Annotated in this window: 104 protein-coding genes and 4 tRNA genes (2 of these 108 cut by a window edge); 65 read left to right on the forward strand and 43 right to left on the reverse strand. The window is 52.6% G+C overall.

Annotation, left to right across the window (positions count from 1 at the left end; translation table 11 throughout):
• Both ppnP and argG read left to right on the forward strand, forming a co-directional pair.
• Nucleotides 1-130, forward strand: partial view of a pyrimidine/purine nucleoside phosphorylase gene (ppnP, locus tag HC248_RS13100; protein WP_168922860.1) — the end only. It extends 197 nt beyond the left edge of the window; the window shows 130 of its 327 coding nt (coding positions 198-327); its start codon lies off the left edge, out of view; it ends in the stop codon at nt 128-130.
• Between the two features lie 24 nt (nt 131-154).
• On the forward strand, nt 155-1,489 hold the full coding sequence (gene argG / locus HC248_RS13105) for an argininosuccinate synthase (protein WP_168922861.1): 1,335 nt from the start codon (nt 155-157) through the stop codon (nt 1,487-1,489).
• A gap of 31 nt (nt 1,490-1,520) precedes the next feature.
• Here the strand turns inward: argG and murB are convergent, their stop codons facing one another.
• On the reverse strand, nt 1,521-2,597 hold the full coding sequence (murB, locus tag HC248_RS13110; protein WP_168923840.1) for a UDP-N-acetylmuramate dehydrogenase: 1,077 nt from the start codon (nt 2,595-2,597) through the stop codon (nt 1,521-1,523).
• 126 nt (nt 2,598-2,723) lie between these two features.
• Between murB and HC248_RS13115 the strand changes: the two genes are divergently transcribed.
• Together HC248_RS13115 and HC248_RS13120 are read left to right on the forward strand one after the other, a co-directional pair.
• The gene (locus HC248_RS13115; RefSeq protein WP_168922862.1) at nt 2,724-3,209 is read left to right on the forward strand and encodes a YajQ family cyclic di-GMP-binding protein; all 486 of its coding nucleotides are present in this window, start codon (nt 2,724-2,726) and stop codon (nt 3,207-3,209) included.
• Nucleotides 3,202-3,879 carry a retropepsin-like aspartic protease family protein gene (locus tag HC248_RS13120; protein ID WP_238342628.1) on the forward strand — a complete coding sequence of 226 codons (678 nt, stop codon included), beginning with the start codon at nt 3,202-3,204 and terminating at the stop codon, nt 3,877-3,879. Before HC248_RS13115 ends, HC248_RS13120 begins: the two co-directional genes overlap by 8 nt.
• A gap of 72 nt (nt 3,880-3,951) precedes the next feature.
• On the opposite strand, the gene plsY is transcribed toward HC248_RS13120, so the two are convergent.
• A complete protein-coding gene (plsY, locus tag HC248_RS13125; RefSeq protein ID WP_168922863.1) occupies nt 3,952-4,608 on the reverse strand; it encodes a glycerol-3-phosphate 1-O-acyltransferase PlsY in 657 nt (218 codons plus the stop codon).
• 95 nt (nt 4,609-4,703) lie between these two features.
• The gene (locus HC248_RS13130; protein ID WP_168922864.1) at nt 4,704-5,768 is read right to left on the reverse strand and encodes an aldo/keto reductase; all 1,065 of its coding nucleotides are present in this window, start codon (nt 5,766-5,768) and stop codon (nt 4,704-4,706) included.
• Nucleotides 5,769-6,037: 269 nt separating this feature from the next.
• On the opposite strand from HC248_RS13130, the gene HC248_RS13135 reads away from it, so the two are divergent.
• Nucleotides 6,038-6,700 carry a YiaD family glycine zipper/OmpA-like lipoprotein gene (locus tag HC248_RS13135; RefSeq protein WP_168922865.1) on the forward strand — a complete coding sequence of 221 codons (663 nt, stop codon included), beginning with the start codon at nt 6,038-6,040 and terminating at the stop codon, nt 6,698-6,700.
• Nucleotides 6,701-6,747: 47 nt separating this feature from the next.
• Here the strand turns inward: HC248_RS13135 and HC248_RS13140 are convergent, their stop codons facing one another.
• Nucleotides 6,748-8,517: an AMP-binding protein gene (locus HC248_RS13140; RefSeq protein WP_168923842.1), complete on the reverse strand. Its 1,770-nt coding sequence runs from the start codon at nt 8,515-8,517 to the stop codon at nt 6,748-6,750.
• 84 nt (nt 8,518-8,601) lie between these two features.
• Between HC248_RS13140 and HC248_RS13145 the strand changes: the two genes are divergently transcribed.
• The 9 genes from HC248_RS13145 (at nt 8,602) to HC248_RS13185 (ending at nt 20,941) form a co-directional block, all read left to right on the forward strand.
• On the forward strand, nt 8,602-9,543 hold the full coding sequence (locus tag HC248_RS13145; RefSeq protein ID WP_168922866.1) for an alpha/beta fold hydrolase: 942 nt from the start codon (nt 8,602-8,604) through the stop codon (nt 9,541-9,543).
• A 79-nt stretch (nt 9,544-9,622) separates the two neighbouring features.
• Nucleotides 9,623-13,099, forward strand: coding sequence for a response regulator (locus HC248_RS13150; protein ID WP_168922867.1), 3,477 nt, complete (start codon nt 9,623-9,625; stop codon nt 13,097-13,099).
• A 17-nt stretch (nt 13,100-13,116) separates the two neighbouring features.
• The gene (locus tag HC248_RS13155) at nt 13,117-13,971 is read left to right on the forward strand and encodes a CheR family methyltransferase (protein WP_168923843.1); all 855 of its coding nucleotides are present in this window, start codon (nt 13,117-13,119) and stop codon (nt 13,969-13,971) included.
• A 5-nt stretch (nt 13,972-13,976) separates the two neighbouring features.
• Nucleotides 13,977-14,597 carry a chemotaxis protein CheB gene (locus HC248_RS13160; RefSeq protein ID WP_168922868.1) on the forward strand — a complete coding sequence of 207 codons (621 nt, stop codon included), beginning with the start codon at nt 13,977-13,979 and terminating at the stop codon, nt 14,595-14,597.
• Entirely contained in the window at nt 14,591-15,796 is a 1,206-nt protein-coding gene (locus HC248_RS13165) for a hybrid sensor histidine kinase/response regulator (RefSeq protein WP_168922869.1), read from the forward strand. Before HC248_RS13160 ends, HC248_RS13165 begins: the two co-directional genes overlap by 7 nt.
• A 136-nt stretch (nt 15,797-15,932) precedes the next feature.
• Nucleotides 15,933-17,037 (forward strand): peptide chain release factor 2 gene (prfB, locus tag HC248_RS13170; RefSeq protein WP_168922870.1). Its coding sequence is split into 2 segments (ribosomal slippage): nt 15,933-16,013 and nt 16,015-17,037, totalling 1,104 coding nucleotides; the frame shifts between segments, so codons are not numbered across the junction.
• A 58-nt stretch (nt 17,038-17,095) separates the two neighbouring features.
• A complete protein-coding gene (pepN, locus tag HC248_RS13175) occupies nt 17,096-19,786 on the forward strand; it encodes an aminopeptidase N (RefSeq protein WP_168922871.1) in 2,691 nt (896 codons plus the stop codon).
• A gap of 22 nt (nt 19,787-19,808) precedes the next feature.
• A complete protein-coding gene (locus HC248_RS13180; protein WP_168922872.1) occupies nt 19,809-20,822 on the forward strand; it encodes a class 1 fructose-bisphosphatase in 1,014 nt (337 codons plus the stop codon).
• A gap of 43 nt (nt 20,823-20,865) precedes the next feature.
• Nucleotides 20,866-20,941, forward strand: a tRNA-Thr gene (locus HC248_RS13185).
• A gap of 262 nt (nt 20,942-21,203) precedes the next feature.
• Here HC248_RS13185 and HC248_RS13190 read toward each other — a convergent pair.
• Nucleotides 21,204-21,530 (reverse strand): BrnA antitoxin family protein, encoded by a 327-nt coding sequence (locus HC248_RS13190; RefSeq protein WP_168922873.1) that lies wholly within the window; start codon nt 21,528-21,530, stop codon nt 21,204-21,206.
• Nucleotides 21,505-21,789, reverse strand: a complete 285-nt coding sequence (locus HC248_RS13195) for a BrnT family toxin (RefSeq protein ID WP_202882471.1) — start codon at nt 21,787-21,789, stop codon at nt 21,505-21,507. The genes HC248_RS13190 and HC248_RS13195 overlap by 26 nt, the downstream gene beginning before the upstream one ends.
• A gap of 218 nt (nt 21,790-22,007) precedes the next feature.
• On the opposite strand from HC248_RS13195, the gene HC248_RS13200 reads away from it, so the two are divergent.
• The 7 genes from HC248_RS13200 to bfr all read left to right on the forward strand — a co-directional run bounded on the left by HC248_RS13200 (nt 22,008) and on the right by bfr (nt 28,240).
• The gene (locus HC248_RS13200; protein WP_168922874.1) at nt 22,008-22,229 is read left to right on the forward strand and encodes a hypothetical protein; all 222 of its coding nucleotides are present in this window, start codon (nt 22,008-22,010) and stop codon (nt 22,227-22,229) included.
• 121 nt (nt 22,230-22,350) lie between these two features.
• The gene (locus HC248_RS13205; protein WP_168922875.1) at nt 22,351-22,569 is read left to right on the forward strand and encodes a (2Fe-2S)-binding protein; all 219 of its coding nucleotides are present in this window, start codon (nt 22,351-22,353) and stop codon (nt 22,567-22,569) included.
• A gap of 114 nt (nt 22,570-22,683) precedes the next feature.
• The gene (locus tag HC248_RS13210) at nt 22,684-23,886 is read left to right on the forward strand and encodes an imelysin family protein (RefSeq protein WP_168922876.1); all 1,203 of its coding nucleotides are present in this window, start codon (nt 22,684-22,686) and stop codon (nt 23,884-23,886) included.
• A 38-nt stretch (nt 23,887-23,924) separates the two neighbouring features.
• Nucleotides 23,925-25,394, forward strand: a complete 1,470-nt coding sequence (locus HC248_RS13215; protein ID WP_238342629.1) for a di-heme oxidoreductase family protein — start codon at nt 23,925-23,927, stop codon at nt 25,392-25,394.
• The gene (locus tag HC248_RS13220) at nt 25,391-26,527 is read left to right on the forward strand and encodes an imelysin family protein (protein ID WP_168922878.1); all 1,137 of its coding nucleotides are present in this window, start codon (nt 25,391-25,393) and stop codon (nt 26,525-26,527) included. Before HC248_RS13215 ends, HC248_RS13220 begins: the two co-directional genes overlap by 4 nt.
• The gene (locus HC248_RS13225) at nt 26,487-27,659 is read left to right on the forward strand and encodes a DUF1513 domain-containing protein (protein ID WP_168922879.1); all 1,173 of its coding nucleotides are present in this window, start codon (nt 26,487-26,489) and stop codon (nt 27,657-27,659) included. The genes HC248_RS13220 and HC248_RS13225 overlap by 41 nt, the downstream gene beginning before the upstream one ends.
• 104 nt (nt 27,660-27,763) lie before the next feature.
• Complete coding sequence (gene bfr / locus HC248_RS13230) at nt 27,764-28,240, forward strand: bacterioferritin (RefSeq protein WP_168922880.1); 477 nt, start codon at nt 27,764-27,766, stop codon at nt 28,238-28,240.
• A gap of 178 nt (nt 28,241-28,418) precedes the next feature.
• Here the strand turns inward: bfr and HC248_RS13235 are convergent, their stop codons facing one another.
• From HC248_RS13235 to HC248_RS17855, 3 genes are all read right to left on the reverse strand, one after another.
• Nucleotides 28,419-29,714: a PepSY-associated TM helix domain-containing protein gene (locus HC248_RS13235; protein ID WP_168922881.1), complete on the reverse strand. Its 1,296-nt coding sequence runs from the start codon at nt 29,712-29,714 to the stop codon at nt 28,419-28,421.
• Entirely contained in the window at nt 29,715-31,925 is a 2,211-nt protein-coding gene (locus tag HC248_RS13240) for a TonB-dependent receptor (protein ID WP_168922882.1), read from the reverse strand. It abuts the gene before it with no gap.
• Nucleotides 31,926-32,183: 258 nt separating this feature from the next.
• Nucleotides 32,184-32,309: a hypothetical protein gene (locus HC248_RS17855; protein ID WP_272953619.1), complete on the reverse strand. Its 126-nt coding sequence runs from the start codon at nt 32,307-32,309 to the stop codon at nt 32,184-32,186.
• Between the two features lie 900 nt (nt 32,310-33,209).
• Between HC248_RS17855 and HC248_RS13245 the strand changes: the two genes are divergently transcribed.
• A complete protein-coding gene (locus HC248_RS13245; RefSeq protein WP_168922883.1) occupies nt 33,210-36,671 on the forward strand; it encodes a bifunctional diguanylate cyclase/phosphodiesterase in 3,462 nt (1,153 codons plus the stop codon).
• Between the two features lie 99 nt (nt 36,672-36,770).
• Here HC248_RS13245 and HC248_RS13250 read toward each other — a convergent pair whose 3' ends face one another.
• Nucleotides 36,771-37,655, reverse strand: a complete 885-nt coding sequence (locus HC248_RS13250) for an HpcH/HpaI aldolase/citrate lyase family protein (RefSeq protein WP_168922884.1) — start codon at nt 37,653-37,655, stop codon at nt 36,771-36,773.
• Between the two features lie 118 nt (nt 37,656-37,773).
• Between HC248_RS13250 and HC248_RS13255 the strand changes: the two genes are divergently transcribed.
• The 7 genes from HC248_RS13255 to HC248_RS13285 all read left to right on the forward strand — a co-directional run bounded on the left by HC248_RS13255 (nt 37,774) and on the right by HC248_RS13285 (nt 45,470).
• Nucleotides 37,774-38,679, forward strand: a complete 906-nt coding sequence (locus tag HC248_RS13255; protein WP_168922885.1) for a DNA/RNA non-specific endonuclease — start codon at nt 37,774-37,776, stop codon at nt 38,677-38,679.
• A 21-nt stretch (nt 38,680-38,700) separates the two neighbouring features.
• A complete protein-coding gene (locus HC248_RS13260; RefSeq protein ID WP_168922886.1) occupies nt 38,701-38,955 on the forward strand; it encodes a hypothetical protein in 255 nt (84 codons plus the stop codon).
• Nucleotides 38,956-39,174: 219 nt separating this feature from the next.
• Nucleotides 39,175-40,764: an ABC transporter substrate-binding protein gene (locus HC248_RS13265; RefSeq protein WP_168922887.1), complete on the forward strand. Its 1,590-nt coding sequence runs from the start codon at nt 39,175-39,177 to the stop codon at nt 40,762-40,764.
• Nucleotides 40,765-40,766: 2 nt separating this feature from the next.
• On the forward strand, nt 40,767-41,735 hold the full coding sequence (locus tag HC248_RS13270; protein WP_168922888.1) for an ABC transporter permease: 969 nt from the start codon (nt 40,767-40,769) through the stop codon (nt 41,733-41,735).
• 67 nt (nt 41,736-41,802) lie between these two features.
• Nucleotides 41,803-42,633 (forward strand): ABC transporter permease, encoded by an 831-nt coding sequence (locus tag HC248_RS13275; RefSeq protein WP_168922889.1) that lies wholly within the window; start codon nt 41,803-41,805, stop codon nt 42,631-42,633.
• On the forward strand, nt 42,626-44,281 hold the full coding sequence (locus HC248_RS13280) for an ABC transporter ATP-binding protein (protein WP_168922890.1): 1,656 nt from the start codon (nt 42,626-42,628) through the stop codon (nt 44,279-44,281). The genes HC248_RS13275 and HC248_RS13280 overlap by 8 nt, the downstream gene beginning before the upstream one ends.
• 253 nt (nt 44,282-44,534) lie before the next feature.
• Nucleotides 44,535-45,470, forward strand: coding sequence for an EamA family transporter (locus HC248_RS13285; protein WP_168922891.1), 936 nt, complete (start codon nt 44,535-44,537; stop codon nt 45,468-45,470).
• 40 nt (nt 45,471-45,510) lie between these two features.
• On the opposite strand, the gene HC248_RS13290 is transcribed toward HC248_RS13285, so the two are convergent.
• Nucleotides 45,511-46,908 carry a hemolysin family protein gene (locus HC248_RS13290; protein ID WP_168922892.1) on the reverse strand — a complete coding sequence of 466 codons (1,398 nt, stop codon included), beginning with the start codon at nt 46,906-46,908 and terminating at the stop codon, nt 45,511-45,513.
• A 101-nt stretch (nt 46,909-47,009) separates the two neighbouring features.
• Here HC248_RS13290 and HC248_RS13295 point away from each other — a divergent pair, with 101 nt between their 5' ends.
• Entirely contained in the window at nt 47,010-47,864 is an 855-nt protein-coding gene (locus HC248_RS13295; RefSeq protein ID WP_168922893.1) for a symmetrical bis(5'-nucleosyl)-tetraphosphatase, read from the forward strand.
• A 53-nt stretch (nt 47,865-47,917) separates the two neighbouring features.
• Here HC248_RS13295 and HC248_RS13300 read toward each other — a convergent pair whose 3' ends face one another.
• Nucleotides 47,918-48,907: a YihY/virulence factor BrkB family protein gene (locus tag HC248_RS13300; RefSeq protein WP_168922894.1), complete on the reverse strand. Its 990-nt coding sequence runs from the start codon at nt 48,905-48,907 to the stop codon at nt 47,918-47,920.
• A 72-nt stretch (nt 48,908-48,979) separates the two neighbouring features.
• Nucleotides 48,980-50,455, reverse strand: coding sequence for a DEAD/DEAH box helicase (locus HC248_RS13305; RefSeq protein ID WP_168922895.1), 1,476 nt, complete (start codon nt 50,453-50,455; stop codon nt 48,980-48,982).
• A 408-nt stretch (nt 50,456-50,863) separates the two neighbouring features.
• On the opposite strand from HC248_RS13305, the gene HC248_RS13310 reads away from it, so the two are divergent.
• Both HC248_RS13310 and HC248_RS13315 read left to right on the forward strand, forming a co-directional pair.
• The gene (locus HC248_RS13310; RefSeq protein WP_168922896.1) at nt 50,864-51,571 is read left to right on the forward strand and encodes a DUF4136 domain-containing protein; all 708 of its coding nucleotides are present in this window, start codon (nt 50,864-50,866) and stop codon (nt 51,569-51,571) included.
• Between the two features lie 261 nt (nt 51,572-51,832).
• Entirely contained in the window at nt 51,833-52,741 is a 909-nt protein-coding gene (locus HC248_RS13315; protein WP_168922897.1) for a delta(1)-pyrroline-2-carboxylate reductase family protein, read from the forward strand.
• Between the two features lie 13 nt (nt 52,742-52,754).
• Here HC248_RS13315 and HC248_RS13320 read toward each other — a convergent pair whose 3' ends face one another.
• From HC248_RS13320 to queE, 5 genes are all read right to left on the reverse strand, one after another.
• Nucleotides 52,755-53,024 (reverse strand): type II toxin-antitoxin system Phd/YefM family antitoxin, encoded by a 270-nt coding sequence (locus HC248_RS13320; RefSeq protein WP_168922898.1) that lies wholly within the window; start codon nt 53,022-53,024, stop codon nt 52,755-52,757.
• Between the two features lie 488 nt (nt 53,025-53,512).
• Nucleotides 53,513-54,091 (reverse strand): dCTP deaminase, encoded by a 579-nt coding sequence (gene dcd / locus HC248_RS13325; RefSeq protein WP_168922899.1) that lies wholly within the window; start codon nt 54,089-54,091, stop codon nt 53,513-53,515.
• A gap of 3 nt (nt 54,092-54,094) precedes the next feature.
• Complete coding sequence (gene guaD / locus HC248_RS13330) at nt 54,095-55,444, reverse strand: guanine deaminase (RefSeq protein WP_168922900.1); 1,350 nt, start codon at nt 55,442-55,444, stop codon at nt 54,095-54,097.
• Nucleotides 55,441-55,812 carry a 6-pyruvoyl trahydropterin synthase family protein gene (locus tag HC248_RS13335; RefSeq protein ID WP_168922901.1) on the reverse strand — a complete coding sequence of 124 codons (372 nt, stop codon included), beginning with the start codon at nt 55,810-55,812 and terminating at the stop codon, nt 55,441-55,443. Before HC248_RS13335 ends, guaD begins: the two co-directional genes overlap by 4 nt.
• A gap of 3 nt (nt 55,813-55,815) precedes the next feature.
• Nucleotides 55,816-56,451: a 7-carboxy-7-deazaguanine synthase gene (gene queE, locus HC248_RS13340; RefSeq protein ID WP_168922902.1), complete on the reverse strand. Its 636-nt coding sequence runs from the start codon at nt 56,449-56,451 to the stop codon at nt 55,816-55,818.
• A gap of 400 nt (nt 56,452-56,851) precedes the next feature.
• Between queE and HC248_RS13345 the strand changes: the two genes are divergently transcribed.
• Nucleotides 56,852-57,157: a hypothetical protein gene (locus HC248_RS13345; protein WP_168922903.1), complete on the forward strand. Its 306-nt coding sequence runs from the start codon at nt 56,852-56,854 to the stop codon at nt 57,155-57,157.
• A 210-nt stretch (nt 57,158-57,367) separates the two neighbouring features.
• On the opposite strand, the gene HC248_RS13350 is transcribed toward HC248_RS13345, so the two are convergent.
• A complete protein-coding gene (locus HC248_RS13350; protein ID WP_168922904.1) occupies nt 57,368-58,702 on the reverse strand; it encodes an MFS transporter in 1,335 nt (444 codons plus the stop codon).
• A gap of 112 nt (nt 58,703-58,814) precedes the next feature.
• Nucleotides 58,815-60,008 carry an acetylornithine deacetylase gene (argE, locus tag HC248_RS13355; RefSeq protein WP_168922905.1) on the reverse strand — a complete coding sequence of 398 codons (1,194 nt, stop codon included), beginning with the start codon at nt 60,006-60,008 and terminating at the stop codon, nt 58,815-58,817.
• 141 nt (nt 60,009-60,149) lie between these two features.
• On the opposite strand from argE, the gene HC248_RS13360 reads away from it, so the two are divergent.
• The gene (locus HC248_RS13360) at nt 60,150-61,076 is read left to right on the forward strand and encodes a LysR family transcriptional regulator (RefSeq protein ID WP_168922906.1); all 927 of its coding nucleotides are present in this window, start codon (nt 60,150-60,152) and stop codon (nt 61,074-61,076) included.
• 7 nt (nt 61,077-61,083) lie between these two features.
• On the opposite strand, the gene HC248_RS13365 is transcribed toward HC248_RS13360, so the two are convergent.
• Nucleotides 61,084-62,016 carry a DHH family phosphoesterase gene (locus HC248_RS13365; RefSeq protein ID WP_168922907.1) on the reverse strand — a complete coding sequence of 311 codons (933 nt, stop codon included), beginning with the start codon at nt 62,014-62,016 and terminating at the stop codon, nt 61,084-61,086.
• Nucleotides 62,017-62,368: 352 nt separating this feature from the next.
• Here HC248_RS13365 and HC248_RS13370 point away from each other — a divergent pair, with 352 nt between their 5' ends.
• A complete protein-coding gene (locus HC248_RS13370) occupies nt 62,369-65,299 on the forward strand; it encodes an EAL domain-containing protein (protein WP_168922908.1) in 2,931 nt (976 codons plus the stop codon).
• 24 nt (nt 65,300-65,323) lie between these two features.
• Here the strand turns inward: HC248_RS13370 and HC248_RS13375 are convergent, their stop codons facing one another.
• Nucleotides 65,324-66,064 (reverse strand): hypothetical protein, encoded by a 741-nt coding sequence (locus HC248_RS13375; RefSeq protein ID WP_168922909.1) that lies wholly within the window; start codon nt 66,062-66,064, stop codon nt 65,324-65,326.
• A gap of 504 nt (nt 66,065-66,568) precedes the next feature.
• On the opposite strand from HC248_RS13375, the gene maiA reads away from it, so the two are divergent.
• Nucleotides 66,569-67,225, forward strand: coding sequence for a maleylacetoacetate isomerase (maiA, locus tag HC248_RS13380; protein WP_168922910.1), 657 nt, complete (start codon nt 66,569-66,571; stop codon nt 67,223-67,225).
• Between the two features lie 914 nt (nt 67,226-68,139).
• Here the strand turns inward: maiA and HC248_RS13385 are convergent.
• Nucleotides 68,140-68,216: transfer RNA gene (locus tag HC248_RS13385), tRNA-Ile, on the reverse strand.
• Between the two features lie 338 nt (nt 68,217-68,554).
• Here HC248_RS13385 and HC248_RS13390 point away from each other — a divergent pair.
• The gene (locus HC248_RS13390) at nt 68,555-68,815 is read left to right on the forward strand and encodes a hypothetical protein (protein WP_168922911.1); all 261 of its coding nucleotides are present in this window, start codon (nt 68,555-68,557) and stop codon (nt 68,813-68,815) included.
• A 46-nt stretch (nt 68,816-68,861) separates the two neighbouring features.
• Here HC248_RS13390 and hrcA read toward each other — a convergent pair whose 3' ends face one another.
• Nucleotides 68,862-69,881 carry a heat-inducible transcriptional repressor HrcA gene (gene hrcA, locus HC248_RS13395; protein WP_168922912.1) on the reverse strand — a complete coding sequence of 340 codons (1,020 nt, stop codon included), beginning with the start codon at nt 69,879-69,881 and terminating at the stop codon, nt 68,862-68,864.
• Nucleotides 69,882-70,021: 140 nt separating this feature from the next.
• On the opposite strand from hrcA, the gene HC248_RS13400 reads away from it, so the two are divergent.
• The 3 genes from HC248_RS13400 to rapZ are packed head-to-tail and all read left to right on the forward strand — an operon-like array spanning nt 70,022 to nt 73,448.
• A complete protein-coding gene (locus tag HC248_RS13400) occupies nt 70,022-70,930 on the forward strand; it encodes an NAD kinase (protein WP_168922913.1) in 909 nt (302 codons plus the stop codon).
• A complete protein-coding gene (recN, locus tag HC248_RS13405; protein ID WP_168922914.1) occupies nt 70,927-72,573 on the forward strand; it encodes a DNA repair protein RecN in 1,647 nt (548 codons plus the stop codon). Before HC248_RS13400 ends, recN begins: the two co-directional genes overlap by 4 nt.
• Complete coding sequence (rapZ, locus tag HC248_RS13410; RefSeq protein WP_238342630.1) at nt 72,570-73,448, forward strand: RNase adapter RapZ; 879 nt, start codon at nt 72,570-72,572, stop codon at nt 73,446-73,448. The genes recN and rapZ overlap by 4 nt, the downstream gene beginning before the upstream one ends.
• A gap of 98 nt (nt 73,449-73,546) precedes the next feature.
• On the opposite strand, the gene mutY is transcribed toward rapZ, so the two are convergent.
• From mutY to mutM, 3 genes are all read right to left on the reverse strand, one after another.
• Nucleotides 73,547-74,665 carry an A/G-specific adenine glycosylase gene (gene mutY, locus HC248_RS13415; protein ID WP_168922915.1) on the reverse strand — a complete coding sequence of 373 codons (1,119 nt, stop codon included), beginning with the start codon at nt 74,663-74,665 and terminating at the stop codon, nt 73,547-73,549.
• Nucleotides 74,666-74,734: 69 nt separating this feature from the next.
• Nucleotides 74,735-76,723, reverse strand: coding sequence for a dynamin family protein (locus HC248_RS13420; protein WP_168922916.1), 1,989 nt, complete (start codon nt 76,721-76,723; stop codon nt 74,735-74,737).
• Nucleotides 76,724-76,854: 131 nt separating this feature from the next.
• Nucleotides 76,855-77,670: a bifunctional DNA-formamidopyrimidine glycosylase/DNA-(apurinic or apyrimidinic site) lyase gene (gene mutM, locus HC248_RS13425; RefSeq protein ID WP_168922917.1), complete on the reverse strand. Its 816-nt coding sequence runs from the start codon at nt 77,668-77,670 to the stop codon at nt 76,855-76,857.
• Nucleotides 77,671-77,782: 112 nt separating this feature from the next.
• Between mutM and HC248_RS13430 the strand changes: the two genes are divergently transcribed.
• From HC248_RS13430 to pth, 7 genes are all read left to right on the forward strand, one after another.
• Nucleotides 77,783-79,618, forward strand: coding sequence for a tetratricopeptide repeat protein (locus HC248_RS13430; protein ID WP_238342631.1), 1,836 nt, complete (start codon nt 77,783-77,785; stop codon nt 79,616-79,618).
• On the forward strand, nt 79,615-80,124 hold the full coding sequence (locus HC248_RS13435; RefSeq protein WP_238342632.1) for an outer membrane lipoprotein LolB: 510 nt from the start codon (nt 79,615-79,617) through the stop codon (nt 80,122-80,124). Before HC248_RS13430 ends, HC248_RS13435 begins: the two co-directional genes overlap by 4 nt.
• A gap of 24 nt (nt 80,125-80,148) precedes the next feature.
• The gene (gene ispE, locus HC248_RS13440) at nt 80,149-81,006 is read left to right on the forward strand and encodes a 4-(cytidine 5'-diphospho)-2-C-methyl-D-erythritol kinase (RefSeq protein ID WP_168923848.1); all 858 of its coding nucleotides are present in this window, start codon (nt 80,149-80,151) and stop codon (nt 81,004-81,006) included.
• Nucleotides 81,007-81,137: 131 nt separating this feature from the next.
• Nucleotides 81,138-81,214: transfer RNA gene (locus HC248_RS13445), tRNA-Gln, on the forward strand.
• A gap of 207 nt (nt 81,215-81,421) precedes the next feature.
• Nucleotides 81,422-82,414 carry a ribose-phosphate pyrophosphokinase gene (locus HC248_RS13450; RefSeq protein ID WP_168923849.1) on the forward strand — a complete coding sequence of 331 codons (993 nt, stop codon included), beginning with the start codon at nt 81,422-81,424 and terminating at the stop codon, nt 82,412-82,414.
• Between the two features lie 152 nt (nt 82,415-82,566).
• Entirely contained in the window at nt 82,567-83,229 is a 663-nt protein-coding gene (locus HC248_RS13455; RefSeq protein WP_168922918.1) for a 50S ribosomal protein L25/general stress protein Ctc, read from the forward strand.
• An 80-nt stretch (nt 83,230-83,309) separates the two neighbouring features.
• Nucleotides 83,310-83,978 carry an aminoacyl-tRNA hydrolase gene (gene pth, locus HC248_RS13460; protein ID WP_168922919.1) on the forward strand — a complete coding sequence of 223 codons (669 nt, stop codon included), beginning with the start codon at nt 83,310-83,312 and terminating at the stop codon, nt 83,976-83,978.
• Nucleotides 83,979-84,062: 84 nt separating this feature from the next.
• On the opposite strand, the gene HC248_RS13465 is transcribed toward pth, so the two are convergent.
• The 5 genes from HC248_RS13465 to HC248_RS13485 are packed head-to-tail and all read right to left on the reverse strand — an operon-like array spanning nt 84,063 to nt 88,382.
• Nucleotides 84,063-84,311 carry a YfhL family 4Fe-4S dicluster ferredoxin gene (locus HC248_RS13465; protein WP_168922920.1) on the reverse strand — a complete coding sequence of 83 codons (249 nt, stop codon included), beginning with the start codon at nt 84,309-84,311 and terminating at the stop codon, nt 84,063-84,065.
• 2 nt (nt 84,312-84,313) lie between these two features.
• Nucleotides 84,314-84,823, reverse strand: a complete 510-nt coding sequence (gene coaD, locus HC248_RS13470) for a pantetheine-phosphate adenylyltransferase (protein ID WP_168922921.1) — start codon at nt 84,821-84,823, stop codon at nt 84,314-84,316.
• A gap of 7 nt (nt 84,824-84,830) precedes the next feature.
• Nucleotides 84,831-85,505: a 16S rRNA (guanine(966)-N(2))-methyltransferase RsmD gene (gene rsmD, locus HC248_RS13475; RefSeq protein WP_168922922.1), complete on the reverse strand. Its 675-nt coding sequence runs from the start codon at nt 85,503-85,505 to the stop codon at nt 84,831-84,833.
• The gene (locus HC248_RS13480) at nt 85,502-86,854 is read right to left on the reverse strand and encodes a M16 family metallopeptidase (protein WP_168923850.1); all 1,353 of its coding nucleotides are present in this window, start codon (nt 86,852-86,854) and stop codon (nt 85,502-85,504) included. The genes rsmD and HC248_RS13480 overlap by 4 nt, the downstream gene beginning before the upstream one ends.
• Before the next feature lie 34 nt (nt 86,855-86,888).
• A complete protein-coding gene (locus HC248_RS13485) occupies nt 86,889-88,382 on the reverse strand; it encodes a M16 family metallopeptidase (RefSeq protein ID WP_168922923.1) in 1,494 nt (497 codons plus the stop codon).
• A gap of 28 nt (nt 88,383-88,410) precedes the next feature.
• On the opposite strand from HC248_RS13485, the gene ftsY reads away from it, so the two are divergent.
• The 14 genes from ftsY to HC248_RS13555 all read left to right on the forward strand — a co-directional run bounded on the left by ftsY (nt 88,411) and on the right by HC248_RS13555 (nt 103,343).
• A complete protein-coding gene (gene ftsY / locus HC248_RS13490) occupies nt 88,411-89,730 on the forward strand; it encodes a signal recognition particle-docking protein FtsY (RefSeq protein WP_168922924.1) in 1,320 nt (439 codons plus the stop codon).
• Between the two features lie 166 nt (nt 89,731-89,896).
• Entirely contained in the window at nt 89,897-90,226 is a 330-nt protein-coding gene (locus HC248_RS13495) for a hypothetical protein (protein ID WP_168922925.1), read from the forward strand.
• A 240-nt stretch (nt 90,227-90,466) separates the two neighbouring features.
• Nucleotides 90,467-91,189 carry a GntR family transcriptional regulator gene (locus HC248_RS13500; protein ID WP_168922926.1) on the forward strand — a complete coding sequence of 241 codons (723 nt, stop codon included), beginning with the start codon at nt 90,467-90,469 and terminating at the stop codon, nt 91,187-91,189.
• A gap of 52 nt (nt 91,190-91,241) precedes the next feature.
• On the forward strand, nt 91,242-92,213 hold the full coding sequence (locus HC248_RS13505; protein WP_168922927.1) for a Bug family tripartite tricarboxylate transporter substrate binding protein: 972 nt from the start codon (nt 91,242-91,244) through the stop codon (nt 92,211-92,213).
• 62 nt (nt 92,214-92,275) lie between these two features.
• Entirely contained in the window at nt 92,276-93,652 is a 1,377-nt protein-coding gene (locus HC248_RS13510) for an MmgE/PrpD family protein (RefSeq protein WP_168922928.1), read from the forward strand.
• Entirely contained in the window at nt 93,649-94,632 is a 984-nt protein-coding gene (locus HC248_RS13515) for a D-2-hydroxyacid dehydrogenase family protein (RefSeq protein WP_168922929.1), read from the forward strand. The genes HC248_RS13510 and HC248_RS13515 overlap by 4 nt, the downstream gene beginning before the upstream one ends.
• Nucleotides 94,633-94,726: 94 nt before the next feature.
• A complete protein-coding gene (gene recJ, locus HC248_RS13520; RefSeq protein ID WP_168922930.1) occupies nt 94,727-96,451 on the forward strand; it encodes a single-stranded-DNA-specific exonuclease RecJ in 1,725 nt (574 codons plus the stop codon).
• A 263-nt stretch (nt 96,452-96,714) separates the two neighbouring features.
• Nucleotides 96,715-97,560, forward strand: coding sequence for a 3',5'-nucleoside bisphosphate phosphatase (locus tag HC248_RS13525; protein WP_272953654.1), 846 nt, complete (start codon nt 96,715-96,717; stop codon nt 97,558-97,560).
• Nucleotides 97,561-97,565: 5 nt separating this feature from the next.
• On the forward strand, nt 97,566-98,486 hold the full coding sequence (locus tag HC248_RS13530) for a DMT family transporter (protein ID WP_238342827.1): 921 nt from the start codon (nt 97,566-97,568) through the stop codon (nt 98,484-98,486).
• Between the two features lie 46 nt (nt 98,487-98,532).
• Complete coding sequence (locus tag HC248_RS13535) at nt 98,533-99,168, forward strand: L-threonylcarbamoyladenylate synthase (protein ID WP_168922931.1); 636 nt, start codon at nt 98,533-98,535, stop codon at nt 99,166-99,168.
• Between the two features lie 213 nt (nt 99,169-99,381).
• Nucleotides 99,382-100,050 carry a site-2 protease family protein gene (locus HC248_RS13540; protein ID WP_168922932.1) on the forward strand — a complete coding sequence of 223 codons (669 nt, stop codon included), beginning with the start codon at nt 99,382-99,384 and terminating at the stop codon, nt 100,048-100,050.
• 11 nt (nt 100,051-100,061) lie between these two features.
• Nucleotides 100,062-101,360: a tryptophan--tRNA ligase gene (locus tag HC248_RS13545; RefSeq protein ID WP_420371987.1), complete on the forward strand. Its 1,299-nt coding sequence runs from the start codon at nt 100,062-100,064 to the stop codon at nt 101,358-101,360.
• Between the two features lie 170 nt (nt 101,361-101,530).
• The gene (locus HC248_RS13550; RefSeq protein WP_168922266.1) at nt 101,531-102,511 is read left to right on the forward strand and encodes an IS30 family transposase; all 981 of its coding nucleotides are present in this window, start codon (nt 101,531-101,533) and stop codon (nt 102,509-102,511) included.
• Nucleotides 102,512-102,761: 250 nt separating this feature from the next.
• The gene (locus HC248_RS13555; RefSeq protein ID WP_168922933.1) at nt 102,762-103,343 is read left to right on the forward strand and encodes a LuxR C-terminal-related transcriptional regulator; all 582 of its coding nucleotides are present in this window, start codon (nt 102,762-102,764) and stop codon (nt 103,341-103,343) included.
• Between the two features lie 210 nt (nt 103,344-103,553).
• On the opposite strand, the gene HC248_RS13560 is transcribed toward HC248_RS13555, so the two are convergent.
• The 5 genes from HC248_RS13560 to HC248_RS13580 form a co-directional block, all read right to left on the reverse strand.
• Nucleotides 103,554-103,641 (reverse strand) — tRNA-Ser (locus HC248_RS13560).
• An 87-nt stretch (nt 103,642-103,728) separates the two neighbouring features.
• Complete coding sequence (gene serS / locus HC248_RS13565) at nt 103,729-105,057, reverse strand: serine--tRNA ligase (protein ID WP_168922934.1); 1,329 nt, start codon at nt 105,055-105,057, stop codon at nt 103,729-103,731.
• 33 nt (nt 105,058-105,090) lie between these two features.
• Nucleotides 105,091-106,044 carry a threonine/serine dehydratase gene (locus tag HC248_RS13570; protein WP_168922935.1) on the reverse strand — a complete coding sequence of 318 codons (954 nt, stop codon included), beginning with the start codon at nt 106,042-106,044 and terminating at the stop codon, nt 105,091-105,093.
• A 3-nt stretch (nt 106,045-106,047) separates the two neighbouring features.
• Entirely contained in the window at nt 106,048-107,058 is a 1,011-nt protein-coding gene (ispH, locus tag HC248_RS13575; protein WP_168922936.1) for a 4-hydroxy-3-methylbut-2-enyl diphosphate reductase, read from the reverse strand.
• Nucleotides 107,055-107,543: an FKBP-type peptidyl-prolyl cis-trans isomerase gene (locus HC248_RS13580; RefSeq protein WP_168922937.1), complete on the reverse strand. Its 489-nt coding sequence runs from the start codon at nt 107,541-107,543 to the stop codon at nt 107,055-107,057. The genes ispH and HC248_RS13580 overlap by 4 nt, the downstream gene beginning before the upstream one ends.
• A gap of 129 nt (nt 107,544-107,672) precedes the next feature.
• Between HC248_RS13580 and radC the strand changes: the two genes are divergently transcribed.
• From radC to rpoH, 3 genes are all read left to right on the forward strand, one after another.
• The gene (gene radC, locus HC248_RS13585; protein ID WP_168923854.1) at nt 107,673-108,347 is read left to right on the forward strand and encodes a RadC family protein; all 675 of its coding nucleotides are present in this window, start codon (nt 107,673-107,675) and stop codon (nt 108,345-108,347) included.
• A 66-nt stretch (nt 108,348-108,413) separates the two neighbouring features.
• Nucleotides 108,414-109,079, forward strand: a complete 666-nt coding sequence (locus HC248_RS13590) for a Smr/MutS family protein (protein WP_168922938.1) — start codon at nt 108,414-108,416, stop codon at nt 109,077-109,079.
• A 544-nt stretch (nt 109,080-109,623) separates the two neighbouring features.
• A complete protein-coding gene (gene rpoH, locus HC248_RS13595; protein ID WP_168922939.1) occupies nt 109,624-110,595 on the forward strand; it encodes an RNA polymerase sigma factor RpoH in 972 nt (323 codons plus the stop codon).
• Nucleotides 110,596-110,671: 76 nt separating this feature from the next.
• On the opposite strand, the gene HC248_RS13600 is transcribed toward rpoH, so the two are convergent.
• From HC248_RS13600 to HC248_RS13620, 5 genes are read right to left on the reverse strand one after another with little or no spacing between them, the layout of a single operon-like run.
• A complete protein-coding gene (locus HC248_RS13600) occupies nt 110,672-111,322 on the reverse strand; it encodes an SCO family protein (RefSeq protein ID WP_168922940.1) in 651 nt (216 codons plus the stop codon).
• Between the two features lie 14 nt (nt 111,323-111,336).
• The gene (cyoE, locus tag HC248_RS13605; RefSeq protein WP_168923855.1) at nt 111,337-112,224 is read right to left on the reverse strand and encodes a heme o synthase; all 888 of its coding nucleotides are present in this window, start codon (nt 112,222-112,224) and stop codon (nt 111,337-111,339) included.
• A 35-nt stretch (nt 112,225-112,259) separates the two neighbouring features.
• Nucleotides 112,260-113,414 carry a COX15/CtaA family protein gene (locus HC248_RS13610; RefSeq protein WP_168922941.1) on the reverse strand — a complete coding sequence of 385 codons (1,155 nt, stop codon included), beginning with the start codon at nt 113,412-113,414 and terminating at the stop codon, nt 112,260-112,262.
• Between the two features lie 7 nt (nt 113,415-113,421).
• Entirely contained in the window at nt 113,422-114,111 is a 690-nt protein-coding gene (locus HC248_RS13615) for a thioredoxin domain-containing protein (RefSeq protein WP_168922942.1), read from the reverse strand.
• The gene (locus HC248_RS13620) at nt 114,104-114,898 is read right to left on the reverse strand and encodes an SURF1 family protein (RefSeq protein ID WP_168922943.1); all 795 of its coding nucleotides are present in this window, start codon (nt 114,896-114,898) and stop codon (nt 114,104-114,106) included. The genes HC248_RS13615 and HC248_RS13620 overlap by 8 nt, the downstream gene beginning before the upstream one ends.
• On the opposite strand from HC248_RS13620, the gene HC248_RS13625 reads away from it, so the two are divergent.
• Entirely contained in the window at nt 114,899-115,120 is a 222-nt protein-coding gene (locus HC248_RS13625) for a twin transmembrane helix small protein (RefSeq protein ID WP_168922944.1), read from the forward strand.
• 85 nt (nt 115,121-115,205) lie between these two features.
• Here the strand turns inward: HC248_RS13625 and HC248_RS13630 are convergent, their stop codons facing one another.
• Nucleotides 115,206-115,343, reverse strand: partial view of a cytochrome c oxidase subunit 3 gene (locus HC248_RS13630; protein WP_168922945.1) — the 3' portion only. It continues 744 nt past the right edge of the window; only the last 138 of its 882 coding nucleotides appear in the window; its start codon lies beyond the right edge, outside the window; it ends in the stop codon at nt 115,206-115,208.

A 115,343-nucleotide genomic window follows, 5' to 3' on the forward strand; every position in this document is an offset into this window, starting at 1 on the left:
ACTGCCGGGCAGCGACAACTGGGTGCGCAGCGAAGCTGGCGAGAAATTCAGCATTCCTGGCAACGCCAAATTTGACATCCGTGTGGCCCAAGGCTTTGCGGCTTATCACTACATTTGCCACTTCGGCTAAAACCAATAAAAGAAAGTTAGCAACATGTCCACCATTCTTCAAAACCTACCCAAAGGCCAAAAAGTCGGCATCGCGTTTTCGGGCGGCTTAGACACCAGCGCTGCGCTGCATTGGATGAAACTCAAGGGCGCAGTGCCCTACGCCTACACCGCCAACTTGGGTCAACCGGATGAGCCGGACTACGAAGAAATTCCGCGTAAAGCCATGCAGTACGGCGCCGAACTGGCCCGCCTGATCGACTGCCGCAGCCAACTCGCCACAGAAGGCATTGCCGCTTTGCAGAGCGGCGCTTTTCACATCACCACGGCAGGCGTGACGTATTTCAACACCACGCCACTGGGCCGCGCGGTCACCGGCACCATGTTGGTGGCGGCGATGAAAGAAGACGACGTCAACATCTGGGGCGATGGCAGCACCTTTAAAGGCAACGACATTGAGCGTTTTTACCGCTACGGTTTGCTGACCAATCCAGACTTAAAAATCTACAAACCTTGGTTAGACCAGTTGTTCATCGACGAGCTGGGCGGGCGCAGCGAGATGTCAGCCTTTATGACCCAAGCGGGCTTTGGCTACAAAATGTCAGCCGAAAAGGCTTATTCCACCGACTCCAACATGCTGGGTGCTACCCACGAAGCGAAAGACTTAGAGTTTTTAAACAGCGGCATGAAGATAGTCCAGCCCATCATGGGCGTGGCTTTCTGGAAAGATGAAGTCGAGATCAAACGCGAAGAAATCACCGTGCGCTTTGAAGAAGGCCAACCGGTCGCTTTAAACGGCAAACGCTTTGACAGCTTGGTCGAGTTAATCCTCGAAGCCAACCGCATCGGCGGACGCCACGGTCTGGGCATGAGCGACCAGATAGAAAACCGCATCATTGAAGCTAAAAGCCGCGGTATTTACGAAGCTCCTGGTCTGGCTTTGCTGTTTATCGCCTATGAGCGCTTGCTCACCGGCATTCATAACGAAGACACCATAGAGCAGTACCGCGACAACGGCCGCAAACTCGGTCGCCTGCTTTATCAAGGTCGCTGGTTTGATCCGCAAGCCATCATGCTGCGGGAAAGCGCCCAGCGCTGGGTCGCACGCGCCATCACCGGCGAGGTGACGATTGAGCTGCGCCGTGGCAACGATTACTCGCTGCTTAACACCGTGTCTGAGCACCTGACCTATAAGCCAGAGCGTTTGACCATGGAAAAAGGCGAGTCTAGCTTTTCGCCAGCCGACCGAATTGGTCAGCTGACTATGCGCAATCTAGACATTCTGGACACGCGCGACAAGTTAGGCATTTACACCCGCGTCGGCCTAATCTCGCACGAGGAAAGCGGCATGCCAAGCTTGGGCGCGCCGGAAAGCAAATAAGTTTTTGCGTGTGGTTTGTTGGCCAGAGCCTTCAAACCACTACCGGCTCAGGCTCAAGCATGATGCCAAAGCGCTCGTAAACACTGGTCTGAATCGCTTTGGCCAGCGTCATCACCTCACCACCTGTGACCGGATTGGCTCGGTCACCCCGGTTCACCAACACCAAGGCTTGGCGCTCGTAAACACCGGCTTTGCCAATCGATTTGCCTTTCCATCCGCAGGCATCAATCAACCAGCCGGCTGCTAGTTTGACCGTGCCGTCGACCAGTGGGTAATGCACTATCTTGGGCTCGCGCTGGATGATGTCGGCACATTGCTCCAAACTCACTGTCGGGTTCTTAAAGAAACTGCCAGCATTGCCAATCACTTTCGGGTCTGGCAGTTTGGCTTGGCGAATCTCGCATATCCACTCGAATATCTGCATAGCGCTAGGGGCGCCAGCAGCGGCGTTCCAGCCAGATTGGGCCATTTTTTTCTCTATATCCGCATACCCCAAAATCGGCTTGAAGTTTTTCGGCAAGGAAAAGCGTACCCGAGTAATCAGTGCGCGACCGGCCAAACCAAAACCCGGCTTGCCGCCTTCGCCGTCTATGCTTTGGTGCTTAAAGACCGAGTCACGGTAGCCAAAAGCGCATTGGGCGGCGCTCAGGGTGAAATGCTGACCGCTCACCAAGTCAATAGCATCTAAAGAGTCAAAGCGGTCTTGCAACTCCACGCCATACGCGCCTATGTTTTGCACCGGTGTCGCGCCCACAGTGCCGGGAATAAGGGCTAAATTCTCAAGTCCGGGATAGCCCGACTCTAGCGTCCAGCGCACCAGCTCATGCCAGTTCTCGCCCGCACCGGCCTCGACAATCCAAGCCTTGGCGGTCTCGCCTACTAGCTGTTTGCCCATGATCTCGACCTTGAGCACCAAGGCTTTGACGTCGCCAGTCAGCACAATATTGCTGCCGCCGCCGAGTACAAACTTGGGTACAGCCTTCAGGGAGGGGTTGGACAGCAGTGCATCAACATCCGCATCGCTGCGCACACGCAGCATGGACAAGGCCTTGGCGAGAATGCCAAAGCTATTAAAAGACTGGAGGGGAACATTTTTCTCGACTAACATGGCTTGATTGTCGCATCCGGGCCAGCACCAGCTAGCCCACCACAAAGCCTTGTGAACACGCCGCATTTCGTTTTAATCCTATTGCTAGGTTTTAAGCTTTAAAACCCCCACCCAGATTGCCCACTCATGCCCTCATTTGATACCGTATTAGAAGCCGACTTGGTCAAAGTCAAGAACGCCGCCGAAAACACCGCCAAAGAAATCGCCACGCGCTTTGACTTTAAAGGCACACCTGCCTCGATAGAACTCAAGGACAAAGAAATCACGCTAATTGGCGACAGCGATTTCCAGCTTGAGCAGATCAACGAAATCTTGCGCAACAAACTCGCCAAAGCTGGCGTTGACGTGCGTTTTCTAGACATCGCTAAATCCGAGAAGATTGGCGGCGACAAAGTCAAACAACTTTGCAAAGTCCGCAACGGCATAGAAACCGAGTTAGCCAAAAAAATTCAGCAACTCATCAAAGGCAGCAAGATCAAAGTGCAAGGCGCAATACAAGAAGAAAAAGTGCGCATCACCGGTGCCAAGCGTGACGATTTGCAGGCAGCCATGGCATTAATCCGCGGTGAAATCACCGATTTCCCGCTCAGCTTTAACAACCAGCGTGACTGAACTTTCCCGCCGCCTTGTTCAGCAGACTGTCATGGTCTGCGGTTTGCTACTGTCGGTCCAAGCCACGCTGCAAGCGCAGACGCTGGTACTGGCCGGCATATTGGGCAACAAGGCTTTGCTAATCGTCGATGGCGGCACGCCAAAATCGCTCGCAATGGGCGAGACTTATCAGGGTGTTCGCGTCATCTCTGTCAGCGCCAATCAAGCGATTGTTGAGCGATCCGGCCAGCGCCAAAGCTTGACGATAGGTGATGTACCTATTTGGTTAGAAGATAAAACCAACAACGCCGCGAACCCCAAAGCCACGCGCATAGTGCTCACCGCCACCTCGGGTGGTCACTTTATAGCCAACGGGTCGGTCAATGGCCGCAGTGTGCAACTTCTTGTGGATAGCGGCGCTAGCTTTGTCACCATTAGCAGCGCGCAAGCCGAACAAGCCGGCATCAACTTTAAAGCCGGCCAAGCCACACAACTGCATACAGCTAACGGCATATCCTCAGGCTGGCGTATCAAGCTCGATTCAGTCCGCGTGGGTGATGTGGAAGTCTTAGCAGTAGACGCCGTGGTCACGCCTCAACCCATGCCTTTTTTACTGCTGGGTAACAGCTTTTTATCGCGCTTTCAAATGCTGCGGGATGGCGATCAGTTAACGCTAAACAAGCGTTACTAGCTGCACGACCAAGCACTGCGTTGTGTCGTGTTATCTACCTATATATGAGCGCTTATCGCTAGAGTAAGCAATCTACTTAGTCGATTTTTTTGCGCTACTTGCCGACTTTTTGCTACCTAACTTTGACTCAGTTCCCTTCACCAGTTTTGCAATATTGGCAGAATGTCGCATGACTAAAAGCGCACTCATCACAAAAATAGCCAACGCAATACTGCGCTCTGCATACCAGGGACCGCGGTCGGCCAGTAGATAAAACAGCGGTGCAAAACCGGCACAAGCCAAAGCCGCGACTGAAGAATAGCGCGAAAAAGCCGCGACCAAAATCCAGACCAAAACCGTTGCCAGCCCCAGCAGCCAATCAATGCCAAACAAAATACCGGCCGCCGTCGCCACGCCCTTTCCGCCCTTAAAGCCAAAAAATACCGGGTAAAGATGGCCCACAAAAACTGCAAAAGCCGCTAAGGCCAGCGTGCCATCACCCAAGCCATAACGCAGGCCCAGCCACTTGACCAACACTACCGCCAGCCAGCCCTTGAGACCATCTAACAGCAGTGTGGCAAGTGCTGCGACCTTACTGCCTGAACGCAACACATTGGTGGCACCGGGATTATTACTGCCGTAGCTACGTGGATCCTTCAAACCCATTAAGCGGCTAACAATCACCGCAAACGAGAGCGAGCCAAGCAAATAGGCCAGCAACGCGGCCACAGCCGGGTAAAGATATTCCAAAGCCATCTCCCGATAAATCAATCACTGTCAAAAAAATCTAATCGCATCAAGCGAAACGCTTAACTGGCGATTTTGTCGCTATGAGAGAGCTATCTTCACAGCGCCGGGTCGCGTATCTCCCAGCGAATTTTGTCAATCTCAGCGAGCACCTCAGCACTCAGTTTTGTGCCCCAAGCCAGCACAGCCTGATCGAGCTGAGCCACCGATGTCACGCCAATAATCGTGCTGGCAACTTGCCACTTGGTGTAGCAAAAAGCTAAGGCTAATTGGGTCGGCGTCATACCGTTGGCGATGGCCAGTGCGTTATAGCGGCGCGCAGCGGCCAGCGCTTCTGGCCTGCCCCAGCGCTGCTTGCGTACCGATTCGAACTTAGCGATGCGCCCTTCTGCAGGCGCATCTGGGCCGTCGATACCGCTGAGGTCGTATTTACCGGTGAGCAAACCAAAAGCCAGCGGTGAGTAAGCCAGCAGCGACACACCAGTCCTGTGCATCAACTCGTCAAGACCGTTCTCCACCGTGCGGTTAACCAAGCAATAAGCGTTTTGCACGGTCGCCACGCGCGCTAGACCGTGCTGATCGGCCAGTCGTACGAACTCACTCACGCCGTAAGGCGTCTCGTTGGACAAACCAATCGCGCGCACCTTGCCAGCCTTGACCAAGCCCGAGAGTGCTTGGAGTTGCACCTCGATAGACGAAACCGGTTTTTCTTTGGACGGGTCAAAGTAGACCGCGCCAAAAGCCGGCGTATTACGCGCCGGCCAGTGAATTTGGTAGAGGTCAATCACATCCGTTTGCAGACGCCGCAAGCTGTCGTTGCAAGCGCCCTCGATATCCTTGGCCGTCAGGTCTTGGCTTCCCTTGCGTATCCAATCCATGCCGCGCGAAGGACCAGCGACTTTGGACGCTAACACCAAAGAGTTGCGCGCTCCGGGGTTTTTAGCCAACCAGTTGCCAACAATGGTCTCAGTTGCACCAAAGGTCTCGGCTCTAGCAGGCACGGCGTACATTTCTGCGGTGTCAATAAAATTAATGCCTAGCGCCAACGAGCGGTCCAGTATGTCGTGCGAATCGGCTTGACAGACTTGCTCACCGAAAGTCATGGTGCCCAAACAAATAGGGGTGACGTGCAGGTCGCTGGAGCCGAGTTGAACTTTATTCATGGATATCGCTTGGTAAAAATTTAGAGGCAGGTAAAAGACAAATAGAAGGCACTAGGCCTTACAAAGACACGAGCACTAGCGATTGAGTTTAAAGCCATCGTAGTCGGCATGACGCCTCGGCCTGAATCGCGTACTTGTCCGACACAATTGAAAGCACAATTAATCTACAGTGTTTTAACTGGCTAATGCCGGTCGCGATGTGCCAGCACTGACTGCACATCGACTCAATAAACGCCTCTTAGCGGCCAACTTCCCAAAGGACTTAACCCATGAAAAATCCAATTTTCACCAGCATCACTTGTGCCACCCTAAGCTTGGTCGTACTTTCAGGCTGCGCCAATATGAGTGAGACCGAAAGAGGCACAGCCCAAGGGGCAGGCATAGGCGCCTTGGCTGGCGCACTGCTAGGCGCAGCCACCGGCGGCTCCAAGGGCGCGGCTACAGGAGCAGCACTGGGCGGTGCTGTAGGCGCTGGCGGCGGCTATCTGTGGTCTAAGAAAATGCAAGATCAAAAAGTCGCTATGGAACGCGCAACTGCCGGCACCGGCGTGGCAGTTAGCCAAACCGCAGACAACCGCCTCAAGCTAGACATCCCCAGTGATATATCGTTTGACGTGAATCGCTCAAATATCAAAGCTAACTTTCAGTCAATACTTGATCAGTTCGCCACCAGTTTGAACCAAAACCAGATCAGTACCATCTCCATCATCGGCCACACCGACAGCAGCGGCTCAGACGCAATTAACAACCCGCTGTCCGTTGAGCGCGCCAATGCTGCACGTAACTACCTGATTGACCGCGGTGTTGCGTCCCAGCGTATTGGCACGGAAGGCCGTGGATCGCGTGAGCCGGTGGCGAGTAACGACACGGCTCAAGGTCGAAGCCAGAATCGCCGGGTTGAGATTTACGTGGCTGAGCCCGCACCACGCTAAGCAACTAAGAAGCCACGCGTTGCACCAGAGAGGCGCGGCTCGTGACTTTAAATCGACGCTCTAGCCATACGCGCCGCGAAGCGCGCTTCTTCTTGCAGGCGTAGCACGCGGCGCTGAACTTTGCCGGTAGTCGTCATAGGCAAGGCGTCGAGAAACTCAATTTCCTTGGGATATTCGTAAGGCGCCAACATAGCTTTAACATGGCTTTGCAATTGCTGAGTCAATGCCGTGTCAAAACTAACCGTATCGCCCACTAACTGCGCCCGCGCCGCCGCATGCTGCGGGGACAAGACAACATACGCCTTGACCAACGCACCGCGCTCACTGTCGGGCTTGGGCACAACCGCAGCGTTGGCTACTGCCGCATGTTTAACCAGACAGTTTTCAATCTCACCTGGACCTATGCGGTAACCAGCGGCTTTGAAAACGTCGTCAGCCCGACCTTCGTACCAAAGATAGCCATCCGCATCACGGCGCGCCAAGTCGCCGGTTCGGCACCAACCGGATTCGGATTTCTCGCCGCTTGCATTGGCAAACTTCGCCTCTGTTGCGGCTGGGTTATTCCAGTAACCGAGAAAGAAAATTGGGTCTAAGTCACCATGAATGTCATGTCGGCGCACTGCCACATCACCGGGTACGCCGACTGCGCACTCCAGTCCATCTTCATCAATAACGGCCACTAGGTGACCGGGATAGCCCTTGCCCATGCTGCCGGGACGAGCTGGCCAAAACCGGTCGCAATTGCCCACGACATAGTTGATCTCGGTCTGGCCAAACATTTCGTTGACCACCACGCCGAGCTGGTCCCGGCAGTAGTCAAACACCGCATCTCCGACCGCCTCGCCAGCGCTCATCAAGCCCTGCAAACCCAAAGCGAAATCTTTGCGCGGTGCTGGATAGGCCTTCATCATGGCTTTTAACGCGGTGGGGAACAAAAAGCTGTGCGTCACGCCTTCGCTGACCATGAGCTCGAACGCCAGCTTAGGGCTAAAGCGTCCGTTAAAGGCAACGATGGGCCGGCCAAAATACAGCGTCGGCAGCAGCGCATCCATTAGCCCGCCAGTCCAAGCCCAGTCGGCCGGGCTCCAAAAAACAGCATCAGAATGGGCATTGTCTTGACCATCAAAGCCAAACCAGTTCTGGCTACACACAAAACCAGACAAATTGCCTATCAATGCGCGATGCGGTATCAACGCGCCTTTGGGTTGACCAGTCGTGCCGCTGGTGTAAATCAGTATCGCGGCCTCGTCGGCCCGGGTCTGCGCCAACTTAAAAGCCCGCGGCTTGCCAACGCCCGCCACAAAGTCACTGTCGCCCCGACCGCAGGCCGCGCCCACCGCTACGATGTGCAGCAACTGCGGGCATTCGCCGCGCACGGCTAACAGACTTTCAATAGCGCTCTCGTCCGCAACGGCAAGCACCGCCCCACTGTCTTGCAACCTAAAAGCCAGCGCCTCGGGGCCGAACAACATAGACAAAGGCATGGCGATTGCGCCCATTTGCAGCACGGCCATGAACGCAACCGCGGTCTCAAAACGCTGCGGCATAACGATGGCTACCCTATCGCCACGCGTCACACCCAGCGCCTTGAGCTGATAACTCAGCAAGTCAGCCGCCTGCTGCAATTGGGCATAACTGTGTACCAGTGTGGTGGCGCCGGTTTGGTAGGTGCGAATCGCTGGTGAATGCTGGGTTTCGGCCTTCGCCCAGCGGCCGCAGCAGGCCTGAGCGATATTGAAAAATTCGTCGACTTGCCAACCAAAACCTTGATGTAAGGCATGGTAGTGGTCGACTCTGGCTATGCCGTTAGCAGGCAGTGCGGCTTGGCTTGCCCTTTTTATTACTTTGTTTTGACCGTGCTTCAAACCAACTCCTCATATGATTGACAATTCAGACCACAAATGTACAAAGAAAAACAAATTTCACAACGCGAGTTTGTTCCAATCCGTGGTCTAAATTACCACGTCCAGACATGGAACAATCATCCCGGTCAAAGCCATACCCAAGCTCCGCTTGTGCTGGTACACGGTTGGATGGATGTCGCTGCCTCTTGGCAGTTCATGCTCGACGCGCTGTCTGAGGCCTTTGTCTCTAAGCGCTTAATCATCGCACCGGACTGGCGCGGCTTTGGTCAGACCACGGGTTTGCAAGCTGAGCAAAGCCTGCAGGCGGATAGCTACTGGTTTGCCGACTACCTAGCCGACCTAGATTTCCTGCTTGACCACTATGTCAAAGACCAAACCGTCGACTTAGTGGGCCACAGCATGGGCGGCAATATCGCCATGACGTATGCTGGTGTCAAACCTGAACGCATACGCCGCCTGATTAACTTAGAGGGCTTTGGCCTGCCAGCCAGCCAGCCAGAACAAGCCACTGAGCGCTATAGAAGTTGGATGAAGGAACTCAAAAGCCTGCACCGGGGCGAGTTTGAACTCAAAACCTATGACAGCGTGAATGGCGTAGCGCGTCGACTGATGAAAACCAATCCGCGCCTGTCATCAGACAAAGCTTTATGGTTAGCCGGCCACTGGGCGCGCACGGACGCAAACGGTCAATGGAAAATTCTCGGTGAAGCCGGGCACAAAGTCGTCAGCGCCAATTTATACCGGGCTGACGAGACCCTAGAAATCTACCGTCGCATCAGCGCACCGGTGCTAGCTGTCGAGGCCTCAGACGACTCATTGGGAAAGTGGTACAAGGGCACTTATACACTGGACCAATACCACGAGCGACTCAAACACGTCGCCTCGGTAAAGGTTGAAGTCATTGAGGACGCCGGCCACATGCTGCATCACGATCAGCCAGAAAATCTGGCCCATTTGATAGAAACCTTTTTAGCATGAGCTTGCGCTAAAAACTAATACCGCGACTTCACATGTCTTGCATTTCGGCCCAAATAAACCTATTTATAAAGTCCCTCCCATGACTGGCCAGACCTCAATCGATCAGAAAAAGTTTCACCACATACTCACGCGCAACATTAGTTTGCCGCTGGCTTTGGGCACACTCAGCGGAATACTGTTTCTCGGTCTGACTATGTTTTTGATCTCTACTTTGAACTGGGTGGAGCACACCCAGAAAGTCATGAGTAACGGCAATGAAGTGGGTAGGTTGAGCTCTGAGATGGAAGCGAGCATGCGCGGTTTCTTGATCTCCGGCGATGAGTCTTTTTTACAGCCCTACAACGTTGCGCGAGCGCGCAGCAGCAGTCAAATCTTAGAATTAACCGAACTGGTGAATGACAATCCAGCTCAGCTTGAACACATCAGACATGTCGCCGCTCTGCAACTACAGTGGAACGAATACGCTCAAGACATCATCGCCAAGCGCCGCCAAAATCTGCCTTACCTTGAACTGGTGGCGAGCAAAACCGGCAAGATTTTGAGCGATGAAATTCGCAACGAACTGTCCTTATTTGATGACGCTGAAGAGCGCCTACTCATAGCGCGTAATCAAAGCGCAAAAAGCACCTCGCTATGGATTGTGCTGGGTTATCTTGTGTTTTCTTTGGGTATCAGCGCACTGCTGGCATTAATGGGTAGGCGTGAGCTGGTCAAACTCTCTGTGGCCTATGGCACAGCGCTTGATCAGCAAGACAAAGACGCCCGCGTTCTAGAACAACTGGCCTGGCTGCGCGATGGCCAATCGCACTTGGCTGAGCAAATGATTGGCCAAAAAACGCTAATGCTACTGGGCGAGACGGTGCTGGACTTCAGTGCGCAATATTTAGGCATCGCAGTCGCTGCGCTATATGTCAGGCATGAAAACGGCGACTTACGGCGCGTCGCGTCTTACGGCTTTAGTCTGAATGAGAAAAACTCGGCACAAAGCTTTTACACCAACGATGGTTTGGTCGGCCAAGCCGGACGCAGTTGCAACGTGCTGCAACTGGACGATTTGCCAGAGAACTATCTCAGAGTTGGCTCCGGCCTAGGTTATGGCGCACTGCGTCACGTACTTCTCATTCCTTTGGTTCACGAGGGCGAAGTCAAAGGCGTCGCCGAACTTGGCTTTTTACGTCCACTGGTGGCGCGCGACCTTGAATTTGTCAAACTCATCGCCGGCAACGTAGGCACTGCGATCCATGGTGCGCAATACCGCGATCAAAGGCAAGCACTGCTGGCCCAAGCGCAGCAGCTCAATGAAGAACTGCAAGTGCAGCAAGAAGAATTGCGCACAGCCAACGAGGAGCTTGAGGAGCAGTCGCGAACGCTCAGAGAGTCCCAGATCAACTTAGAAAAGCAAAAAAACGAGCTCGAAAATACCAACCATCAGTTAGCCCATCAAACCATGGCGCTGGATCAAAGAAACTCTGACCTGACCGAAGTGCAAACCGCGCTGGAGCAGCGAGCCATAGAGCTAATCAGTGCAAGCCGCTACAAGTCTGAGTTTTTGGCCAATATGTCGCATGAACTGCGTACTCCGCTTAACAGCTCACTGATACTGGCCAAGCTGCTGGCTGACAATTCTAAGGGAAACCTCGATGCGGAGCAGATCAAGTTTGCGCAGTCTATCTATTCAGCGGGAAATGACTTGCTCAACCTGATTAACGACATCTTAGATATCTCCAAGGTCGAAGCTGGAAAGCTTGAACTGACGCCTGAAAACATACGCATATCCAAGCTACTCGATTCACTGAAAGACACTTTCGAGCCCTTGGCCGGTCAAAAGCAACTTAAGTTTGTACTGAACTCCCATGTCGATGCGCCTAGTGTGCTGGTCAGCGACCGCCAGCGGGTGGAGCAAATTCTCAAGAATTTGCTCTCTAACGCCATCAAATTTACCGAGTCGGGCGAAATCAGCCTAACCGTCTCAGCGCTTGACGACGGCCAGATAGCCTTTGCAGTGTGCGACTCCGGCATAGGCATACCGGCCCACCAACAACAAATAATTTTTGAAGCCTTTCAGCAAGCCGACGGCACGACCAGCAGGCGCTATGGCGGCACTGGTCTGGGCTTGTCAATATCGCGTGACTTAGCCGCATTACTAGGCGGCAAAATCAGCGTCCAAAGCAGTCAAGGCCAAGGCAGCGTGTTCACCTTGCAACTTCCTGCCAAGTGGCATGAGCCTGACCAAGACAAGCCAGATTCATCGGCACCAGACACCCCAGTTGTCCACGCTGCGCCGGCCGTGAAAGCGACCAACCTGGCGAGCCCAAAAGTCCTCCCCGACCTGCTACCAGGGGTGATCGACGACAGGCAGCAACCCCTAGGCAGTCGAGTGGTGTTAATCATTGAGGACGACAAAGCTTTTGCCCAAATTCTTTTCGACTTAGCCCATGAGCTGAATTACAGCTGCTTGGTCTCCCACAGTGCCGAAGATGGCTATAAGCTCGCCAGTCAGTTTGTACCGCAGGCGATTTTGCTCGACATGGGCTTGCCTGACGACTCCGGCCTGTCAGTGCTGCAGCGACTCAAAAATAATCCATCACTGCGGCACATTCCTGTGCATGTGGTCTCCGCGCAGGACCAAAGCGCAGCAGCTCTGCAAATGGGCGCGATTGGTTATGCCGTCAAACCAGCCAGCCGAGAGCAGCTCAAGCAAGTGTTCAAGAAACTTGAAGACAAGCTGACGCAAAAAGTCAAACATGTGTTGTTGGTAGAGGACGATGAAAGACAGCGCGACAGCGTCATGCACCTGATAGGCGACGGCGATGTGCAAATCACTGCAGTGGAAACCGGCGAAGAGGCGCTATCCCTGCTGAAAGGCATAGTTTTTGACTGCATGATTATTGACCTCAAGCTGCCAGATATTCAAGGCAGCGAACTACTCAGGCGCATGTCTAGCGAAGACATACTGTCTTTCCCGCCTGTCATCGTCTACACCGGCCGCAACCTAAGCCGAGCCGAAGAAGCTGAGCTGTTGAAATATTCACGCTCCATCATCATCAAAGGAGCACGCTCACCCGAGCGACTGCTTGACGAGGTCACGTTATTTCTGCACACAGTGGAGTCCGACCTGAGCTACGAGCACCAAAGCATGCTGAAAACCGCTCGCAGTCGAGACCGAGTTTTTGACGGTCGCAAAGTTTTACTGGTTGATGACGATATGCGTAATATTTTTGCCTTGACCAGCGCGCTGGAGCAAAAAGGCATTGCTGTTGAAATCGGCCGCAATGGCTTTGAAGCAATTAGTAAACTAGACGAAGTCAGCGACATAGACCTGGTGCTAATGGACATCATGATGCCTGGCATTGACGGCTTAGAGACGACGCGGCGCATACGCCAAAACCCGCGCTTTAAAAAGCTACCCATCATCGCCGTTACGGCGAAAGCCATGAAAGACGATCAACAGCAATGTCTTAAAGCCGGCGCCAACGACTACTTAGCCAAACCGATAGACCTCGATAGACTGTTTTCACTGCTACGCGTCTGGATGCCGCACGTGGAACGCATCTAAGCATGAGCAGCAAAGACATGGCATTGGCCGCCGCAGAGCTGGCGGAACACCAAACCGCCGAGGCCAACACGCAAATTGAACTGCGCTTACTCATGGAAGCGATTTACCTGCGTTATAGCTATGACTTCAGGGATTATTCGGGTGCCTCGCAAAAGCGCCGCGTACTGCATGCCCTGACCCAGTTCGATTGCCCCACCATCTCCGAGCTGCAGTCACGGGTGCTGCATGAGCCGGCCATGTTTATGCGCTTGCTGCAGTTCCTGACCATACCAGTCAGCGAGATGTTCAGGGACCCGACTTTTTTTCTAGCGCTAAGGCAACAAGTGCTGCCTCTGCTGGCGACTTACCCGTCGATCAAGATCTGGATTGCAGGTTGCAGTACCGGCGAGGAAGTGTATTCGCTGGCCATACTGCTGCGCGAAGAAGGCTTGCTAGAGCGCTGCTTAATCTACGCCACCGACATCAATCCGAACTCACTGGACAAAGCCAGACAAGGCATTTTTCCGTTAGGCGACATCCGTGCCCACACCGTCAACTATCAACAGTCAGGCGGGCGCTGCGCGTTTTCTGACTACTACACCGCCGCTTACAACGCGGCTATTTTTGACAAGTCGCTGCGCGAGAACATTACCTTTGCCGATCACAGCTTAGCCACCGACAGCGTGTTTTCGGAGACCCAGTTAGTGCTGTGCCGCAACGTGCTGATTTACTTCAACAAAAAGCTGCAAAACCGAGCCCTCTCGCTGTTTCACGAATCCTTGGGTCGGCGTGGTTTTCTAGGCCTTGGCAGCAAAGAAAGTTTGGATTTTTCAACCCATGCAAAAAGCTTTGAAGCGCTGGACAAGTCTGAACGAATTTTCCGTAAGCTCTAATACATATGACTAGCCAAACGACTGCACTGCGGGCAATACCGCTCGACAGAAGCCGCCAAGTTAAGGCGGTTGTAATTGGTGCCTCCGCCGGCGGTGTGGACGCACTGCTGCAACTGCTGACCAGTCTGCCGGCGGATTTTCGCCTACCCGTGATCAGCGTACTGCACTTGCCGCAAAGTCGGGGCAGTCAGTTAGCCGCTATTTTCCAGCAGCGCACAACGCTGCGCGTGCGCGAAGCGGCTGACAAAGAATCGATTTGCCCGGCAACACTGTATTTCGCCGCCAGCGGTTACCACTTGTCGATAGAGTCAGACCACAGCTTTTCGCTCAGCAATGAAGATCAGCAACATTTTTCAAGACCGTCCATCGACTTGCTAATGCTGTCGGCGGCTGATGCTTACGGCGTCAATCTGGCCGGTATTGTGCTGACTGGCGCCAATCAAGATGGCGCAGCAGGGCTGGCCAGAATTCACCGCTGCGGCGGGCTCACCGTGGTGCAAGACCCGCTAGAGGCACAAGTCGCCACCATGCCCGAAGCTGCCATACGCGCGCAGCAACCCGACCTAATCCTCGGTCTAAAAGATATTGGCAGATTACTGCTTCAACTGGACAAAAATTCATGCTGACCGATAACAAAACCAAACTGTTGATAGTCGATGATTTGGCCGAGAATTTACTCGCTCTAGAAGCCGTTTTGCGCCAAGACGATCGCCTTATATTTCAGGCTAAGTCGGGCGAGCAGGCGCTGGCTTTGCTTCTCGATCATGATTTCGCATTGGCCATTCTCGACGTACAAATGCCAGACATGAACGGTTTTGAGCTCGCCGAACTCATGCGCGGCACAGAGAAAACTCGTCATATTCCCATCGTCTTTGTCAGCGCTGCAGGCAAAGAGCTGAACTACGCCTTCCGAGGCTATGAAAGCGGTGCGGTGGATTTTCTTCATAAGCCGCTAGACGTGGATGCGGTCAAAAGTAAAGTCAATGTCTTCGTCGAGCTTTATCGCCAGCGGCAAGAAACTCGACGCCAGCTAAGAGCGCTAGAGAAAAGCCGTCAGGTTCAGGAAGAACTTGTCAAAGAACTACAAACCACCCATGGCGAATTGCAAACTGCTGTTCGCATGCGCGACGACTTCATGTCCATGGTGGCGCACGAATTGCGCACGCCGCTAAACACCTTGTACCTAGAAACCCAGCTGCGTAAGCGCCAACTCGACCGCGGAAATACCGCCCTATTCGACGCTGCTTACCTGAGCAAAATGGTAGAGCGCGATCAACGCCAGATTAAAAGCATGGTGCGCTTGATTGACGACATGTTGGACGTCTCGCGCCTGCGTAGCAACCGGCTCTCGCTGCAGCCTACTGAAGTCGATTTGCCAGAGCTTTTAGGCCGAGTAGTAGATGGCCTATCCAACCAAGCCATGGCCAGCGGCAGCAGCATCACGCTCACGCCGGCCGCACCTTTAAGCGGTCACTGGGATGAGTTTCGGATTGAACAAGTGATAGTCAATTTACTCACCAACGCGCTGCGTTATGGCGGCGGAAAGCCAATCGAGGTTAGCATGTGCACGACCCAGGAGGGCGTGCGAGTTGACGTACGCGACCAAGGCGTGGGGATTTCCGAGACAGACCAGCCGCGTATATTTGAGCAATTCGAGCGCGCTGCAGGCAACGACGGTACTGGCGGTTTAGGACTAGGTCTTTTCATCACACGCCAACTGGTGCAAGCCCATGGCGGCAAACTTGATGTGCAAAGCCGGGTTGGCGAGGGGTCAGTTTTTAGCGTCCATCTGCCTTTGATACCGCCCGAAGAAGTGCGTATGTAACGGCGCTCTAGGGCTATTGCGTTTGGCATCGAGCAGAGCATGAGAAAATAGCCTCAAACGCCGACTGGCTACGCCAGAGCCGGTGAGAATCAAGCCTCAAAATCAGACCCATCTACTCGCCACACAGGACCCTCCCATGGACGCAGAACACATCAATATCATTGGCAATCAACTCGCTGACCTGAGCAACCGAGTTAACGAACTCAGGGGGTATCTTTGACTACCTTGCTAAAGAACGTAAATTAAGCGAAGTTAACGCCGCCCTAGATGATCCAAAAGTTTGGGATGTGCCCAAACGCGCCCAAGAACTGGGCCGGGAGAAAAAGTCTCTCGAAGACGTGGTGTTGGTGATTGACCGCCTCACCACAGAGCTGGCCGACAACACCGAACTGTTCGACATGTCGCGCGAAGAAGAAGACGAAGCCGGCATGCTGGGCATTCAGGTAGACGCCGAGAAAATCGCAGTCGAAGTCGAAAAAATGGAATTTCGCCGGATGTTTAACAACCCGGCCGATCCGCTCAATGCCTTTCTCGATATTCAAGCGGGTGCCGGTGGAACCGAAGCCTGCGACTGGGCCAGCATGCTGCTGCGCCAATACGTTCGCTATGCCGAGCGCAAAGGCTTTAAAGCCACGATTGAAGACGAATCCGCCGGCGACACCGCCGGCATCAAAGGTGCGACCATCAAAATTGAGGGCGAATACGCCTTTGGCCTGCTGCGCACCGAGACCGGTGTGCACCGACTGGTACGCAAGTCACCGTTTGATTCTTCTGGCGGACGCCACACCTCGTTCGCCTCGGTGTTTGTCTACCCTGAAATTGACGACTCGATTGAGATCGACATCAACCCTTCAGACGTCAGAGTCGACACCTACCGAGCCAGTGGCGCGGGTGGTCAGCACATTAACAAAACCGATTCAGCCGTTCGCCTGACCCACTTGCCCACCGGCATAGTGGTGCAGTGCCAAGATGGCCGTAGCCAGCACGGTAACCGCGATGTCGCGTGGAAGCGCCTACGCTCACGTTTGTATGACTTTGAAATGCGCAAACGTCAGGCTGAACAACAAAAACTAGAAGACAGCAAAACCGATGTCGGCTGGGGTCACCAGATCCGCAGCTATGTGCTCGACCAAAGCCGCATTAAGGACTTGCGCACCAACTACGAGACATCGGCAACCCAAAAAGTGCTGGATGGCGACCTCGACCCATTCATCGAAGCCTCGCTCAAACAAGGCGTATAAACCTGGCCGGCGCAGCACCACTGCGCCCTAGACCTCGACTTTTATGACAGGAATAAAAATGAATCAAATACTCGATGAACAAGCGCCGGCCACGGCCATACAGCGCGCCGACTACAGCGCGCCGGCTTGGTGGGTAGACAGCGTTGATCTGTGCTTTGACCTAGACCCTATCAAAACCCGCGTGCTGAACAAAATGAAGCTGCGCCGCAACACCGATCTACCAGTCCAAGCCTTGCGGCTAGACGGCGAAGAGCTCAACTTAGCGCGCGTATTGGTCAACGGCCAAGGCAGCACTTTTAAGATGGACGGCAATCAATTGGTGCTCAGCAACCTGCCCGACGAGTGCGAGCTAGAGATATTTACCACCACCTGCCCGAGCAAAAACACCAAGCTCATGGGCTTGTATGTGAGCAACGACTCCTTCTTCACGCAGTGCGAAGCCGAGGGCTTTCGCCGCATCACCTATTTTCTAGACCGTCCCGATGTGATGGCCATGTATAGCGTGACCCTGCGCGCCGACAAGGCCAAATACCCAGTGCTGCTGTCGAACGGTAACTTGGTCGATTCCGGCGATCTCGAAGGTGGGCGCCACTTTGCTAAATGGGTAGATCCACACAAAAAACCTTGCTACTTGTTCGCGCTAGTGGCCGGTCAACTGGTTTGCCGCGAGCAACGCATCACGACGCGCGCCGGCAAAGACCATACGCTGCAAATTTATGTGCGCTCGGGCGATTTAGACAAGACCGAGCACGCAATGAATTCCTTGATTCACTCAGTCGCTTGGGACGAGGCCCGCTTTGGCCTGCCACTCGACTTAGAACGCTTCATGATTGTTGCCACCAGCGACTTCAACATGGGCGCGATGGAAAACAAAGGCCTGAACATCTTTAACACCAAGTACGTGTTGGCCAGTCAGGCCACCGCTACGGATGTGGATTTCTCGAATATCGAAAGCGTGGTCGGCCACGAATACTTTCACAACTGGACCGGCAACCGCATCACCTGCCGTGATTGGTTCCAGCTCTCGCTTAAAGAAGGCCTGACGGTTTTCCGCGACCAAGAATTCTCCACGGACTTGGCCGGTACCGCCTCAGCCCGGGCTGTGAAACGGATTGAAGATGTGCGCGTGCTGCGCACCAACCAATTCCCCGAAGATGCCGGCCCAATGGCGCATCCGGTTCGGCCAGACAGCTATGTAGAAATCAGCAATTTCTACACCGTGACGATTTACGAAAAAGGCGCTGAAGTCGTGCGCATGTACCAGACCTTGGTCGGACGCGCCGGCTTTGAAAAAGGCATCACGCTTTACTTCGAACGTCACGACGGCAATGCAGTCACCTGCGATGATTTTGCGCAAGCCATTGCAGACGCCAATCCAAGCTCAGTCCTGCCAAGTTTGCTGCCCCAGTTCAAGCGCTGGTATAGCCAAGCCGGCACACCGCGGGTGTCCGCTCAAGGCGTGTTTGATGCTGCCAGCCAGACCTATACATTGACCTTTAGCCAGCACTGCGCGGCCACGCCCGGCCAGACAGAAAAGCTGCCGTTTGTAATACCCGTGGTATTGGGTTTACTCGACGCCAATGGCAATGACTTACCGCTGCAACTAGAAGGCCAAGACGAGATTCACACCGGCAGCCAGCGGCTTGTATTGACCGAAGCCAGCCAAAGCTTTTGCTTTACCGGCGTCAACGCCGAGCCCGTGCCGTCAATTTTGCGCGGCCTGAGCGCACCAGTCGTGCTGGCGTTCGACTACAGCGACGCTCAGTTGCTGCACCTGCTGGCGCATGACAGCGACCCATTTAACCGCTGGGAAGCGGGCCAGCGCTTGGCCGTGAACCGTGCCACCGCCGCCATCAATGACAGCAGCGCCAACCCCGCCGCACTAGACGCCGCCTATATCGACGCCATGCGCGCCGTGCTGCGTCACCCCACGCTAGACGCAGCTTTTAAAGAGCTGGTGCTGACTTTGCCGTCCGAGGTCTATCTGGCCGAGCAACTAACCGTGGTCGACCCACAGCGCGTGCATACCGTGCGCCAAGCGATGCGCGAGCAGCTTGCAATCGAGCTAAAAGCCGACTGGGAAACCACTTACGCTGCGACCCAAGAAACCGGTGCTTATACGCCCGACGCTGTTTCATCCGGCAAGCGGGCGCTTTGCGGCATGGCCTTGACGCACCTATGTTTGGCCGCTGTTGCCGAAGGCAATGACCAGTGGCCAGCCATAGCACTGCAACGCTTTAAAAATGCCAGCAATATGACAGACCGCTTCAATGCACTGTCAGCCTTGGTCGGCAGTGGCCACGCATTGGCAATACCAGCGCTAGAGGAATTCCACGCCCTGTTTAAGAACGAAGCCTTGGTGCTGGACAAATGGTTCGCCCTACAAGTCACCGCACCTGACGTGGGCGGCAACACTTTGCCCAACGTCAAAAAGCTCATGAAGCACAGCGACTTTAGTCTGCGTAACCCGAACCGGGCGCGCAGTGTGATCAGCAGCTATTGCCAAGCCAATCCGGCCGGTTTCCACCGCCTTGATGCAGCCGGTTATCAGTTCTGGAGCGAGCGCGTGTTGGAGCTAGACGCGATTAACCCGCAAGTGGCCGCCCGACTGGCTCGCGCGCTAGACCGTTGGAGCAAGCTGGCAGAACCCTACCGAACTAACGCTAGACAAGCGATTGCACGTGTCGCAGCCAAGAGCGGCCTTAGCAAAGACACCCAAGAAGTCGTCACCCGCGCATTGGCCGATTAACTCTTATTTAACCGAGTAAAAAATGACTAAAAACATTTCTCTGACCCGCTATTTGGTGGAGCAGCAACGCCTACAAGGCCACATCCCGTCGCAGCTGCGCCTGTTACTTGAAGTCGTCGCACGGGCCTGTAAGGGCATTAGCCAAGCCGTCAACAAAGGCGCGCTAGGCGGTGTGTTGGGCACGGCTGGCAGCGAGAACGTGCAAGGCGAAGTACAAAAAAAGCTAGACATCATCGCCAACGAAGTGCTGATAGAAGCCAATGAATGGGGCGGCCATTTAGCCGCCATGGCGTCCGAAGAAATGGACAGCATTTATGTGGTGCCCAACCGCTACCCACAAGGCGAATACCTGCTGCTGTTTGACCCATTAGATGGCTCTAGCAACATCGACGTCAACGTCAGCATAGGCACGATTTTTAGTGTGCTTAAAAAGCCCGAAGGCAGCACCGCAATCGAAGAAAAAGATTTTCTGCAAGCCGGTAGCAAGCAAGTCGCTGCAGGTTACTGCGTCTACGGTCCGCAAACCACGCTGGTGCTAACAGTCGGTGATGGTGTTGCGATGTTCACGCTAGACCGCGAGCAAGGCTCTTTCGTGCTGACCGAAGAGCATGTGCAAATACCCCAAGACACGCAAGAGTTCGCCATCAACATGAGCAATATGCGCCACTGGGACGAACCCGTCACGCGCTACATAGACGAATGCCTGCTGGGTAGCGACGGTCCACGCGGCAAAAACTTCAACATGCGCTGGATCGCCTCTATGGTCGCCGACGTGCACCGCATACTCACACGCGGCGGCGTATTTTTGTACCCATGGGACAAACGCGAACCAGAAAAACCAGGCAAACTGCGTTTAATGTACGAGGCAAACCCTATGAGCTGGCTAATCGAGCAAGCCGGCGGCGCATCGACCAACGGCCGAGAACGCATTCTCGACATTAAACCGTCCAAACTGCATGAACGCGTCAGTGTCGTGCTAGGGTCGAAAAACGAAGTCGAACGCGTCACCCGCTTTCACCTAGAACAAAAAGGCTAAGGCTTAAAGCCGGGCTATACTCAAGGGCTTGTATTAAATACATGCCGCTTTAGCTCAGTTGGTAGAGCAGCTCCTTCGTAAGGAGAAGGTCGTCAGTTCGATTCCGACAAGTGGCACCAATACACATAAAGGCTCATTACTATGAAAATAGTAGCGAGCCTTTTTTGTTGGGGCTATTACAAACTCCGGCAAATGCTACTGCCCACCAATCGTGTCCCAGAATCACTCACAAAGAAAATCCGCGTGGGGCTGTTCTGTTGAAATTTTCACCAAATGTTTACAGGTAGCCATTGGCGACAAAACTTTTTGAACAGTCTCAAAAAAACTATAAACTCGTACTCATTGACGCCGAAAAACTAAGTTGCGATCACTCAGTTCTCATCACGACTTCACCAGTCCGCGCTTCACAGCGGCAGCCAGCAACTGATTGATTCGAGTTTGCCAGCCCGGCCCAGTCGCCTTGAAGGCTTCTAAAACCTCAGCATCTACACGCATATTCAGCGTCGGGCGCTTGATCGCCACGGCAGGACGGCCACGGCCTTTCTTGATTGTTGCACCAGCCCAATACGCAGCCACAGCGACGGCATCGTTGGGGTCATAGGGCTCACTGCCCGTTGTGAAATGAATAGCTGCATCGTCGGCACTTTCACGTTTGACGCGCTCCCAGTCGGTGCCAGTAGGTTTAACCGTCTTCTTGCCAGATTGCATACAACTTCCTTTCTTGTTTTGATGCCCGGCGCAGTGAGATGGCTCGCACTTGAGCGGGCTCACGCAGTACAAAAATTAGCGCCAGCACAACGCCAGCTAATTCCACCATTGCCTCATCCATTAATCGGCCTTCACCAGCCTTTGTAGACACCAGCGTCAACTTATCGGGTGCATCAAATACCAAGGGCGCATCTGCCAGTGATAAACCATGCTTTTTGATATTGGCTGCGTTCTTCTCAGGATCAAAGGTAAACAGTATTGATTAAAATTTTATTTGTTGTATGGGTAAATATTCATAGCATCAAACGCAATGACATGCCATTTGCCGGATTCGGCCATGGCGCCTAACTGCAACCCAACCTGATCCAAAATATGCGCTTAAATCTTTGTCAAAACACGCTTTAGTACAACCAGACTTAGCCACGTTTTACGCTGGACATTGGCCTGTATTCACCGCCAATGGGATAGTGGCAATTGATGCGCGGCCAGCTTCAACCGACTGAGAGAAGACTTTACAAGATTGAATCTTCAAAAAGTTCTGACTCGCCAGAAAGCGATGGCAATGACAATGACAATGACAATGACAACGACGATAGCAAGACCAGTGTGCGAGGACTGATTGGCTTGAATCGACATTCTTGCAATAAAAACTTCGTTTTACTACTGAATGCTGGCCTACCCAGCCAAGCACTGTTGTGACAAATATATCGCCGGGTAAACAACTCAAAACACTCAGACAGACAAGGTTTTGTCACATTAATTGCTAATACGAATAAAAACTATTATCATTCACTCACTTAATTCCAGCAGGAGTGTTTTCATGATTGTGTGTGTCTGCCATCGCGTCAATGACAAAACTATCGCCCAGTGCGCACGCTCAGGCGCTAGTTTTGACGACATTCAACTGGAGTTTGGCGTCGCCACCCAGTGCGGGCAGTGTGAGCAAGGTGCGCGTCGAATTTGGTCGGAATGCTGCCAGTCGATCTCGGTAGCGCACTTGCGCAATGAAAACATGCTTTCTATGCCCCTCGCCGCCTAACGCTGGTTTGCGCTGACTTTGGCAGCACGCGCTCAGCGTGTACTGCCCTGCTCTTTTCTCAAGCTGCGACTATTTTCGCAGGCTACCCCTTTGTCTTTCCAAGAAAAAATCCCTATGAACTGTCGCCAAACCACGCTCGTCCTGTCTATTGCAATGGGCGCTTTTTCGATCAGTGCAACAGCTGCGCAAGCAGTTAACCCGACCATCACACCTGCGCTTAGCGCAGCTGCCGCCGTTAGCCCCGCGACTGTGGTGGCTAACTACGCCGCCCTAGTTCACGCCACTTACAGCGACACTTTGAGCGCAACAAAAGCCATGCAAGCGGCGATTGCTGCCTTTGTAAAAACGCCTTCCGTAGAGACGCTGGCAACAGCCCGCATTCGTTGGTTGGCGGCACGTGAATTTTATGGCCAGACCGAAGCCTTTCGTTTCTACGGTGGCCCTATCGACGGCGACAACGGACCAGAAGGTCGCATGAATGCTTGGCCCATGGACGAAGCTTATGTGGATTCTGTCGAAGGCAAGCCCAATTCCGGCCTCATCAACAATCCCAAGTTCAAGATCACAAAAGCCAATCTGGCCGAATCCAACGAGCGCGATGGCGAAGAAAACATCAGCACCGGCTGGCATGCCATCGAATTTTTGCTGTGGGGCCAAGACCGCAGTGAAACCGGCCCCGGCGATCGCTCCTTCACCGACTATGTCGACGGCAAAGCGCCCAACGCAGATCGCCGGCGCCTGTACTTGAGCGTATCGACCGCTTTGCTAGTGGACGACCTTAGTGCTATTACTGCCCAATGGACACCGGGCAGCAAAAACTACCGGGCTAAATTTGAAAAAGGCGGTAAGGAATCGGTACGAAAAATCATAGTCGGCTTGGGTGCACTTTCACGCGGTGAGTTGGCCGGCGAGCGCATGGAAGTCGCACTCAATTCGCAAGACCAAGAAGACGAGCATTCCTGCTTTTCAGACAGCACACACCGTGACATCGTGAACAACGCCAAAGGCATTGAAAATGTCTGGCTTGGGCAATACAAACGGGCCAACGGTACGCTGTTAAAAGGCCCAGGTTTGGCCGATTTAGTGGCGCTAAGCCAGCCTAAAGTGGCGGCTCAAACCAGCGCCCAATTGGCCGCATCGGTAGCAGCAGCTGAGGCCATTCCAGCACCGTTTGACCGCGCCGTTGTGGGCGGCAAGGATGCGCCGGGTCGCCTAAAGATTCAGGCCACTATTGACAGCTTGGTAGAGCAGTCGAAGTTGCTCGTCACCTCTGCCAGTGCGGTAGGCATTACCAGACTAAACCTCGCGCAGCCTTGAATTGAATTGAATTGAATTGAATTGAATTGAGCATGGCCATGACAAGTTTCTTTGCCACTCGCTTGGCCGTATTTTCCACGCTGCTTTTAGGTGGACTTAGCACCGCTTGGCTGCAAGCGGGCGAGAACCCTGACCCTTTGGGCGAGAAGACTGGCGGCAGCACCACGGTCTACGCGAGTGGCAAAAACGCCTTCTCTTTTCCCTTAGCGTCGCTAGAAGACGAAGAGCGCACCCGCTTTGTAATTGGCAACTCGTTCTTCAAGCGCAACTGGGTCGAGGCACCCGCGTCCACCACGGCGCGTGACGGCCTAGGCCCGCATTTCATTGCCCGCGCCTGCGCTAGCTGCCACTCCCTCGATGGGCGCGGCGCACCGCCAGACTGGTCGCGCACGCTAGGGCCTGAGCCCGACGCCACTGTGGCGCTGTTGCTCAGGCTATCGGTACCCGGTAAACCAGCCGCGCACGAAGGTGTGGTCCCCGAGCCAAATTATGGCGATCAACTCAACAACGCTGCGATTGCCGGTGTCAAGCCTGAAGGGCGGGTGGAAATCACTAGCCAGAGCATTCACGGCCGCTTTGCTGACGGAACGCCCTACACCTTGCAGCAACCCCACTACCGCATAGTCGATCTGGGTTACGGCCCGATGGCACCAGATGTGATGATCAGCCCGCGCATCGCGCCACAACTGGCCGGTGTAGGTCTGCTCGAAGCCATTACAGAGGCAGATATTGAAGGCAATGCGCGCGCGCAAGCCGCAGCCGCAGGCCCAGTCAAAGGCCAGGTTAACCATGTCTGGGACGCATTTGCCAAAGCCGAGCGTGTCGGCCGATTCGGCTGGAAAGCCAATGTCGCCAGTCTGGCGCACCAAACAGCGGGCGCATTCAATGGCGACATGGGCATCACTTCCAGCCTGTTCCCGCAAGAGGGCTGCACAGCGGTCCAAATCGATTGTTTGGCAGCGCCCAGTGGCTGCCCGGCAAAAGGCAAGACTGACAAGGCAGGTAAAGCACCCGAGATTGACGACGACACCTTCGGCCAAGTGGTGTTCTATCAAGCCGCTCTCGCCCCAGTAGCGCGCCGCCAAGCTAAAGATCCGCAAGTACTGCGTGGTCAGGCCTTGTTTGCCCAAGCCCAATGTATCGCCTGCCACCGCCCCAGCTACGTGACAGGTGAAGGCCCTTTCCCGTCCCTGACCAGCTCAAAACTGTCGCGTCAGCGGATTTGGCCTTACACCGACTTGCTGCTGCACGACATGGGGCCGGCGCTGGCCGATGGACGACCAGACTTTCAGGCCAACGGTCAGCAATGGAAAACACCACCGCTCTGGGGCGTGGGTCTGATTGAGTCAGTCAACGGCCACCAACGCTTGCTGCATGACGGACGTGCCAACGGCGTACTGGAAGCCATACTCTGGCACGGCGGTGAGGCCAAACCAGCGCAACAAAAAGTCTTAAAAATGAGCTTGGCCGAACGCCAAGCCTTAATTAAATTTGTGGAGTCGCTTTGAATTTTTTTAACCGATTTAGCCCCGCCTCGATCCCAGCGATCACGCTCATCCTGGTTTTGTGTAGCGCCAGCGTCTACGCCGCACCCAAGGCAGCGGCGCTAGCCGAGTCGACCTACGCGCCAGTCAACGTCATGCCCAGTTATGGCCCAGAACATGCCATGCAAGGCATTTATAGTTTTCAGATGCCAGCACTGGCACAGCGTTTTCGTACACAAAGCCAGCAGTTGCTTCAGGTGACTGAGCGTTTCTGTCAAGGTAATGCCCCGCTGGCGGCAGTGCGCACCGAGTGGCAAACCACTCTGCTTAGCTGGGAAATGTTGTCAACACCCGCTGTAGGGCCCTTGGTGTCACGGCGCTCGCAGCGCCAAATCGATTTCTGGCCGACCCGGCCCAAACTTATAGACCGCGCTTTAATGGCAGACCCACAAAATCAGGTGGATATGGAGCGAGTGGGTACGCCCGCCAAAGGCTTACCAGCGATGGAATGGTTGCTGACCCAGTGGTCAGCGCCAGGTCAAGACAAACCGTCGGTGCGCGATTGCCGATTTATAACTTTAGTCGCCCAAGGCATTGCCGAAGAAGCCGTTGCCTTAGACGCGGCGTTTGCCACACTGGCGAGCAAAAATTGGACTGACTCGCGAACCCAAGCCAGAGCAGCCATGACCGAGTGGGTGAATCAATGGCTGGCGGGCTTGGAGCGCCTGCGCTGGGCTCAAATTGAAAAACCCATAGTCGCTTACCAGACCAGCCAATCCAACAACAAGGATGAGCAAATCGCTTTTGCGAGGCTTAGCATGGCGAGCAATCTAGCCGGCTGGAAGGCACAGTGGCAGAGTTTGTTAATCCAAGCCCGACTAACCGAAGCGCAATACCGCAACCCGCCTAAGCCCGGCCAAGCCTTGGTGCCGATTGAGGCCTTGTTAGTAGGCAGAGGGGAATTAGCGCTAGCAGGCCGCTGGGTGGCCGCGTTGGATAAGGTAAGTGCAACCATGGCTGTATTGAAACCCGACGCTAGTGCGAAAGAGTTGCTGGCTGTTGCTCAGCAGATGAAGGCCGTTAGCCTGTTGTTTCAAAACCAAGTCGTCAGCGTCCTTGGCACACCTTTGGGATTCTCAGATGCCGATGGCGATTGAGCCTAAGGCCACCAGCGTCCGTCTAAACCGTCGCGACTGGTTAAGCCAAGCGGCCATCGCCGGACTAAGCCCTTGGTTAGCGGGTACAGCCTTAGCCAGTCAAACCGCATCGCCCACCAACACGCTGATTGCCAGTTGGCAATCACCAAATTCAAACCATATTGGATTGATTGATGTAGATGCCTCGCAGTGGCGAATAAGCCGCTCACTCGCCCTACCCACCCGAGCCCACGGTTTGGCTGTAGAGGGCAGTGGCAGCGTACTGGCTTTGGCTCGCCGACCTGGCGACTGGCTGCTGCGCTGGCAGCCCAGTACGGGCAAAACCCAATGGCAGTGGATAGAAGGTGACCGCCAGTTTAACGGCCATGTAGAGTCCAGCCCGCAAGGCGATACCCTGTGGACCACCGAAACCAACCTAGAAACCGCGCAAGGCTTGTTGGGCGTTCGTGAGCGCAACAGCCTAAAAAAAATCGCCGAATGGTCAACCCAAGGCATGGACCCGCATGCGTTATTGGTGTTGCCGCAATCGCTGGGCCAGATTCCAGCGGGAAGCCTGATAGTGGCTAACGGCGGTATTCCTACTTTGCCGGAAACCGGACGCGTCAAGCGCGGTTTGGATCGCATGGACGCCTCGCTAATCGCCTTAAACCCGCACACCGGCGCGGTGTTGGGACAGTGGCGTTTGGCCGATCCTTTTTTAAGCATTCGTCATCTGGCCTGGGATCCGGTTTCGCGCCGCTTAGGCATTGCTTTACAAGCCGAGCATCTCGATAGTGCCCAACGCCTAGCCGCGCCCGTGCTGGCGGTGTGGAACGGAGAGCAGCTTTTGCCCGCAACCGCTCAACCCAGCTTGCGAGGCTATGGCGGCGACATTTGCGCCCTGCCCGGTGGCGGCTTTGCCGTCAGTTGCCCACGCGCCGATACGCTAGCTCTGTTTACGTCGGCGGCCGTCTGGCGCCAAAATCAGCCGCATCGCCAAGTTTGTGCGCTGACCGAACAGCGCAACCAGCTCTGGGCCAGTGGACAGGACGGCGTGCTGAGTATGACAACGCCTCCGACCATCAGCGTGGTCAGTAGCGCGGCAAACGCAGAGCGCCTTCAATTCGACAATCACTGGCTCAACTTCAATTAGCCTCACACCTGACATTAATAACCTTCAGGCTTGAAGAGACACAAATACGCGACGTATCATCACTTTCTATCGTTTCCATTGCAATTGTAAAAAAAGGATTTTCTATGACCGGCGACAAACAAGCCATTGCCCACTTACAGGCACAACTGAAAAACGAATTAACCGCTATCAACCAATACTTTGTGCATTACCGCATGCTCAAACACTGGGGTTTTGATAAGTTGGCTAAGAAGGAATACGAGGAATCGATTGGTGAGATGAAGCACGCAGACCTGTTGATGGACCGCATCTTTATGCTCGACGGTCTGCCCAATCTGCAAGACCTAGGCAAGCTCAACATTGGTGAAAACGTACCCGAGATTCTCTCCAGTGACTTAGCCTTAGAGCGCGGCGCCCAATCCACCATCAAGGACGGCATTGCCTATACCGAGAGCGTGCGTGACTACGTGTCCCGCGATCTGCTGCTAAAAATCTTGGACGATACCGAAGAGCATGTTGACTTTTTGGAAACCCAAATCGAATTGATTGAAAAAATAGGCTTGCAAAACTATCAGCAAAGCATCATGGGTGAGATCGAGTAAGTTAATACTCGCCTATTTTTTCGAATCCAATAGGGCGCTAGCGCCCTATTTTTTTTGTGCTGTCGCGGTTAGTCAACCGTCGATACTGACCCAACAAAACTGCAACCGCTGAATCATTTATTACGGAAAAACGGACTGACCCAATCCGCCCCCCTCTTTCTCTAGCGCTAAGGGCTGTTTAATTTATAGCCTTAGCGGTGTGCAATAAAGTGTCTGTCTTGCGCTTGGCGATCTGCCTTCGCGAGCGCCGTTTGCGCGCCCAAATCACGATGCCAGTGACCGACAGCATCGCCACCATCACACCCATGAAAGACATCAAAATACGCCCCGGCATGCCCAATAGCCTGCCCGAATGCAGCGGTAGCTGAAGCTGCACAAAGACATCGGCCGCCGTACCCTGCCACGGCCGGTACTCGCCCAACACACTGCCGTCCTTGGCATCGATGTAGAGGTTAGACAAGCCCATGCCCATGGCGCCGCTTTCATCGGCAGGGTCGAAAAAGGACACGTTGTAGAAAGCGAAGTCTCCGCCGTAATAAATCCCGCTAGGTGGATACTCGTAATTGCGATTAACGGCCTCGGCAGTCGCCACGCGCAAAGCTTGAGCAAAACCTATCGTCGGCGGCACGTAACGACCCAAGGGAGCGGGCGTCTGCGTTTCGTAGGGGCCAGGCGTTGTTTTTGATACCAGCGACATCACCGGGTAGAACACTTCCCGGTACAGGTTCAGGGAAAACGATGTGAACGCCACCACAATAATCACACCCCAAACCCACAACCCACCCGCGCGGTGAAGGTCAAAGTTGAGCTTGTAGCCACCGGCTTTCCAGCGCAGCAGCCAAGACGGTTTCCAGCGTTGCCACCAACTCGACGGGCTACGTTGCACGGGCACTGCATCGCTACGTATGCGTAGACGACGCGGCGTAGTCAGGCACAGCGCAACAAAACTGTCCAGCAACCAAAGTAGCGCGACGCATCCCATCAACCAGTAACCCCAGCGATCAGTACCCCAGAAGGCGGGAATATGCAGACTGTAGTGAACAGTGCGCAAAAATGGCATCAGGCTGCGCCGCGACAGGGACACGGCCTGCGAATCGCGCCGACCAGTTATTTTGGCCGTCACCGGGTCAACAAATACATCGTCGTAGTCCAGCACAAAGGGCTGGCCAGTCGCTGGGTTTACCAGTGGGCGCACGAAAAAAGAAGCGGCGTGACCTTCTTCGAGAGCCAGAGTGATGTAGCTGACCTGCACACGTGGATCATCCGCCTCGACAGCTGCGGCCAATGCCAGCGGTTCTAGCAACAGCCCGCGCCCCGGGGTTTCCATGATGTCGGCGTTGAGCCACTCGTCGAGCTCGTGGTCCCACGAAGTGACCGCACCGGTCAAGCCGGCTACTATCAAAAACAGCGCAAGCGTGAGTCCAACCCAGCGATGGATCAGGGTGAAAAAAGCACGTAGATTTAAGCGCTGCATTTAAAAATCGACGCTTGCGCTAACAACCAAGGTGCGCGGCGCGCCCAGCACCAGATAGTTGGAACCAGCACCACCGGTTGAGGCCCAGTAAGACTTGTTGAGTAAATTGTCTATGCGGGCACGCCAGGTCAAGACATTGCCGTTACCGGCCTCCATCAGATAGCGCGCGCCTGCGTCCAAGCGAGTCCAAGAGTCAAGCTGCTGGGTGTTGCTGGCATTCGCATATTGCTTGCTGGTATTGATTACCCGGGCGTTGAGCGAGAGCCCGCGCACGCTAGCCACATCCCATTCAGCCCCGATATTTAATTGCTGGCGCGGCACACCGATGGCGTCCTTACCGTCATTTTGGCCATCTTGGGTGCGGGTCTGTTTTGCCTTGATCAAGGTCAAACCGCCCAACAGGCGCAGACCACGCGCAGCTTCGCCGTAGACAGACAGTTCAAGGCCTTGATTGCGTTGCTCGCCGTAGGTGCCGTAGACCTGATTTTGCACATACGCCAGCGGCTTTGCAGTCGTAAACAGCGCAACACTGGCACCAAAAGTTCCGCCGTCGTATTTGGCGCCGATCTCTTTTTGTTTTGCATTGAACGGTGCTTGTGACTGACCGCCATTGGTGACCGGTTGACCCGCAAAAGTGACCGGCGCCGTACCGCCCTGCACCAGACCCTCTATGTAATTGGCATACAGCGAAATATGGCTGCTGGGCTTGACAACAAGGCCCGCGACTGGGCTGGTGCGGCTTTGGTTGTAGTTGGCAATCTGTGCTGACGTGTTGTAGGCAAAGCTGTCCTGTTGGATGGTCTGGTTGCGCGCACCCAAGGTCAAAAGCACGCTGTCTTGCGCAAACGCCAAGGTGTCAGCAAGGGCAATGCTCGACGTCTTAATTTTGTCAGTCAAGCCCGGGCTACTCAAGGAATTACCCACGAAAAAGCCGGGTCCGTTTTCAGCCGGAAAAGCGGAGGCAGAAGGCTTGTAAATGTTGCTGGCAAAAGATGCTGCAGAAATGGCGTAAGCGTTGCGTCTGTCGTTGCTAAAGCTGTTGATGGATGCCACCACTGTGTGGCCTACGGCACCGGTGTTGAATTTTCCGCGAAGACCGGCCTCTGCCGTCGTGACTTTGTCTTCCCGCGTGTTGCTAAACCGTATGCTTGAGGTGTCACCAGCGCTGTTAATGAGGGTGGGATTAGACAGTATGTTGTCTTCGTTGCTGTAGCGAATGCCGCCTGCGGTCCACGCCGTCAGACTTGGCGTTAAATCTACTTCGCCACGAAATGTAGCGAAGGTGTCGCGCTCTTTTGAATAAGTCCAAGGCTGAGCGAAGTTGCCTCTGGCATCAGGCGCTACAGGAATCGCAAAAAGAGAAGACGGCGTGACGCTGGGACGGCCCTGTGTCAGTTTGTAGTCTTGATAACCAATGTCTGCTGAGAGTCGCACATCGCGGCTGCGCCAGTCCAACCCAATGCCGAGGGCGGTAAGGTCAACTTTTTCTTGGCCAATCCCAGTTCCGCCATTTCGGCGAACCGCATTCAAACGAACGCCTGTGTCTTGATTCGGGCCGAAGCGACGTGCAATATCGGTCGAAACAGACGCCTGGCCGCCGGTTTGAAGGCTCAGACCGGCTCGGGTCAATGCCTCATTCGGGGCCCGCTTAGGGAGCAAGTTGATGGCACCGCCCAAACCACTGCCGCCGGGCGCTGCGCCGTTGAGGAAAGTATTCGCGCCACGGAAAACCTCCACCCGTTCCACAAACTCCGCCGCGATGTATTGGCGTGGCAACATGCCATAAAGACCGTTGTAAGCGACGTCATCAGAGAAAACCGGGAAGCCTCTAACGATATACACCTCCTGAAAGTTGCCGAAACCACGCGCCTGACGCACGGATGAGTCGTTGAGCAACACGTCAGCAACACTTTTGGCTTGCTGGTCTTGAATCAATATATTGGTGTAACTGGTGCTGGAAAACGGCGTATCCATCACGTCCTGCGTACCGAAAACGCCCACTCTGCCGCCCCGAGCGACTTGACCGCCAGCGAAAGGTTTGCTCAAACCTTCAGCCGAAGCATCAGCACTGGCGTTTACGGTGATAACCCCCAGTGTCTGTACTTCAGGCTCGGTTGTGGTTTGCTTTGACGCTTGTGCATACGTCGTTTGGGTAACAAAAAACAGAGCTGCAGCGACGGCGATGGGCGTGAGATTGGGTTGTAAAAGCATTTCTGAAAATTCTTGTAAATGAGAATGAGTATTATTACAGAAATGTAAATCCTCAAAAACGAAGATGATTGTTTGGGCAGATGAAGACAACCATGACTCACAAAATGCCGTTCTCAAGCTTTTGTCATGCAGCCAAACCAGTTGTTTTAGCGACCAATTTAATGCCCGAGAGCAATCGGCCAAAGCGTGCTCAGTTTTAAATCCAGACGTGTTCAGCGCTATCGATCACTTTGCCGGTAAACCCAATGTTGGTGAGAGTCAGGCAAGTAGCTCACAAACAGCATCACAAGTCAGTGCCACGCAGGCCGCCGCCCACATTAGGGCATCCCCCCGCATGTCAGCATCGCTGAGTATTTTTGAAGCATGAACAAGCAAAGCGTTCATTAGATTGAGACCTTGAGTCTTGACCGTGATTGTGCTGAAACACAGCAGTTTCAACGCGCATCCACCATCAAGCAAGCTGGTTTGTAGCGTGGTAAAAATATTGCTGCCATCTACATCATGGGCATCGTGCTCATCGCTTTTTCTGAGCCAGCGTCAGCAAGTGCAATTGGCTCAACTGATCCCTACGAAGGTGATGCTGATGCTCTGAAGCAAGTGCGACAAAGAGAGGCGGTAAAAGTCTATGACACAAAGCCACTGCGAAATAGCAAACCTAAAGTCTAAGCCCACCTAGCGAAGCCATTTTTTTATACGCTGCTTCAATCGTTCTCAAAACACTTTATTCTTAAAAAACGGCCCGCTGTTTTCATGACCACACCAAAATAAAAACTAAGATTTCTACTTTCATCCGGTAAATGACATGCGATGAATTTAGCGCGGATTTGTACCAAATATATTGGGCTTCCTGCTACTCAGAATATGCACTTTCATTTTTAAACATAGCTTTTAAAAATTAATTCTAATCATCCAAAAAAACTCAAAAATCTTACAAATTAGAAATAGTATTTAAGCGCATCAATACTTACTTATGATTTTCTCCACGCATCTGAAATTAAAAAAATCATTTTGCAAACAGGGAAAAGTCAACGTCTGACAGCATAGATTTAATACGAATAAAAGAAGAATTAAATTTAAAAAAATTTCACTTTAAATAAGTAAAAATATAAATTTAAAAATAATGCTTTAATGACACACATTTAATTGAAATGAACAGAATGTCTAACTATTTTTCGCATGTGTTAATTTTTATTAAAAAAAACAATACTTATCATTTGATAGATATTTGAAAAAAAATTGGCTTTAAAAACTAAAAATACTTGCTAGTCATCAGGGAACAAAAAAATGCCACAAGGAATATTGAGAACCCTGAGCCACGAGGCCTTGATCACAGAGGGGGCCTTGCAAAGCGCTATTTTTAATAGCATTAATTTCTCCTGCATTGCAACCGACACCAAGGGCGTGATTCAGATCTTCAGTATGGGTGCCGAGCGCATGTTGGGCTACGCAGCCAAGGAAGTGGTCAACCGCATCACACCGGCTGATATTTCTGATTTAGAAGAAGTCATAGCCCGCGCCAAAAATTTAAGTCTGACACTTTATACACATATCGAACCGGGCTTTGAAGCTTTGATTTTTAATGCATCGCGCGGCATTGAAGATATCTACGAGCTAACCTATATCCGCAAAGACGGCAGCCGCTTTCCCGCCATGGTATCCGTCACGGCGCTGCGTGATGAAGAAGACCTCATCATCGGTTACCTGCTGATTGGCACGGATAACACCGCTCGCAAAAAGATAGAAAAAGAGCGTACTAAACTAGACCAACGTTTGCGTGATTTACAGTTTTATACCCAGTCGCTGTTTGAAGCGAGTATTGACGCCATCATCACAACCAATCCAGAGGGCATCGTCACCGATGTCAATCAACGGATGGAGGTGCTCACCGCACGCACCCGTAGTGAGCTCATAGGCTCGCCCTTTAATCGACACTTCACCGACCCACATCGCGCACAGGCCGTAATCAGCAAAGCCTTGAGCAACGGAAAGCTGACAAATTACGAGTTGACGGCGCTGAGCCAAGATAAGCAAGAAACCGTAGTGTCGTGCAACGCCGCGATTTTCTACGACCAAGAAAAACGAGTGCGAGGCGTGTTCGCGGCTGCGCGTGTTGTTACGGCACAAAAAGCAGCTGAGCATGCGCTGCGGACCTCGGAGATGTTTTCAAAGTCCACACTAGACGCTGCGTCATCACCGATATGCGTGCTCAATAAATCTGGCGAAATACTGGCCGTTAATCGGGCTTGGTGCGATGGTGCCGATGCGGCCAACAAGCAACCACAACACATGAACTTTAGCAGCGGTATAGGTAGTAATTACCTCGATTTATGTGATGAAGCCAGTGGACAATATGCTACGCAGGCAGCACTTTTGGCAAAGAGCATTCGCAGAGTGATCGAAGACGAAAGTCAAGAATTGACGATTGAGTACGCCGCATTCACAGCAACTGAGAAATCTTGGTTTCTAGCCAGAATCACGCGCTTTCATGGCGATAGCGCAAACGTGGTCGTGGCGCATGTAAATATCACCGAACGCAAAATCGCTGCGCTGCGTGAACACCACCAGCACCGAGTCGTGCAATTACTGGCCGCCAAAGCACCGTTCGAAGACGTGCTGAGCGCCATCGCACGCAATGTTGAAGAAATCAACGAAAACCTGCTGTGCAGTATTGAGCTGCTGGCCAAGGATGGTAGAAACTCTCGTATCGGTGCCGCCCCAAGTTTGCCAGACTTTTTCAAATCAGCAATCGGCGACAAATCGGTTATGGATGACAAAGATGCAAAGGGGCGTGTCGGGCAAGAAGCAATTAGCAGCAGTCAGAGATTTTTAACAAAAGACGATGCTTGCCTTTGTTGCTTGGCGACGTATCAAAAGTTGGCCGATCAGTACGGAATCCATTCCAGTTGGGCGCAATCAATAGTTTCGGCACAAGACCAACAACTAGGCATTTTCACCATCTATCAGCGCCATCTCCATGTGCCCAGCAACGCTGACTTACAACTGGTGCAAGACCAAGCAAGTCTGGTTGCAGTGGCGATAGAAAAAATCCAAGCAGAGACCCAGCAGCGACTCGCCGCCAGCGTTTTTTCTCATGTCCGCGAAGCCATCATGATTACCGATGCAGCAGGGATGATTGTTGAAGTCAATGAAACCTTCTCGCGCATTACCGGCCACGAACAGTCAGACGCAGCCGGTAAACCTATGCGTATGCTCAGTTCAAACCAGCAGAGTCATGCGTTTTTTTTGACTATGTGGCACGAACTCGTCGAGAAAGGTCACTGGAGCGGTGAGACATTAAGCCAACGTAAGAACGGCGATAACTTTGCGTCCATGCTGTCCATTAGCGCAGTGCGTGACACGCTAGGCGCGACACAAAATTACGTGGCGCTGTTTTCTGACATCACGCTGATGAAGCAGCACGCCGAGCAGCTCGAACATATCGCTCACTACGACTCACTAACTCACCTGCCCAACCGCGTGCTACTAGCCGATCGCTTAAAACAAGCCCTGCTCAATTGCAAACGTCGAGGTAATTCTTTAGCCGTGGTGTTTTTGGATTTAGACAACTTCAAGAAAGTCAATGACGAGCACGGCCACAACGTAGGCGATGAGCTACTGGTCACCTTAGCCCAGCGAATGAAAGCAGCACTGCGCAGCGGAGACACACTGGCGCGTTTGGGCGGCGATGAGTTCGTGGCGATACTGGTGGACATGCAAACCTCAAATGACTATGAACAAGTGGTTCATCGTCTGCTCGAAGCAGCCTCAAGCCCGGTCATGACCACAGAGCATGAGCTGTGTGTATCGGCCAGCATAGGCGTGACTATTTATCCACATGACGACGGTGACGCTGACCTACTCATTCGCCATGCAGATCAAGCCATGTACGCCGCCAAACAGACGGGGCGCAACCGCTACAACCTCTTTGATATGGACTTAGAAGAAGCGATGCTCACTCGGCACAGTGGCCTAGAAAACATTCGGCAAGCGCTTGAAAATAAAGAATTTGTACTTTTTTATCAGCCTAAAATTAATATGGCGACGAATGAAGTGGTCGGTTCTGAAGCACTCATTCGTTGGCAACACCCAACGCGAGGTCTGCTTTCACCCGCCGATTTTCTGCCGTTAATAGAGAACCACCCACTGAGTGTGATGGTAGGAGAATGGGTGATTGAGACCGCACTAAAACAACTCTCAATTTGGCGTGGCATGGGCTTAAACATACCGGTAAGTGTCAACATAGGCGCGCGCCAACTGCAAGAAGATGAATTCGAAGCGCATCTCACCAAGGCACTTGAGGCCCACCGCGATGTCCCATCGCATTGCTTAGAGCTCGAAGTATTAGAAAGCAGCGCACTAGAAGACATGAACAAAATCTCACGCGTGATGCGCGCCTGCTGCGCGCTAGGTGTAAGATTTTTACTCGACGATTTCGGCACTGGTCACTCCTCGCTGACGCACCTTAGACGATTGCCAGCGGACGTTATTAAAATAGACCAAAGCTTTGTACGTGACATGCTGGAGGACTCAGAAGATTTGGCGATAGTTAAAGGTGTTATTGCACTAGCGGTAACCTTAAAACTCGAAATAATCGCCGAGGGCGTAGAAACAAAAGCCCATGGCGATATGTTGATATCCTTGGGCTGTACGCTCGCCCAAGGCTATGGAATTGCCAGACCAATGCCAGAAGACAAGCTACCTAACTGGGTTAAAAATTGGCACACAAACCCAGCATGGACAGCATGAGGCATTCAAAAAAAAATCACTTTACCGGTCTTACTTAAACTTGGATTTGCAGCGCTTTCAAATTTACTGTCAGTCTAGGTCTTCACAAAGTGTGAACCCTCAAGAACGCTTTTTTTCCATCAACCGGCGCGCACGTTCAACCACCGGTGCATCAATCATTTTGCCGTCCAAGGCCACCGCGCCCAAGCCCGCATCTTGCGCCAACTGATAAGCCGCAATAATGCGCTCGGCCAGTGCTAGCTCTGCCGCACTCGGCCTAAAAGCAGCGTTAATCGCGCTAATTTGATTGGGGTGAATCGCCAAAGCGCCAGTAAATCCAAACGCTTTCGCTTTACGCACCAGTTGCTCAAACGCAGGTAAATCGTTGAAGTTGGAAATCGACCCAGGCAATCCCCAAGCCAGCATGTCAAACGCTCTGGCAGCCAACGCTATGCGTTGAGCGGGCTCGCTTAAAGCATATGCATCGGGTTCCACACCAAGACTGGCGGCGAAATCTTCACTGCCAAAACCCAAGCCAATTAAACGGCCTTGGGTTTGCAAAATAGAAGCGATATTAAACAGCCCTTTAGGTGACTCGATTAACGCAATAAATTTAACCGTGCCGGGCTGACGGGTGAATTCAAACTCAAACTGGGAAATGAGTTGATCGACTTCTATCAAAATATCAGCGTCGTCGGTTTTAGGAATCAATATCGCATCCGCACCGGCACGAACGGCTGCACGCACATCAGCTTCAAAATGTACGGCCTCATTATTGACCCGTACCAGCATAGGTAAGCCATGAGGACGGACTTGACCCAGTGCTGAAAAAAGCGCCTCACGCGCTGTATTTTTTTGTGTATGAATGATGGAATCTTCAAGGTCAAAAATTACCGCATCCGCCTGCCGGGTATGGGCACTGGCGATAAATTTTTCATTCAAGGCCGGCACAAAAAGTAGGGAATGAAGCGTGTTGAATGAAAAATTATTTGCCATGACGGACATCAGATAGTTCCAAAAATTTAATTCCCCATGATAAGTCACCGGTATGGCTGAGCAGTCATAGCCAGCAGCCAGAGCATGAGGCAAGTACTCCCCTATACTGCTGGACAAAATGATAAACATGTTTAAAGTTGTTCCAGTAGTTGCACTCTTTTTAGTCACCAACCTCATCACCACCAGCGCCCTCGCCAGCACCGCCTGTCCACAGCATTTCACAGGCGGACAAGCGCCTAGTATTAGTAATCCAAAGCTCAAGCCGCGCAGCCAAGAGGTTTGCTTTGAAGCCTTTGCCGTGCTGCATTCCGGACTTAGCCGCACGCCGATTTACTCGGCCGAGCACCTCACCCGAAGTCGGCTAGAGTTAGCCAAAAAACTCTCCCGCAAAGACTCGTTCCACGCCGAGAGTGAATTACCCGAGCGCGACCGCGCTGAGCTTGCCGACTACTCGCGCTCTGGCTACGACCGTGGCCACATGAGTCCAAATGCAGACATGCCGAATCGCAGCGCCCAAGCCGAGTCTTTTTCTCTGGCCAATATGGTGCCCCAAGTGCATGCCAATAACGCTGGCGTTTGGGCCGGTATTGAAGCTGCTGCGCGACAGCTAGCGCGCACAGAAGGCGAAGTTTACGTATTGTCTGGCCCGCTGTTCGATGGCAACGAGATTGAAAAAATCGGCAATGTATTGGTGCCCACGCATTTGTGGAAACTGCTTTACAGCCCACAGCAGCAACGCGCTGGCGCCTATTTAATTAGCAACGACCAAAGCCAAGATTACGCCAGCATTAGCGTGAGTGATTTAGAAACCAAGACCGGCCTAAAGCTATTGCCTAGCGTGAGTCAAAGCGTTCGCGACAGCGGCATGCAACTGCCTAACCCGTCGTCAAGCCGCAGCAATAGCGCAAACAATGCTGCGAGCAACAAAAAAAATAATCCAGAAGTAGAGGAATTCAAGCCTAGCGAAGTCGCGCTTAAGTTGATCAATGAAGTCCTACGCCTTTTGGTCAACGCATTCAAACAAGCCACTTAATCAACACCCAAAGGCCAACTTATGACACTCGAATTTGTGCCCTTTGCCAACGAGTCGGATGTGATTCGAATCGGTGCGGTAGAAATCGAAAACCGGTTAGACCGCATCAGCATAACCGGCACTCTTGAGCTAACAAAAGACCAAAACGGATTGGCTTTGGCGAAAGAATTGCAACAGCTAATCAAACGCACCATACAACTTTTAGAAGCAGAAAAAAAACTACCACAAAGCGTAGCTATCAAGCCGGTGATGAAAGTAAAAAATCCATTTTTGTAAAAAAATGTATTTCTAATTTAGAAAATTTATTGGCTGAAAAAATTACAGCTGACATAAATAATTCAATGCCAACGCAGCTAACTTTCCCTTTCAAATTAGTAAATTTATAACCTGCAACCGTCAAGTCAAGCCCTTGACCGACAGACTTATTACGAAATTTGCATAAACTTTACCGAACAGTTAGATGCACAGTGCGCGCTGCAAATAAAGGATACGGCAATGTCAAATGAGTTAGATTTTTTGAGCTTACAAGTCGCTAAAGGACGCTTTTCAAGAAGAGATTTTCTAGGCCGCGCCGCAGCCTTAGGCTTGTCAGCTGGCGGCGCAGGTATGTTGCTGACCAACACCGCAATCGCCGCTGGCCCGCAGCGTGGCGGCACCATGAAGGTAGGCCTGTCAGGCGGCTCGACCACCGACAGCCTAGACCCCGCACTGGCCGCATCCAGCGTCACCGTCATTATCAATCGCAGCTGGGGCGAAGAATTAGTTGCGCTCACCGCCGATGGCCGCTTAGAGCCAAAACTAGCCACTGAGTGGGCTGCTTCCCCAGACGCTACTGAATGGACATTCACGATTCGCAGCGGCGTTCAGTTTCACAATGGCAAAACATTAACGCCAGACGATGTGGTCGCCACCATAGAACGACATTCCGGCCCTGACACCAAGTCCGGCGCACTGGGCATCATGCGTGAAATCGAGTCGGTCAAAAGCAATGGCGACAGCGTAGTTTTCTATCTGAAAAACCCCAACGCCGATCTGCCGTATTTACTCAATGACTATCACTTATTGATTCAACCGAATGGCGGCAAAGACGATCCTGCCGCTGGCATTGGCACAGGCCCCTACAAACGCGTTTCTAGCGACGCCGGCGTGCGCTACGTTGGCGAACGTTTTGAAAACTATTGGGCAAAAGACGCACGCGGCCATGCTGCTGAAATCGAAATTTTGATTTTGAACGACAGCACGGCACGCCTGGCCGCGCTGCAAAGCGGCCGTGTCGACATGATTAATCGCGTCGACACCAAAGTGATGAGTTTTATTGACCGCATACCCAGCATCACCACACACTCGGTTCCGGGTCGTGGCCATTACTTGTTAATAGCGCATTGCAACAGCGCACCGTTTGACAACAACGATCTGCGTCTGGCACTGAAGTTCGCAATTGATCGAGAAGAAATGGTCGACAAAATACTCCAAGGCTTCGGCACGATTGGCAATGACAGTCCGATTAACGCGGCCTATCCGCTGTATTCTGAAGCCTTGCCGCAGCGTCCGTTCGACACCGACCGCGCTGCGTTTCATTACAAAAAATCTGGCAATAAAGAGCCGCTTTTACTGCGTACCTCAGACGTTGCATTTCCCGGCGCAATTGATGCTGCGCAGTTGTTCCAAGCCAGTTGTGCCAAAGCCGGTATTCCGATTGAAGTACGCAGAGAGCCGGGTGATGGCTACTGGAATCAAACCTGGAATAAGCAACCCTTTTGCATGTCGTACTGGGAAGGTCGGCCGATACAGGATCAGATGTTCTCCACCGCCTATGTGAGCAATGCAGACTGGAATGAATCGCGATTTTTTCACCCCTCATTTGACAAGATGGCCATAGCCGCACGGGGCGAGTTGGATCAGGCAAAACGCACCGCTATTTACCGCGACATGTCGCTAATGGTGCAAAACCAAGGCGGCTCAATTATTCCAATGTTTAACGACAACATCGCAGCAGTTGGACAACGTATTCAAGGCTGGAAAACGAACCCCAACCTTGAGCTAATGGACAGCATGGCACCATCAGAGTGCTGGTTGAAAGCCTAACTATGACGACTGCGTTCTTACCTCTTCTTTTGCAAATAGCCCGCCGCATTATTGTTGGCATGGTGCTGTTGCTAGGCGTATCGCTACTGATATTTGCCGGCACACAAATGTTGCCGGGAGACCCGGCCCAAGCCGTACTCGGCCAGACCGCCACGCCTGAAGCGTTGGCTAATTTACGTAAAGAAATGGGCTTGGATAAGCCAGCGCCTGAACGCTACGTTAGGTGGCTCTCTGGCGCTGTGGTCGGTGACTTTGGCAAGTCTTTATCCAACAACGAGGACATCGCTGATGCGGTTGGCAAGCGTTTAAATAACACCTTGATACTGGCCAGCGCAGCGGCAGCTTTCTCGGTACCGCTGGCAATTTTTCTTGGCTTGATTGCCGTGCGATACCGCAATGGCGTGATTGATAAAACCATCTCTGGACTCGGTTTAGCGTCGACCGCTCTGCCCGAATTCTTTGTTGCCTATCTATTAATTTATTTCTTTGCCGTGAAGATGCAGTGGCTCACTAGCGTATCCATCGTCTACGACGGCATGCCATTAGGTGAGCGACTCCAAACTATTATTTTGCCGGTACTAGTGCTGACACTGACAGTGCTTGCCCACATGATGCGTATGACGCGGGCGGCAATTTTGAGCGTGATGCAGTCGGCTTATATTGAGACTGCGCAGCTCAAAGGTTTAGCGCCTTTCAAAATCATTTATCGCCATGCCCTGCCAAACGCATTAGCACCCATTATTAATGTGGTGATGCTTAACCTTGCGGTACTGGTGGTTGGCGTGGTGGTGGTTGAAGTAATTTTTGTCTATCCTGGACTCGGTCAATACTTAGTCGACCATGTGGCCAAGCGTGACCTACCCGTGGTGCAAGCCTGTGGTCTTATCTTTGCCACTGTCTACATAGGCATGAATATAGTTGCGGACATTGCTGGATTGGTTGCTAATCCACGCCTGCGCTTTCCAAAATAAATTTATAAAAACACAAAACTAATTTCAAAAAAAGTTTTAGAAAAATTTTAGAAGTAAGGATCTCTTTATGCTTGACTGGCGTCGCCTACCGTTGGCGGGAATCACAGGTTTGATCATCACAACCGGTTTTATTCTCACCGCAATTTTTGCACCTTGGCTTGCGCCCTATCCTGTTACCCAAACCGTGGGTGATGTTTGGGCCTTGCCGTCTCCTGACTATTTATTGGGCACAGACAACTTAGGCCGTGACCTGCTCTCGGGTTTAATTCACGGCACTCGCGTGACACTGTTAATCGCAGGTCTTGCGACCGCGCTGTCGTTCACTTTGGGCGCTAGCTTGGGATTTTTAGCTGCCGTAGCAGGCGGCTGGGTTGACCAAGCGCTGTCCCGCGGCGTAGACCTTTTAATGGCCATACCAACCTTGATTTTTGCACTGGTTGTGCTGTCGGTTTTTCCCTCTACCGTCACCACCTTGGTGTTGGTCATGGGCTTGCTTGATGCGACCCGAGTGTTTCGTTTATCGCGGGCATTGGCCTTAGACATCACCGTGATGGACTATGTTGAAGCGGCGCGCTTACGCGGTGAGAAAAAACTGTGGATTATTTTTCACGAAATCTTACCCAATGCACTGACGCCTTTGGTCTCAGAGCTAGGCATGCGCTTTATTTTTGCCGTGCTGTTTTTGTCGGCTCTGTCGTTTCTAGGCCTTGGCGTACAACCGCCAGACGCGGACTGGGGCGGCATGGTTAAAGCCAATAAGGAAGGCATCATCTTTGGAATTCCAGCGGCCTTGATGCCCGCTGCAGCTATCGCTGTTTTAACCATCTCTATCAATCTGGTGGCCGACTGGATTCTCAAAAGAACTTCCAATTTAAAAGGAGGCCGCAGCAATGGCTGAAGTAGATATGTCAAATGAGTTGGTGTTAGAAATAAAAAATCTGCGCGTCGTCGGTACCGTCTGGCCTAGCAATGCTAAGCCGCGAGAAGTGGTGATCGTGGACGATGTATCGCTCAAACTAAAACGTGGCGAGGTCATGGGTTTGATCGGCGAATCGGGTGCTGGAAAATCAACCGTTGGACTGGCAGCACTCGGCTACGGCCGCGGCGGTTTACGCATCTCTGGCGGCGAGGTCATTCTCAACGGCCGCGACATCATGAAAATTGGCGGCCCGGGCCGGCGCAAGGTGCGCGGCCGTGAAGTCGCCTATGTCGCGCAGTCGGCGGCGCTGGCCTTTAATCCTTCACAACGTTTGATGGATCAAATTGTGGAGACGGCTATCGAGCACAACGTGATGAGCCGAGCCGATGCCGAAAAGCGCGCCACAGAATTGTTCGAAACACTCGGTTTGCCAGATCACGAGAACTTCGGTCAACGCTACCCGCACCAAGTCTCAGGCGGGCAACTTCAGCGCGCCATGACAGTCATGGCGCTGTGCGCAGAGCCCAGTCTTATCGTTTTTGATGAACCCACAACAGCGCTAGACGTGACCACGCAAATTGACGTTTTAGCGGCGATTAAAAATGCAATTCGCCTGACTGGAACGGCCGCCCTCTACATCAGCCATGACTTGGCAGTAGTGGCTCAGGTGTCAGACAAAATCATGGTGTTGCGCGGCGGAAAAATGATTGAGCTGGGGCAAACCGAGCAAATCATTGATGCGCCAGCAGACGACTACACGCGTGAGCTGGTCTCGGTGAGTGCGATTAAACACAAGGAACAAGTTTCCGTGACCGCGCCACTGCTGTGCATTAAGGGCATTAGCGCCAGCTATGGCAATAGCAGCGTATTGGCGCTTGACGACATTAATGTAGAGCTGATGCAAGGCCAGACCTTGGCGCTGGTGGGCGAATCGGGTTCAGGAAAATCGACCTTAGCGCGCGTGATTACCGGCCTATTGCCGCCACGCTCTGGCGAAATTTTGTTTGATGGCCAAAGTCTCACACCCGCATTGGCCGGCCGCAGCATAGACAATTTGCGCGAGTTGCAAATGATTTACCAAATGGCTGACGTGGCCATGAATCCCCGCCACACCGTGGCCGACATCATTGGCCGGCCGCTGACGTTTTACTTTGGGATAAAAGGTGCAGAGCTCAAACGCAAAGTGCAAGAGCTGCTCGACGACATCAAAATGGGCAGCGGCTTTTACGACCGCTATCCGGCCGAGCTCTCGGGCGGACAAAAGCAGCGCGTCTGCATTGCGCGCGCATTGGCGGCAAAGCCCAAACTCATTATTTGTGACGAAGTCACCAGCGCCTTAGATCCACTTGTCTCCAACGATATTTTGAAGCTCTTACTAGACCTGCAAAAGCGCGACAACGTGGCCTATCTTTTCATCACCCATGACATCGCCACGGTGACTGCGATTGCCGACAGCATAGCCGTCATGCACCAAGGCAAGGTCGTGCGTTACGGCGGCCGGGCCGAGGTGTTGACGCCGCCGTTTGACGACTACACCGAACTGCTGCTCTCGTCAGTGCCAGAGATGCACCAAGGCTGGTTAGAAAGCGCTATCGATAGGCGGAAAATATCCAGCGCAGGCAACTAAGAGATGCTGTTTAGCGCAGAGTTTCAACACAAAAACTCTGCGCAAAAATGTATTAAAAAAAGACAAAAAGTAAATCTTTTAAAAGTCTTACCAGCCCCTGACGGGCTGGTGAAATAATCTGAATATTCAGCCTGAATAACTCCCATCGCCGCGTCGCCACCAAGGGAAATACATCAGCACTGGCACTCGACTAAAAACCAGTCTGGCGCCCTGAACTTAGCCTGGCACGCATTCAAAGCCAAAGCCCAACACCGTGACAGTATTGATTAAAACGCGCAGCCTGCTCAACCCAAGGCTGCTGCTTGCCCTGCTCTGCGTCTACGTTATTTGGGGCAGTAGCTACTTGGCGTTTAGCCAACTAGCGGATGAATTTCCCCCTCTGCTACTGGTGGGCACACGCAATTTAGTCGCTGGCGGTCTGCTGCTTTTGTATGCCCACTTTACCGCCCGTGAACGCGCTAGCGCGGTGCAGTGGCGTAATGCGGCATTGGTGGGATTTTTGATGATGGCCGTGGCACCGGCTTTTTTAATGGCCGGCATGCGCTACATAGACAGCGGCTTTGCCGCCGTGATATTTGCCGCCGTCCCCATCATGGTCTGCGTGTTAATGGCCGGCATGGGCCAGTGGGCGACCAAGGCGCAATGGGCAGGCACTTTTGTCGGTATTTTTGGCCTACTCTTGATGCAGCACGGCTTTAACGGCCAGCAACAAGAGGGTCTTTGGTGGATGTTTGGTGCAGTTTTATCCTGCGCTGTTGCAGCCGTTTTGGGCGACCGTCTCGACATGCCGAAAGACGTTGTCGTGTCTACTGGCGCGCAAATGTTGGTGGCCAGTAGTGTGGGTTTGGTTGGTGCAGTCGCGCTCGGCGAGAGCATAGATACTTTGAGCAATAAAGCCATCATGGCTTGGCTTTATCTGACCTTTTTTGTCTCAATTGGCGGCTATGTTTCATATGCCTATTTGGTCGAGCGCAGCGGCCCGATTGCTGCTAACAGCTATGCCTATGTGAATCCACCGATTGCACTCTTAGCCGGCAGCTGGTTTTTAGGCGAGACCTTATCCCGCCGCGAAGTGATGGCCACCACCATCGTGCTGATTGGTGCGCTGATTGTGCTGAGCGGACAGCTTTCAAAAAAATCATCAAAGCCAACGCGCGGTAAAACACTTGGTTCTTCAGCGGCTGCGTAGCCCTCACAAAGACTTATTGAATTGACAAAGCCAGCTGGATTTAGCGCAAGACGTTTAAACCGGTTGCTTCGACTAGCTCCAAACTAGTGACAAGTACTTTATCAATCCGCTTGCCATCAAGGTCAACCACCTCAAAGCGCCAGTTCACGCAGTCAACTGTCTCGCCAGTTTTGAGCAATCGGCCGGAGATGCTTTGCAGCAATCCAGCGACGGTGTTATAGCGACCTCGGCTCTCTTCTGGCAACTCACGGATGTCTAACCTAGCCTTTAACTCGGAGATAGGCATCACACCATCGATGAGCCAGCTGCCATCTTCGCGCTCGGTAGCCCAAGCATCGGTCTCGGCATGCGGGCGCAACTCGCCTGTGATCGCTTCCAACATGTCCATGGGCGTCATCAAGCCTTGCACCACGCCGTACTCGTCAACCACTAGCACCATGCGGGTTGAGCGCTCGCGCAGTTGCTCTAACAGCTCCATTCCGGTGAGTGTCTCGGGTACGAACACGGCGGGTACAACATAGCTGGCGATGCGTTCGGTATCCGGCGAGCGCAGCGCAGCGGGCGCCGTAGCAGCAGCCGTTGCCATAGGCAAACCACCAGAGGCAAAGTCATTCGGTTTAGGGTCTAACTGCCAACGCAAGGCCAGCAAGGTGGCGACATTGACCACACCAACCACGTCATCGAGGCCACCACGGCAGACGGGATACCACGAGTGACCGGTTGCACCGGCCTTGGCAATCGCTTGGGTAACGGTGTCAGTTGCTTCCAGCCAGGCGATGTCTGAGCGCGGCAGCATCAACGAGGTGAGCAGTCTGTCGTCGAGTAAAAAGACGTTTTGCACCATTTGGTGTTCGTGCTCTTCTATCAATCCGGCGTCCACGCCCTCCTCTAGGCTGGCGGCGATTTCCTCTTCCGTCACAGCACGACCGGCGCTGTTATCTATGCGCAGCAGTTTGAGCACGCCCAGCGTGCTTAGCGACAACAACCCGACAAAAGGCTTAAAACCAGTAGCCACCCACATCATGGGGCGTGAAACCAAGCGCGCCACAGGTTCTGGATAAAGCTGGCCGATGCGCTTGGGCACCAGTTCGCCAAACACAATCGTCAAAAAGGTAATCACGGCCACTACCAAAGCAGTGGCAGAGATTTCGGCAGCGCGAGACGCTATGCCAAAGCCCTGCAACCATTCGGCTAAGCCACCGCTGAAGGCGGCCTCGCCAATAATGCCGTTAATCATGCCAATCGACGTGATACCAACTTGCACCGAGGACAGAAATTGGGTCGGATTCGAGAGCAGAACAATCGCACTTTCAGCGCCCTTATCGCCCGCTTCTGACATAGCTGAAAGCCTGGCTTTTCGGCTAGATGCCAAGGCCATTTCTGAGAGTGCGAATACGCCGTTTAGCAGCGTGAGAAAAAGAATTAAGAAAATATCCATGCGTATCAAAAGTTGGAAAACGCCTCACCCCCATCAAAGAGTCGGGCAATCAATTGTCACTGATACTTAGACCTGATGATGAATGAAAAACAGGTTACGTAATGAATTACTGTATTGGCGACCTTCAAGGCTGCTTTACTCCGCTGCAGCGCTTGCTGGAAAAAATCGATTTCTCGCCTAGCCGAGACACACTTTACCTGCTCGGCGATCTGGTTAACCGCGGCCCTGAGTCACTTGCGGTGCTGCGCTACCTGAGCGCACTGGGCAGCAGTGCGCAATGCCTATTGGGCAACCACGACTTGCATTTGCTGGCTATCTGGCAGGGCGTACGCGAGCCGGGTCGTAGCGACACCTTAGAGGCCGTACTGCAAGCGCCTGACCGCGAGCAGCTGCTGGACTGGCTGCGCCACCGGCCTATGGCAATGCAGTCTCATGGCTGGCTTATGGTGCATGCCGGCGTTTTGCCGCAGTGGAGCACAGCGCAAACTATGGCACTGGCCGCAGAGGTGGAGCAGGCCTTGCGTGGGCCGCCGTTCAAAGACTTTTTACGCGATATGTACGGCAACCTACCCACAGTTTGGCGTGAAGATTTGCGCGGTATGGATAGATTAAGAGTGATAGTCAATGCACTAACCCGGCTGCGTTTTTGCTCAATAGAGGGCGAGATGGATTTCACCAGTAATGGTGCTGCGGACAGCGCGCCAAACGGTTACTCACCCTGGTTTGATTTTGCCAGCCCAGCCAGCGCAAACCAATCAATCGCTTTCGGTCACTGGTCAACACTGGCTGCCGGCGGCGACAAGCCACCGGTCTTGAAACACAACACACTCGCCTTAGATACTGGCTGTCTTTGGGGTGGTTGTTTGACGGCTGCGCGCATCGGCGTAGCACCACAGTTTGAGCTGCTACAGGTTGACTGTGAGCAGTCCGCAAAACCAAGGAAAAAAGCGCGCTAAGCGCCAAACAAACAATAAGTGCGTTAGCGCCGTGCGGCGTTTTTAAGCGGCGGCTAGCGATCCTGTACAGCGCTATTGGCTGCGCGGATCGCAGAATAATGGGCAGCATGTATCGCCCGCGCTTTTAGCGAAGCATCTGACCACGCGCGCGCTACGCTGGCGGCGAGCAGTAGCACGGCAGATGAGAAATAAATCCACATCAAAATTACAACCAAGGAGCCGGCCGCGCCATAGGCCGAGACAATGGCTGCGGTCGAGAGATAAAACGCAAGCAAATGCTTGCCAAGTGAAAACAGCAAAGCACCCACGCAAGCACCAAAAATCAAAAATCGCGAAGCTGGTTTTGGGCCAGCACTCATACGCATCAAGGCCACAAAGAGTGCGACACAAAAACCAAAGGAAATCACTTCATTGATCAAAAGACCGATTTCGGCTACCGGCAGGTACTCGCTCGCCCAAGTAGAAAGTAGCCGAAAAAAAGTCGCTACTGAAAGTGACACCAATAGCAAAAAGCCAAAGGCCAAAATACACGCGATGCCGCGCAAACGCAGCGTAGCGCCGTACCACCATTTTTGCGTTACCGGCGCTTGCCCATCTTGGAGCCAGAGGCGCCCAAAAGCGGCTTGCATCTCAGCGAAAATGCCAGTCGCACCAAAAATAAGCAGCACGAAAGCGATCACAGACGCGACTATGCCTTGGGTTGGCTCCTGAGCACTGGCCAGCGCTTGCTTGAGCAATTGCGCGCCCTGAACGCCAATGACTGCGCCGATTTCACGTATGAGATTGGTTTCTATGTAAGTGTGGTCTAGCCACCAGCCAAGTAAACCGACCACCATCACCAGCAACGGTGCCAAGCTGAGCAAGCCATAAAAAGACATGGCTGCACTCATACTCAGGCCACCAGCGTCTAGCCATTGGCGTATGGCACGCTTGATCAGCCGAAAAATAAGCAAAGGTGAAAGCAGGCCTATGCTGAACCGGGCCAGCTGTAAGGCCTTGCCGTTGGCTGAATTGTTGGTTGTGGATTCAGTCAGCTTGGACATCTAAAGCTTTCAAAACGACAAACCAGGCCAAGGCATGGTCTGAAAGATGGAGGCGTCGACTGAAAGAACGAATCAGACCTCGGCAGGCTTGAACAAAGCAGCGACTTTTTTCCTCGCCTTGATATTGGCCGACACACCGCTACGAGCTGGACTGGTCTTGGCCGCTGAATCCCATGCGGGAGGCGTATCCGTCGCAATCGGCTTGGACTCATAAGGCTGAGAGAAAAACGGATCGCGCGACTGGGCGGTTTGGCGCGTAGGCGTGTATTCGCGCCGCTCACGTGGCTCACGTGATTCACGGCGGGGTTCACGCGCTGATGTTTCGCGGCCAGCATTTTCTTGCTCATCACGGTACATGCGGCGACCGTCATTGATACGTCCTTGCTCGCTAATACGCGGCTGGTCTTCGTCGTAGACCATGGGTTCAATTTCGATTTTGGTCTTGATGAGCTTTTCAATATCGGCCACCAAGCGCTGATCGCTTGGGGCGACAAAACTCACCGCAAGACCAGATGCGCCGGCACGGCCAGTACGGCCAATGCGGTGCACGTAGTCCTCGGCATTAAACGGCACATCAAAGTTAAATACCGCTGGCACGTCCTTGATGTCTAGTCCGCGTGCAGCCACATCGGTGCAAACCAGCAAATCGACGGCGCCGCTTTTAAAGGCTTCTAACGCCTTTAAACGCTCGTCTTGGCTTTTATCGCCGTGCAGCGCAGTGGTCTTGAGGCCTTCGCGCTCAAGCGATCGCGCCAGCCGGGCGCAGCCGAGCTTGCTGTTAACAAACACAAAAGCCTGCTTCATTCCGCGAGTCTTGAGCACTTGATGCAAGGCACGGCGCTTGTCGTCAGAGCCGACGCTAAAGAAATGTTGCTCGACAGTCGACGCTGTTGCGTTTGATCTAGCCACCTCAATAGTGACCGGGTCTTGTAGATAGCTCGACGCGAGTCGTTTGATTTCAGGCGAGAAAGTAGCCGAGAACAGCAAGGTGATGCGTTTTTTGGGCAAATAGCTCAGGATGCGCTCTAAGTCAGGCAAAAATCCAATGTCAAGCATGCGGTCGGCTTCGTCTAAGACCACGTACTCAACTTGATTAAGAACCGCGTTCTTAGCCTCGATATGGTCTAGCAAACGACCTGGTGTGGCCACTAGTACTTCAACGCCTTTTTTAAGTTCAGCAGTTTGTACCTTCATGTCCATACCGCCAAACACGCAAGTGCTGCGCAGATTGGTATGTTTAGCATACAGCTCGACCTGCTCACCGACTTGCACCGCCAGCTCACGGGTAGGTAGCAACACCAAAGCGCGCACCGGATGACGGGCGGGCGAGGTGGATGCGTTCTCATGCTTCATCATGCGTTGCAGCAATGGCAGGGCGAAGGCGGCAGTTTTGCCGGTACCGGTTTGCGCGGCTCCCATCACGTCTTTGCCTTGCAGCACGACCGGAATGGCCTGCGCTTGAATCGGTGTCATGGTTTCGTAGCCCATCTCGGCTACGGCGCGGGCCAGCGGTTCTGCCAGCGAAAGTGTGGAAAAAGATGATGTCATTAGCCTCGGATTGTCGCACTTTGGCCCGAGCAGCTAAAAACACTCGCGCATTGCCTTACGGGTAAACACTGGTGAACACTCTGCTGGCTATTTTTTATCCTTGATGCGCTACACATTGCATAGCAAGAATTAAGCGCCAGAAATGAGCCCGAGTGATTTTTAACAAATTAAATCGACTTTTTAGTCGCCTCAAACAGACGGCCTCAGCGATGATTATTTTGCGGCCCACACACTAAAAAGACCTTTTTGAAAGCCTTGTCTTAAGATGGAAAACATTCATTAACGACGCAAGGCTGGTGAACTCAGCAGACCCGAAACCGTCAAACACAGCGCATGCACAGTGAAATGTGCAGCAACAAACACAGTGAAGCACAAAGAACCAAATCAGAAACTGAGGACACAAGCACCATGACTCGCCTATTGACCCTAAAAATCCTGATTAACTCAAGCAGACATCAGCTTGCCAAGCATTGGCAGCGGGTCAAGGCGCGGTTGGCGGCAAGTTTAGCCATCGCCCTCATCGCCGGTTGTGCCGGCCCTTTGACAACCAAAGTCAGCAACTTCAACCAATGGCCGCAAGACGCAGCTGGCAGCAATTTTATTTTTACGGTGCCAGCCAGTAAAGGCTATGAGTTGGAACAACAAAGCTATGAAAACCAAGTGCAGGCAGAACTGGGAAAACAAGGTTTGCAGCCAGCCAAATCGGCTCAAAACGCCCGCTTTGAGGTCGATCTGATTACCAGCAGCAGCCTCAGCGAAGACAAATACTTGCAACCGGTTTACCAGGACTTCTACATTTACCAGCCGCCACATCGAGACCAAAACGGCAATTTATATTGGCCGCCCAGCCTGTTTGCCCCGCGCTATGTAGGCGAGCGCGAAATCACGCGCACGCTGCAAACCAGTACCCTTAGAGTTCAAATACGCGACCGTGCGGCAACAGCCAAGCCTGGCGTGGTGTTTGAGTCGCAAGCCACTTACGAGGGTGATCCAAGGGACTTACCCAAACTCGTACCCTATCTGGCGCGCGCAGTGTTTAATGGCTTTCCAGGCATGAACGGCAGCATAAAACTGGTCAAATTCGATACCAAAACGGGCGAGCTACTCAAGCCATAAGCATCGGATATGCGGTCTGTAGTCTGTGGACTGAGCTAGCTAAAGCAATAGCTTTTTTGGTTTCAAACCATGGGTTCGATCTATCACTGGCCATGCCATTACGGGCTTGGACTAGCTTGGACGGGGTTTTAGCGGGCCTCTGACGGCCATCTAACAGGCATATAAATGCACTTTTGCTGCCCTAAACCAAGTAACACGACCTAACTTTTAATCGCCGGCGAGCTAGTCGGTTAGATTTTTTTAATCCGAAAAACACTCACTATGACTATTTTGCTCACGCCCGAAGAAACCGCCGCTGTTTTGCCTTGGCAAGGTCTGGTCGACGAGCTGAGACTGGTCGCCCTCGATGCCTCGGTCAAAGTTCCCGCACGACTGGTTCAACCCCTAGCCCAAGGCGCAAACTTGTTGATCATGCCAGCGCTGGACAGCGATACCGCTATCACCAAGCTAATCACCCACACACCCGCGAATGCAGACAAGGGTAGACCAACCATCCAAGGCGACGTCATTATTTTTGATGTTGCCACCGGACAGCGCCTAAAAATGCTCGACGGCCCGACCGTCACCGCACGCCGAACCGCCGCTGTCTCAGCGTTGGCAGCGCGCGAATTAGCCAGCCAACCTAAAGGGCCGCTGTTGGTGGTGGGCGCCGGTGTTCAGGGCAAAGCCCATATAGAGGCCTTTGCGGCGGTGCTGGGCACACAACAGGTGATGATTGCTTCGCGCAGTGATGCCAGTGCGCAGGCCTTGGCCAGACATGCGCAAAGTCTGGGCTTGAAAGCCAGCGTAGTGCAAGACGCTAACGCAGCGCTGGCCGACTGCGCACTGACGGTGACGTGCACACCAGCTAGCAGTGTTGTGCTGTCCAGTCTGCCTAAAGGAGATAGTTTTATCAGTGCAGTGGGCGCATTCACGCCAAAAATGATTGAATTAAGTGCCGACTTGTGTCGGCATTTCACCCGCCATGGGCGGGTGGTAGTTGACACCATTGATGCGCTGCATGAGGCGGGAGACCTGCTACAAGCAGGTCTCGATCCCAGCGCTTACCCAAACCTTGCCGATATTCTCAAAGAAAAAAAGCGCCTAAACCGAACCGGTTGCGTGCTGTTTAAAAGTTGCGGCTGGGCTGGCTGGGATCTGGCTGCTGCCCGGTTAGCACTAAAGGCTTGAACCGGGGCCCGGCTCATTTTGATTTTGTTGTGATTTGTTGCGCGCTGTTGCCCTTGAAGTCAGCCATCATGGGTGAAATATCTACACCTTGCGCGCCTAAAATCTGGCCGAAAGTTTGACCGGCTTTTTTAAAGGCTGCAATATTGGCTTCGAGCTGGCCTTGGGTGGGAATGAAGTAGCCGACGATTTGTCCGTAACGGGCAACGGCAACTGGTGTGCCTGACGCTAAAAACTGAGCCAATTCAGCGCGGAACTGGCGAATACCAACTTTTGGTGTATCCATAGACATAATAAATTCCTGAAATTTAAAGGTTGAGAAATTAAAAACTTAAAAAAAACAGCGTGACGGGTTTAACGTTAGCTGGGTAGAGATTGGGTTTTTAAGGCAATCAATACAGCTTGTCTGCCGAATCGACGGCTTGCGCCTAGCCTTACAAAGACTGCCAGTAACGCGAAACGCGCTACCGTCAAAAAAATTACAAAATGTAACAAACCGTCTCAAATACACTCAGGCCTCCTTGTAGTAAGAATGTGGACAGAAATGTATCTCTATTAACGAGAAGCATCAAGATAGTTTTTATGTATTTTTAAAATACAACATGCAACAAATTGTTTTTTGTGTCGAAAGAAGAAAAAAACGACTTGGAAAAAGTCGGTTCGGCGACAAAAATCTATCGTTTAGCCTGAGCCTTATTTTTGATTCAAAAAAAAGCCCAGCGCGGTCGTCAAGACCGGCGCTGGGCCGCTTTAAAGTAAAAGAAAAAGTCTAATTTATGCCCTAGGTAAGGTTACGCCCACCTGACCTTGGTATTTACCGCCACGGTCTTTGTAAGAAGTCTCGCAGACTTCATCGCTTTCAAAAAACAGTACTTGAGCGCAGCCTTCGCCGGCATAAATTTTGGCTGGTAGCGGCGTGGTGTTAGAGAACTCCAGCGTCACATAACCTTCCCATTCGGGTTCAAACGGCGTGACGTTGACGATGATGCCGCAGCGCGCATAAGTGCTTTTACCCAAACATATGGTCAGCACATTGCGGGGGATACGAAAGTACTCCATGGTGCGGGCTAGTGCAAAACTATTCGGCGGAATAATGCAGCTGTCGCCATAAAAATCGACAAAGCTTTTTTCATCAAAATTCTTTGGGTCAACCACCGTACTGTGGATGTTGGTGAAGACCTTGAACTCGGGTGCGCAGCGTATGTCGTAGCCATAGCTGCTGGTGCCATAGCTGATGATTTTTTGGGTTTGCCCGTCAACTTCGCGCTGACGCACTTGTTTAGGCTCAAAAGGCTCAATCATGCCGGTCGTCTCGGCCATGTGACGTATCCATCGGTCGCTTTTAATGCTCATCGTTTACTCCTGCTGAAATGGTGGGGAATCGGCATTAAGCCGGATCGGGACGCCGGCAATATAAGTCGCTTCAACCAACCTATCATCGCCCAGCACAATCATGGAAAACAGTAATTCATCAAGACTCACTGCCTGCGTTGTCTTGCGTGCGAGCAGCGGCGTGGCGCATGGGTTGAGGACGATAAAGTCAGCTTCGCAACCGGGCAGCAAATTACCCACCACGCCGGCCAAGCCCAGCGCCCGCGCCGCGCCCGCACTGTGCTGCCACCAGAGCACCGCTGGCTTTAGCGATAAGCCCGGCTTGGTCTGGCCTTCGCGGCCAACGTAGTAAGCGGCCAGCATGGTGTGAAAAGGACTAAAGCTAGTACCGCCGCCCACATCGCTGGCCAAGCCGTATAAAAAGCCGGCTTGATCGGCGGCTTGAAAATCAAAAAAACCACTGCCTAAAAACAAGTTGCTGGTCGGGCAGACGGCGGCGGCGGCGCCGGTCTGTCGCATCAAATCTCGGTCTTGGCTATCGAGATGAATGCAGTGCGCGTACACCGCACGTGGCCTGAGTAGGCCGAACTGTCGGTAAACATCGAGATAACTGCGCGCCTTGGGGTAAAGACTGCGGACCCAAGCGACTTCGTCAAGGTTTTCCGCCACATGAGACTGAATCCAAACATCCGGGTAACGGCTGGCCAGTTCACCCGCACCAGCCAATTGGGCCGCGCTACTAGTGGGCACAAAGCGCGGCGTGATCGCGTAGCCCAAGCGGTCCACGCCGTGCCAGCGGGCAATCAAGGCCTCGCTATCGCGCAAGCTTTGTTCGGTCTGATCGCGCACGCCGTCGGGCGCGTTCTGATCCATCAAAACCTTGCCGGCTATGACGCGCATACCGCGCTGCTGGGCTTGACCCAAGAGCGCATCAACCGAGGCCACATGCGAGCTGGCAAAAGCCAGTGCCGTGGTCACGCCGTTGCGCAGCAACTCGCCCAGAAAAAATTCAGCCGCTTGGGCGTTGTATTCGGGGCTTGAAAACCGCGTTTCATGCGGAAAGGTGTAATTCTCCAGCCACGGCAACAGGCCTTCAGCCGGTGATCCAATCACATCGAGCTGCGGATAGTGGAGATGCATATCGACAAAGCCAGGCGCAATAATGCGGCCAGGAAAATGGCTGATTAGCAAAGCTGGCTCAAGATCCGCGTAGCGCGCCAACACCGCGCGGTACTCGCCGATAGCGACCACCCGCTGGCGTCCCGAGTCATCTGGAGCGATCACCAGCAGACCGTCTTTTTCATAAACTGCCGAGCCGACCTCACCCGCGCTAGAAGCGGCAAAGTAAAGCAAGCTAGCCCGAAAAGCTTTCATGCGCCGTCCCGGGTCAGCGTGCAGCTGTCAGCTATAGAGTCGCGCCAGACGCGTACTTTGGACAGTTGAGGAAGTTTTGGCAGCAAATCGCGCCAGATAAAAGCGCAGAGGTTCTCTAAGGTGGGTGCGCCTAAGCCAGCGACCTCATCGAGAAAATGATGGTCTAACTGGTTTTTGATGGACTCAATTTCCAGCCGTACTTGGCCCAAATCTAGCACCATGCCGGTTTGCGCATCCGGTTTGCCCTTGAGCGCTACCTCGCACCAGTAGGTGTGGCCGTGAATGCGGCGACTGCCCAAGGTTTCAATGTCTCGGTCCAAGGTGTGCGCTGCATCGAAGAAAAATTTCTGACCTATTTCAAATTGCATGGTTTAACGAATGCCGGTTATTTTGTGCGTCTGCAAGCTCAGTCGCCAAGCCGGACGTTCAAGGCAAAGGGCGATGCAGTCTTCGGTGTTAGCCTGGCGCAGCACGTTGTCCATGGGCTGCAGATAGCGCTGTTCAAAGTCTGCCGCTTCCATCTCATCAAGACTAAAACTAGTTTGTGGCCAGACCAGTTTGAGCTCATGGCCGCTGCGCTGCACCCAAGGCGCACCGGCTTTAGGGCTGACACAAATCCAGTCTATGCCAGCGGGAGCAGCCAAACTGCCGTTGGTTTCCACCGCAATTTTGAAGTCTAGTGCGTGCAGCGCAGCGATCAAGTCGGCATCGACTTGCAGCAAGGGCTCGCCACCCGTCATCACCACAAAACGATGGGCTTTGTCCCCGGCTGGCCAGAGCGCGGCAATTTGCGCGGCCAGAGCTTGGGCATCTGAATATTTGCCACCTAAAGTGCCGTCAGTGCCGACAAAATCGGTATCGCAAAACTGACAAATTGCAGTCGCTCTGTCTGCTTCACGCCCAGACCATAGATTGCAGCCAGCGAAGCGGCAAAACACCGCCGGCCGACCAGCGTTAGAACCTTCACCCTGAAGAGTGTAGAAAATTTCTTTGACCTGATAGCTCATGGATTGCGCCTAAGAATCAGGTGATGAGAAATAAAACAGGCAGCGCCATGGCTTAAGAATGCCGGGGCCGCGAGGTTTTTGTACATGGTAGTCCTCTACATGGCCCCGATACAAAAAGTCTGCAATTACGTCGGGGCGACGCCAAATGCAAGAAAGAATTTTAACTGACTAGGCTAAGCCGAATAAGCCTTTGAAAATATCCATGCTGCTACCGGTTGATCGTCACTAGTAGCGATTAACTGGTGACACGCGTGAAGCACGCTGGCAGGGGAGTTAAAGACAACTCAAAAAGCTTAAATAACTGAGCAATCTAACCACGCAATCTAAAAAATATTTAGACATAGATAGACCTCAAAATATACTGTATATTTATACAGTAAAAACTAAAATGGAGCAAAACATGAACCCACATTATGAAGTCGCACTCGAAGGCGCAGACGACCTCCCAGAACGCGAAAAATCATCCGCGGAAGCCCGCTTTATGAAGGAAATCGAGCGCAGCTTTGGCAGCCCAGAAGCCATGATAGAGGTCTACAACGCCTGGCGCGAAGCCTGCGACAGCGATGCCAGCGAGCTCAACGCCAAGACCTCAGCACTGGCGGTGCAGTGGCCAAAAGCTTTCAACTCAGCCCAGCGCGCAGGGCTTAAAAACATAGGCGAAGGCGATGCGCATTTTGAGTTGTCTGTGGGTCAGCGGCGTGACTGATAGAGAGTCAATGAATTCAAACCCGCGCTAAATTTCATAAGCTAAGTTAAAGCGTTTAGCGCTGCGATTACCGATTACGCAAGCAACAAGATGTAGTCACAAAAGCCGATGCTACAGTGCGTCGTTTCGCCAATGAAATTCAGCGTAAATTTGTTTGATCTCAAACCAGAGTCGTTCAAGACCTGCTGGCTTGCGGACATCACTTTACTGTTAACGCATTCGCAATTTATAACGTGCAGCCAAGGTTGCAATCACACTCAGAACCGCGCCGAAGATGACATAGAAAGTCACGGCTAATTTATTGTCGGTAGCGGCGATTAGCCAAGTGATGGTCAAGCCGGCAAAGCCACCAAACACCATCACACCAATGTTGTAGCACAGTGACATGCCGGTGCCGCGTGTCTGCACCGGGAAGATGTCTGATAGCAAAGCGGGCATGGCGGCAAAATACATGGTCATCAGAAATCCGACTACGCCTTGCACCAACAGCAAGTTGATAAATGTCGGGTTCATAGACAGCCAAGCAAACAGCGGATAGGTCAGCAAGACAAACAAAACACTGCTGCACAGCATAAATGGTGTGCGGCCATATTTATCCGACAAGTGACCAACCAAAGGGGATAAAAACATCATCATCATGCCGGCCAAAATAGTCGCGCTAAAAGCTGCGGTCGATGTCATGCCCAATTGCTTGACAGCGTAAGTCGGCATGTAGACCACCAGATAAACCGACACCGTCGCCATGATGACGCTACCCGTACCTATGAAAAGACGCATTTTCTGGTTCTGCATGATGTCACGCAGCGGTGTGCTGGTGGTTTCGGCATGGGCGAACTCTGGGGATTCTTCTAAGTTTTTGCGAATGTAGTAGCCAGCCGGTCCGATCAAAAGACCGAAGATAAACGGAATGCGCCAGCCCCAGGATTCGAGCTGATCAGTGCTCAGTTGTGACGCCAGCACCGCTCCAAACACGGCGGCCAGCACTATGCTTGCGCCCTGACTGGCGACTTGCCAGCTAGAGAAAAATCCGCGTCTGTGTGGCGCGTGCTCGACCAAAAATGCGGTCGAACTGCCGAATTCACCACCAGCAGAAAAGCCTTGCAGCAAACGCGCAATGACGATGCCAGCTGGCGCCCATAAACCAATTTGTGCATAAGTTGGCATGATGACAATTAGCAGTGTGCCAATCATCATTAGCAAAATGGACAAGGTCAAAGCCGCTTTGCGGCCAACGCGATCAGAATAAGAGCCTATGACGATGGCGCCTAGCGGTCGCATGAAAAACGAGACGCCAAATGTGGCAAAAGTAATCATCAAAGAAACGGTCTGATTCTCGGTCGGGAAAAACAGCTTAGCAATGGTCACCGCCATGGCGCTGTAAATCAAAACGTCAAACCATTCGAGCGCATTGCCGATAGATGACGAAATCACCGCGCGCCAAGTTTGCGGATGTTGTTTGTAGGGCTCTTGAGCAGCAGCTGTTTTTGTGTTGCTGCTGGTATTGATATTGCGCGGATTAATCGATGGGGAAACGCTAGTACTCATGGGGAGATCTTTTTTCTTGTTGGGCGGCAAGAGTCATGCGCAAATAAACGCAGACCTCAGTTGCGATGGAAAAGTCAGCCGGTGATATTTATAGATCTAACCGGCTGACTGTTCATGACGAAGCGCTAGGTATTGGGTCAAGCAGTCGCAACAAAAACGCTTCGCATTGCGCGACTTGCTCCAAGGGCACAAACTCATTTGGACGATGGGCTTGCTCTATGCTGCCGGGGCCGCAAACGACGGTTGGAATGCCAGCGTTTTGAAACAAGCCCGCTTCGGTGCCATACGAGACGGCGCTGGAAGTCTTGTTTCGAGACAAAGCAATTGCCAACTTAACGATCGCTTCGTGCTCATTGGTGCTCAGTCCGGGCGCAGAGGCAAGTTGCTCAAAAGCGATTTTTGCATTCGGTTCTACCAGCAGCATCTCGGGCAGTAACTTAGCGGCATAGCTCTCGACTTCTCTCAGCAAGTGGCTGGCGTCAGTGCCCGGCATGGTGCGCGCTTCAAAATCAAAAATACAATCTTTGGGCACGATGTTAGACGCCAGCCCACCGCGAATCAGGCCGGTTTGCATGGTGGTGTAGGGCACTGTAAAGCCGTAATCACGGGTTTCAAGCTGTGCAAAGCGATCCGCCATTTGCCGAATGTAGACAATGATTCGTGCGGCGTATTCAACCGCATTAACGCCCAGATTGGTGTAGCTCGAATGCGCTTCCCGGCCTGTGACGCTGCAGCGAAAACGGTGCGTGCCCTTGTGTGCGATGACTGGCTGCATAGAAGTTGGCTCACCCACAATGCAACCAGCTGCTTTTAAGTTCATGTCTTGCAAATCGGCAATCAGACTTTTCACCCCTATGCAACCGACTTCTTCGTCATAAGAGAAGGCCAAATGCAGCGGTGCATCCATCTTGCCGGCTAAAAATTTGGGCGCTAGTGCCAAGGCAGTTGCGATATAACTTTTCATATCGCAAGAGCCACGGCCGTAAAGCAAACCGTCTTTGATCGTGGCTTTGAAGGGATCGGTATCCCAAGCCTGGCCTTGAACTGGCACAACATCGGTATGGCCCGACAGAATCAAGCCAGGCTTGCTGCCTTCGCCCAACGTAGCAAACAGGTTGGCTTTGTTGCCCGCGGCGTCATAAGTTAGGCGGGAGCTAACGCCTAGACCAGCGAGATAGTCGCGAATCCACTCAATCATGCCGAGGTTGGAATCGCGGGAGACAGTCGGAAACGCGATCAGCCGCTCAATCATGGCAAGAACGTCGGGTGAGGGCTGGAGCAATACAGAAGAAGAGTTCGTCGTCATGGTTTTCCTAGGGTTTTCCCGTAGTGACTGAAATTAATTCATACAAGCGTCGAACGCATTTTTATACCTAAGGATCGACTGTATAAAGACTTCAGATTTTTATAAAATGGAAAATTGTCAGCTATTGGATGAAAATTATTAATGCAAATAAGTTTGAAACAAATTCGCTATTTTCTGGCTGCGGCAGAAACCGGTCAGTTTTCAGCCGCAGCCGCCAAGGCTTACGTCACGCAAACCACCATCACTGCGGCCATTCGAGAGTTAGAGGCTATTTTGGGTATGAAGCTGTTTTTGCGCCATCACGCCTCGGGCGTGTCGCTCACGGTAGAGGGTCAAAAATTTCTGCATCACGCCTACAACATAGTGGCGGCGGTTAACTCAGCCATTCACGACCCGGGACTGATAAGCCAAGATGTTTCTGGTCGCGTTCGGTTTGGCGCGACGCCGACCATGCTGGGCTCTTATGTGGTACCGGCGATTGCGCAGTTTGCTAGCGCATATCCGCAAATTGAGGTCGAGGTGATAGAGCTCGAACGTCCCGCGCTAGAGGCCGCACTGCTAAGTGGTCAAGTCGATATCGGCGTGCTTTGGCTAATCAACATCGATAAACCACTGGACTTTCATAGCCTGCCATTAACCCGCTCACGTAGGCAATTGTGGTTGTCCGCATCCCACCCCCTGTTAAAGAAACGCAACATTTCACTAAGCGACATCAATGAGTTGCCTTATGTGCTTTACAACGCCGACGAGACACCGCGCAACACGCTTTTATTTTGGCAACAGGCCGGGTTAGAACCCAATATCCGTTACCGCGTCAGCTCGGTCGAAGCGGTGCGTAGCCTAGTCGCGCAAGGCATGGGCGTGACGATTTTGTCGGATGTGATTCATCGGCCCTTCTCCAGCGAAGGACTAAGGATAGAGACGCGGTCTTTGATGAACGGCCTGCCCTCTATCGAGATCGGTTTGGCTTGGAGTAAGGAGCAAGCGCTCTCGCACGCAGCAGATGCCTTTAAGACCTTTATGGAACTCACTTTTAGCGGCCCGGGTTTGGGGGCTAAGGTGAGCTAAGCTTCCTTCAGACTGGTAGTTGACTAGTTGCCTGAAACACGCCGCTCAAAAGCTCGGGCAAGCGCGCCACACCGATCTTAAAACCACAAGCCTGCGCATGACCGCCACCGCCCATGCTTTCAGCCAAAGCTATGCAGTCAAAATTGCGTTGCGAGCGCAGACCGACCTTGACAACGCCGTCCTTGCCAGCATTCCACATGAGCGCAAAAGTATTGCTTTTTTCAGACAACAGATTACCGATCAGGCTGTGAAATACGCCGGGGGCATTAACCATCAGTCCGTGCTGACCGTTGAAAGTAATCGGCTGCGCACCCTCGGCAATATCGGCAGCAAGCTTGCTGAATTTCTCATCCATGGCCTGACCGCGCGCCATGAAGTCGCTCAGCTGCGCGGGGCTAAAAGCTGCGATCTCGGCCCAGCGCGAAAAATCTAAGGCCTCCATGTCCAGCGCTGCCAAAAAGCCGGCGCTCTCTGGGTATTGCCAGACCCAGATATCGCGGTCTTCGACAAAGCGCACAAGACTTGGTACCGGCTTGGTAGGCTGAAAAAATTCCCAAGCCAAACGCGCGCCAGACTTGTTCATATCAAAGTGAACAACGCCGCAGCGGCAGGAAAAGCCACTCAGCTTTTCCGCAGCGCTTTTGTGGTGATCTAACATGACGAGCTTAGCGGCACGCTCTTCGATACCACGCATAATTTCAGGCGAGAACGAAAAATCAAGTATGTATACGGCGCGGCCAAGCAATGGCGGCAGCTCATCAACCGATTGAATGTCGCCATGGTCAAGCGGTAAAAATTCAGCGCGGCCAGTGTAGAAAAGCCAAGCAGCTAAGGCAGCGGCAAAACCGTCAGGACATTTACGGCCGTGGTAGATGACTAAGGGCTGCGGGTCGTTCAAGTCAGCAGCAAACAGGAGTTGCAGGGGGAGAATAGTTTTCATAGTTGGGTTAATTGTCGCTCGGTGAGCGTAATGATTGCAGCTTGTGCCCCGGCAAGTAGTAAAGCTCCATTCACAGCTCACAGATGTGAGTGTCTGTACAGCGGTACGAGGCATCTCAAGACTCATTGATCTATACCGGACTGTTAGCACGTAGCGGCAACATGGAAGTGAGCAAACCGGTCTCAAAGTTGGTGTGGCTTGCGTGAACTGTCCTCGCCAATAAAAAAGAGCGCCGTACTTAGCGCATAAACTAGACGAATTTTTGGTTCGCGCTTTTAAAACGTCGCTCGAACTTCAACACCATTTTTAAATACTGGGCAATTCATTTAAATTTGCTTTGAAGAAACAATCTATGAAAAAGCTCTTCGAATGCTTGCTTGAGGCAATAGCAACTCAGTTGTTCCCCGCGTTACTAGTCATCGCGACGATCACTATTTTGCTAACCCAAGCTATAGAGACGAAAAAATTCCCCACGATATTACCTATTCAAGCAGTCGAACAAGCCAATCCAAGGCAGTCGATAAATCATCAAGATATGCTCGAAAAGCTAAAATTGATTGCGCCAAAACAAGTCGTCAGAACACAGCTGTCGACTAATCCATTTTGGTTTTCGTTAGCCGTTATTGCTTCGGAGTCGAATCAGGATTACTCGGTTCTCTTTAACTCACGCCACGCCATGGCGCTCACATGCTGGGATCAAAAGACGAATGTTTTGTTTGGCAATGCGGACCGATCAAGCACAAGTGGAATGATAGAAGTAAGTGGCGCTGGTTTTGCGTTGAAAGTTCCCCGCGCTAAAAATACTGAACTGCTTTGCCGAGGTCTTTTCAGGGGCCCAGCAAAAATATCTGCTGAACTTTTAAGCCCTACAGCGCTGGAAGCAAACGACATTACCCACAACAGAACGGGTTCCTTGATTGAAGCGGGCATTGGCGTTCTCGCCATTTCTATGCTACTAACCGCTATCGTCAACCGCAGTAGGCTTTACTGGGCATTTGTTGGCTGGTTGCTTATTAATATGCGAATGGCTGCGTTGTCTGCCGGCACAGACTTCACCTTTTTCGGTTGGCGACTGCCTCCCTCCGTCCTTGTGCTTGACAGGCAATGGACAATTTGCATGTATTTCGCCATGACTGCCGCCTTATTCTTATTGCTATTTAAAGATGAGTTAAAAGAATTAAAAACTGGCTGGCTACTGACATCGACGCAAGTGGCGGCGGTGGTGTTTATCGTCGTGTGTCCATTTATCACCTACGAACAAATTATTCTTTCACTTTGGATTACGTCGCCACTTGGTGTCGCCATCATCATTTACTACCTTATTAAAGTCATCAGAAAATTTAAATCACGAATGGCATTGTGGTACGCCGCCTCTATCTTCGTTACTGTCTTAGCGACACTCAACGAAGTGTTTGCAGCAGCGGCAGGACAGTTTTTTAGTGGCGTTGCCATTCATGGATTTAACAGCGTTACCGCAGCGCTGGTGTCGGCACTACTAGCGACTGCAGCGGTTGCAGAACACATACGCTCAGACAAAATTTCAAAAGAAGCCTCATACGCTGACTCGCCAGTGGGTCTTTTTACCGTACATCGTGACGGACACATTATTAAAAGCAACCCGGCTTTCAATGAATTGCTGGGCGAGTTTGATGACAAACGGAGAAAACACCTTACGGCATATTTTGACGACCGAGTGGTTCAACAGATCATGACACTTAAAGATGCTACAACGCATGTGTCAATTGAAATTGAAACCAAACACGCCAATAAGATAACCGGTAATGACCGTTGGTTTAACGTCGGTGTCTCAGCTGTTGATGGACGCTTAATCGAGTGTTCACTGCAAGACGTGACGTATCGAGTGCTTGCTGCAGAAAGGATTGAATATGCCGCCAGTCATGATTTATTGACAGGCTGTTTAAATCTACGCGGCATTGGTATGGCGATGGAGAAACACGAAATTCAACCCGCTTCCTTAGCCTACTTCGACCTTGACCGGTTCAAGCTTATCAATGACTTATATGGGCACAATGCAGGCGATATTGTCCTCAATCAGGTTTGTAGCAGGATCAAGACTCTGATCGGACCTGATGAATTATTAGTGCGCGTTGGTGGCGATGAATTTGTCATCGTATTTCTTTCAGACAAGATTGAAATATCCGCAAGTTTTTGCGAAAAACTCATTCATATCATCTCGTCAGAACCCTACAAAATCGAAAGTCAGAGTTTTACTCTTGCAATCTCTGGTGGCTTAGTGGGCACTGAGCGCTTCACCAACGCACCTTTAAAAGAGATCATCTCTGCAGCAGATACGCTGTGTCGGATGGCGAAAAAACGCCCGAATGAGCAGTTAGTCATCATGCGGTCTAACGACGAATTTTTCACACACCATAAAGACTCGCTTGAATTGATTACTTGTTTACAGAACAGCCAAACTCCTGAGGGACTGTATCTTGTCATGCAGCCTGAGATGTCCTTGATTGCACCCTTCGATTCGTTAAATTTTGAAGTTCTGATCAGAATGAAGAAACCAGACGGCGGAATCGTTCCTGCCGCAGTCATCATTGAAGCGGCAGAGGCGCATGGAAAAACAGCCATTATTGACATGTGGGTCTTATCGACAACCATCGCTTGGATTGAGAAAAACCATGCGTTACTGACCAACACAAGATTCATTGGCATCAACCTATCGGGTGGCTCTCTGAATGACAACTCATTCAATGAGGAGTTATTCAAACTACTTGGCAAGCATCCATTGGCCTTGAAAAAAATCTTTCTAGAAATCACCGAGTCTGTTGCCCTGACCGACATGGCGAATATGCAGAAATTCATCAGCCGGGTAAGGCAGATTGGCGCCAAGGTGGGACTGGATGATTTCGGCGCAGGTTACTCGTCCTTTGGCTATCTGCGCGGCTTGTCCGTTGACGCGTTGAAGTTAGACGGCTCACTTGTCAAAGGAGCTTCAGACAATGCTGCTGGAATGGCAATTGTCGAATCCATTGCGAGCTTGGTAAGCGGCTTGGGGATGAAATCGATTGGCGAGTTCGCAGAGAACCTTGCCATCATCAAGGTCCTTGTTCGCGCCGGTGTGGACTACGCTCAGGGTTACGGCATCAGTAAGCCTGTGATGCCCGAACAAATTCTTTTAGCAAATTCATCGGCTGACTTCATCACTGACCCAGCGACGCTGGAATATGTCAAATCACTTCAAGCGAGTACTGAAAAAACAAAAGAATTGGCGACAGACATATTTGACTTCGTGCCAGGAGGCCGCCTTCACTAAGTCAAATCTGATCAATAGTGCAATTTAAAAAACTGATAAGCCCATCGAATAATCAACGCAATGTTGTTGTGGGGCAGAGTAGCGATGTGACGTACTCCACGGCATGTTCAAAGGTTTTGCACCAGTAATATCTATATCTGGATGGTCAGTTTCGAAGAAAAACTTATGCAGTGGATGTTTGTTCAACCGCCATGTTTCCTCACCTGTCAACATAGGCAAGTACATGGCTCGGTGAAGCAATCCGCCAACGTGCTCCATCGCATAAAAGACGTTTTGTTCGGCAATATCCAGAAAATGCAAGCCATCATACATTCGGTCAACAGGTTTACGACCGGTTGCCACCATAGACTCCACACTGTTTTCTTCACAATATTTAAACTGCGCCTTCAGCAAGGAAGCCCTGACCAAGGAAGCGCTTAACCCACTCTGGATACAAAGTCGTGTGCCTTCAACCATCCTAGTGCCGAAAAATTCAGAGGGCAGATCTAGTGAGGCTTCTATTGGCAAAGGTGCTAAGACATTGGCATGCGTCCTTAGCGAGCCGATTACCGTGTCATCCATCTTTGACTTCGCCACAAAGACTTCACAACCTAGTTCATAGTCCGAAGCTTCCGGTTTAAACAACTTGGCAGCGACAGCAGGAAGGTGTTTCCCGTAGCAACTGACGCGCAGTTTTGCCACTTGCTCAAGATCAGAGGCCGTAGCGACCTCAACTCGGAAAGGCAGTATTTCTATAGAGTCGATAAATTGAAATTTGGTTTTCACGATGTTTCCTTGGCTACAGGTATGTTAGGGCTCACCTGAGGTAGATTTTTTGAGAATGAGTGCGTTATAAATCTACGAAAGTTATCCCGTATTAATGGGTGACTTTAGTAAACAATTTCACTGTAAAGCATATTCAGTTTGATCTTGATAAACGACTCAACAGAAATGGCTCGGTGCATTTAAATCAGGATTTATATGCATACATATCATTATCGTTAAAACTTTTTTTAAACCAGTCTGCCGAAAGTAATTTCACTATCGACATCCTCTGCAAACTTAAGCCTAGCGGAGCTAATTTAGACCGGTTCAAAAATCTGGAGTGTGAATGACTGTTTAAAGTGTTTCAAAATTAGACCTACTGAAAAAAGTAGATGCTGTTGAACTTTTTTTGCGTTAATTAGGCAGACAGTTATCTAGTAACATTGATCAGCAATCTGCTATTTAGCCGGTTACCTCATGTTGATTGCTCGCTACCCCAACCAACACCTTGAGCACAATAAAAAAATGCTAATTCTCCACACCTACTGGCTATCACTAGCAACGTACCGCGTACGCATTGCTCTTAATTTGAAGGGTATCGCGTTTGAAGAACGCGCTCATGACCTGAGCAAGGGCGCGCACAACTCGCCAGAGTTTCGCAAGCTAAATCCTGCTGCGGCGGTGCCGGCTTTAGAAGGTGGCACGCGCCAGCCACTCACGCAAAGTCTCGCTATCTTGGAGTGGTTAGAAGAGAGTTATCCAACACCGCCGCTTCTGCCGCCTGACGCAGAATCGCGCGCTAAAGTACGCTCATTTTTTCTCCTCAATGCTGCGGACACGCATCCGTTAGCGGTACCACGCGTTCAGGCCAAGCTAGCCAAACAATTTGGATTGGATGAGGCGGCACAGCGGGCATGGGCTGCACACTGGTATCACGTAGGTCTTACTGCTTATGAAAGTCAAATTGCGCCTGGCGCTACGCGCTGCCACGGTGAGGTGCTGAGCATTGCCGATTTGGCGCTGGCAAGCCACCTGATTGGAGCCGTGCGTTTTGGCGTTGACCTTACGGAATTTCCAAACACCGCCGCCGTTGGCGAATGTCTGTTTGCCATACCCGAGTTCGCCGCCGCACATCCGCGGCTTCAGCTAGGCGCTCCGGGTATTGAATCAAAAGCTGTATAGGCGTTAGCTGCGGTAGCTGCCGTTGAGCCTGTAGCAAACCGCAGCAATTGTGCTGACCGATCCGGCTTAAGCCTACTGAGAGTTGCAGTTATTTATTGGCACCATCGAACTGATAAAAGCTTGAGTCTAGTTATGCATTAGCACGGATGCACGTCAGCTTTTTTCAACACGCAAGCGCTCTACTGAGTTTAACAAGCACTCTTATGCAAAGCTAAGTTCAAAAAACTGCATGTTCAATCCAAAATTCTTCATCACGATTTACGCAACGAGACAAGGCAGTTTCAGAATCCGCAGCCTAACTAGTGCTTGCTAAAAATGTTTTACGAATGAGGAAGTGCTTTTGTTCCGGATATCACTAAAGTCCAAAGTCCAAAGTCCAAAGGCTTAGGCCTCAGGGCTCAGGGCTCAGGGCTCAGGGCTCAGGGCTCAGGCTCAAGAACAAAATTGCCTGCCATCAAGGCGAGTCGACACGTGCTGGCTTAGTTAACTGGTCGATTAACTCGCTTTAGTCATGTTGGTGACGTCAATGTCCAACGGGCGAGCTATGCGCTAGACCAACGGCACAAACTAATCCTAGGTCATGGCGCTGACATTGATGACGTTCAGTCGTTTGGTTGACTGCGCCACGGGCAGCGGTTGACTTTGGTAAGGCCGGTTTATGCAACTTCGAGTGGCTGCAGCAATTGTCTCAACGCTACCTAGCGATTTCGTCATCTCAATCAGAGCGAATAACGAGCAGGACAGTTTTAAACCTTACGACTTAAAGCACATGGTGTGCGAACCCTATGAAAGTTAGGCGAATGATGTGCTTGCATCGGTACAAAACGATTTACCAATGGCTACGAACTGACTGCACAGATAGACAAATGAAAAAGCCCGCTACGTTTTAAATAGCAGGCTTTCCATATACAGCTTGGTGGGGCGTCACGGACTTGAACCGTGGACCAAAGGATTATGAGTCCTCTGCTCTAACCAACTGAGCTAACGCCCCAAACCAGCAGACATTGTAATGGTCTGAAGACTGCCCTTAGAAGCCTTACTGATTAATTTTGGGTTCAGATCATTAATTAACAGCGTTTTATTCTGGTCGCATCTAAGTTGTCTAAATTTATACCGACATATAACGACGCATAAGGACGCATACCAACGCATAGGCATTGCAGACAAGAACTCTAAAACAAAATACCAAAGGGATTGCGCGGATAAGAAATCACCAGCGGGCGTGGAAAATAAGCCCGTGCCATTTAAACAGTTGGCGATGCTCCGTATTTGAAAAAATAATGCGGCATCGCCTTTAAGTAACTAACTAACGCAAAGACTACACAAGCCATGAATGATGAAGATTTTGAAATAATTTACTCACCACTTGAGCAGCCGTTCACCCAAGCCGGCCACACCCTAGAAATTTGTATTTACAAATCAGAAGGCAGCAGCTGGGCACTAGAAATTATTGACGCTGGCGGCACATCTACTGTCTGGGACCAGCAGTTTGACACTGACCAAGAGGCGCTAGACGTTGCCTTGCAGGCTATCAGTGAGGATGGGATTGAGGCATTTCTGACCCCGGCTGAGGACAACGCCACTAGCTGAGTGTTTGGCTGAGCAAATCCCCGCATCTGGCTTGGCAGCTTGTTAGCTACTTGCTGTGGCTAAGCGCGGTGCTCACTAGCTTAGAAGTGATATCCACTATCTGTATCATTTTTTCGTAAGGCATGCGCATTGGCCCAATCACGCCTAAGGTGCCGACCACCTTGCCGTCTACCTCGTAGGGTGCGGTCACCACCGACAGCTCGTGATAGGGAATAACTTGGCTCTCACCACCAATATAAATACGTACGCCCTCGGCCCGGCTTGAGACGTCTAGCAGGCGCATGAGTTGCGCTTTTTGTTCGAACAAATCGAACAGCTTGCGTAAGTTACCTAAGTCTGCAGAAAAATCACTCACCGCGAGTAAGTTGCGCTCGCCAGCGACGACAACTTCGTCCTGCGACTCTATCGCCTCGGAGCTGGCTTTGACCGCTGCGTGCATCAAAATAGCGATCTCGCTGCGTAAAGCTTCGACTTCGCGTTGCAGCCTTTCTCTGACTTCTTCCATGCCCAAGCCGGCGTAATGCGAGTTGAGAAAATTAGCCGCTTCTATGAGTTGCGACTGGGTGTAATCGGCCTCAGTAAAAATGACGCGGTTTTGTACATCGCCGTCGGGCGAGACGATGATGACCAGAAAACGCCGCTCGGACAGGCGCAAAAATTCGATATGCCGAAACACCGAGGTACGCCGCGGCGCCATCACTACACCCACGAATTGGGAAAGATTGGACAGCATATGGGCCGCGTTACTCAGCACTTTTTGCGGCTGATCGGGTTCGAGTCGCACGCCAGACAGACCCGCCGTGTGCACAAATGGGCCGGATTGTGCAGTCAACATAGTGTCAACAAACAATCGATAACCTTTAGGCGTCGGAATGCGACCGGAAGAGGTGTGCGGGCTCACAATCAAGCCCATGCCTTCGAGATCGCTCATGACGTTGCGAATCGTCGCTGGGGAGAGGTCTAAACCTGACGCTTGTGACAGTGTGCGTGAGCCCAGAGGCTGGCCGTCGGCGATATATCGCTCGACAAGGGCTTTAAGTAATAAACGGGCGCGATCATCTAACATAAGGACATTCTACGAAGCCTAGGCCGGTCGGTTCGATAACGCACCGGTTTCCTCCCCTGCGCAAGGCATAAATCAACAATCTTTCGTCCATAGAACTGTACACATTATGCTAAGCCATTCTTGTGCTGTAATTTAAAAATATGAAGTTGCAATTTCGCCACGTGGCGCTCATCGGAAAATACCAGGCCAATGGTTCCCGCTCGGCATTGGAAGCTATCGCGCATTTTTTGAGTCAGCGCGGCTGCGAAGTGTCTATCGAGCAGGACACCGCTAACAACACCGGTATCAGCCAATATCCCATTCTCAATGTAGCCGGCATAGGTGCTCATTGCGATTTAGCCTTGGTAGTGGGCGGCGACGGCACCATGCTGGGCATTGGCCGACTCCTGGCGCGCTTTGGCATTCCACTGATTGGCATTAACCAAGGGCGGCTAGGCTTTATCACCGACATAGCCTTTGAGGGCTTTGAAAACGTTCTCGGCCCCATGCTGAGCGGTGAGTTCGAGGATGACAAACGCTGGATGATGCAGGCTACTGTGGTGCGTGATGGTCACTGCGTTTTTAAGGCTACGGCTATGAACGACGTTGTGGTCAACCGCGGAGCCACCACCGGCATGGTTGAGTTGCGCGTCGAAGTCGACGGCCGCTTTTTAGCCAACCAGCGCGCCGACGGCCTGATCATCGCCACGCCCACTGGCTCTACCGCCTACGCACTGTCTGCTGGTGGCCCCTTACTACACCCATCGGTAGGCGGTTGGATACTGGTACCGATTGCGCCGCACACGCTGTCAAACCGCCCTATCGTGCTGTCTGACAGCGGCGAAATCACGGTCGAATTAGTCTCTGGCCGAGACGCTAGTGCCAACTTTGATATGCAGTCTCTGGCCGCCCTGATGATTGGCGACCGCATCAACGTCAAGCGCTCCGAATCGCAAATGCGTTTTCTGCATCCCAAGGGCTGGAGTTACTTCGATACCTTGCGCAAGAAACTTCATTGGAACGAAGGTGTGGCGGTTGGCGCGCAGTCGCGTACAAGTCACGAAATATGAGCCTTAAAAGCGTATCCCTGCGGGACTTTGTAATTGTTCATACTCTTGACTTAGACCTAGAGTGCGGCTTTACCGTGCTCACCGGTGAGACCGGCGCGGGCAAATCCATTTTGATAGATGCGCTACAACTAGCGCTGGGCGCAAGGGCTGACGCCGGTGTGGTGCGCGAAGGCGCGCAGCGCTGCGACATCAGCGCCGAATTTGACACGCCGCCCAGCCTGCAGTCTTGGCTAGAACTTGCCGGTTTCAGCAGCGCTGAGACACTGTTACTTAGGCGCACCATAGACCAGCAAGGCAAAAGCCGGGCTTGGATTAACGGCGGCGCAGCCACCGCCACGCAACTCAGAGAAATCGCCGATCAACTCATAGACATTCACGGTCAGCACGCTTGGCAAAGCCTGACACGGCCAGACGCGGTGCGTGGCCTACTCGACTCCTACGGCAGTATCAATACACAAAAGCTCAGCTTGCAATGGCAAGCTTGGCGCAGCGCACAAAAAACACTCAATCAAGCGTTACTAACTCAGGACAGTTTGCAGACGGAGCGCGAACGCCTAGCGTGGCAAATCGCGGAGGTCGACAAACTCGCGCCTGAACCTAACGAATGGGAAGAACTCAACGCCCAGCACAGCCGACTCTCGAATGCCCAAACCTTGCGCGACGCGGTGCAAAGCGCACTTGCTGTGCTTGAAGATGACGAACAGAACGTCGGCACTATGCTTGGCCGGGCACTTAGCGCGCTAGAAAGTCAAGCGCATATAGAGCCGCAATTCAAAGCCCTGAGCGAGGTGCTAGCCAGCGCGCTAGCGCAGACCGAGGATGCTGTTAGATCACTACACGGCTATGCGCGTCATGCCGAGCTTGAACCACAACGACTTAGCCAGCTTGACGAGCGCTTAGCGCTGTGGATTAGCCTTTCTAGACGCTACAAACGCCAACCCGCAGAACTGGCCGATTTACTCGACTCTTGGCGCGTTGCTCTAGAGCAGCTAGACGCTGCAGCCGACCTAGACCAGCTCAAAGAAAGCGAAAAACTAGCTCTCGCAGCCTTTCATAATGAAGCCCTTTTAGTGTCACGACTGCGCGCAAAAACAGCCCCCGCGTTGGCCAAGGCCGTGAGCCAAGTGATGCAAGAGTTAGGTATGCAGGGCGGCAAGTTCGAAATCGCACTGCAAAAGCTAGATCAACCCGCCCAGTACGGTTTAGAGCAAGCCGAATTTTTAGTTGCAGGCCACGCCGGCAGTACGCCGCGCCCAGTCGGGAAAGTTGCCTCAGGTGGCGAGCTCTCCCGCATAGCACTGGCCATAGCCGTGACCACCAGCGAGCTCGGTCAAGCCCAAACCTTGATTTTTGATGAGATTGACTCCGGCATAGGCGGCGCTGTGGCTGAAACAGTGGGCCGCTTAATGCATCAGCTTGGTAAAGATCGTCAGGTGCTGGCGGTGACTCACTTACCGCAAGTGGCCACTTGTGCCGACCAACACTTGGTGGTGGCAAAGCAAAGCGACAAAGGCAAAACCATGAGCTCGGTAGCCAAGATACAAGGCCAGCCGCGCGTTGGCGAAATCGCGCGCATGCTGGGTGGCGAAAAACTATCGCAAACGACTATGGCGCATGCCAAAGAAATGTTGGAACAAAAATGACTACCTCGCTAGAAATGGTGCTAATTACAGGCATGTCGGGATCTGGAAAATCAGTCGCGCTGCATGCGCTAGAAGACGCTGGTTATTACTGCGTAGACAACCTTCCGCCTGAGCTGCTCACCGCTTTTACCGATTTACAAATCCAACACGGCGCCACCCGCAAAGTAGCCATTGCTATGGATGTGCGCAGCGCTACCTCACTGCCGCAGGTACCCGAGCAGTTGCAGCAACTGCGCTCTCAAGGTGTGGCGGTACGCTCTTTGTTTCTTGATGCAGGTGTCGATACGCTGGTGCGGCGCTACTCCGAAACTAGGCGTCTGCATCCGCTTTCTCGCCCCGACACACTTGACCAGCACCGTGCTTTGGTCGACGCGATAGAACTAGAGCGCGAACTACTGCAAGAATTGCGCGACCAGTCGCATGCACTAGACACCAGCGTGATACGGCCGGCGCAGTTACAGGCCTATATCAAGGCGCTGATCTCAGCACCCGCCACGCAGCTCACACTGGTGTTTGAATCCTTTGGCTTTAAGCGCGGCGTACCACTGGCGGCAGACTATGTTTTTGACGTGCGCATGCTGCCCAATCCGCACTACGAAAAAGAGCTAAAAAGTCTAACCGGACGCGATCAAGCCGTAGTCGACTATTTGCGCGAGCATCAACCCGTGGCCGACATGCTGGGCGACATAGAGCGTTTCATGGATCGCTGGCTCAAGGCCTTGGCGCTTGACCACCGCAGCTACGTCACGGTAGCGATTGGCTGCACTGGCGGCCAGCATCGCTCGGTTTATCTGGTGGAAGAATTAACGCGAATTTTCTCCAGTCGTTGGAATACGCTCAAGCGCCACCGCGAGCTCGACTCACTGCCAACCTAAGCCCGCAGCGGTGACTAGCGTGCCCGTCAATACCCTAGCGCTTGACTGAAATACAGCGGCGTAAATCTCTAGTTAAAAGTCTCAAGCTACAACACCACTCAAACAGCAGCGGGTTGAAGAAGCTTGCGTATGGGTGCAGGTAGGCCTAGTTTTTCCCACGCCTGAGGCGTAAACCAAGCGCCTAAATTTTGGCGCTCTGCAACCATCAGACTAGGCTCGCGTGCGGGCGAATTTTGCTGCATAGGGAACAGCGCAATCACCGGATGCAAATGCAAATCTTTGTGCGTAAGCACGTGAACAAAGGGTTTAACAAATTCAAGCCGAGTCTGCATGACGTCAGGCACAAAACTACTCAAAGCGTCTTCGCTGTCAAACACCGGAAGGCAATACAGACCGCCCCAAATACCACTGACAGGCCGGCGCTCTAGCCACACACTGCCGTCCGGTTTTTGCGCCCACAGCAAACGTAATTGCTGCGAACTACGCTTGAGTTTTTTAGTCTTGATCGGATACTGTTCGGGCGTTCCGGTCGCAAAACCTAGACAAATCTCACGCACCGGACAAGACGGACAAGCCGGCTTGCTACGCGTACAAAGCGTCGCACCTAAATCCATTAAACCTTGGGTGTAGCGCGGCATGTTTTGAGTCAGATTTTTCTCAGGCAACAAGTCGTTGGCAATGAGCTGCAATTGACGCACTGCAGCGCCTTCGGCCATGTCGCCATCAAAGGCCATTAACCGGGTCAGCACGCGCTTTACATTGCCGTCAAGAATCGCCACGCGTTCAGCAAAACAAAATGAAGCAATCGCTGCCGCCGTGGACGGCCCTATACCGGGCAAGGTTTGTAGTTGCTCAGAAGTGGACGGAAACTCTCCACCGTGCAAAGCCAAAACCTGCTGTGCGCAGCGATGTAAATTACGCGCACGGCTGTAGTAACCCAGCCCACTCCAAAGCCCCAGCACTTCATCCTGATCGGCCTGCGCTAGCTCAGTCACGCTAGGAAAACGCTGTAAAAATCGAGCGTAATAATCTATCACCGTGACAACTTGGGTTTGCTGCAACATGATCTCAGAGAGCCAGACGCGGTAGGGGTCGCGCGTGTTTTGCCAGGGCAGCGTATGCCGGCCAAACTCTTTTTGCCACGTAATGAGATCGGGTGCGAAACGCAATTTAGTAACGCCCAGACAGGTGCTAATAACAGGAGATTTTTTCGGCATATTTTTTTATTGACTGACGTAGTAAAGCGCTCATACCGGAGACTTACCGGCAGATATTTGAAGTGTTTTTTAAGCCAGTTCGGCCGCCGCAAGCACTCGCTTAGCGCTATCTGGTTCAGACTGCGAAAAAACCGCTCGCGAAAGCAAAGGCGTGTCAGTCAATTTCGCTGTGAGTTCAATCAGTTTTACATTGAGATTTTTAAGTGCCAGCTCTTGTACAGCTATGTCGGCGATGCGTTCATCGAGACCCGAGGTCGCATCTTGTATGCGCTCGATGGCTTCTAAGCGACGACCGAAATTGCGCCGTCGCTCGCGCAGCTGAGTATCGAGCTGAGAGGCTGCAGATTTATTCCACAGCTCCACATCGTTTAGCGCTTGCTCAAAAACTATGCGCAAGCGGGTAGCTAGGGCCAACATCAAACGCTCTGAAAAATCAGCCTGAGTGAGCTTGATCACTTTACCAACCCCAAGGTATTGCAAATGACTGCGCTCAATCGAATCTAAATCTTGTCGGTAACGTGCCAGCTCTGGGGCTTTCGGTGCTTGCAGTGAAAATCCAAATTCGCTGTTGACTTGCCGAAACGCAGCCGCCAGCATGGCGTAAATTTCCGCGCTCTGCGCTCCAGCCTGATCTAGACTTTCACGTAAGCGGATAAAGGTATTTTTATATGCTTTTTTCAAGCCGAACTTAATACCGGGTTGCTTGAGCGCGAGTTTAAATTCGACCAGTTCAGTCTTGAGTCTGGTCGAACCCAGCAAGACCAGCAACGAGCGCAAAAGTTTAAGGTGCACGCTGCGCGTAGCCTGAATTCGCAAGCCACTTTCGTCGAACTCAAGCTGCTCTTGCAAAATACGCGATCGCATGAGTTTGACAACGGATACATTTTTACCGCTCAGTCCACGCAACTCATCAGCCTGTTCTGCCAGATCTCTATGCCTAACGTGAATGACGCGGCCGGCTTCGGCACGCAACTCGCTAATGGCGTTGGCTACTGTAACTTGCAAAATATTCTGGCGCTGCCCCATGATTTCATCGGCCAACATACGCTCGAGTTCTGGCAAGCCACTGGCAGCAAGAAGCTCGCGATTACGTGTGATTTTGGCCACCAAACCTTTTTGTGCCGACACAGCGGTCAGCCGCGATTTAGGCAGACCGAGTATTTCAGCTGAGATCACAACTTGTTTGTCTATCTGCGCTGCGACCTGTTCGGGAGAACTCAGTGCGTCCCAAAGCATGTCTATCTTGTTGAGGACCACCAGCCGAGAAATACTTTGATCGTCATCCGTGGCCAAGTGCTCGCGCCAGATGCTGAGATCAGACTTTGTCACGCCCGTATCCACACCCAGAATAAAAACTACCGCCTGCGCTTGTGGAATTAGACTCACCGTGAGTTCAGGTTCGGCGCCTATAGCATTTAGGCCGGGCGTATCGAGAATCACCAAGCCTTGTTTTAGCAGAGGGTGGGCGATATTGATCAATGCGTGGCGCCACTTTGGCACCTCAACTAATGAATCGGCATCCGGCAGCGGGTTATCTTCTGGCTGCGTATCGTTCCAAAACCCTAGTGCGCGCGCCTGTTCAATGCTGACGCGGCTGACATCAGCGACTTTTTCAAGCGCTTTGGCAAGTTGGGCGGGATCGTTTACATCTAGGTCTATGCACACCCACTGATCGGGCTGGTCGCGCCAATCCATCAAGAATTGAGACTTCAGTCGAGTATCGATTGGCAACAGCCGTAAACAAGCTGGCAGATCTGCATTCCAAGCCAACTCGGTCGGACACATGGTGGTGCGACCCGCACTGGCTGGCATGATGCGTCTGCCGTAGCCGGCAAAAAATATGGCGTTAATTAACTCAGATTTACCGCGCGAGAACTCAGCGACAAAAGCCACCATGATCTTGTCTGAGCGTACTTGTGATTCCAGCCTGCTCAGGCGACTTTCAACGGCGGCGTCAAGTAAGTCGTGCGACTTCATCCATTCCACCAGCAGTTTCAAGCGCAACGCGAAATCGCGGCGCCATGCGCTATGCTGATCAAATCGTTGGTTAAAAGACATGTTCAAAGACCAATAGTTAATCCCAGCCAATATAGCATCGACGAAATGAAACAGCTACGAAACAGTTCTCGCAGCGTAGTCGCGGCCTCTTGACAGGACGCTTTTAAGTTTTTTTAGCGCCGCTTTAAAACTTAAGGTTTCTGGCAGATGGCGCAGAAAAATGTTGATCGCTGACCTTGCCGCATACTTTTAATCGGGTTGCTGCAAATTTTGCACGGCAGACCAGCTCGGTCGTAAACCATGGCTTCGAGCTGAAAATAACCGCTCTCGCCTTGCGCATTAGAAAAATCCTTCAAAGTACTACCGCCCTTGGCTACAGCCCGGGCCAAGACATCGCAGATAGCCGCGTGGAGTCGGTCAGATCTAGGCCGGCTCAAACGCATGGCGCGCGTTGTAGGCCTGATGCCCGCTAAAAACAAAGCCTCAGACGCATAAATATTGCCCACACCCACTACCACCTCGCCAGCCAGCAAAACTTGTTTAATCGCCGTTTTTCGCAGCTTTAGTGCTTGATGAAAAAGTACGGCGTTAAAGAAGTCTCCTAGCGGCTCCACACCCAAACGGCCCAAAAGTTTTTGCGCACTGGCATGTTCTTGGCTAGGCGCAAAAACCACCGCACCAAATCGCCGTGGGTCGTGCAGGCGCAAAGTTCCTAAATTCGTGACAAGGTCGAAATGATCATGTTTGCCAGCTGGCGGCGTATGGATAGAAAAAGTAACGCTGCCCGACATACCCAAGTGCATCAGCAGCAGGCCTGCACTGAGATCTAACAACAGGTATTTGCCGCGCCTGCGCACACCAAGCACCTGCTGATCAACTAGCGATTGCGGCTCACAACCGAGTGGCCAACGCAGCGGCTTACCCAGCTGCGCGTGGCTAATATGCGCACCTTGGATACGGTCGGCAAAACTTAGGCGGGTGACTTCAACTTCGGGTAATTCAGGCATGAACAGAGCATAAGCTGTAGTCAAAAACCGCATCATGCTGCGAGCCATTGAAAAGTTTGGAACCATTGCGTTTAAAGACTGATCCAGCACATCAGAATTACAAAGGCTGCATATGCGCGACTCACGCTTGAACTATCATGGTTTGATGAAGAAAAAAATGATTTTTGCCCTGGCTGCTTTGTCGCTGACAGTGCCGCTGCTGAGTGCTCAAGCACAAGAGGTAAAAAGGCCTAGCCCGATTAACGCGCCAAGAGTTAAGCCTGCCGTAGCCGCACTCTTAGATGCACAAGCCAGCGATAAGCTGCCTGCGCAATCAGCCCTTGGTGGCGAATTGTTCTACCAGCTGCTACTAGGTGAAATCACAGCACAAGAAGGTGAGCCGGCCGCAGGTTTTGCCCTCATGCTTGACGCTGCACGCAAAACTAACGACGCAGAGCTTTATCAGCGGGCCACCGAAATGGCGTTGCAATCGCGTTCTGGTGAAGCCGCATTACAGGCCGCTAAAGCTTGGCAACTGGCCAAGCCCAACAGTCTGGAACCCAACCGTTTCTTGTTGCAAATTCTCATCACACTTAACCGCATCAGCGAGACTTCGGCACCGCTCAAAGCCAACTTATTGCTCACACCTGCAGCGGATCGTGCTTTTGCGATCAACTCCATACCAGCGGCGTACGCCCGCACTAACGACAAAAAAATGGCCGCCAGCTTAGTTCAGCAGGCCTTGCTTACCTATCTAACTAATCCGGTCACAGCCGGCTCAGCATGGACAACGGTCAGCCGCATGCAATTGGCAGCAGGCGACTTGGTTTCTGCTTTGCAGGCAGCGCAGCAAGCACAGGCGGCTGAGCCCAAGTCACCCGGCCCAGCGCTGATTGGTTTAGAGCTGATGTCGTCCATCACCAATCCAGCAGAGACCTTGGTCAAAAATTATTTTGAGCGCCAACCTAAAGCACCGCCCGAAGTGCGTATGGGTTATGTGCGCGTATTGCTCGACGCCCAACGTGTTGCCGACGCTAGTGCGCAGCTGCAAATCGTGAACCGAGATCAACCGCAATTTGCCGCGGCATGGCTGGTACTGGGATCGTTGCAATTGCAACAAGCTCAAACCGGCCTTGCCCAAACCTCGCTAGAGCGCTACGTGGCGCTGGCAGAACAACAAACCGACGCCGAGCAAAATAAACGCGGTATTGCTTCGGCTTATCTGTCATTGGCTGAGTTAGCAGAAAAGCGCAAAGACTTTGCAGCCGCCCAGAACTGGATAAGCAAAATAGACAACTCTGAAGACTTGATTCAAGTGCAGCTCAGAAGCGCTTCCATACTCGCTAGCCAAGGAAAAATTGATGAGGCGCGCGAGTTACTGAAAAATCTACCCGAGACCAAGCCAGAAGACGCAAGACTCAAGCTAATGGCAGAAATTAGCTTGCTGCGCGACTTCAAACAATATCAGCTGGCTTTTGACTTGCTTGGCCAGGCTGCTGCCCAATTCCCCCAAGAGCCCGACTTGCTTTACGACCAAGCCATGATGGCCCAGAAAATCAGCAACATGCCAGCGATGGAGAGTTTGCTTAGACAAGTCATAAAACTCAAACCAGATTACTACGGCGCCTACAACGCCTTGGGCTACTCGTTTGCAGACCGCAATGTGAACTTACCTGAAGCCAAGGCCTTAATCCAAAAAGCACTCGAATACGCACCGCAAGATCCCTTTATTAGCGACAGCTTAGGCTGGGTCGAATACCGCATGGGCAACAAAGCCGAAGCTGAACGCATCTTTGCAAAAGCCTACGCAGCTAAGCCGGACGCTGAAATAGCCGCTCACTACGGCGAAGTCTTGTGGGAAAGTGGCGAGCAGGAAAAAGCCAAAATTGTCTGGCGAGAAGGTCAACTACTCAACCCCGACAATGAAACCTTAGTAGAGACACTAGAGCGCTTAAAGGTAAAGCTTTGAGCCGACTGTTTTTGTCACGCCGCTCGCTGGCGTTTGCCGGATTGGTTTCAAGCGCTTTAATTATGAGTGGTTGCGCCAGCACACCCACCTCAATTAATCAGCAAGACCAAACTGACGTATGGGCCGGTCGCCTCAGCTTGCAAATACACAGTGAACCAGCGCAGGCATTTTTTGCTGGCTTTGAACTGCGCGGCAATGCCCAGCAAGGCGAGTTAAGTTTGACCAGCCCGATTGGCAGCACGCTGGGTTTAATGCGCTGGTCACCAGGCCAGGCAACGCTTGCGACTGGTGGCGAGATTAAACGTTATAGCTCTACCGATGAACTGATAGAAAAAAGCACAGGCGCAGCAATACCGCTGAGCGCGTTATTTGACTGGCTGCGCGGCACGAACACGGTCTTGAGCGGCTGGACCGCCGATCTTTCGCGCCAGCAAGATGGCCGCATAGACGCGACGCGACGCTCGCCTGCGCCGCTGACACAGCTTCGCATTGTGCTCAATCAATAAGCGTTTCTCATGACAAAGTCACCCCTGCGGGCCATCTACGATGTGCCTGCGCCAGCCAAGCTCAATCTTTTTTTGCACATCACCGGCAGACGCGCTGATGGCTACCATTTAATGCAGTCGGTCTTCATGCTGATCGACTGGTGCGACACCCTGCACTTCGAATTGCGTCAAGACGGCGGCATCAGCCGAAGCGACATCAGGGGTAACGGGTCCATAGAGACTCTTCCCGAGGTAGACCTTTGCGTACGCGCCGCCAAAGCCTTGCAAATAGCCACGGCCTGCACCTTAGGTGTTCACATCACATTGGAAAAACGCATTCCCTCGCAAGCCGGCATGGGCGGCGGATCATCCGATGCGGCTAGCTGCTTATTAGCACTACAGCGACTCTGGGGAGTCGCTTTGCCGCGCGCAGAATTAATGGCACTGGCATTAAAGTTGGGCGCAGACGTGCCGTTTTTTCTATCCGGCGGACACGCTTGGGTAGAAGGAATTGGTGAATTAATCACGCCAATCGAGTTACCCACAGCGCACTTTTTAGTCATCAAACCCGAGGCCGGCTTAGCTACCCAAGATATTTTCACCTCGCCTTTGCTAAAACGTGACTCTGAAACTGATACACTGCAAGGCTTCGCTACAAATAGTGAAAGTCAAATTTACGAGTTTGGCCGAAACGATTTGCAGCCGGTAGCCAAAAGTTTATGCCCGCAGCTTGAACAGTCTTTAGACTTTTTAGCCGAGATGCAACTCAAAGGGCGCATGACCGGCTCAGGCAGCGCAGTATTTGCAAAGTTGACACAAAAAATAGAAATACCGGTACTCGAAAGTACATGGAAAACAAAAATTTGTGTCAATTTAGAGAAACACCCTCTCGCAGCTTGGTAAACTATGAGGCTGCTAATAATTAACTTTAATTAAAAGTAAGGTTAATTAAGAGGTGTTTAAGCGTTTAGAAGTTAAACGCTGAAAAAGTTATAGGTTTGTTGCACAGCGTATGCAATGCAACAGACCTGTGTAGGGGTGTCGCCAAGTTGGTTAAGGCACCGGATTTTGATTCCGGCATTCGCAGGTTCGACTCCTTCCACCCCTGCCAAAATTATGAATCTGTTTAAGTATGGATTTCGAACCCGCACTTCATAACCGACAGTGCGGGTTTATGTTTTTAGACTGCTGCATTTGTGCACAGACAGCAATTGCCGTGGTGCCAGGTCCCGGCGAGATTCCAAGGCGTGCCTTTCGCTACGTTTTTGTAGACATGAAACATTCGTCAAATTCAACACCGATACAAGCTGGGTCCTCAATGCAGTCGAACCATCCCCACCCCCATCCCGATTTTCTGCTGTTTACTGGCAACGCTAATCCAAGTTTGGCCGCTGAAGTCGCCCTACATCTGGGCATGCCTTTAGGCGCCGCTCAAGTCGGACGCTTTTCTGATGGCGAGGTCACGGTTGAAATTCAGCAAAACGTGAGAGCCCGCGACGTTTTCGTCGTGCAGTCGACCTGTGCGCCGACTAACGAAAACCTGATGGAATTGCTGATCATGGTGGACGCGCTCAAGCGCTCCTCAGCCGAGCGTATTACCGCTGTCATTCCCTATTTTGGTTATGCCCGGCAAGATCGCCGACCACGCTCAGCACGCGTTCCCATCACGGCCAAAGTAGTCGCCAATATGTTGCAAGCTGTGGGCGTTTCACGCGTCTTAACCATGGACTTGCACGCTGACCAAATTCAAGGTTTTTTCGACATACCTGTCGACAACATTTACGCTTCGCCAGTCTTGCTGGGTGACTTGCGACAGAAAAATTATTCCGACCTCATGGTGGTCTCACCCGATGTTGGCGGCGTAGTTCGCGCACGCGCACTGGCGAAACAGCTAGGCTGCGACATGGCCATCATTGATAAGCGTAGGCCCAAGGCCAACGTGTCTGAAGTCATGCACGTGATTGGCGATATTGACGGCCGCAACTGCGTGATCATGGACGACATGATTGACACCGCTGGCACGCTAGTCAAAGCCGCCGAAGTGCTCAAAGAGCGCGGCGCGAAAAAAGTCTACGCTTACTGCACGCACCCGATTTTCTCGGGCCCGGCGATAGAGCGCATAACACAGGGCGATGCCCTGGACGAAGTGGTCGTCACAAACACGATTCCACTTAACGATAATGCGAAACATTGCAAAAAAATACGCCAGCTTTCTGTCGGCCCGCTGATAGCGGAAACGATACAGCGCATCTCGCGCGGAGAGTCTGTGATGAGTTTGTTCTCCGACCAGGACCAACCGGTTCTGCTCTGAGACGAAAAGGTGGCCGTTTGTGGTGCGAAATAAATTCGCACCCGCTCGGCCTTTTAGGGATCTTGACCTCCAGCTTTTTTATAGGCACCGGAAATAAAGTCTCCCTTGTTTGAGGCAAGCTGGTCGCGGCAAGCCTCTTTTTGGAGTTGATTATGAAATTTGCCGCTTTTACGCGCACACTGCAGGGCACGGGTGCGAGCCGCCGTCTCCGCATCACAGGTCGTACACCAGGTATTGTTTACGGTGGAACCGGTGAGCCGCTGTTGATCGAAATCGATCACAACGCTTTGTTCCATGCGATCAAAAAAGAAGCTTTCCACGCCGCCATCCTTGAGATGGAATTGAACGGTACAGAGCACAAAGTTTTGCTGCGTGATTTGCAAATGCACCCCTTCAAGCAGCAAGTTCTGCACATTGACTTCCAACGTGTTGAAGCTCGCACACGCATGACAGTTAAAGTGCCAGTGCATTACACCGGCGAAGAAGAGTCCCCAGCGGTCAAAACTGACAACTGCTTGGTCAACCACGTGGTTTCCGAACTGACAGTGTCATGCTTCCCAGCGGATATTCCAGAGTCCATCAATGTCGACTTGAGCGGCATGAAAAAAGGCTCGACTCTGCACGTCAAGGACATCACCTTGCCAAAAGGCGTGAGATTCGTACCAAAAGGCCAGGAAAACCCAGTCTTGGTATCCTTGACCGTTGCCGTCAACGAAGCCGACGTCGCCGCCGATGCAGCTGCTGCCGCAGCCGCAGCAGCCGCCGCGCCAGTTAAAGGTAAGGGCGGTAAAGCCAAACCTGCTCCTAAGAAGTAATTCTTCGCAGCGTTAAGGCTTAACAGCCAACGGCCCATGACCTGTACAGGCATGGGCCGTTTTTATTTAAAGTGCAAAAAATGATCAAACTGTTTGTAGGCTTGGGCAACCCCGGCTTGGAGTACGAAGCTACGCGGCACAATGCGGGCTTTTGGTGGATAGATGCACTCGCGCGCGATCTCAAAGCACCACTGAGCTTTGACAAAAGTTATTACGGTCAAATCGCCAGAACCAGCGTGAATGGTCAAAATGTTTGGCTGCTCGAGCCCCAAACCTTTATGAATCTTTCTGGCAAATCAGTTGCTGCCCTAGCGCGATTTTTCAAAATTTTGCCCGAAGAAATTTTAGTGGTGCACGATGAAATAGACATAGTGCCGGGCCAAGTCAAACTCAAATTTGGCGGCAGCCATGCGGGTCACAACGGCTTGCGCGACATTCATGCGCAGCTTGGCATAGGTGACTACTGGCGACTAAGGCTAGGCGTAGGTCATCCGGGCGTAAAAAGCGAAGTGATCAATTGGGTGCTAAAAAAGCCCATGCAAGAACACCGCAGTGCAATTGATGAGTGCATAGACCGTTCACTAAAAGCAGTACCAGCACTGCTAGCAGGCGAGATGGAAAAAGCCACCATGATGATTCATACCAATGCGCCGCAGCGACCTAAGCCGCCGCGCAAGGAAGTGCCGGTTAAAGCCGAAGTCAATGAAGCAGCTAAACCGCCAGAAACACCTGACGCAAAGACTTCATAAGAACGATTCGAAATATAAACGAGTGAAATAAGCAGGTATTTTTGACGCCTGACTAGTCGATTCAAATCAGAATTTAAAGAACCGCTAAACCGCCACCAAGCGGTGATATTTTTGCCACAAGGTATCGCGGCTTTCGATGTGCTCTGGGTTAACCGGTATGCACGCCACAGGGCAGACCTGGACGCACTGCGGCTCGTCGAAATGACCCACGCATTCGGTGCATTTATGCGGGTCTATCTCGTAAATTTCGGCGCCCAAATAAATCGCTTGATTCGGGCATTCGGGCTCGCAGACATCGCAGTTAATGCATTCGTCAGTAATTAAAAGTGCCACGATCAAACCCCTTTCTTGATTGTTGACAACGCATCCAACACGGGTGCGCTGACCATTTGGCGCACATCGCCGCCAAGCTTGCTGATCTCGCGCACCAAGGTGCTGCTAATGCATTGCAAGTTAGCCTCGGGCAGCAGAAAAACAGTTTCCACTTCGGGTCTTAGTTTGCGGTTCATCGCGGCCATCTGCGACTCGTAGTCAAAGTCGGTCAGATTACGAATGCCGCGCACCACCGCGCTAGCGCCATGCTCGGCACAAAAATCCATGATCAAACCATCAAAGGCCATGACCCGGACGTTCGGTAAATCTTCGCAAGCCTGAGCGGTTAGCGCCACACGCTGTTCCAAACTAAAAAGAGTTTTCTTGTGATGCGCGTGGGCCACTGCAATGACTAGACCATCAAACAAACCGGCAGCACGCCACACCACATCCAAATGACCTAGCGTGACCGGGTCAAACGTACCGGAATAAACCGCAATTCGGCTAGCAGGGATTGGCAAGGAAAGAATCATTCCTAAATTATGCGCCCGAGCTGTTTGTCCCGGCTTTAGAAAGTAAATGAAAGTGCACAGCGCCGGCCTTACCAAAGCGGTGAACTTGCAGACCCATATCCAGTAATTCTTCATCTAGCCAAACGCGCGGCGCTTCAAGATAAATAAAACCGGTTTCGTTTAGCGCCTGCGAAGCAGCCCTGAGTGAAGACTCAAACAACGCGGACTCATACGGCGGATCGATAAAGATCAACTGCATACTCGCTGGCGATAGCCGCCTAAGCATGGCCACGCCATCACCGCGCTCGACACGAATCATGGCCGCTTGCAGCTTGCTGGCAGAGGCTTTGAGCTTGTCGACCAAAATCGGATCTTGCTCGCAGATTAAAACTTCAGCCGCACCGCGCGAAGCGGCCTCAAAGCCAAGCACGCCAGTGCCAGCAAACGGGTCAGCACAGCGCCAACCGCTCAAGTCTTGGCCTAACCAATTGAAAACAGTTTCACGCACGCGGTCTGGTGTTGGCCTCAGACCGGGGCGATTCGCCACTTGAAGTTTGCTGCGCTTATACAGCCCACCAATGATGCGGACTTCGCCGGGCGGTATGGTTTTGCGCCCGACGACTTTGCCAGACCTAGGTTTTTTTGCGCTTTTTTCGGCTGTGGCCGAGCTGCTTTTTTCAGTCTTTTCTACTGTGTATTTCATGGTGTTCCGCTCAAAATTATTGTGACCATCTTTTCCGGTTGCAGTTTTTTTGCAAACGCGGTTTTGATATCTAGGGTGCTGACTTTAGCAACTTGTTCAGTCCAGTTATCAAGATAGGTGAGCGGTAAGTCATTCCAAGCAATATTCGCTACATTGCCAAGTAGTTTTTGGTTGCTGTCTAGCAGCAAGGCAAAGCCGCCAATGAGGTTGTCCTTGGCCGCTTTTAGCTCGACTGGCGTCGGCCCTTGGGCGACAAAATCGGCAACCACCTTGCGCGTAATGGCCAAGGCTTCGCTAGCCTGATCTGGCCTAGTCTGCAAACTCACGGTAAACGCGCCAGCATGCAGGCCGGGCATAAAATAGCTGCCTACGCCGTAGACCAGACCACGTTTTTCTCGCACTTCAGTGGTTAGCCGCGAGACAAAACCGCCGCCGCCCAAAATGTAGTTGCCCACCAGCATAGGGAAAAAGTCTGAGTCGTTGCGCTTGTAACCCGGCTGACCTAACAAGACCTGAGCTTGGGCCGATGCAAAGGGAATAATTTTTTCTTCCGCTTGGGTCAAGGCTGCAATTTCGGGCACTTTAGGGCGTGGCGTTAAGCTGGCACAGTCTTGTGTGGGCAGACGTGACAACAATTGCGTTGCAATCGCATCGGCCTGTACTTTGGTGACCGCACCGACCAAACTGATACGCGCACCACACGACTGAACGCCTGCCGCGTAAAAAGCCCGCATATCAGCGACCGTGATGTTGCTAAGGGTTGCCTCGGTCATCTCATAGCCGTATGGATGGCTGCCATAAACGGCCTGCGAAAAAGCCCGCCTAGCGACAGTCGCTGGCTTGGTATAAGACTCTTTAAGGCTGGCCACAATTTTTTGCCGGTCGCGCTGCCAGACGTAATCAGGAAATGCGCTTTGACCGATTTGGCGCGCGGCTAAGTCAACCGCTTTGCTTAACAAGTCTGCCTCAGTCAAGGTACGCAGAGAAAAACTCATGCGGTCGTTGCCAGCCCCGCTGTCGAATTGCGCACCCAGATCAGCCCAAGCCTCGCCCAGTGCATTCTCGTCAAGTGCTGGCTCTTTGCCAGTGGCAGCCACGCCCTTAGACGCAATTGAAGCACTCACGCCGGCCAGACCCGCTTTAGCCTGCGGGTCGCGTCGGCTACCGGCGTCAAAGTCGATTTGTACGTCCAGCATGGCGATGGCTGGGCTCTCGACCAAATAAACTTTTGCACCGTTTGCCTGTGTCCAGTGCTGTATCGGAATGGCAGCCAGAGACAAGTGGCAAAACAAGCTGGCAGAGCCCGCCAACAAAATGCTGCGAGCCATCGTTTTCAAATTCGTATTCATCATGTATTTATGCTTTTTTGCGATTTTGTAGAGTTCAGTGGCGCATGCCGGCGGTGGCTACACGCGGCTTGCGATTAGGGTCTAGCGGCTGCGGCAAAAGCGTTGCAGTGGTTAGGTGATCGTCGATAAAGTATTTGGCAGCAACCGCTTGAACTTCAGCACTGGTGATGCTGCGCAACTGGGTAATCGTGCGGGCATCAGCGTCAAGTGGAAAACCGTTAATCCAGTTGGCGCCTAACTCATTGGCCTGCGCAAAAACACTGTCGAGCTTGTAGGTCTGACTCGCTACCCACTGGGTTTTGACGCGGTTGAGTTCGGCGTCGCTGACACCATCTTTGGCGATCAATGCCACTTGTGCGCGTAAGGCGCTAGCGACTTGCGCCGTCGTTTTGCCTTCTGAAGGCACACCGTAAAGCACAAACAACTGCGGACCGCGGCCGGTTAAGCCACTGTAAGCGCCCGCGTTGTCTGCAACCCGTTGGCTGCCGTCTGCACCGCCCTGCTCAAGCGCGCGTTGCAGCCTAGCGCCGCTGTAACCGTCGAGCACTGCGCTGAGCACAGTCAGCGCCAATGCGTCGCGCCCTGATGCGGTCATTGTTGTGGCGTTTAGCGTCAGAGAGGTCAAGTCTTCGGCTTCTAATTTGGGCACTTTAAAAGCTAGGCTAACGTAGGCTTGACTGGCTGGTGCCTTGAAGTTAAGACTGCGCTCGCCGACCTGCTCGACCTCTGGACGCGGCTTGCGCACTGGCATCACGCCTGGCGCAATCACGCCATAGTATTTTTCGGCCAAACGTTTAACTTGGTCAAACTCCACATCGCCAGTGATCACCACAGCCGCATTGCCGGGCACATACCAGCGGTGATGAAAGTTGCGTACATCGTCAGGCGTCAAGGCCTCAATATCTGCCATCCAACCGACGACTGGGCGGCGATACGGCGAAGTGGTGAAAGTCACGGCATTGGCGGCTTCTGCAAGCAAAGCGCGGGCCGAGTCTTCGGTACGCATGCGGCGCTCTTCTTTGACGACTTCTATCTCGCGCTTGAACTCATCATCAACCCATTGGTTGTTGGCAAAACGATCGGCTTCAAGGCGCATCACATCTTCTAGCTTGTTGGCAGGAATTTGTTGGTGGTAGCCCGTCGCATCCCGGCCCGTGAACGCATTGTCGCGTCCGCCTAAGGCGGCTACTTGTTTAGAAAAATCACCCGGTTTAAGTAATTTTGTACCCTTAAACATCATGTGTTCGAGTACATGGGCTACGCCTGAAGTACCATCGACCTCGTCCATAGAACCTACCCTGACCCACAGCATGTGGGCCGCGGTAGGTGCTCGGTGGTCAGGCTTGACGATAACCGTCAGGCCATTGGCAAGTTTGAATTGCTGTACCCCGCCAGCATCCTGAGCAAAAGCTGCAGAGTGGCCAAAAAGCAGACCGCCACCAAGGGCAAGGGCTGCTAGAAAGCGTGATGGGCGGGTTAAATTTGCGGTCAATGTCGGCGCTAAGCCGACGATGGTCTGGTGTTTCATAGAATGGTGCGACTCATAAGTAGGTCTAATGTTCAGTTTCTTCAAGAAAAAATTCTTCTCATCTCCAACGCCAACCCCGACAGTACCGGAAACAACGGAAACATCGGATATAACGGTCATATCTGAGGAGCCGGCCAAACCGGACACGGCGCCTTATCAAGATATTGCGGCTTCGCCTAAAGACATTACTGCCGCAGAGCCAGAGTTAGCGCCACAGCTAGCGCCAACGCCAACTTCAGCAGCACCGCCAGTTCCAACGCAGCCGCCGCCTGCAGTAAAGTTAGCGCCAGCCATACTAGCTCCAGCATTGGTAGCAAAGCCTTTGTATGACCCGAATGTGAGCATGATTGGCTCAGCCTTGGTCGCACCAATTGATATCGACCAAGCCACCGCCTCGGTCGCTGCGGCAGCGCCGGATCGGGAGCGCTGGTTGTCAAAGCTCACCTCAGGCCTGCGTAAAACTGGCACCAGCATATCCGCGGTGTTTGTCGGTAACCAAATCGACGAGCAGCTCTATGAAGACCTAGAGTCCGCCTTGCTAATGGCCGACACTGGCGTAAAAGCCACCGAATACCTGATCAAAGAAATCCGCCGCCGCGTCAAAGACAGCGGCGTTACGCACCCGGTTGCTGTGCGCAATATTTTGATTGAGTCCTTGACTCAATTACTCAAACCACTGGAAAAGGCATTGGTTATTGGTGAGTTCCAACCCACAGTCATCATGGTCGCTGGCGTGAATGGCGCAGGAAAAACCACCACGATTGGCAAACTTACGCGGCACTTAGCCAACTCAGGCGCATCCGTATTACTCGCCGCCGCAGATACCTTTCGTGCGGCTGCACGAGAGCAACTCAGCATCTGGGCCGACCGCAATACGGTAGACATCATCAGCCAAGAAGGTGGCGACCCGGCTGCTGTGAGCTATGACGCAGTCACCGCCGGCAAAGCGCGCGGCCGTGATGTGGTGCTGGTCGACACGGCTGGCCGACTGCCGACACAGCTGCACTTAATGGAAGAGCTGAAAAAAATCAAACGCGTGGTGCAAAAGGCTGACGCCACCGCACCGCATGAAGTCTTGCTGGTGATAGACGGCAACACTGGCCAGAACGCACTGGCCCAAGTCAAATCCTTTGATGAAGCCCTATCACTGACTGGCCTAATCGTCACCAAGCTAGACGGCACGGCCAAGGGCGGCGTGCTGGCCGCTATCGCTTTGTGGTCGCGTGAGCGAGCTGCTAGCAATCCTAAACTGGGCACAGTGCCGGTTTACTTTATTGGCGTGGGCGAAAAACTCGAAGACTTGGAGACTTTTAACGCACGCGAATTTTCGCAAGCATTGCTGGCTTAATAAGGTTCGCAATAGCTCAATTTAATGGCTAAGTTAAAGACACCGTTAAATCCTACTGAAAAGTTAATTTTTTCGTTTTAAACATTAACCGCAATCTGCGCCAATCAACATCCAGCCTTGAAACCGGCTGCTACGGCCTAAAATAAGTCTTTTTAAAGGATTTAACTTGCCTGCCTTTGTAAGCCAGATTTTGCGTTTTGTGTTCAGGCTGGTGATGGCTGTTTTCGCCATCATTTTTGCGATCAGCCTATTGTTCGCCGCTTTAATAGCGCTACTGTTTAGCCTGCTCATGGCCTTGTTCACAGGCCGTAAACCCGTCTCCCCAGTGGTTTTTAGCCGCTTCAAGCGCTTCTCCAAAGACTCAGTCTGGCCAGCAGATGCCAAGCGCAGCGATGGCTCGCCCATTGGAGGGCCAAGTAGGTCAGGCAAGTCTGGCAAACCCGGCGAAGTGGTGGACGTAGATGTGCGGGAAGTCAAGGATGACAAACCTCAGTAATATCGCTCAACTAGCCGCATTCGTCGGCCGCTAATTTACTCCGGCGGCCAGCGTATTTCTGCCCTACTAACTCGCCGCTAAGCAGCCAGCGCGTTCACGATAAGCACTAAGACTAGACAAACACGGACTGTCCGCTAAGCACACCGCTTTGCCAAGCTGTGCGCACAGCTATTTGCGACTGCTACAACTTTGTCTGCAACAACCTTTTTTAAATTTTAATCGTATACGATATACACAATAATGATTTCCACAACACTTCCCTGGCTCACCGAAACATCTTCCGACCGCATCAGCGCAATACGCGATACCTCGCTCTCCAAGTTGGTACGTGATGACATGCTGGCCTTGATTCTTAAAGGTGTGTTCGCGCCAGGCCAACGCATTAATGAGCCTGATGTAGCCAGTCGATTGCAAGTCTCCCGCGTACCAGTGCGTGAAGCCTTGCGTGAGTTGGAAAGTTCAGGCCTGGTGATCTCACGCAAACATTCCGGTGTTTTTGTGCGCCAACTAGAGGCCGCAGAAGTCAAAGACCTGTACCAAATGCGCGGCCTGCTAGACGGTTTTGCCGGTCGCCGCAGTGCCGCTTTGCCAGAGCGCGAGCGCGGCCTGTTGCTGGCTAAGTTAGAGCGCGCAATCAAAGCCATGCAACAAGCATTTGACGACCACGACGTGCAGGCTTATTACAGCGAAAACTTGCATTTCCACTGGGCCATCGTCGAAGCCGCGGGCAATCAGCAGTTGTTAGAGACTTATCGCGGAATTGTTCAAAAGCTGCATTTATCGCGGCTCAAAAATCTATCTCAAGATGTCGGCATGCGCAGCTCTGTTAGCGAACACCAAGACATCATGCAGGCGGTTCAAGATGCCGACGGCGCGCGCTGTGAAGCCTTGATGAGCCAGCATGTGGGCGAGGCCTTTGAGCGCCTGCTGCAAGCGCTTTCGGCGCCTAGCGACCAAAATTAAAAAACCTAAAAAAAAATAATTCTTATAACCACAAGCATCAGGAGACAAAGCCATGAAAAGACGCCTTTTACTGCAAGCCGCACCAGGCCTGTTATTGGCACCCGGCTTTACGCTGGCCGAAAGTGTTTATCCAGCCAAGCCGATACGCTACATAGTGCCGGTCGCCGCCGGCGGTGGCAGCGACATGGTGGGTCGCACCATCACTGAGCGCTGGGGCCGACTGCTCAAGCAGCAATTCATCGTCGACAACCAAGGCGGCGGCGGTGGCGTCATCGCCAGCCAAACCACAGTCCGCGCAGCGCCTGACGGCTACACCTTGATGCAAGGCTATGTCGCCACCCACGGCACCAGCCCGGCTACGCGCAAACTCAACTACGACCCGGTGAAAGACTTCACCGCCATTGCGATGATTGGCGCGACGCCCAATGTGCTGGTCGTCAACAGCGAATTACCCGTCAAAACGGTCAAAGAGTTTGTTGAATATGTGCGAAAAAACCCCGGCAAAGTCAGCTACGGCTCAGCCGGTCAAGGCTCGCTCACACACCTGACCATGGAGTTGTTTAAGCAGCAAATCAACTCCTTCATGGTGCATATTCCTTACCGCGGCGTTGCACCCGCGTTTACCGATTTGATTGGCGGTCAAACCCAGGCCATGTTCCCTGGCTTGGCTGCAGCCCTGCCGCATATCCGCTCCGGTCGCGTCAGGCCGCTAGCGGTCACGGGTCTTAAGCGCCACCCACAATTTAAAGATTTGCCCACGCTGGATGAATCCGGCTTTAAAGGCTTTGATGCGCAGCAGTGGTACGGCGTGGTCGGCCCAGCCGGCATGCCGCAGCCGATAGTCAAACTGCTCAACGAAACCTTGGCCGTGGTGCTCAAAGCGCCGGATATGACAGAAAAGCTCGCGGTTGAAGCGATTGAGCCAATAGTGATGTCGCCGGAACAATTTGCAGCCTTTATCAAAACTGATATCGATCGCTGGACCAAGCTGGCCAAGGCCAGAAATATCTCGCTAGACAGCTAAACGCAAACCCTCTTTTTAAACATCAAAAACAAAACGGCATCTTTGCCAGAAAAAAATAATCAATGGCCCGCAATACCCAAGTCTCAGCCGACCACAACGCTCCGCCCATTACTCAAATCTTGGCGCAGTTTGTCAGTACCCATCCGTCCCGCGGCTGGAGCGACGCACTAGACCTAGAAGCCCACCGCACTTGGATGAACTGGCTGGGCTGCGCGGTTGGCGCAACCCAACATGAAGCCGCCGACGCAGCCTTGGCCGCCGTCCAAATGCTGCAACCAGCACCCCAAGCCAGCGTGTTGGGACGGTTGGAAAAAGTTGACATGGCCAGTGCCGCCCTGATTAACGGCATCACCTCCCACACCTTTGACTTTGATGACACGCATCTCAAAACCATCATCCATCCCGCCGGCCCAGTCGCCTCTGCCCTGTTAGCGCTGGCGGAACACACCGGCAGCAGTGGCCGAGAAGTGATTGATGCATTGGTGCTGGGCATAGACGTGGCTTGCCGAGTCGGCAACGCCATGTATCCAGACCACTATGACCGCGGCTGGCACATCACTGGCTCGACCGGCACGCTGGGCGCGGCGGCGGCCTGCGCGCGGCTGCTCAAGCTCGATGTGCAAAAAACCGCCATGGCTTTAGGTATTGCCGCCTCGCAGCCCATCGGTATGCGTGAGCAATTTGGCACCATGACCAAACCGTTTCACCCGGGAGCCGCAGCACGCGCCGGACTGATGTCAGCCTTGCTGGCCAGCCAAGGCTATACCGCCAGCCCCAAAGCATTAGAAGCACCACGCGGCATGATGCAGACCATCTCGACCAAAAACGACTGGAACGAGATCACCGGCGAGCTAGGTCAGCGCTTCGAGATTGCCTTTAACAGCTACAAACCGTTTGCCTGCGGAATCGTGATTCACCCCAGCATTGATGCTTGCGCCCAGCTGCGCGGCCAGGGCGTGACGCCAGACCAGATCGAATCAGTCGAGCTAAAAGTGCACTCATTGGTGCTGGAATTAACGGGTAAAAAAGAGCCTACCGACGGCTTACAAGCAAAGTTCAGCGTCTACCACGGCTGCGCTGCGGGTTTAACCTTTGGCCGTGCGGCTGAAGAAGAATTCGCCGACTCCATCGTCAGCCGCGACGACATGGTGGCACTACGCCGCAAGGTTGTGGCCACGGTGGATGACTCGATTGACGAGGCCAGCGCCGATGTCACTGCGGTGCTTAAAGATGGCCGACGCGTGCATGTGTTTGTCGAGCATGCGATTGGCTCGCTGAAAAAACCCATGTCCAATGCCCAGTTAGAGGCGAAATTTCACAGCTTATCGGACGCCATTTTGGGCCAGAGCCAAACCAGCGAGCTAATCAAAGCCTGCTTTGCACTGGGTCAAGCCGCCAATGTCTCGGCCATGGTGGCGCTGGCCAAGCCGCGCGTATGAGCGCCGCCAGCCGACCCCGCATCGTCATAGCCGGTGACGCCGAACAGGCCTTGCGCCGCATTGGTAATTGGCAGGCGATTGATGCGCTGGCTGATGTCAGCGTCCATCACCAGCCGCTACGCGGCCAGCAGCTAGTCGAAGCACTCCAGGACGCCGATGCACTGGTGCTGGTACGCGACCGCACACCAATCGATGCCGCCTTGCTGGCCCAATTGCCAAAGCTGAAATACCTGGTGTTTACCGGCACGCGCAACACCACGTTAGATTTGGCGGCGCTGGCAGCACGCAGCATTCCGGTGAGTCACACCGAATGGGGCCCGTCCAAAGACAGCACTTGTGAGATGACTTGGTCATTGATACTCGGCGCCATGCGTCAACTTGAGCAGCAAACCGCACTGCTGCGCAGCGGCCAATGGCGCTCTGCCAACGCCGTGCCATTGGCCGGCGTACTCAAAGGCCAAACGCTGGGCCTAATAGGTTTGGGCGAGATAGGCGGGCGCGTCGCCAAAGTGGGCCAAGCACTGGGCATGAAAGTCATCACCTGGAGCCCACGCATGACGACCGAACGCGCGGCTGAGCACGGCGCGACGGCTGTGTCGCTGGATGAATTACTCTCTAGCTCGCGGGTAGTGAGCTTGCATTTGGTGCCAACACCGGCGAGCCAACATTTACTCAATGCAGAAAAACTTGCGCTAATGCAGCCGGGTAGTTTGTTGGTCAACACCTCGCGCTCGGCCTTGATAGACGGCGCGGCCTTAATCACGGCATTGCAAGCGGGACGGCCTGGATTTGCTGCGCTAGACGTGTTTGATGTAGAACCGCTACCCGCAACCGATGGGCTGCGCACGCTTTCTAACGTGCTGCTGACACCGCATTTGGGCTTTGTGACTGAGCCAGTCTATGAACGCTTTGCCCAAGGCGTGACTGAGTGTTTACACGCTTGGCTAACCGGTCAGCCACTGGTCAGACCGCTCAATTAACGGCGCTTTAAGGGGGTTTAGCAGGCGCACACGCTTTTGCGAGCTAACTAGCCTGCGAGAATTGGCATCTGCTCCCGAATTAAAAAGCCTTTCTATGAAAATCCAAGTCCGCGACGCTCCACCTCGAAGTATTTGGGCGCTGCAGCAAGCCGGCGTCCATCCCCTGCTGGCCCAACTCTATGCCGCACGCGGTGTGCACAGCGCCAGTGAACTCGATGACGGTCTAGCGCGTCTGCTCGCACCCAACACCTTGATGGGCACAGCCCAAGCGGCAAAACTACTGGCCGATGCCATTGCCAGTGATAAGAAAATTTGCGTCGTTGCTGATTACGACTGCGACGGCGCCACCGCCTGCGCTGTGGCTTTGCGCGGTCTGCGTATGCTGGGCGCAAGCCACGTGAGCTATCTGGTGCCGGATCGCATCGTTGACGGTTATGGCTTGACCGCGACTATTTCTGAGCGCGTCAAAGCCACCGGCGCTGATTTATTGGTCACCGTCGACAACGGCATTGCCAGCTTTGAGGGTGTGGCCCGCGCCAAGGCGCTAGGCCTAGCGGTTTTGGTCACCGACCACCACCTGCCAGCGCTCAGCGACGGTAGCATTTTGTTGCCCGAAGCCGATGTCATCGTCAACCCAAACCAGCCCGGCTGCGAATTCGAGAGCAAGTGCATTGCCGGCGTCGGCGTGATGTTTTATGTGCTGTTGGCACTGCGCGCGGAACTGCGCGAACGCGGCGTATTCACACCGCAAAACCAACCCAAACTCGACTCTCTGCTGCCACTGGTAGCGCTGGGCACAGTCGCCGATGTGGTCAAACTTGACGCCAACAACCGGCGCTTAGTCGCTCAAGGCCTCAAACGCATACGCGCCGGCCAGCTACCGCCCGGCATCGCCAGCTTGTTTGTCGCTTCTGGCCGTAAAGCGCCTATTGCCAGCACCTTTGATTTTGGCTTTGCACTAGGCCCACGGATTAATGCGGCCGGACGACTGAGCGATATGACGCTAGGCATTGAATGCCTGCTGACCGATGACAGCGTGCGCGCCGAGGCACTGGCCCAGACGCTAGACAGCATTAACCGCGAACGCCGGGAGATAGAAACCGGCATGCGCGAACAAGCCCAACTCGCGGCCGACCAGATGATTGATATGGACGACCAACCGCCGCCAGCCATCGCCATTTTTGATCCGGATTTTCATGAAGGCGTGGTCGGCATTGTGGCCTCCCGCATCAAAGACAAACTGCACCGCCCAACCTTTGTTTTTGCCGCCAGCAAAGCCCCCGGCAAAGAGCATGAACTCAAAGGCTCAGGTCGCTCGATCCCAGGCTTTCATCTGCGCGACGCGTTAGACCTAGTGGCCAAGCGCCAACCCGGCGTGCTGCTGCGCTTTGGCGGCCATGCTATGGCGGCTGGCTGCACCATCAGCGAAGAAAATTTCGAATTATTTGAAAGTACTCTCCAGCAAGTCGCCAACGAGTGGCTGGACAGCGCCACCTTAACCCGGCGCTTGGAAACGGATGGCCCGTTAGCCCCCGAGTACCGACGCATCGATGTGGTCGACACCTTGCATCAATCAGTCTGGGGCCAAGGCTTTGCAGCGCCCACCTTTAGCGAAGAAGTCGAGGTAGTCTCTCAGCGGCTGATCAATGACAAGCATTTGCTACTAAAACTCAAGCACCAAGGTCAGCCAATTGACGGCATCTGGTTTGGTCGTACCGAGGCCTTGCCAGAACGAGTTACGCTGGCCTTTCAGCTCGATGCGGATGAATACCGGGGCGAGCGCAAAGTGCGGTTTTTAGTCCAGGCGGCGCAGGATTAAAACCGCTAAAGCATAGCCTTCAAGCAAGGTGCGTGTAGGTGCGTGTAGCTGCGCTTACGGCTAGTTTTTCAGCGCAGCAGCCTGTGCAGCCAAAGATCGACTCGACCGCTTGGCAGGCCATAGCAACAGCAGCAATCTAGGAATAAAAAAAAGTTGAACCAAAAGCCTAAAATAACTGTGTGAGTTCTTACAACATCCTACCCAGCCTCTCCTCCCCCACCGGCAATCTGCCTGCGAGTGTGAGCCAATCCCAAGCACGCGGCATTCTTAACGCCGACTTGCATTGCCACTCAATAGTCTCAGACGGCACCATGACACCCGAAGCCTTGGCAGAACGCGCCAAAGCCGAAGGCGTCGAGCTTTGGGCACTCACAGACCATGACGAAATTGGCGGCCAGCACCGCGCTATGGCGGCTGCCAAAGCAAACGGTATGCGCTACCTGACCGGCACCGAAATATCGGTCACCTTTGCGGGCGAAACCGTCCACATCGTCGGTTTGGGTTTTGACCCTGATGATGCGGCGTTAACACTAGGCCTTAAGCAAACCCGAGGCGGTAGAAGTCAGCGGGCCATGGAAATGGCTGAGGGCTTGGCTAAGGTTGGAATCCAAGGCGCTTTTGAAGGTGCGCTTAAATTTGTCAGCAACCCCGAGTTGATCTCGCGCACCCACTTCGCGCGGTTTTTGGTCGAGTCCGGCGTTTGCAAAGAAACGCATGAAGTCTTTCGCAAATACCTCACCGAAGGAAAACCAGGCTATGTGCCGCACCGCTGGGCCAGTTTGCGTGATGCCGTGCATTGGATTACCGAGGCCAAGGGTATGGCAGTTATTGCTCACCCAGCGCGCTACAAATTCACCGCCAACGAAGAATATGCGCTGTTTTCTGAATTCAAAGCCCATGGCGGACTTGGCGTTGAAGTTGTCACCGGCAGCCACAGCGCACTGGAGTATGTGCGCTATGCAGCAACGGCCCAAGAGTTCGGCCTAGCCGCTTCACGCGGCAGCGATTTTCACTGCCCTGTTGAGAGCCACACCAATTTAGGCGGCCTGCCATTTCTACCGGGTGCGCTAACGCCGGTCTGGGAACTGCTTGCGGACCGCATTCAGTGAGTAAGCTGCCCAAGGCACTGATCACCTTGTCCCCGGGCAGACAAAGCAGTGTTCTGGGCGGTATTGGTCTGGTGATTGCGGCAGTGGCCTGTTTTGCATCTTTAGACACCGTCACCAAACACGTCAGCACCAGCGTTCCTTTGTTCATGGCCGTCTGGTTTCGCTATGCGTTTCAAGCCATCGCCACTACTGTGGCGGTTTTGCCGACCCGCGGCTGGTCAGTGCTGCGGACTGTGCACCCACGGTTTCATATGCTGCGCGGCGTGCTGCTTTTGATGAGTAGCGTTTTTGCATTTTTAAGCTTGCGCTACATGCCGGTCGGCGAGTTCACCGCGATTGTGATGATCACGCCGCTAGTCATCACACTGCTGGCATCAACCACTTTGCACGAGAAAGTCTCCACCCTGCGCTGGGTTCTGGTGTGCGGCGGCTTTACCGGCACCATGGTCATCATCCGACCGGGCGGCGAGGCGTTTAACTGGGCTAGCTTGCTGCCGCTGGGATTGGTGGTGAGCAATTCTTGGTTTCAAGTGCTCACCAGCAAGCTGGCCAGAACCGAAGACCCCTTCACCATGCACCTTTATACCGGCTGGGGCGGCACCTTGTTAGCGTCCTTCGCCCTGCCCTTTGTCTGGGTCACATTAGATGCTTGGACGCTTTGGGCTGGGATGATTTTGATGGGCTTACTGGGCACTGTGGGTCACTTTTTGTTAATACTGGCTTACCAGCGCGCGCCAGCGGCAACACTCACGCCTTTTTTGTATACGCAAATTGGCTTTGCCATGTTGGGCGGCTGGTTGGTTTTTTCGCATGTTCCAGACCGCTTTTCGCTCACCGGCATTTGTATGATTGCCGTTTGCGGCGCAGCCGGCGCTTGGCTAGCGGTGCGCGAAGGCCGGGTTCCCATACAAGCGGCAGAGACATGACAGTGCACAGCACCTGCAAATTAAATATCCAACAGAGTTAACCACCATGGCACAGTTTTTTGAAGTTCACCCCGACAACCCACAGCTACGGCTTTTAAAGCAAGCTGTAGCGCTGATTGAGCGCGGCGGTATTGCAGCCGTACCAACCGACTCGAGTTATGCGTTGGTCTGCCATTTAGACGACAAGACAGCCGCCGACAACCTGCGCCGAATACGCGGCGTTGACGACAAACACCACCTCACTTTGCTGTGCCGCGATCTAAGCGAGCTGGCCAATTACGCGCGTGTCGACAATCAACAGTACCGACTGATTAAGGCCGCCACGCCCGGCCCTTACACCTTTATTCTTGACGCCAGCAAAGAAGTACCGCGCCGCCTCAGCCACCCTTCTCGAAAAACGATTGGCTTGCGTGTGCCCGAACACAAAACTTTGCAAGCGCTGCTTGAGTTGCTGGGCGCACCACTGCTGGCCACTACACTGATACCGCGTGGGCAGACAGAGCCGCTCAACGATGCAGAGCAAATACGCGCACTAATGGAACATGAACTGGCCGCCGTCGTTGATGCCGGCGCCTGCTTTCAACAACCCACCACAGTCATAGACCTCACCGCCATGCGTGAGGGCGGCGATGCCGTACTGATCCGCTTGGGCCGCGGCAAGGTATCGACAATGGGTTTGTAAGCCGGCACATCTCAAGCATTGCCGCGCAACCAAGAGTTGCGCTGCATGGTCTGAATGATTAAACGCTGCTTGATTTACTTTTTTTTCTGCCGAATTTTCTGCTTGTAATCTGCCTGCATTTGCAGGCAATATGCGGAAAAAGGCCTAAACACACTGCTGCTGTATTGACTTGGCAGCAGGATTCTTAAATTTAACCCATCGAGAAAACACAGCATGGATATTGCAAACCTGATTCAAACTGTTGCGATCTACGCATTGCCAGTTCTGTTCGCCATTACCTTGCACGAGGCGGCGCACGGCTACGCGGCGCGCCACTTTGGCGACAATACCGCCTATGTAATGGGCAGGATCACTCTGAATCCACTCAAGCACATAGACCCGATAGGCACTATCGCCATGCCATTGATGCTTTATTTCGCAACATCTGGCGCCTTTCTGTTTGGCTATGCGAAACCGGTTCCGGTCAATTTCGGTAAGTTGCGCAATCCCAAGCGCGACATGGTCTGGGTCGCACTTGCGGGGCCGGCATCGAATTTTGCACAAGCTCTTTTTTGGGCCTTGGCGCTGGTTTTCTACGCCGCTTTCGGTGTGTCAGAAACCTTTTTTATAAAAATGGCACAGGCCGGCATATTGGTTAATTTAGTTATGTGGGCCTTTAACCTCTTCCCACTGCCCCCGCTAGACGGCGGTCGCATACTGGTTGGCCTTCTACCTTGGAAGCAGGCCCAATTAGTTTCGCGTGTCGAGCCTTGGGGCTTTTTCATCGTCATGGGACTGGTGCTAACCGGCATAGTCGGCAAGCTCTGGTTAGCTCCATTGATTTCCATCTCTATGGGGCTGATTGCTGCCCTGATCAATCCCTTATTTGCACTCGTTCGTTAAACCTGCCAGCCATGACCCAATCCCTACCCGTGACCACCCAACGCTTTCTAACCGGTATCACCACTACTGGTACGCCCCATCTGGGCAACTTTGTGGGCTCTATTAGGCCTTCTGTTGCGGCCAGCCAAGGCGAGAATGCGGAGAGTTTTTACTTTCTAGCCGACTACCACGCCCTGATCAAATGCGGCGACCCAGCGCGTATTCAGCAATCCACGCTGGAGATAGCGGCAAGCTGGCTGGCCGCTGGGCTGGATCCAGAGCGGGTGATTTTCTACCGCCAATCCGATGTTCCAGAAATTACAGAATTAACTTGGCTGCTGACCTGTGTGACGGGTAAAGGCATGCTTAACCGTGCCCATGCCTACAAAGCTTCAGTCGATAAAAATACCGCTGCTGGCAACGATGCTGAGACGGACATAACGGCCGGTCTTTTTATGTACCCGGTACTCATGGCGGCTGATATTTTGATGTTCAAAGCACACAAGGTGCCAGTTGGCCGAGATCAGGTTCAACACATAGAAATGGCACGTGACATTGCTCAGCGCTTTAACCACCTCTACGGCGAACACCTGACGCTGCCAGAGGCCATGATTGAGGAATCAGTCTCCACTTTGCCAGGCCTTGATGGCCGCAAGATGAGTAAGAGCTACGACAACACCATACCGGTGTTCGCGTCTCAAGCCGAGCTAAAAAAACTCATCGCCGCCATCGTTACCGATTCGCTAGCGCCGGGGCAAGCAAAACAAACCGAAGGCTCGGCACTGTTTCAGATCTACCAAGCTTTTGCCAGCCCAGCAGAGACTGAGCTGCTGCGCCAAGCCTATGCCAATGGCATGGGGTGGGGTGATATTAAAGCGCTGCTATTTGAGCGACTAGACCGCGATATAGCGCCCATGCGAGAGCAATACCAAAAGCTGATGCGTGAACCAGAAAAAATTGAAGCCATATTGCTCGCAGGTGCAGTCAAAGCCCGTGCTCTTGCTGTGCCACTACTGAGCGAGTTGCGGCACGCAGTCGGTTTACGCAAACTCGAACAACTAACGCCAGTCGTCACCAAGTCAAAAAGTGTAAAAGCTAATAACTATGGCTTCAAGCAATACCGCGAAAGCGATGGCCAGTTTTATTTCAAATTAATCAGTAAGACCGGCAAACTTTTATTGCAAAGTCACGGATTTGACTCACCCAGAGAAGCGGCGCAAGTCATTGCCCGAATCCAAGCAGAGGGTAGCGCCGTATTAGGTGAGATAAAAGACAAATTACATCCATTAGAAAACGTTGAAATTAATGAGATTAATTCTGAAATTAATTAATTCAGTATTCTTTTTAATTAAAAATACGAAATTACTATAAATTCTCGCTTTAGACGTATTTTTTACTTTCGCGGATTCAAGTCTGAAGTGCAACTTTGAAATTAACCGTACGGGTGGGTGAGATGTGAGAGCATCCAAGCTTCCCGACTACCAAGTCAAAGTTGACCAGAATGATTTACACACACCTCACCCGTGACGAACGTTACCAGATTGCAATCCTCGTCAAAGCAAACTTCAATCAAAGTGAAATTGCAAAAATGATGGACCGTGATAAATCGAGCATCAGCCGTGAGTTGCGTCGTAACCGCGGTCTACGAGGCTATCGCCCTAAGCAGGCAAATGACAAAGCCCAAGAACGTAGACTTGCCTGCGCCAATAGTCCTAGAGTTGCTGACTCGACATGGGCTGTAGTGGAGGAAAAGTTGGCTGAGGCTTGGAGCCCCGAGCAAATCAGCGGCCACCTCGAAGCTAGCCACCAACCCGGTGTTAGCTATGAGAGCATTTACCAGTACATCTACGCTGACAAACGCGCGGGCGGCACCTTGCATAAAACACTGCGTTGCCAGAAGACGCGAAAAAAACGCAGCAGTGGCCGTGAACGGCGCGGCACCATCTCTCACCAGGTCTCAATAGAACTGCGACCCGACATCGTGCTTGAGCGTGCGCGCTTTGGCGACTGGGAGGCTGATCTGGTGATTGGTGCCGGGCAGAAGCAAGCACTAGTGACGATTAATGAGCGTGTCTCTCGCTATTCAATAATTTTCCACGTGCCATTCAAAACAGCGCAAGCCGTAGGGGACGCGTTAATCACTTTACTCAAACCGTTCGCTCATTGCGTGCACACTCTCACGACTGATAACGGCAAGGAATTTTCTCAGCATGAACGAATAGCTTCTGCGCTGAGTGCAGATTTCTTTTTCGCCCATCCATACGCCTCGTGGGAGCGTGGGGCGAACGAGAATATGAACGGTTTGATTCGCCAGTTTTTCCCAAAGGGGATGCGCTTTAATTGCATCACCGACGATGACATTGCTTTAGCGATGCACAGGCTCAATCATCGTCCTAGAAAATGTTTAGGGTATCGAACGCCGCATCAGGTTTTTATGGAACAGTTAGAGTCCTATCAGCATACGGTTGCACTTCAAGCTTGAATCCGCCTTTTAATTGATTGGCATAATCATAAACTTATATTTATGGTCTAAAAAGCGCCAATTCAAGAATATAAAATATCAAACTAAACATATAATTAGTAACAATTAATTAATTAATAACGTTTTTTCACAGATTAAGGAAATTTGGCGCGTTGAAGTTGAAAAAAAATAATATTTTTAATATTTCAACTGTTCTTAAATTAAGTTACACGGTTATGCTTGCGATTTGTTTAATAGTACGACTCACATCATGAGCATTTTTGTCATTGACGCCCACCCCTTAATGCGTGAAGCCGTAGCCGGGCTTATACGACGTGTAAACCCAAAAGCCAGCGTAATAGGCCTTTCTGCGCTTGATGCTTTGCCCTCTTCAACAGAGCTAGAACGACCGGAGATGATCTGCCTAGAACTAAAAACACCGGACAGTTATGGAATTGAAGGCATTAAGCAACTCAAGACTCAATTTCCGGACGTCCCGGTGGTTGTTTTGTCTTCGTGCTACGAATGCAGGGATCAATCTATTGGAGCAGGTGCCGACGCATTTTTAAACAAATCTGCAGAGCATGCAGAAATTGCAAATGTGTTGCGGAGCTTTTTGCTCGATGATTCAGACGCTGACAGTGAAATTGGACAGCCTGTCAAAAAGCTCTCCAAGCGTCAAAAACAATTGCTCATTTTGCTAGACAAAGGCATGAGCAATAGAGACATCGCCGAAAACCTCGAAATCAGCGAACACACAGTTAAAGTTCATCTTTGGCGGCTATTTAGGCGCTTAAATGTTAAAAGTCGGTCGCAAGCTAGTCATCTAGCGCGCGTACAAGGCTTGTTTTAAGTTCATCAATGTTTGCCATAGCGCTATTTTTTAGCGCATGGCCTCATCAGTTTTAACAATCATTTGCCGCCATACATGTCGGCATTTTTTTCGTCTGCCACTTTCTTTGAGCCATGTCGGGTATGTGTTTTAGCCCAGTCAGAAAACAAAAAACCAGCACTAGGCTGGTTTTTTTGAAAGCAATAGCGATTAACCGTTAATGCTTGGTGTTGGAGGAAGAGGTGGGATTCGAACCCACGGTACCTTACGGTACGCCTGATTTCGAATCAGGTACATTCGGCCACTCTGCCACTCTTCCACTCTTACGGGTGCTGTTTCAAGCACTGACTAATCGTCTGTACGAAAAGCCGTAAGGCATTCTAGCAGGCTAAACAATGCGAAAACGTCAAGATTGGCGTAGTTCTGTCATGCCGCCCATATAAGGGTGAAGCACTGCCGGGATTTCAACGCTGCCGTCTTCACGCTGGTAGTTCTCCAACAGAGCCACAAGTGTGCGGCCAACGGCTAAACCAGAGCCATTAAGGGTGTGGACGAACTCGTTTTTGCCCTGAGCGTTCTTAAAACGCGCTTGCAAACGCCTGGCCTGAAAGGCTTCGCAGTTAGAAATCGAACTAATTTCACGATAAGCTTTTTGCGCCGGCAGCCAGACTTCTAAGTCATAAGTCTTGGTCGCACCAAAACCCATGTCAGCGGTACACAGCAACATCACCCGGTAAGGCAGGCCGAGTTTTTGCAAAATCGCCTCAGCATGGCCAGTCATATTTTCCAGCGCTTCGTAGCTGGTGTCGGGATGCACAATTTGCACCATCTCAACTTTGTCAAACTGGTGCTGGCGAATCATGCCGCGGGTGTCACGCCCATAGCTGCCGGCTTCAGAGCGAAAGCATGGGGTGTGGGCGGTCAGCATCATAGGCAGTGCAGACTCAGCGAGTATTTCGTCGCGCACAAAATTAGTCAGGGGTACTTCAGACGTTGGAATCAGGTAGAGCGCAGCGTTTTCTGCCGCACCTTCTTGCCCCCCCTTTTTGGCGGCAAACAAGTCTTCTTCAAACTTTGGCAGTTGGCCGGTGCCGCGCAGCGAGTCAGCGTTAACGATGTAAGGGGTGTAGCACTCGGTGTAGCCGTGCTCAGTGGTCTGCACGTCGAGCATGAACTGAGACAGGGCACGATGCAGGCGAGCTAAAGAGCCCTTCATGACGGTAAAGCGCGATCCGGTGAGCTTGGTACCCATCTCAAAATCCAAACCCAGTGGCTGGCCAACGTCAACATGGTCTTTGGGCTCAAAAGCCAAATCAGCAGGAACGCCACCCAAGCCTTGCGCCTGAGTCCATTTACGCACTTCAACATTAGCCTGTTCGTCAGAGCCGATTGGTACGGATTCGTGTGGCAAGTTGGGCACAGCCAACAGTAAAGCCGAAAGCTCGCTTTGTATTTGATCTAAGCGCGCAGCCGAGGACTCGAGTTCAGCCTTGAAGTTTATGACCTGCGCCATCACCGCACTGGCGTCTTCGCCCTTGGATTTGAGATGACCTATCTGCTTAGACAGGCTATTGCGCTGGTTTTGCAACTCCTCGGTGCGCATTTGCAGCGTCTTACGCTCAGCTTCTAGAGACTGGAAAACCGTCACATCGAGAAAAGCTTGGGGGTTTTTACGCGTCTCCAGCCGGGCAATGGCGGAGGGCAAATCTTTACGGAGTAAGTTGATATCTAGCATGGGGTGATTGTATTTGCCCCGCCATCGAAAAAATCAGCCTAAGCTAGCCGGATCTAAATTTGCACCGCAAATGATCAGGCAGACGGTTTCATTGGCTGGCGGCAAATAGCGACCGCTTTGCAAGGCAGCTAAGGGCAGCGCTGCCGCGGGTTCAATCTCAAGCTTTAACTCGCGCCAAAGCCACTGCTGAGCCTGCTTTATGCTGATGTCATCAAGTAGCAATGAGTCCCGTACATATGCCTGGGTCGCCGCCCAAGCCAGCGCGCCAATGCGGCGTGCCCCCAAGGAATCGGCTGCAATGCCGCTGACTGCCACATCAACAGGCTCACCTGCAAATCTAGCGTTGAACAAGGTGGGTGCTAGTTCGGGCTCTAGCGCCACCACGCGGCTGCGCTGTTCAAACCAACTGGCTACACCGCCTATCAGGCCACCGCCGCCTACGCTGACCAGCACACTGCCCGGCAAACCACCTTGCAGTTCAATCTCGCGCGCCAGCGTGCCAGCACCGGTGAGTACCTCGACCTGATCATAAGCATGGGTTAGCAAGGCCCCGGTTTGCTGCTGACGTTTTAAACAAGCCGCAAGGGCATCGGAGTAGGCCTCGCCGACGACGACGACCTTAGCGCCCAAAGCGGCCAGACGTTCGCGTTTAGCTAGGCTAGAGACGCCGGGCACAAAAACTTCACAGCGCACACCAAGCGCGCGCGCAGCGGCTGCCGTTGCAATACCGGCATTACCGCCAGACGCGACGATCACGCCGCTGTCTGGAATCGGATTCGACAGCAAGCGGTTCAGCATGCCGCGAGCCTTGAAACTTCCGCCAGTTTGCATATGCTCAAGCTTGAGCCAGACTTCTGCACAGGCAATGCCCAAAGCCTTGCCGGGCAGCTTCATCAGCGGTGTTTGGTGGATAAAGTGACTGTACTTTTCTTCAAATACCTTGGCGCAAGCTTCAATCTGAGCACGCGTTATTAGCGGGTCTGCCATGACTTAACTCTGTTGGTGCAACTTGCTGGAATTAATTTCCATAGGTTGACCTTGAGCATCTAAGCGCAAACCTTTGGGCAGGGGAAACTTAATCGTCTCTTCAATCCCATCCATTTTGCGTATGGAGACAGCGCCCAGCGCCTTAATTCGGTCAATCACTTGTTTAACCAAAATATCCGGCGCCGAGGCACCCGCAGTTAAGCCAACTCGGCTTCTTCCTTCAAACCAGCTTTCCTGCAGTTCACTGGCGTTATCCACCATAAAAGCGAGCGTACCCAGCTTGGCGGCGAGCTCGCGCAAGCGGTTGCTGTTAGAGCTGGTCGGACTGCCCACCACAATCAAAATATCAACCTGAGGGCTGAGCACCTTAACCGCGTCTTGACGGTTTTGTGTGGCGTAACAAATGTCTTGCAACTTGGGTGCACGCACACTGGGAAAGCGCGCACGGACGGCGGCGCTGATCTCGGCTGCATCGTCCACGCTCAGCGTAGTTTGTGTGACCAAAGCCAGACGCTCAGTTTGCAAAGGGCTGATAAGCGCGACGTCAGCGACGTCTTCTACCAAGTGAATGCCACTGTCTAACTGGCCCATGGTGCCCTCTACCTCAGGGTGGCCTTTGTGACCAATCATGATGAACTCAAAGCCTTCTTTGTGTAGCTTCGCCACTTCTACATGGACTTTGGTCACCAGCGGGCAAGTGGCGTCAAAAATCTGAAAGCCTCGGCGCTGAGCGTCAAGCTCTATAGCCTTGCTCACACCGTGGGCGCTGAAGACTAGGGTCGCACCGGGCGGCACGGCATCAAGATCCTCAATAAAAATAGCGCCCTTTTGCTTTAAGTCGTTGACCACATAGGTGTTGTGAACAATTTCATGGCGCACATAAATTGGCGCGCCAAATTTGGTCAGTGCACGCTCGACGATTTCAATCGCCCGATCCACGCCAGCGCAAAAGCCGCGCGGCTCGGCCAGCAAGATTTCTTCTGGACCTTTTTTAAGCAAAGTCGTTAGTGTCATAGGATTCCAATCACATGAAGTTCAAACACTACCGGCTGGCCGGCTAAGGGATGGTTGAAGTCGAACTGTACCGCCTCGCCGTTGGCGTTGACCTGCTGCACCGCGCCAGCGTACTGGCCCATACCGTCGGGCGTGGGGAACTGAACCACATCACCGGGCTGGTATTTTTCTTGCGGATCGCCCAACTCGTTGAGCAGCTTGCGCGCAACCCATTGCAACAACTCTGGGTTGCGCGGCCCAAAAGCTTCGCCAGCGGGCAGCTCAAAGCTGGTGCGTACGCCTTCGACCAGACCGATAAGGCGTTGCTCAATAGCCGGTGAAAGTTGGCCATTGCCCAAGCTCAAAGTAGCGGGCTTGCCGCCAAAGGTATTGATGATGTCCAAACCGGGCACGCCATCGGCGCCAAGGCCGGACATGCGGTAGTGCAAAGTCAAAAATGAACTGGCCTCTATGGTGGGCAAGGATGTGGTGATTGCTGCGGTCATAAAACTTTCCGTATAGGTCGGCCGGACTAGGCTAGTCTGGGCTGCTAACTGTTTGTACACTCCCGCTATTGTAGAAACATGGCCTTACCCGGGGGAACCCAAGGTTTGCCTTTACCAAAGCAGCCACCTATGTTGATCAAGGATTTGCCCGCCAACACTCGCCCGCGCGAAAAAATGCTGCTCCAAGGCGCTGGCGCACTCAGCAATGCGGAACTGTTGGCACTGCTGATTCGCAGCGGCATGCCGGGGCGAAACGCGCTGCAAATAGGGCAAGAGCTGTTGGAGCAATTTGGCGGCTTGTCAGGTCTGCTACACGCCGGCTCTCAGGCACTTTGTGGCATCAAAGGTTTAGGGCCAGCCAAACGCGCAGAATTGGGCGCAGTGATTGAACTGGCCAAACGTGCGCTGGCCGAAGAACTGCGCGAGAAAATACTTTTCTCCAGTGAAAAAGAGTTGAGTGACTACCTGCGCATGCAGATAGGCAGCCGAACTTACGAGGTTTTTGCCGTGCTGTTTCTCGACAGCCGGCAACGCCTGATTACTTGGGAAGAATTGTTTCGTGGCAGTTTGACTCAAGCCAGCGTCTACCCGCGCGAGGTGGTGGTCAGAGCGCTGGCGCTCAATGCCTCAGCCGTGGTGTTGGCGCACAACCATCCCAGCGGCTGTGCCGAGCCTTCATTGGCCGATCAAACTCTGACCCGAGCATTGCAAGCGGCGCTTAATTTAGTCGACGTACGGGTGTTGGATCACTATGTGGTCACAGCCAATCAAACTTTATCCAGGGCTGGGCTAGGCATGTTGTGATGGCCGATAGAGGGCAATGCGGGTTGGCAAAACACAAGCCTGCGCTATCCGGGATACTCAAAGACCATGAACCCGTCGCCGCATAGCAAGCTTAAAGAATTTAAAGACCTTAAATCGGTCAAGCTACTGCTGGCTGCACGCGCGCTGCTAGCCCAGCAGCTAGAAGCCGCAAAACTTGCGGCGGCCGCCAAAGTCAAAGCGGAAAAAGAGCTTTTCACGCTTGCAATAGGCCCGATCAAGCAGTTGCCTAAGCGCCATCTGCCAGGCCAGCGCGCCCACCATCTTCCGATCTATCCACCGCCGATTGCTGTGCAGCATTTGCTCGACGAGATGGCTGTGATGCGCGAAGCCATCTCCGATGAGTTCGATGTGGAAACCCTGCTAGACACCGACGAAGCGCTGAGTTTTCGCCGCCCCGGCTTAGGCCCAGAAGTCGTGCGAAAACTACGCCGCGGTGGCTGGAGCATTCAAGGCCAGCTAGACCTGCACGGCCTGCGCCGAGACGATGCGCGGGATGCCCTGAGTCATTTTGTAAAAGATGCCAAAAAAACCGGCTGGCGCTGTGTGCGGGTCGTCCACGGCAAAGGCTTGGGATCACCCGGCAAAACACCGGTACTTAAAGGCAAGGTCCAAAGCTGGCTGATACAAAAACAAGAAGTACTGGCCTTTGTACAAGCCCGGCCATCACAAGGCGGCGCGGGCGCTTTGGTGGTATTACTTGATCAGGGCTGAGTCAAACTCAATCCCAGTCAAACGCTGCCCGTTTTGGGTTAAATTACCAACCAGCCATCAAGTGCGGTGTTGAACTAGCGGGATAGCGCGAATCCAGACCGTGTTGTTTGTAGCGCTAATGCGCTTTTTCAATTTCCTGCGTATCTAGGGTCACGCCTAAGCCGGGTTAAATAGGTATAGCTAGCACTGCGAGGACGATTTGCAGAGGCTGTTGGGCTAACGTTAAACGCCTAATTTTGAGTCTGGTCGGTACGGCTAGCGCTGAAACTGGTGTCTCGCGCAATTCAGCTTTGCGGGCTCCAGCATTCTGGTGTGAAGGTCTTGTCCACACAGAAATTTTAGTGCTGCAGGCACAATAAAGACCCAACATCAAAAAAATTGCAAGTGTTCACACACTAAACAAATGAACCAATTTTTCAATGACGACTCATAAAAATAGGGTTTTTACTGATTAGTCATTGACTATGTCAGTGATTAACACAGATGCTTAGCACTCTCGTTGTCAGAGTGCTAATATTTGAACTTGAAATAAAGGAGTTTTGCCATGTCTTATGCTCTTGCCCCCCAGAAAAGTGTCAACAACCTGCTTGCAGTTCCCGTCGCCAACCATTCGGCCACCGGTCTCAATCCATGGATCATGCTGCCGCCACTGGGCAATCTGGACGCTTACATAACAGCAGTCAACCGTCTGCCTATGCTGACGCTTGAAGAAGAACAACAGTTCGCCCGTAATTTAAAAGAAAACAACGATCTCGCATCGGCCGAAAAACTGGTGCTTTCACACCTACGCTTGGTGGTATCGACTTCACGTAAATATCTTGGCTATGGCCTGCCGCACGGCGACCTGATTCAAGAGGGAAATATTGGCTTAATGAAGGCGGTAAAACGTTTTGATCCGGACCAAGGCGTGCGCTTGGTGAGCTATGCCTTGCATTGGATTCGTGCCGAAATGCATGAGTACATTCTCAAAAACTGGCGCATGGTCAAGGTTGCAACCACTAAAGCACAGCGTAAATTGTTCTTTAACTTGCGCTCGATGAAGCAAGGTTTCAAGGATGACGCTGACGTTGCGACTCACAGAGACTCACTGACTGAAGGTCAAATTTCTGCCATGGCCAAGACGCTCAATGTCAAGCGTGAAGAAGTCATTGAGATGGAGCAACGCATGTCAGGCGCCGACGTATTACTCGACCCGTCACCAGGTGATGATGGTGAAGACGCCTTTGGCCCGATTGCCTACCTAGCCGACGCCACGCAAGAGCCCACCGCGTTAATGGAGTCGCGCCAGCGTGACAACTTAGCAAGCGATGGAATCACCGCAGCACTCGACGACTTAGATGCACGTTCACGTCGCATCGTCGAAGGGCGCTGGCTCAATGTCAACGATGACGGAAGCGGCGGTATGACACTGCACGATCTGGCCGCAATCTATGGTGTCAGCGCAGAAAGAATCCGTCAGATTGAAGTGGCCGCCATGAAGAAAATGAAAAAAGTGCTGCAAGAGTCTTACGTTTAAATTCAGCACTTCATCGACACAAAAAGCCTGCATTTCACAAAATTTGCAGGCTTTTTTAACTTAATTTTTTAGTCGTTCACGCCGATTTAAGTAGCAGTCGAATATCAGAGGCTAGGCCTTCAGGACCCGTGCCATAGCGTCCAAACAGGCGCAACTTACCCTTGGTGTCGTAGACATAGCTGCCAGCGGTATGGTCCATGCTGTAACTGCCTGGCGTTTTCCCAGCGACCTTTTTATAAAACACCTTAAAGTCGGCTGCCAAGGCAGGCAATTCGGTCATGCTGGGTCTGAGGGCCAAAAAACTAGGGTCGAAGTTAGCCATATAAGCTTTGAGAAGCTCTTCGGTATCGCGCTCTGGGTCAACGGTAATAAAAATTACCTGTAACTTGTCGCTGTCGGCACCCAATCCTTTTTTAATACTTGCCAGATCGAACATAGTCGTTGGACAGACGTCCGGGCACTGAACAAAGCCAAAAAAGACAACCACTATCTTGCCCGCAAAATCAGGCATAGAACGCACTTGACCGTTTTGATCCGGTAAAGAAAAGTTCTTGGCGTAGTCCGCACCCGTCAGATCAATGCTGGAGAACTTCAGCTTTTCTTCCTTAGAGCAAGCCATCAAACTCAAACCGCTTCCCGCCAACAACGTATAAGTTGCGATAGATTTAATCACACTGCGACGCTCTGAGACTGGGGCTAATTCTAGTTGTGAGGTAAAAAAACGCATGAGTACGGTATGTCCTAGATAAGGTAGTGATCAAGTAGCAACGCCGCAAACAAAAGCGACAAATGAATCAAGGAAAAGCGAAAAGTTTTACGCGCTAACGCATCTGAGTAATTGCGCCACAAGGCCCAGGCATAGCCGGTAAAGCCAATACTGAGCACCACAGCGACTGCTAAATAAAGCCAGCCGCTCATCTGAAAGATAAAGGGCATCATGCAGGCGGCAAACAAGACGAAGGTGTAGAGAAGTATTTGTAAGCGCGTGAACTCATTACCGTGAGTCACCGGCAACATGGGTAGTCCAGACTTTCGGTAATCTTCAACGCGGTAGAGCGCCAGCGCCCAGAAATGCGGCGGTGTCCACAAAAAGATAATCAAAAATAGTATCAAGGCCTGAGGACTCACATCCCCCGTCATAGCAGCCCAACCGAGTACTGGCGGCATTGCGCCAGAAGCACCGCCAATGACAATGTTTTGCGGCGTTAGCGGCTTGAGGATTACGGTGTAGACCACCGCATAACCGACAAAAGTCGCAAAAGTCAGCCACATAGTCAAGGGATTGACTAAGAAGTAAAGAATAGAAGAGCCCAACACGCAAAGAGCGGCCGAGAATCCCAAGGCCATTTGATTGCTAATTTGACCTTGGGCCGTAGCGCGCCAAGAAGTGCGCTTCATACGCGCGTCAATTCCAGCCTCCACCAAACAATTAAAAGCAGCTGCAGCGCCAGCCACCAGCCAAATACCAGCACAGGCAATCAGGCCCAAGCGCAGCTCTGGCCAAGTTGGCACGCCCGGCACGGCCAACACCATGCCGATCAAGGCGCAAAACACAATGAGTTGCACCACCCGCGGTTTAGTCAGCGAGTAAAACTGCTGGAATTTTGACGGTGTGGGTAGTGCAGGCATTACTGGCGAATGAGGAACGGTGGAGTCTTGGGGAGTCATGAAGTCAGTCTAGAAGCCCTTGATTTTGACGCACTCACCGCGTCAATACCGCTTCGGCTACAAAAAACAAGGCCGGTAGTCACGACCACTAGCGCTGCGGCGCCACCGGTATGCAAAACCGCACCCAGCATAGGCCAACCTAACACCACATTACCTAGGCCACTACCGGCTTGCAACAACGCCAATCCACCCAACCAGTAAGCCTGGTTGCGCAAGGCTGCAAAACGCAGCAACTTAACGGCTAGCAAGAGTAAAACAGCAAAAAGGAGATAGGCGGTGAGACGGTGCACATAGTGGATGGCCGTTAATAACGCCTGAAAACTCAAGTACTCGCCGTTAGAGCCGATACCAAGTTCGCGCCAGATAGTAAAACCCTGTTTAAAGTCCATCGCCGGCCAAAGCGAGCCCTGACAGCTAGGAAAATCGGTGCAAGCCATCACCGCATAGTTGGTGCTAACCCAGCCACCTAATGCGAGTTGAATCCACAATAACGCGACGGTAGCAAACAACAGCTTGCGCAAGCCAGAGCTGATCACCGCAGCAGAGCTCTCACCCTGCGCTTGAGAGTAAAAAACGGCCTGCATCTTAAGCAGTGCCAGTAAAACTAAACCGCCCAGCAAATGCATGGTGACGATGGCGGGAAACAGCTTCATGGTCACGGTAAGCGCACCAAAAGCGCCTTGCAGACAAACCCAAAACAGCGTGATGGTTGGCCACCAAGGTGAGATTTTGATCTGGCGGCGCTGCAGCCAACTAATCGACGTTAAAGTCAAAATCAACACACCTACGCCAGTCGCTAGGTAGCGGTGAATCATCTCTATCCAGGCTTTGCCATGGGTTACTGGGCCGCTAGGCATAGCCTCTTGAGCCGCATCAATATGCACTTGTGCACCCAATGGGCTGCCATGACCATAGCAACCAGGCCAGTCTGGGCAACCTAAACCGGAATCGCTAAGGCGTGTAAAAGCACCAAACAGCACCAGATCAAAGGTCAAAAACAAGGTTAGCAGCGTGAGCATGCGTAAGCGCTGAGCCATGCTGGCGCCGCGTCGGCTTAGCCAAACCCAGCTCAAGGGAATTAAAGCGACTAAAAAGCCCGTGATCATCACGCGCAGTGCCGGGCTCAGGTCGTAGAGTTCTATGTTTGTCATGGCTATATCAGCGTCCTACCTTATCCCAGCTTGAAGACGCGGTGAGTAAACGCGTGAGGTCGCGCTTGGCTTTCGAGGCACCGGCGACATCCATGTTGGCGGGAAAGCGCATCATCCAGTTGCCCATGGGGTCAACTAGGTAAAGGTGCTCGTCTAACTGATGGCCAGCTTCTGGCTGCAGCCATTTTCCCAAGCTGGCAGCTGATACACGCAGCGCTGGCGAGGTCTCTAGGCCGACCTTTAAACGCGGGTCTACTGATGCGTCGTCGGTGATCAGCCAAACTCGCTCAACCCGGTCTTTCTCACGGCCCAGCAACTCACGCATTTGGCGCTGCAAATATAGGCGCTGCTGACAGGCTTCGTCGCAGGCTGCACCGCCCACGCTGATTAATAGCCACTGGCCCTTTAGCGCTAGAAATTCACCCGCTTTACCATCCAGCGTGGTCGTAGCTAGTGCCGGAATCGGACGTTGCGGATTAATCAAAGCGCCGAAGTTATGTCTACCTTCAGGGCGAATTACATAGTAAGTAAAGTAAGACGCCAGTACCGGAGCTGCGCACATGAAAAGAACAGCCAACATTTTCCAGCGACCGTTACGATTGCGAGCGCTGGCCTGATCGGGAACTGGCATGGCATGCACACTCAGATTCAAGGGTTCTTGGGCTGAAGAAACGGTGGGCTTTGACTGTTCAGACATTCGTTGGATCGTTGCGTTGAAGTTTTAAACGGCGCTGAAGTCGATTCAAACGCAAGGGATTAATGAGTTGAAACCAAAGATAAAGACCCAACACCAAAGCGGCGAGACTAAACCATTGAAAAGCGTAACCGTAGTGCCTTTCCACACCGAGGTTGGGGGCTGCCCATTCGCGTAGCAAGCCGTCGCCAGCTTTGCCTTGGGTCTGCAGTAGCGCCACATCGAGTAGCGGCAGGCCACTCTCAAGGCGTAATGCAGACATATCAACATTTTGCCGGATAGGACCGGTTTCGACGCCCTTGAACTCGTATAGCTTGGACGGCGGGGGGGCAATACGGCCAGTCACGCTCACCAAACCCGTCGGAGAGGCGATCTCAGGCAAGCGGATGCGATTAGTAAAATCACGTGGTACCCAGCCGCGCTGAACCAGTAATACCTCATCGCGGCCGACAAGGCGCAGCGGCGTGACGACCCAGAAACCAACTTTCTCGCTCATGGGACGATTGTCCAAAAACAAGGTCTGGCCTTGTACCCAAGTGCCCTCTAGCGTGACTTTGCGGTGCAAAACACCTGACATATCCTTACCAGACGGTAGCCCAACGTTCTCCAAAGTAGGAAGCTGTTCTTGGGTTTGGACGGCAGTTTGTAACGCTACTTTCTGAGCCGCACGCCTGAGTTGCCATTGGCCTAAAGAGAAAGTTGTGCCAAAGACCAGCACAGCGGCGGCTGTTAACAACCAAAAGCGTGGGTTCTTGAATCGATTGGTCGTGGGAGGTAGATAATCATTCACATGAAATACCTTGTTGCATTCGCATTTTTAGCCATCTTAGGCAGTTTGGTCTCGGCGCTTTTTTTCATGATGAAAGACGGCACTAAGGGAAAAGCCAAAACTAACAATATGGCGCGCGCACTAACGGTCCGAATAGGACTATCCGTCCTGCTATTTGTCTGCATATTGATCTCCTGGAAACTTGGATACATACAGCCCACCGGAATTCCCGTCGGCAGATAAAAATTTTGTTTAAAAAAAAAGGCCGCGCAAGCGGCCTTTTTTATTCATCACCGCATAAGCGGTGTGAACAATTTAACGCGTCTACTTAAAGCCAGTAAACCAAGATGTAAAGGCCAAGCCAAACTACGTCAACAAAGTGCCAGTACCAAGCAGCACCTTCAAAGCCGAAATGCTTTTCTGGTGTGAAGTGGCCTTTTTGCAGACGCAAGGTAATGAACAGCAG

Source organism: Polaromonas vacuolata, from assembly GCF_012584515.1.
Classification (GTDB): domain Bacteria; phylum Pseudomonadota; class Gammaproteobacteria; order Burkholderiales; family Burkholderiaceae_C; genus Polaromonas; species Polaromonas vacuolata.

Excerpts from the sequence above, each read along its gene's own strand:
- argG (WP_168922861.1), top strand. The coding sequence starts at position 155 with ATGTCCACCATTCTTCAAAACCTACCCAAAGGCCAAAAAGTCGGCATC.
- murB (WP_168923840.1), bottom strand. The coding sequence starts at position 2,597 with ATGTTAGTCGAGAAAAATGTTCCCCTCCAGTCTTTTAATAGCTTTGGC.
- HC248_RS13115 (WP_168922862.1), top strand. The coding sequence starts at position 2,724 with ATGCCCTCATTTGATACCGTATTAGAAGCCGACTTGGTCAAAGTCAAG.
- HC248_RS13130 (WP_168922864.1), bottom strand. The coding sequence starts at position 5,768 with ATGAATAAAGTTCAACTCGGCTCCAGCGACCTGCACGTCACCCCTATT.
- HC248_RS13135 (WP_168922865.1), top strand. The coding sequence starts at position 6,038 with ATGAAAAATCCAATTTTCACCAGCATCACTTGTGCCACCCTAAGCTTG.
- HC248_RS13145 (WP_168922866.1), top strand. The coding sequence starts at position 8,602 with ATGTACAAAGAAAAACAAATTTCACAACGCGAGTTTGTTCCAATCCGT.
- HC248_RS13150 (WP_168922867.1), top strand. The coding sequence starts at position 9,623 with ATGACTGGCCAGACCTCAATCGATCAGAAAAAGTTTCACCACATACTC.
- HC248_RS13155 (WP_168923843.1), top strand. The coding sequence starts at position 13,117 with ATGGCATTGGCCGCCGCAGAGCTGGCGGAACACCAAACCGCCGAGGCC.
- HC248_RS13160 (WP_168922868.1), top strand. The coding sequence starts at position 13,977 with ATGACTAGCCAAACGACTGCACTGCGGGCAATACCGCTCGACAGAAGC.
- HC248_RS13165 (WP_168922869.1), top strand. The coding sequence starts at position 14,591 with ATGCTGACCGATAACAAAACCAAACTGTTGATAGTCGATGATTTGGCC.
- pepN (WP_168922871.1), top strand. The coding sequence starts at position 17,096 with ATGAATCAAATACTCGATGAACAAGCGCCGGCCACGGCCATACAGCGC.
- HC248_RS13180 (WP_168922872.1), top strand. The coding sequence starts at position 19,809 with ATGACTAAAAACATTTCTCTGACCCGCTATTTGGTGGAGCAGCAACGC.
- HC248_RS13190 (WP_168922873.1), bottom strand. The coding sequence starts at position 21,530 with ATGCAATCTGGCAAGAAGACGGTTAAACCTACTGGCACCGACTGGGAG.
- HC248_RS13200 (WP_168922874.1), top strand. The coding sequence starts at position 22,008 with ATGCGCGGCCAGCTTCAACCGACTGAGAGAAGACTTTACAAGATTGAA.
- HC248_RS13205 (WP_168922875.1), top strand. The coding sequence starts at position 22,351 with ATGATTGTGTGTGTCTGCCATCGCGTCAATGACAAAACTATCGCCCAG.
- HC248_RS13210 (WP_168922876.1), top strand. The coding sequence starts at position 22,684 with ATGAACTGTCGCCAAACCACGCTCGTCCTGTCTATTGCAATGGGCGCT.
- HC248_RS13215 (WP_238342629.1), top strand. The coding sequence starts at position 23,925 with ATGACAAGTTTCTTTGCCACTCGCTTGGCCGTATTTTCCACGCTGCTT.
- bfr (WP_168922880.1), top strand. The coding sequence starts at position 27,764 with ATGACCGGCGACAAACAAGCCATTGCCCACTTACAGGCACAACTGAAA.
- HC248_RS13235 (WP_168922881.1), bottom strand. The coding sequence starts at position 29,714 with ATGCAGCGCTTAAATCTACGTGCTTTTTTCACCCTGATCCATCGCTGG.
- HC248_RS13240 (WP_168922882.1), bottom strand. The coding sequence starts at position 31,925 with ATGCTTTTACAACCCAATCTCACGCCCATCGCCGTCGCTGCAGCTCTG.
- HC248_RS17855 (WP_272953619.1), bottom strand. The coding sequence starts at position 32,309 with ATGAACGCTTTGCTTGTTCATGCTTCAAAAATACTCAGCGATGCTGAC.
- HC248_RS13245 (WP_168922883.1), top strand. The coding sequence starts at position 33,210 with ATGCCACAAGGAATATTGAGAACCCTGAGCCACGAGGCCTTGATCACA.
- HC248_RS13250 (WP_168922884.1), bottom strand. The coding sequence starts at position 37,655 with ATGTCCGTCATGGCAAATAATTTTTCATTCAACACGCTTCATTCCCTA.
- HC248_RS13255 (WP_168922885.1), top strand. The coding sequence starts at position 37,774 with ATGTTTAAAGTTGTTCCAGTAGTTGCACTCTTTTTAGTCACCAACCTC.
- HC248_RS13260 (WP_168922886.1), top strand. The coding sequence starts at position 38,701 with ATGACACTCGAATTTGTGCCCTTTGCCAACGAGTCGGATGTGATTCGA.
- HC248_RS13265 (WP_168922887.1), top strand. The coding sequence starts at position 39,175 with ATGTCAAATGAGTTAGATTTTTTGAGCTTACAAGTCGCTAAAGGACGC.
- HC248_RS13270 (WP_168922888.1), top strand. The coding sequence starts at position 40,767 with ATGACGACTGCGTTCTTACCTCTTCTTTTGCAAATAGCCCGCCGCATT.
- HC248_RS13275 (WP_168922889.1), top strand. The coding sequence starts at position 41,803 with ATGCTTGACTGGCGTCGCCTACCGTTGGCGGGAATCACAGGTTTGATC.
- HC248_RS13280 (WP_168922890.1), top strand. The coding sequence starts at position 42,626 with ATGGCTGAAGTAGATATGTCAAATGAGTTGGTGTTAGAAATAAAAAAT.
- HC248_RS13290 (WP_168922892.1), bottom strand. The coding sequence starts at position 46,908 with ATGGATATTTTCTTAATTCTTTTTCTCACGCTGCTAAACGGCGTATTC.
- HC248_RS13295 (WP_168922893.1), top strand. The coding sequence starts at position 47,010 with ATGAATTACTGTATTGGCGACCTTCAAGGCTGCTTTACTCCGCTGCAG.
- HC248_RS13300 (WP_168922894.1), bottom strand. The coding sequence starts at position 48,907 with ATGTCCAAGCTGACTGAATCCACAACCAACAATTCAGCCAACGGCAAG.
- HC248_RS13305 (WP_168922895.1), bottom strand. The coding sequence starts at position 50,455 with ATGACATCATCTTTTTCCACACTTTCGCTGGCAGAACCGCTGGCCCGC.
- HC248_RS13310 (WP_168922896.1), top strand. The coding sequence starts at position 50,864 with ATGACTCGCCTATTGACCCTAAAAATCCTGATTAACTCAAGCAGACAT.
- HC248_RS13315 (WP_168922897.1), top strand. The coding sequence starts at position 51,833 with ATGACTATTTTGCTCACGCCCGAAGAAACCGCCGCTGTTTTGCCTTGG.
- HC248_RS13320 (WP_168922898.1), bottom strand. The coding sequence starts at position 53,024 with ATGGATACACCAAAAGTTGGTATTCGCCAGTTCCGCGCTGAATTGGCT.
- dcd (WP_168922899.1), bottom strand. The coding sequence starts at position 54,091 with ATGAGCATTAAAAGCGACCGATGGATACGTCACATGGCCGAGACGACC.
- guaD (WP_168922900.1), bottom strand. The coding sequence starts at position 55,444 with ATGAAAGCTTTTCGGGCTAGCTTGCTTTACTTTGCCGCTTCTAGCGCG.
- HC248_RS13335 (WP_168922901.1), bottom strand. The coding sequence starts at position 55,812 with ATGCAATTTGAAATAGGTCAGAAATTTTTCTTCGATGCAGCGCACACC.
- queE (WP_168922902.1), bottom strand. The coding sequence starts at position 56,451 with ATGAGCTATCAGGTCAAAGAAATTTTCTACACTCTTCAGGGTGAAGGT.
- HC248_RS13345 (WP_168922903.1), top strand. The coding sequence starts at position 56,852 with ATGAACCCACATTATGAAGTCGCACTCGAAGGCGCAGACGACCTCCCA.
- HC248_RS13350 (WP_168922904.1), bottom strand. The coding sequence starts at position 58,702 with ATGAGTACTAGCGTTTCCCCATCGATTAATCCGCGCAATATCAATACC.
- argE (WP_168922905.1), bottom strand. The coding sequence starts at position 60,008 with ATGACGACGAACTCTTCTTCTGTATTGCTCCAGCCCTCACCCGACGTT.
- HC248_RS13360 (WP_168922906.1), top strand. The coding sequence starts at position 60,150 with ATGCAAATAAGTTTGAAACAAATTCGCTATTTTCTGGCTGCGGCAGAA.
- HC248_RS13365 (WP_168922907.1), bottom strand. The coding sequence starts at position 62,016 with ATGAAAACTATTCTCCCCCTGCAACTCCTGTTTGCTGCTGACTTGAAC.
- HC248_RS13370 (WP_168922908.1), top strand. The coding sequence starts at position 62,369 with ATGAAAAAGCTCTTCGAATGCTTGCTTGAGGCAATAGCAACTCAGTTG.
- maiA (WP_168922910.1), top strand. The coding sequence starts at position 66,569 with ATGCTAATTCTCCACACCTACTGGCTATCACTAGCAACGTACCGCGTA.
- HC248_RS13390 (WP_168922911.1), top strand. The coding sequence starts at position 68,555 with ATGAATGATGAAGATTTTGAAATAATTTACTCACCACTTGAGCAGCCG.
- hrcA (WP_168922912.1), bottom strand. The coding sequence starts at position 69,881 with ATGTTAGATGATCGCGCCCGTTTATTACTTAAAGCCCTTGTCGAGCGA.
- HC248_RS13400 (WP_168922913.1), top strand. The coding sequence starts at position 70,022 with ATGAAGTTGCAATTTCGCCACGTGGCGCTCATCGGAAAATACCAGGCC.
- recN (WP_168922914.1), top strand. The coding sequence starts at position 70,927 with ATGAGCCTTAAAAGCGTATCCCTGCGGGACTTTGTAATTGTTCATACT.
- rapZ (WP_238342630.1), top strand. The coding sequence starts at position 72,570 with ATGACTACCTCGCTAGAAATGGTGCTAATTACAGGCATGTCGGGATCT.
- mutY (WP_168922915.1), bottom strand. The coding sequence starts at position 74,665 with ATGCCGAAAAAATCTCCTGTTATTAGCACCTGTCTGGGCGTTACTAAA.
- HC248_RS13420 (WP_168922916.1), bottom strand. The coding sequence starts at position 76,723 with ATGTCTTTTAACCAACGATTTGATCAGCATAGCGCATGGCGCCGCGAT.
- mutM (WP_168922917.1), bottom strand. The coding sequence starts at position 77,670 with ATGCCTGAATTACCCGAAGTTGAAGTCACCCGCCTAAGTTTTGCCGAC.
- HC248_RS13430 (WP_238342631.1), top strand. The coding sequence starts at position 77,783 with ATGCGCGACTCACGCTTGAACTATCATGGTTTGATGAAGAAAAAAATG.
- HC248_RS13450 (WP_168923849.1), top strand. The coding sequence starts at position 81,422 with ATGCAGTCGAACCATCCCCACCCCCATCCCGATTTTCTGCTGTTTACT.
- HC248_RS13455 (WP_168922918.1), top strand. The coding sequence starts at position 82,567 with ATGAAATTTGCCGCTTTTACGCGCACACTGCAGGGCACGGGTGCGAGC.
- pth (WP_168922919.1), top strand. The coding sequence starts at position 83,310 with ATGATCAAACTGTTTGTAGGCTTGGGCAACCCCGGCTTGGAGTACGAA.
- coaD (WP_168922921.1), bottom strand. The coding sequence starts at position 84,823 with ATGATTCTTTCCTTGCCAATCCCTGCTAGCCGAATTGCGGTTTATTCC.
- rsmD (WP_168922922.1), bottom strand. The coding sequence starts at position 85,505 with ATGAAATACACAGTAGAAAAGACTGAAAAAAGCAGCTCGGCCACAGCC.
- HC248_RS13480 (WP_168923850.1), bottom strand. The coding sequence starts at position 86,854 with ATGAATACGAATTTGAAAACGATGGCTCGCAGCATTTTGTTGGCGGGC.
- HC248_RS13485 (WP_168922923.1), bottom strand. The coding sequence starts at position 88,382 with ATGAAACACCAGACCATCGTCGGCTTAGCGCCGACATTGACCGCAAAT.
- ftsY (WP_168922924.1), top strand. The coding sequence starts at position 88,411 with ATGTTCAGTTTCTTCAAGAAAAAATTCTTCTCATCTCCAACGCCAACC.
- HC248_RS13500 (WP_168922926.1), top strand. The coding sequence starts at position 90,467 with ATGATTTCCACAACACTTCCCTGGCTCACCGAAACATCTTCCGACCGC.
- HC248_RS13505 (WP_168922927.1), top strand. The coding sequence starts at position 91,242 with ATGAAAAGACGCCTTTTACTGCAAGCCGCACCAGGCCTGTTATTGGCA.
- HC248_RS13510 (WP_168922928.1), top strand. The coding sequence starts at position 92,276 with ATGGCCCGCAATACCCAAGTCTCAGCCGACCACAACGCTCCGCCCATT.
- HC248_RS13515 (WP_168922929.1), top strand. The coding sequence starts at position 93,649 with ATGAGCGCCGCCAGCCGACCCCGCATCGTCATAGCCGGTGACGCCGAA.
- recJ (WP_168922930.1), top strand. The coding sequence starts at position 94,727 with ATGAAAATCCAAGTCCGCGACGCTCCACCTCGAAGTATTTGGGCGCTG.
- HC248_RS13535 (WP_168922931.1), top strand. The coding sequence starts at position 98,533 with ATGGCACAGTTTTTTGAAGTTCACCCCGACAACCCACAGCTACGGCTT.
- HC248_RS13540 (WP_168922932.1), top strand. The coding sequence starts at position 99,382 with ATGGATATTGCAAACCTGATTCAAACTGTTGCGATCTACGCATTGCCA.
- HC248_RS13545 (WP_420371987.1), top strand. The coding sequence starts at position 100,062 with ATGACCCAATCCCTACCCGTGACCACCCAACGCTTTCTAACCGGTATC.
- HC248_RS13550 (WP_168922266.1), top strand. The coding sequence starts at position 101,531 with ATGATTTACACACACCTCACCCGTGACGAACGTTACCAGATTGCAATC.
- HC248_RS13555 (WP_168922933.1), top strand. The coding sequence starts at position 102,762 with ATGAGCATTTTTGTCATTGACGCCCACCCCTTAATGCGTGAAGCCGTA.
- serS (WP_168922934.1), bottom strand. The coding sequence starts at position 105,057 with ATGCTAGATATCAACTTACTCCGTAAAGATTTGCCCTCCGCCATTGCC.
- HC248_RS13570 (WP_168922935.1), bottom strand. The coding sequence starts at position 106,044 with ATGGCAGACCCGCTAATAACGCGTGCTCAGATTGAAGCTTGCGCCAAG.
- ispH (WP_168922936.1), bottom strand. The coding sequence starts at position 107,058 with ATGACACTAACGACTTTGCTTAAAAAAGGTCCAGAAGAAATCTTGCTG.
- HC248_RS13580 (WP_168922937.1), bottom strand. The coding sequence starts at position 107,543 with ATGACCGCAGCAATCACCACATCCTTGCCCACCATAGAGGCCAGTTCA.
- radC (WP_168923854.1), top strand. The coding sequence starts at position 107,673 with ATGTTGATCAAGGATTTGCCCGCCAACACTCGCCCGCGCGAAAAAATG.
- HC248_RS13590 (WP_168922938.1), top strand. The coding sequence starts at position 108,414 with ATGAACCCGTCGCCGCATAGCAAGCTTAAAGAATTTAAAGACCTTAAA.
- rpoH (WP_168922939.1), top strand. The coding sequence starts at position 109,624 with ATGTCTTATGCTCTTGCCCCCCAGAAAAGTGTCAACAACCTGCTTGCA.
- HC248_RS13600 (WP_168922940.1), bottom strand. The coding sequence starts at position 111,322 with ATGCGTTTTTTTACCTCACAACTAGAATTAGCCCCAGTCTCAGAGCGT.
- cyoE (WP_168923855.1), bottom strand. The coding sequence starts at position 112,224 with ATGCCTGCACTACCCACACCGTCAAAATTCCAGCAGTTTTACTCGCTG.
- HC248_RS13610 (WP_168922941.1), bottom strand. The coding sequence starts at position 113,414 with ATGACAAACATAGAACTCTACGACCTGAGCCCGGCACTGCGCGTGATG.
- HC248_RS13615 (WP_168922942.1), bottom strand. The coding sequence starts at position 114,111 with ATGTCTGAACAGTCAAAGCCCACCGTTTCTTCAGCCCAAGAACCCTTG.
- HC248_RS13625 (WP_168922944.1), top strand. The coding sequence starts at position 114,899 with ATGAAATACCTTGTTGCATTCGCATTTTTAGCCATCTTAGGCAGTTTG.